The following is a 112,475-nucleotide window of genomic DNA, read 5'->3' on the forward strand; positions in this document are numbered from 1 at the left end:
CAGGCGCTCTTGCCGGCCTCGTCCATCGCCGCCGTAGTGATCACCGCTTCGAGTCGAGCGCGCGCAGTCCAGGCCCGCCCTCGGGCGGGCCTGGACTGCGCATCCTCACGCCATCGTTCCAATGTCTGCACCGAAACCCCAATCTCTTGTGATACCACGCCCACTTGGGCGCTCTCCGGCGGCAACAACCGCGCCACCGCTCTGTTCCTGAATGCTTCTCCGTACCGAGCCATCTCTCATCCTTGTCGCCCCCAGGTTCAACATCATAGAGAGGCGACAACTATTCTGACGCGGGGGGCGTGCAACACCAGCAAATCGCCCACCTGCGCCTGCGGCAAGGACCGGTGCAACACCACGCCACCGTCTCCCTGCGTAAACACATCTCCCGACTCGCACAGAGGTCCGGCAACCACCGTGTCAAACTGCAGGCCATTAACCGCTGTGCCATCAGAGTGGATCAACTCCATGCCGTGGTAGGCGCCGTATAGGGCCGGGCGAACCAGATCACTGAAGCCGGCGTCCACCATCATAAAATGGTTGGCGCCCTGTTGCTTCGTGGCGCGTACCTCGGTGACCAGCACGCCGGACTCGGCCATTAAATAGCGGCCCGGTTCTATTTCCAGTTTCACTGGGTGCTCCAGCAGTTGTTCCACGGCAAGGCGCGCTGCATCCCATAACGAAAAGTAGTGCGCCGTATCCGTCGTGGGTTCCCCGGCCTGGTAGGGAACGGACAGACCGCCGCCCGCGGAGATGGCGTGCAGGTCCAAACCCTGCGCATTTACTACCTCTACCAGCTTCAGCATGGCACCGCACACTTTCTGCAAGTGCGCGTAGTCCACGCCTGAGCCGATGTGCATGTGCAGGCCCTGCAAGGCCAGGCCGTTGGACTTGATCTTTTCGCAGGCGCGTACCAGGTCGCCATGCCAGATGCCATGCTTGCTATGCTCGCCACCGGTATTTGTTTTTTTGGAATGGCCATGCCCGAAACCTGGGTTGATGCGTAGCCACACCGGGTGCCCCGGGTTGACCGCACCCAATTGGTCCAGCATGTCCATGGAGCCGCAATTCACGGGAATATTGAGTTCCACCACGCGCGCAAGCGTAGCGCGGTCCAGAAGGTCGGCCGTGAACACGATGTCTGCGTGCCCGTTGTGCAAGCCCGGCGTAAAACCACTAGCCAACGCGCGTTCGATTTCGCCCAAAGACACCGAGTCCACCACTGCGCCCTGTCGCTTCATGAGGCGAAGGATGTGTGTATTGGAGTTGGCTTTCTGAGCGAAACGCACTACGTCAAACAAGCGCAGCGCGGCAATCTGGCGCGTAATGGTGTCGGCATCATAGATCCACAGCGGGGTACCGAACTGCTGGGCCAAAGGAGCAATGGTAGCGGGAGTAAAAGGGTTCATGGGCGGATGTTCCCCTCCATAGTCAATTCAATCAATGCTATTCTTTTTGTCTAGCCATTCAATATTGATATGAATTTAACTCATCGCCAGCTGACGATGTTTCGCGCCATCATGCTGCACGGCAGCCTGGGGCGTGCAGCTGACGCGTGCGCGTCAAGCCAGCCCACTTTGAGTCGCGAGCTGGGTCGCCTGGAGCAGTTGCTGGGGTTTAAGCTTTTTGACCGGGTGCGGGGCCGATTACGACCTACCGTGCGGGCACTTGCGCTGATGCAGGAGGTAGAACGCTCGTTTATAGGCTTGGAACAGATCGCAGCGCGCGCCAGCGAATTGCGCACGCAAGCGACAGGTCGCTTGCGCATTGCGTGTTTGCCGGCATTGGCCCATGCCTTGGTACCCCGCGCACTGGTATATCTCTCACATGCACATCCTGAACTAGGCGTCAGCGTGCATCCCTTAGAGTCACCCTGGCTGGAACAAGCCATGAGTGAACAGCGTTTTGACCTGGGGCTGAGTGAAACCCAAGAGGCACCTGCTGGAGTTGCCTTGCAGCCCTTACTGAAAGTCAATGAAGTGGCTGTTTTGCCACGTGATCACAACCTGTGCCGCAAGGCGCGACTGCAACCACGCGACTTTACAGGCGAGCGCTTTATCAGTCTCGCGGTTGGCGACCCGTATCGAACCGCCATTGATGCGATGTTCGAGGACGCTAAAGTACATCGCGCAACCCTGTTTGAAACCACGAGCGCGGTGGCCGTCTGCGCCATGGTGCGTCAGGGCCTGGGCGTTGCCATCGTAAACCCGTTCACTGCACTGGAACTCAGCGGACCGGACCTAGTCGTGCGGCCGCTTACCGTTGCCATCGCTTACCAGGTGAATATCCTTCTTCCGGAAATCGCAGCTCCGCACCCCCTGCAGGGCGTTCTCGCAGACACCGTCCGCAAAGCCTGTGCCGCCTTGAACCACCATCACACGCTATGAGTTCCATAGGCATGTCCGGGATTTTGTGTAAAGCTGCCATCGGCGGCTCTTCCACCAGATGGCCGCTTTGGCTGAGGAGCCGCCACTGAGCTGAAGGGCTCGTCTTCGGCCTGAGCGGACCTTGAGCCCACAACCTTGGACAGTCGGCAGTGTGTCGCTTACCTGCCGTTGTTACCACGCCGTTTGGTCTCAAAAACCACTCCCATCACATTTTCCGCTTTCGTATAAAATCTCAAGGACTTCCAAAAAGCATTTTTTTTGCCATTTTCATGTTCTGCCCAGCAGCAGGCCACTTCCGGACGATGCGCCATGACCACTGAAAACAGCAATATCTTCATCCCGCTGGATCAGGATGAAAGTGCCAAGCACTTCAATATCGATACGCTGCTCCCTCAGAGAATTTATAAAGAACTTGGGAAATTCGTCAGCAATGCTCTGACTACAGCAAGTCAGGTTCATCAGTCGACAAATCCTTATGACCCGGACGATCATCGCTCGCACAACGCCATTCTAGTTGCCGGCTCACGCGGCACTGGCAAAAGTTCAGTCCTAGTAAATCTAGCAGCCTATCTAAGCAATAAAGACAAAGCGGGGACAAGTGAACATGACTTCAAGGACGTACATATCCTGAAGCCGGTCGATCCGACCCTTCTGGATGATCATGATAGTCTTTTCCTCAATGTCATCGTTGCAGCGGTACTTTCTGATCCCTGTGTGATTGAGAGACAGGAACGCCATCCGGAGAAATGCCGAGAACTGCACCAGGCCCTTTACGAACTTGGCGCCGCACTGGACAACTCCGAGTCGTACAAGATGAACAAGGGCATCGACAAGCTGCGCAATTTTGTCGGCAAAGCGCAAGTGCTGCATAAGGTACATCAATTTTTTGCAGCGGTACTGAAAGTTCTCGGTAAAAAACTCCTGGTCATAACCATTGACGACGTCGACACCTCGTTGAACCAGGCTTTCGAAAACCTTGAAGTCGTGCGGCGCTATCTGATGACGCCTTACGTGTTGCCGATCATCAGCGGCGATCTCGATCTCTATCACGATATCACCTGTCGCGACTTCCATGGCCGCCTGGTCGCTGATTCAAGCTACCAGCGAAACGCTGCCTGGGAGCGTGCCGACGATCTGGCCCGAGAATACCTTCGTAAGTTGCTCCCTTTTCCTCGTCGGTTGGACATGCCAGAAGTCAGCGAGTATTTGGAAGACAAGGACATCAAGCTTCATGAAAGTGAAGGCAATAATGGCTCACAATGGTGGTCGTTGGCATGCTTCCATGCTTGGCTCACGGCACTGCACTCTGGCCCGGTTAATGGCTTGGAAAACAGTCGCCTGACCTTGCCGATACCCAGCGTGCGCGCACTGGCCCAAATCATCGGGCGGTTTGCCAATCTGGACCAACATCTCTGGTTTCGTGCGCAAGCAGCGGACACAATGAACGAGATCAGGAAGCTTAATCGGCCAATCGATGCAGCCCGCAGCTGGCAAATGCGTGGCCTTGACTCAGCCATCGAACATTTTAGCCAGGAGTATGAACAGGAAAGTCATCGGAACAAGCGCGGCTACGGGAGTGCCTACCGTACTTTTGTCAAAGCGCTTGACGAAACACCTTCTTCCCGTCCTTTGCCTTGGCTCAACCCGGCACTGTTTTCTCTTAGAATAGGCCTGAAGGAACACTGGAAAAGTGAACCGAAAGGAGGTGCCTGCTACCTGATTCTGCAAGCGCAGGAGCATTGGAAGGGCAGTAGCTTTAATCCTGTCTTAAAAACTCCCTTGTTCGATCCCCTTAGCCAACAAGGTCCAGAGTTTGGTGCTTTCGTTGGCCATAGAGTTTTTCTCGATTGGCCGAAAAAGCTAGCCCTGTACATGCCGGAGGAGTGGTTGGAGCGGCTGCCAAGCAAAGCCATCCTGCCTTACCCCGTTCCGGAAGTAGGCAGCAAGGTAGCGTTGTCATGGAAATTCTGGTCTGCCGATGAAGGAAAGCAAGAGAGGAGACGGAGCCTGTTGCTGGCCTTGTTGCATCATCGCAATTTCTACGACAACGCTAAACGTTCTGGTCTCATTTGTATCGGGCGCATTGTCGAGCTGACGATTACCAGTCTGATCCGGGATGTCTTGTCGTCGGATATTAAAGAGCTCCTGCTACGCCCGCCGTACTACTCAACTGCAGACCTCGCTCCGACCAAAACACAAAAGGATGACGCCAAAGACGAGAGTAAAGACGCTTCCAGCGAGAATGCACAGGAGGAGTCAGGCATTGCCGAACTGCTTGAGCATCTCAGCGAAGAGATTGAGGAGTTAGCCATTGCAATCGGCGCTTGGCGCCAAGGCAACCGCATTCCATGTCTGTCGCCCTGGCTGGTCTATAACGTGCTGAACAAAACCTTTAATCAAGCATGGATATTTAATCCACGGACGCCGAATAGTCATCCTAAAGAACCCGATGCAGTGGCCTGGATCGCAAGGCAAGCCTATTACAGCTTGTGGGCAGCCTTTGGCAGCTTTGAAAAGGGAGCGCTGTTTGGTCTGCCATCTATCGTGGCAACGACGAATATCGGTGACGGAAAAGTTTTTGAAAAAAGCGATTTGTTCAAATTAAACATTGCCCCATTTTGGAGGGGGGCGATAACAATGACCACGTCAGAAGATTCGGTAGAGAAACTCGCTCCATCACTTATTTACTTGGCGAACACCCTTTACGTGAGTGGGTCGAGTCACTGACCTTTTCTTCCGAGAAACCAGAGATTTCACCACCAGCAGACAATAACATTGAGTTTAGCTCTCCGAAAGAACGTGCGGCAATGCAGCAGCTTTATAAAAAGATGGGAGGCAAAGGGCTGCTTCTGCTGGGCAAAGGTATGGTCTATCCCACAGAGCGTCGAGCAAGTCTTTATTTCAAAAGATCAGGCGAGGATCATGCGCGCGCTGTTGTCGATGAATTTAACGAACTTTTCCCGGGAACGGAAACAGCTGCGCGCTTCGCAAGGCTATTTTCGGAGTATTTTAATAATCTGCCAAAAATAGACGCTCCGTCGAAACCAGCATGATCCGCCGCTCTCTCTACGAAACCACGATCGGTGCTCTCCTTTCCGGGCAGGGGATTGCCAGCGTTTTTCGGGAATTTTTGCAGCAGCGGTACGGAGAGAGTTTCGCTATTTTCTGTGATGGAAAACAGCTGCTATCCCGTTGCCGTGAACAACTGGAGGAAGAGGTCGACCGCAGAGCCGGTCGTCAGTTTCGGTTAGGCGACATTGAGCGCCTTGTCGCTCTACTCTGGAATGACGACCTTCTCGGGCGAGGTCGCATGCCCGTTTTGGATCAACTTTTCCAGCAACTCATGCTGCGCAACGGTGATTTCATTCACTATCGTGACACCCAGGTTGATGCCTATGCCCGGCTCGCTACCGAGATTGACCCTGCCTTGGTGGTTGGCTGGCATCTGGCTGGCTGGCTGGATGAAATGCCTTCGCCCCGACAGCATGATATTCAACGCATCATCGGCCAGCAGACAGCGTTTTTTGCTCCGCCACCGGGTGGGCAGAAGTCTTATGCGGAAGGCCATGTCCACCTCGGTGGCATCGCTTACGACGGTCTGATTCTTGCCCATTTTCTGCTGGCTTCTGACGTTCAGGACGATGCCACCACGCGCTCTTTTCGTCACATGCGCGGCGTACTGCTCGCTTTGCTGCAGCGGGAACTATGGACGCCTCAAGAAGGTTGCGGAGAAATAGAACCTTGGCAGTCTGCCCTGAGTAAGGCGCTGACTGAGGAGCCAGAAAAAACGCGTTTCGACTGGGAAACCCTGTTTAAGCTCAGTTGCTATAGTAACCTTGCGATTCGCGATGTGCCTTTGCATGAACTGCTGCGCGAAATGAAATCTGCTTCGCCTAAACTGAGCCAAGCTTGGTTATGGCTACAAGTCTGGTTGTGGCAGCGCTTCCGGCAGAGCGATACCGTGCTAGAAGTTCGCGTCGCGATACTCTGGCTGCAAATCGAACTAATGAGCCTGCGTCACCGACTGGTGATGGATGGACAAGGGCTAACGCGCTTTGCCCGTACGTACTTTCGCGAGAGTTTACGGCAAAAAGCGAAGAAAAATAGCAATAGCGAACTGTTGGATAGCATCACCCGAATTATGGCCGGCCAAAACGACCTAGCAGAAATAAAGCTGGGAACGGGTGGTTTCTTGCCGTCAAAAATTGCATCACTTGCACGCGCAGCCATCACCGTGCAAAGACTGCCGCTCCCCAAATCAGGCGGCGCGTTTGGCATCATCAGTGCCCTGCCAGAAAGCCCGCAGCAGCAAGCACAACTCGACGCATTGGAACGTTGGCATCTCTGTGCGCACTTTAGTCGTGCTGGTACCCCGCGTGGTAGCTCTGGCAAACTCACCACATTACCCCAGCATGATGCGGAAAAATGCTGGAAGGAAGCGCGCCAACTGTGTAGCGACCTGATGACAGAAAGCGGCTGGAGCGATCCGGTCTTTCTCGGCGGGATGCTGAATCAGGATCATTGTTTTCAGCCCGCCCGCTGGCTACGGGGCCTAGATGTTGCCGGCGACGAAAACCGCCTAGGCATCGAGTGGTTTGCGCCGGTGCTGCGCTGGTTGCGTCGGGGTTTGGTCGGGCGGCCCTTGAGCGACAGCGCCGCTTCAACAAGCTTTCACTTGAGCATTCACGCTGGCGAAGACTATGCTCACCCGCTTTCCGGTCTGCGGCATGTTGATGAAACCGTGCGCTTTTGCGAGATGCGCGAAGGTGACCGTCTTGGACACGCGCTGGCGCTGGGGATTTCTCCTGCGTACTGGGCTGAGCGACATGGCGACATGCTGGTGCCGGTTGATGAGCATTTTGACAATCTAGTCTGGGTCTGGCATTACGCAACCGAGCTCAGCCCGTGCTTGCCGCTGGCCGCACGAATTTTGCCGCGACTAGAGCGGCGCATAGCCCATTTTGCGCGCAGGGTGGAATGGCTGGATGCCGACACCGTCCCTGATCTTTTGCTCCCGATCGGCAGCAAAAGAAAGAGGAAGGCCCACACTCAGGCCGAGATCAACTCACCGGAGAGATTGTTTCAGGCTTGGCTGCTACGTCGAAATTGTCATTTCCAGTTTCAGAAAAATGCGGACACGCCTATTTATGACGATATCTTTATGGCGGCCGTCCCGGATTTTGCACAGCTGCAGCAAGCACAAAAACTAGTTCTCAACGGTGAAATAGATACGGGCGATGCCGCTGGCCTGTACCTGCAGCGCCAACGCTGGCAAAGGCTGAACAAGTTCGATCGGCGGATTAAGGTCTTGATCCGTTATGGCGAAGAAGCGTATGAGCGTGATAACAGGGCATTTGTCGACGAGCAGCAGATGCAGCTTGAACGCGACTGGGAAACAGCAGAAGAGCATGAATTCATGCACGCGCTGCAGGATTACCTGCTCGACCGCTACGACCGCCTGGGGCTCATTATCGAGACCAATCCGACGTCAAACGTGTATATCGCACGTTTGGAACAACATCGAGAGCACCCGATTTTCCGCTGGAATCCGCCCGATGCCGAAACGCTGTTGCCCGGCAATGAGCACAACCGCCACAGCCTACGCCGTGGCCCGAACCGCGTGCTAGTCAATACCGACGATCCAGGAATCATGCCAACGAGTTTACGTACCGAGTATGCGCTGCTGCGTGAAGCAGCGATCAAGCGCGGCGTCTCGCGAACCATAGCCGAAGACTGGTTGGAGCGACTTCGGGTGTATGGCATCGAGCAATTTCACCGCAATCATTTGCCGGTATTCTCTCGCCGCCACTACTGAGATCAAAGCGCGCACCATTCTTGCCTAAATTTTCAGTCGACCGAAGAATCCGTGCAAAACTATTCATGCAGATTTCTGCACCAGATCGATGCATTAGTTTGGACGCGCCAAGAACGGCAGGTAATCGACGCGTTGCCGCCCGATTTTGGCCAGAAGCCCAAGGCCTACTTAGGCCGACACCCTGTCAGACGTAACAGACCTCCGCTCAGTCAAAGCAAACAATGACCCGCATTGCGCGCACGACAGCTGCGCAGCGGTGGTCGCCGATGGCGCGACCCATCCTCATTCCGCGCTCCATTCACACACCTTCATGCCGGCCACCATCGCCACGGTGAAGACGACGCCCGGCAGATAGCCCGCCCCCAGGCTCACGATGCCCGGCCCGGGGCAGAATCCGGAGAGTCCCCAGCCCACGCCAAATACGGCGCTGCCGGCGATGAGGCTGCGATCGATCGTCTGGAGCGGCGTTGGGGGCATGGGGTGGCCGAGCCATGAGCGGGGCTGTTTGAGGGCCCAGGCGAAGGGCAGGCGTGCCACGCCGATGGCGCCCGCCATCACGAGGGCGAGGGATGGATCCCAGCTTCCGGCCAGATCGAGGAAGCCCAGCACCTTGGCCGGATCGCTCATTCCGGAGGCGATCAGGCCGACTCCAAAGATCAGGCCGCTGAGCAGTGCGAGTAGGGGTGTCATGTGCGTAAGCGCCGAGCGTGTTTCGGTTAGTTGCCAAGCGCATGTCTGGCAAGAAAGACGGTGGCAAAGCCGGACGCCATGAATACGAGCACTGCTGCCAGTGAGCGGCGGGACAGGCGTGCCAGCCCGCACACGCCGTGGCCGCTGGTACAGCCGTTGGCCAGGCGGGTGCCGAAGCCGACGAGCAGGCCTCCGACGCACAGCACGGCCCAGTCTGCCGGCCTGCTCACGGCCAGGCGCGAAACCGGCAGACCACCCGGCGCCGCGAGTGCCCAGAGGGTGGGGGCGGCGAGGAGGCCCAGGACGAAGCTGGTCTGCCAGCGCCGGTTACTGTCCGCCGGCCCCAGTAGCCCGCTGAGGATGCCGCTGATTCCGGCTATCCGTCCGTTTGCCAGCAGCAGTAATGAGGCGGCCAGCCCGATCAGGGCTCCGCCGATGAGGGCGCTCCAGGGCGAAAAATGTGTCCAGTCGATGCTCACCCGATCTCTCCTGCCGGTGTGTTCCGGGTGTCAGTACTTCCAGCCGTAGGCAATGGCGAAGATGTCTTCAAACATGTGCAGGTTGGCTTCGCCACCCCCAAAGCCGCCGGCAAGCGGTGAGCCCGGCGGAATCGAGCCGCTGCCGTTAACCGTCGTCTTGAAGGCATGGGTGTAGGCAATGCTCAGTTCGCCGTCCTTGCCCTGTTTCAAGCTGGCGCCCAGGCTCAGGTGGTCCTGCACGATGCCGGGGGCCAGGATATTGAAGAAGGTCTGGCTGGACGGCACCGGCTGGGTTGCATGGCTGTAGCCGCCGCGGATTGTCCAGTCGTCGGTCAGGTCATAGGCGGCGCCGATCTTGACGACCGTTACGTCGCGCCAGCCGAAGCCGCCGCCGTTCGAGCTGCCGAGCGGGTTGCCTGCCAGCAGGTTGGCGATGGGGTTGCCAACGGATTTGATGTCGCTCAGCTCAATGCGCTGGACATCGGCGGCCAGGGTCAGGGCCTTGCTCGCCTGCCAGGCGAGACCGATACCGAAATTGGCGGGAACATCAAAGCCGCCGTCCTCGGCAAACAGGCCCTTGTACTTGTCCAAGTTGCCCATCCGGGTCTTGGTGGCGTAGGTTGCGCCGACGGTGAGTGCAGGGGTCAGCTTGCCGGTGTAGCCAATGCGCGCACCCCAGCCGGTGGAGGAGTCGGTGCCGCGATTCGTGACATTGCCTGGTGACGCCGAGGCCTGCGTGAAGGGCTGTATGCCCTTGGCCTCAAAGCGCTGGTAGGCAAGATTCAAGGCCAGGCCGATGGCATGGCTGTCGTTCAGTTTGTAGGCCAGCGACGGTGACACGAAGAGTTGTTCGAGGTTGATGCCTGCGGGGCCTGTTCCACCGAGTCTGGCAAAAGGGTTGTTGCCGTAGTCGGTATTCATGCCGCCGTTGCCGTATACCGCGACGCCGGCCGCCCATTGCGGACCCAACTGTTTGACGTAGCCGAGTTCGGGGATGATGAAGTTCCGGGTGCCATTGCCGTCGTAATGCCCGTCGAGGCTGCCGTAGGGCCCCAGGTCGTTGCCCTTGATCTCGGCACCGCGGTTGGGCCGGAACCAGGTCACGCCAACGTCGGCGCGGTCGCCGATCCAGGCGGTTCCGGCTGGATTGGTCGCTGCGGCCAGGCCGTCCTGGGGCAGGGCGATGCCGATTCCGGCGATTCCCTGTGATTTGACCCCGTAGCCGTGGCTGAAGTAGCCATTCGTGGCAAGCGCCAGGCCGGGCGAGCAAAGACCGAGGAGCAGCATGGCAGGGGCGAGGTTTCGGCGCTTCATCTTGAGGATTGCCTCTCTTGGCGGATATGGGGGCTGGAGCAAAGAGGCTAACCGTCAGCAAAACCGAAACGAACCAACATATTTGACTTTGCTTATGAGTCGCTGGCCAAGGCGTGCTGCCGGAGGGGGCCAGGCTTGCGAGGCAGGCAGCCCGACCATCATCCGGATCGGCAGATGCGGGCGGGTTGATTCAGAGGCTGGGTTAAGAAAGCCTTAAGCCGGAGTCGAGAGAATAAGAAAATTCTTCTCGATCATGGGAGCCTGGGCATGAAGCGCACGTCATTGTTTTTATTGCTGTTGAACGGCTTTGCAGTGCCGGCTGCAATGGCCTCTCCCAACCTGATTTCCAATGGCGATTTCTCGTCCTATTACTCCGCCTCGCAGGGGGGATGGACCAATTACGGGATTCCCACCGGATGGTCGGGTATCACGGGGCAGATCGATAACGCCACCGTGTACCAGGGGGCCATGCTGTTTGCGACGAGTGGCCCGCGAAATCCGACGCGGGACAAGTTCTACATCTTCCAGAGCTTCACGGTTGCCGATGCAGGCAGCTACCAGCTGACGTTTGATTTTCGGCTGAACAATGTCTCCACCGGGACGAGCTTCAACGGGGCGAAGATCTACCTGGACAACATGTATGGTTCCGCGCCGGGTGTAACGCCCGTTGTGGTGCCGAACACGGTGTTCTCACGAACCTATGCTGACGAGTACCAGGCCATCCTGCGCAACGGCCTGGCGCCCAATGTGTGGCACCTCGCCCAGTCCGTGATGCTGGACCTCACCGCGGGTCAGCACGTGCTCTATCTCTCCTCGGGAGGGATGGACATGGCTGCGAGCAGCGCGACGGTGTCTTTCGACAATGTCGTGCTGGCGCAGGCCGGCGGTACGGTGCCCGAGCCGGACTCCACCGTCCTGCTGGCGTCGGGGCTGGTTCTTGCAGTGGTGATGCGCGGGCGCTTTCCGGGGCGCTAGGGTGATCTGAACGGCACGCCGCCCGCCGTGCATTGAGGCGTTGGCTCGTCCGGGGCACTGAGCCGGGGCACCAAGGCCCCGGAGCCCCCGGGCCAGGCGCTCAGGCCGTCAGTTCCAGCAGCTTGCCGAAGGCGGTGGCGAACTGGGCCAGGCCGTCCTGCTGCAGGCGTTCGCCGAGGGTGTCGAGATCGATGCCGAGGCTGGCCAGGGCGGCGAGCTGGGCGGTGGTGGCTTCCGGATCGGCGCCGATGCTGCCGGGCCGGACCTGGCCGTGGTCGAGGAAGGCGGCGAGGGTGGCGTCGGGCAGGGTGTTGACGGTTTCCTGGCCGATCAGCGGCTCCACGTACATGAGGTCGGGGTAGGCGGGGTTCTTGGTGCCGGTGCTGGCCCACAGCATGCTCTGCGGGCGGGCGCCGTGGGCTGCCAGGGCGGCGAAGCCTTCGCCGTGGAAGCGCGCCAGGTAGCGCTGGTAGGCCTGGCGGGCGAGGGCCACGCCGGTCTTGCCGCGCAGGGCCAGGGCGGCTTCGCTGCCGTTCTCTTCGAGGAGCTTGTCCACCAGGGCGTCCCAGCGCGACAGGAAGACGCTGGCCACCGAGCGCACCTTGCCCAGGTTGCCACCGGCGGCGGCGAGCTTCTCGAGGCCGCGCTGGTAGGCGCCGGCCACGGCGTCCACGTGCTTGAGGGAGAACATCAGGGTGACGTTGAGGCTGAGGCCTTCGCCGATGAGGGTCTCGATGGCGCGCACGCCGGCCGCGGTGGCGGGGATCTTGACCAGCAGGTTGTCGCGGGCCACGGCGGCGCGCAGGCGGCGGGCGGCGGCCACGGTGCCGGCCTCGTCGTCGGCGAGGGCGGGGGAGACTTCCAGGCTCACGTAGCCGGCGTCGCCCTGGCTGGCCTCGAAGACCGGGCGGATCACATCGCAGGCGCGCTGCACGTCCTCGATCACCAGGCGCTCGTAGCGGCCTTCCGCGCTCAGGTTCTCGCTGCGCAGGGCGTCGAGGGCGGGGCGGTAGTCCTGGCCTTCGGCGATGGCCTTGTGGAAGATCGCCGGGTTGGTGGTGACGCCGGCCACGCCCTTGTCGATGTGGCGGGCCAGGTGGCCTTCGTTGATCAGGGCGCGGGACAGGTTGTCGAGCCAGACTTGCTGGCCGGCGGCGCGGGCGGCTTGGATCGGATTCATGGACGAGACCTTGCTGCGAGGTGGGTTGTCGGAAGTGCTGTCTGATGGTGGCCTGCCATTCTGGACGAATCGGCAGGTGGATGAAAGGCGCGCGGCATCAGCGGGGCGGCCAGTGGATCTCGAAGTGGCCGGGCTGGCCGGTGGGGCGGGCGGCGCCGGCGGCGATGGAGGGCAGGCGCTTGAGGAATTCCGGGTCGCCCGACAGTTGGCCGTCGAAGCTGGGCATGCCGCCGGGGGCCAGCTCGCCGCTGCCCTGGGCGCGGACTTCGCCGGCCAGGGTCTGCAGGCTGTAGTGGAGGTGGCCGTCCTTGGCCTGCAGGTGGATCTCGTAATCGCCGAAGTTGCGGCCGGGGAACAGGGCGGCGCGGGCCCCACGCCACAGCAGGCGGGCCTCGCCGCTGCAGCGGCCGTCCGGCGGGCAGTGCCAGGCGGGCGCGTCGATGCTCAGGTCGCCCTGCCAGCCGGCCCGCGCGGCGGGGTGGGGCAGCGGCGATACGGCGGCATCCACCGGGGCGTGGAGGGCCAGGTGTTTGACGCTCAGGCCTTGCGGGCCGGCTTCCACCTGGCCCAGCGGAGTGCCGGCGCTGTCGAGGCTCCAGCCCAGGGACAGGCGGGCCAGGGCGGTGTTGTCGAAGTGCCAGCCGAGGGGCAGCCAGGGCGTCAGGCTGCGCCCGTCGGCGGCCCGGCTGGCGAGCACGCCGCGGCCGTGCCACAGGCTGCCTTCGGCCTGCTGCAGGCGCAGGCCGCCCTCGGTGAAATGGGCGAGCAGGCTGTCGAGCAGGCTGGCGGGGGCCTTGGCGACGATGAAGGCGAGGCTGAGGGCAAGCAGCAGCAGGAGTTTCTTGAACATTCGGCCTCAGGCGCCGTCGGGGCCGACGAGCAGCGCGTCGATGCCGGCCTGCTCGCCCTGCGGCTGGATCTCCATGCGCCGCACGCGCAGGCCCTGGTCTTTCTGCAGAGTGGCGAGCCAGCCCATCAGGGCGTCGAAATCGGCCTGGCCCTTGATCTGGATGCCTTCGCCGCCGGCCTGGGCCACCAGCGCCAGGCCACGCGCCTTGGCGCTGGCCTGCACGGCTTCGAGCAGGGCCGGGCCGGTGGGGCGGGCCGGTGGGGTGACGGTGCGCAGGCGGGCGATCTCGGTGGCGGCTTCCTGGACCTGTTCGAGTTGGGCCTCGGCGCGGGGCAGGCTGCGCTCCAGGCGGGCGTGCTCGGCCTGGCTCCAGTCGAACAGGCCGACCACCGCGGCAATGCCCAGCACGCCGCCGGCCAGGCTCACCAGGCGCTGCTCGCGCGGGCTGATGGCGTGCCAGGCGCTGCGCAGGCGGGCGCTTGCTTGCGCGATGGGGCTGGCGGTGGAGGTTGGGGCGGAAATCGGGGCAGAAGTGGGGGCGCTCATTGCAGGGTCTCCGGGCGCAGCAGCAGGTGCAGGGTGGCGCCGTCGCGGCGCAGGTCGGCCAGCACGCCACGGCTGGCCAGCAGGCCGACCACGGCTTCGGCGCGGGCGGCGCCCTGGCCGCTGAGGGTCAGGTCGAGGCGGCCTTCCTCGTAGCGCAGCGCGGCCACGCTGCCGGCGGCGTCGTTGCCCAGGGCCTCGGTGGCACGGGCCAGCAGGGCCAATGCGTCGTCGTCACGCAGCAGGCCGTGGCGGGCCCGCTCCAGGTTGAGCTGCTGGCGCATCTGGGCCGCCGGGGCGACGGCGGGGGCGTTGGGGAAGCTGCTGCGGTAGACCCGCTCGATGCGCTCTCCGATGCCCGACAGGCTGTGCTTGAGCCACAACACCTCGCCCACCGTGGCGGCCAGCCAGATGCCGAGGGCGGCGCCGGCCAGGGCCAGCGGCTTGCCGATGGCGGCCAGCCGGCTGGTGCTGCTGCGCGGTGCGAAGTCACCATTGAGGAGGTTGGCGGCCTTGCCGCTGGCGCCCTGCCACCATTGGTAGGGTGCGCCGGAGCGGGTGGGCAGGCCGCTGTCGGCTTCGAGGGCCGGCAGGTCGGGCAGGGGCAGGCCGGGGGCGGCGTGCAGCTCCAGGCCGGCCGGGGCCCGGTTGGCGGCCCGCGCGGCGGCGGCCTGGCCGGCCACCAGGGGCGACAGGATGTCGGTGTCGAGGGCCAGGCCGCCATGGGCATCACAGCGCAGGATGGCGCCGGCCGGGCCCAGGCTGAGCTGCCAGCTGTCGCCGCCGGCCGGCGCGGTCTGCACTTCGGCCATCACGCGGCGCGGGCTGCGGCCGATGGCGGTGAGCTGGGCCACCAGGTTGCGCAGGCGCTCGCGGGCGATCACCAGCACGCCGGCCAGGTCCTTGTCGGCCTCGTCGGCCGGGCGCCGGTGGGTGAGGGTGAGGTGCTGGGTGTCCGGGTCCTTGAGCAGCCGGTCCTCGAGGGCGTAGGCCAGCAGGCGCGGCAGGTCGCGGCGGGCGGCGCGGGGCAGCAGCACTTCCAGCCACAGGCACTGGGCGCCGGTGAGGACGACTTCGCATTCGGCGGCAGCCGGCCAGTGGCGGGGTTCGGAATGGCCTTCGGAGACAGGCTGGCCGTCCGGCCCGAGGAGCACCCAGGGGCAGTCCGGCCGGGTGGGCCATTGCTCGTCGAGGGCGAGGAGGAGACGGGTCATAGGAGTTTCTGCCAGACAATGACGGGCCAGGCGCTGCCCTGGCCGGTGGGTCGATCGAGGAGGACTTCCATGCGGACCATGGAGACGCCGTACTGGGCACGCCCGGTGGCGAGGAAATAGCGGCTGCGCACGTCGAAGCGTTCGGCCGTGCTTTCAATCTGCCGGTCGCGCAGGCGGGCCTTGAAGTCGGCGATGTCCTTGTACCAGGCGCGGCCGCGCTCGGCCACCAGCACCCGGGCGGTGTCCAGGCTGAGGCCTTCGACGGCGGCGGCGAGCACTTCCGGCGGGGCGGTGTTGGCGTTGATGGCGCTGTCGGCGTCGGGCAGCGCCGCCACGAAGGGGCTCAGGCGCGCCACCAGGGTGGGGGTGAAGCCGCGGATCTGCAGCAGTTCGCTGACCGCCACCAGGGGGCCGTTGGCGGGGCGCCGGGGGGGCTGCTGGGCGGCGTACCAGTCGATCTCGGCGCCGCCGGGCAGGCTGGGGGTGCTGTCGGCGTCGAGCCAGTCGGTGAGGGCATTGCGCAGGGCCAGGGCCTCCTGCTGGCTGACGCCGGCCTGCTCGAGCAGGCGCAGGAAGGTGTCGCCGGCCAAGGGGTTGCTGCCGCTCACACCGTTGGCCAGGCTGTTGAGGTTGAAGCGCCCGGACATGTCCTGCAGTTCGCCGCTGACCTCGCCCTCCTCGACCGGGGTGGGCGGGATGCGGGTGGCCCAGGCTTCGCCCAGGTGGTCCACCTCGGCGTTGTTGCGGCGGTCGTCGGCCAGCACGTTGCGCGCCCAGTCCACCGCACCGCGGGCCAGCTGGCGGGCCTGGGCCTGGTCGTGGCGGCCCTGCACCTGGTCCATGGCGACGCCCAGGTCGCCCACCGTGGCAGCGGCAATGCCGGCCACCAGGGCCACCGTGAGCAGGGCCAGGATGACGGCGGCGCCGCGCTGGCGGGGGCGGGGGCTGGTGTGGCGTGGCTTCATCGCAGCGAGATGACCCGGGTGATGACGCCCTGGTCGGGCAGCTCGAGCTCCAGCACCAGGCCGTCGGGCAGGGCCACGCGGCCATCGGCCGGCGGCCAGGCGGCGAGCCGTCCGTTGTTGTACAGGAAGCTCCAGGTGACGTTGCGGACCTTGTCGAGCAGGGGCTCGACGATCGGCTCGCCGATGGCGTCGCGGCCGTTCCAGCGCAGCCATTCGAGGCGCCCGTCGCGCAGGCGGTAGGCGACCCGGCGCAGGCCGCGGGTTTCGTCGAGACGCAGGAACTGCAGCTCCGGCCCGCCCCCGTCGGCACTGCGGCCGAGGACCAGGGCGGCGCTGCGCACCACGCTGCCGGGCACCTGGCCGGCACCGGGGGCCACCGCTTGCAGCAGGTCGGTGTCGATGCGCTGTACGCAGCGGCCGATGGCGCGCCAGCGCTCGAAGCCTTCCTCGAGGCGGGCCTGGCTGTGGCTGACCTCGGCCAGGCCGCGGTAGGAGAGCACGCCGAGCACGGCGAAGATGGCCAGGGCCACCATCAGCTCGATGAGGGTCAGGCCGCCCTGCCGGATGTGCTGCCGCGTCATTGCAGGGCCTTGGCCACGTAGCCGCTGAGCCGGGCGATGGTGTGGCTGTCGGATTCCGGCGCGTAGACGCTCACGTCCACCCGGCGGAACAGGGGGTTGGCGGTGTTCTTGACCTCTTCGCGCCAGCGGTAGCTGCGGCCGGCCTGATCCACCGTGCCTTCGCTGCTGCCGGGGGCCGGCCAGGCCTGGGTGGCGCGCAGCTCGGCCAGGCGGTTCTCGGCGATCCAGTCGCCCACCAGGCGTTCGCGCAGCTCGCCGGACGATTGGGCCGCCACGCCCATGGCGCGGAAGGCGGCGCTCAGGGCGATGGCCAGGATGGCCAGGGCCACCAGGGTTTCGAGCAGGGTGAAGCCGGCGTTGCCGCCGCGGACCCGGCTCATGAGCTGCGGCCCGGCAGCTGCAGCACCACCTCCCCGTTGGCCTTGCCGGTGAGGAGGGCTTCGCCGGAGGGGGTGGCGAGGCGCAGTTCGTATTCGGGCGGCTGGGTGCCGAACTGCAGGCGGGTGCTGTCGGCCTGGCCCTGGCCGTCGAGGCGCAGGCCGCGCCAGGCCAGGCCGGTGGGCAGGGTCTTCTCGGTGAAGACGGGTGGGTCGTTGAGGGGGCGCCAGTTGTCGTCTGCGTCGAGGGCCGAGAAGCGGTAGCCGTCGGGCAGCAGCTCAAGGGCGATCGGGCGGCCGCGCACCGAGGCCCGGTCGGCGGTGGCCTCCATCACCAGGCGCAGGCGGCGCAGGGCCTGGTCCACATCGCGCCCGCGCAGGCTGTCGAGGCCGAGGGTCAGGCTGGTGGCGACCAGGCCCATGATGACCAGCACCACCATGACCTCGATCAGGGTGAAGCCCCGGCTCGGATGGGCCGCCCGCAGGGGCATCAGAGGTTCCAGGAGCCGATGTCGGCGTCGAAGCCTTCGCCGCCGGACAGGCCGTCGGCGCCGAAGCTCATCACGTCCACCTCGCCCTTGAGGCCGGGCAGCACGTACTGGTAGGGCTTGCCCCACGGGTCCATGGGCAGCTTGTCGAGGTAGGACTTCCAGTTGTCGGGCACCGGCGCGGTGGTGGGCTTGGCGACCAGCGCGGCGAGGCCCTGGTCGGCGCTGGGGTAGCGGCGGTTGTCGAGCTTGTAGAGCTTGAGGGCCTGCATGATGGCGGAGATGTCCTGGCGGGCGGCGACCACGCGGGCCTCGTCGGGGCGGCTCATCACCTTGGGCACCACCAGGGCGGCGAGCACACCGAGGATGACGATGACGACCATCACTTCGATCAGGGTGAAGCCGCGGCTGCGGCGCAGGGTCTTGAGCATGGTGGGGTCCTTACTTCATCAGGGTGTTGATTTCGATGATGGGTTGCATCACGGCCATCACGATGAGCAGCACGAAGCCGCCCATGGCCAGCAGCAGCACCGGCTCGAGCAGGGCGGTGAGGGTGGCGGTGCGGTTCTCGAGTTCGGCCTGCTGCAGGCGGGCGGCCCGGTCGAGGAGTTCGTCGATGCGGCCGGTGGCCTCGCCGTTGGCCAGCATGTGGATGAGCAGCGGCGGAAACTGGCGGCTGGCGCCCAGCGCGCGGGACAGGGGCTGGCCTTCGCGGACCCGCTCGGCGGCGAGCCCGACGGCGTCGGCCAGGGGCAGCCGCGTGATCACCTGGCGGCCGGCCTCGAGGGCGGCCAGCAGGGGCACGCCGCTGCCGGCGAGGATGGACAGGGTGCTGGCGAAGCGGGTGGCGTCGAGGGTGCGCAGGTGCCGGCCGAGCATCGGCAGGCGCAGCAGCCAGGCGTCCCAGCGGCGCTTGACGGTGGTGTCGCGCAGGGCGGTGCGGGCGGCCAGCACGGCGCCGATGATGGCCAGCACGAGCAGCCAGCCCCATTCGCGCAGCAGGGCGCTGGCCACGATCAGGCTGCGGGTGAGGAGGGGCAGGGCCTGCTTGCTCTGCTGGAAGACGGACACCACCTGGGGCACCACGTAGGTCATCAGGCCGACGATGACGAGCAGGGCCACGCTGGCCACGATGGCCGGGTAGAGCAGGGCCTGCAGGGTCTTGGTGCGCAGGGCGTGGCTGCGGTCGAGGTAGTCGGCCAGCTGGTTCATGACCCGCGCCAGCTCGCCGGATTTCTCGCCGGCCGCCACCGAGGCCCGGTAGAGGGTCGAGAAGGCCTGGGGATAGCGGTCGAGGGCGGCGCGCAGGCTGTAGCCGCCGAGGATCTCGGAGCGCACGCCGGCCAGCAGCTGGCGGGTGGCTTCGGTCTCGGCCTGTTCGATGAGGGCGGCGAGGGCCTGCTCGACGGTCAGGCCGGAGGCCAGCAGGGTGGCCCACTGGCGGGTCAGCAGGGTCAGGTCGGCGTCGCGCAGCTTGCGCCGCACCGACTTGCTGCCGGCGCCGCCCTGGCTGACCGAGGCCACCTCGAGGGGAAACAGGCCGCGCTCGCGCAGCAGCCCGCGGGCAGCCTTGCCGGTGTCGGCTTCGATGACGCCGGCGGCTTCGTGGCCGGCGGTGTCGAGGGCGCGGTAGCGGAAGGCGGTCATTCGCGGGTCACGCGGAGCAGCTCCTCCGCGGAGGTGAGGCCGTCGGCGAGCAGGCGCAGGCCGTCGTCACGCAGGCTGCGGCAGCCATGGGCGAGGGCGTGGGCGCGCAGGGCGGCCTCTTCGGCGCCGGTGTGGATGAGGCGCTGGAAGGCTTCATCGGCGACGATCAGTTCGTAGATGCCGGTGCGGCCGGCGTAGCCGCTGCGGGTGCATTCGGGGCAGCCGGGGGCATGCCAGAGCTGGGCCGGGGTGTCGGGGCCGAGCAGTTCCCGGTCGGCCGGGCTGGCCGGCTGGGGGCTGCGGCACACCGGGCAGAGCTTGCGCACCAGGCGCTGGGCCAGCACGCCGCGCAGGGTGGAGGCGAGCAGGAAGGGCTCGACGCCCATGTCCACCAGGCGGGTGACCGCCGAGGCGGCGTCGTTGGTGTGCAGGGTGGCCAGCACGAGGTGGCCGGTGAGGCTGGCCTGCACGGCGATCTGGGCGGTCTCCAGGTCGCGGATCTCGCCGATCATGATGACGTCCGGGTCCTGGCGCAGGATGGCGCGCAGGGCGCGGGCGAAGGACAGCTCGATCTTGCTGTTGACCTGGATCTGGCCGACGCCGGGGAGGTCGTATTCGACCGGGTCTTCCACGGTGACGATGTTGCGGCTGCGGGCGTCCATGCCCTGCAGCGCGGCGTACAGGGTGGTGCTCTTGCCGGAGCCGGTGGGGCCGGTGACGAGCAGGATGCCGTGGGGTTCGCCGAGCAGGCGCGAGAAGGGGGCCACGGTGTCGGCGGCCATGCCCAGGCTGTCGAGGCCGCGCTGGCCGCTGCCCTTGTCGAGCAGGCGCAGCACGATGCGCTCGCCGTGGGTGGTGGGCAGGGTGGATACCCGCACGTCCACCTGGCGGCCGGCCAGGCGCAGGGCGATGCGGCCGTCCTGGGGCAGGCGCTTTTCGGCGATGTCCAGGCTGGCCATGATCTTGATCCGCGAGGCCATTGCAGCGTGCAGGGCGCGGTGGGGCTGGGCCACGTCCACCAATACGCCGTCGCGGCGGAAGCGCACCACTGAATGGCGCTCGTAGGGCTCGATGTGGATGTCGCTGGCGGCCTGGCGCACGGCCTGGGTGAGCAGCGCATTGATCATGCGGATGATGGGCGCGTCGTCCTGGCTCTCGAGCAGGTCTTCGACCGTCGGCAGCTCGGTCATCAGCTGGGTGAGGTCCACCTCCTGGCCCACGTCGGCGACCACTTCGGCGGCGTTGCCGTCGGCGCCGGAATAGGCTTCGGACAGGCGCGCCTCGAAAGCGGCGCGGGAGATGCTCTCGATCTGCAGGGGCAGGCCCAGGCTGCGCCGGACTTCGGCGAGGGCGGCCAGGTCGGCGCCCTCGCGCAGGATCAGCTGGGCGTGCTCGGGCCCCTGGTTGGCGACCAGGATGCCGTGGGCCTTGGCGAAGGCATAGGGCAGGGCCGGGGCGCTCATTGGGCTTGGGCAGGGCGGGCGTCGGCGCTGGGGGCCACGGCAGGCGGCGTTTGCGGACGGTTGTAGGGCACGGCCGGCGGCGGGCTGCCCGGCGGCGGCAGCTGGGGCGGGTTGGGCTCGCCGCGCATAAGCGCCTCGGCCCGGTCGTTGGCCAGCTGCTGGTCGATCACGTAGCTGTAGCGGTCGGCCGAGATGTCCTTGAGGCTGGCGGCGTCACGCAGGATCACCGGGCGCAGGAAGACGATCAGGTTGGTCTTGGCACGCTTGCGGCTGTCGTAGCGGAAGAACTGGCCCAGGTAGGGAATGTCGCCGAGCACCGGCACCTTTTCGACGCCGCCGCTGTAGGTGTCCTCCACCAGGCCGCCGAGGGCGATCATGGAGCCGTCGTCCACCAGCACGGTGGATTCGATGGAGCGCTTGGTGGTGGTGGGGCCGGTCACGCTGGTGGCGGTGGATTCGATCACCGAGGAGGCTTCCTGGTAGATCTGCAGGCGCACGGTGCCGCCTTCGGAGATCTGCGGCTTGACCTTGAGGGTCAGGCCCACGTCACGCCGCTCGACGGTGGTGAAGGGGTTGGCGGTGGCGGTGGTGCCGGTGGTGGCATAGGTGCCGGTGACGAAGGGCACGTTGCGGCCGACCACGATCTTGGCTTCCTCGTTGTCGAGGGTGATCAGGTTTGGCGTGGACAGGATGTTGGCCCGGGTGTCCGACTCCAGGAAGCGCGCCAGCATGTTGAGGTTGGCGATCTCGCGGCCCCCCACGGTGATGGTGCCGCCGCCCAGCAGCAGGTTGAGGCCGTTGCCGGGCAGGGTGGTGGAGCTGGCGCTGGCCAGGCTGCCCGCCAGGTTGAGGATGTTGTTGCCGCTGCTGTTGAAGCTGGTGCCGCCGAACACCGAGGTGGAGCCGAGCTTGCCGGCCTGCCACTGGATGCCGATCTCGGCGGCCTTCTCGGTGCTGACCTCGGTGATCAGGGCCTCGACGTAGACCTGGGCACGGCGCCGGTCGAGCTGGTCGATGACCTTGCGCACGTTGTTGTAGATGGCCTCGGGCGCGGTGATGATCAGCGCATTGCTCATCGGGTCGGCCTGCACCATGCCGCCACCGGTACCGCTGCCGCTGCTGGAGGTTCCGCTCTGGTTGTTGCTGAAGGAGGGCGTGCTGCCCAGGCCGCTGCCGGTGTTGCTGCTGCTGGTGCTGGACATGGCCGTGCTCGTCGGGGCGAAGCTGCTGCCGGACGAGGAGGTGCTGGTGCTGGAGGTCTGGCTGGTGGTGCCGGATTCGCCGGACAGCACCGCGCGGAGGGTCTGGGCGACCTTGGCCGCCTCGGCGTTCTTCAGGTACACCACGTGGATGTTGCCGGCCGCGCCGGGCTGGTCCAGGTTGGCCACCAGCTGGCGCACGGCGTTGAGCTTGGAGGGGTTCTCGGAGCGTACCAGCAGGCTGTTGGTACGCGGGTCGCCGATCACCGAGACGCGCTGGCTGGGGTCGCCGGAGGCCACCCCGCCGGCCATGGCCGTGCCGGCGCCGCTGTCGGAGAGCAGGCGATTGACGGTCTGGGCCAGGTCGAGGGCCGAGGCGTGCTTGAGCGGCATGACCCGCATGTCGCCCTGGGGCACGTCGATGGATTCGACGATCTGGGCGATGCGGCCGATGTTCTCGGCGTAGTCGGTGACGATCAGGGTGTTGTTGCCCGGGTAGGCGGTGACGGTGTTGTTGGGCGACACCAGCGGGCGGATCACCGGCACCAGCTGGGTGGCGGATTCATGCTTGAGGGTGAACACCTGGGTGGTCAGGCGGTCGCCGCCGCCAGCGCCCTGGCCCTTGCCGACGGGCACCGCGTGCAGCTTGGCGTCTGCCTCCGGGACGATCTTGGTGACACCCTGGCCCTCGATGGCCGCGTAGCCCTGCAGGCGCAGGGCCGACAGCAGGATCGAGTAGCTCAGGTGGCGGGGAACCGGCTTGGCGGTGACGATGTTGAGGGTGCCCTTGACCCGCGGGTCCACCACGAAGTTGCGTCCGGAGATCTTGGAGATCGCCTGGATCACCGCGCCGATGTCGGCGTTGACGAAGTTCAGGGAGACCGGGTCGCCCGTGCTGTCCGGTGCGCCGGCGTTCCTGTGGGTGTCCCGGACGGCGCCCTTGCCCGCAGCCGTGGCCGGCAGGGGGGCCAGCAGGGCAGGGGTGGCGAAGGCGATGGCGAGGCAGGCGGCAAGATGCCGGCGGGCGGACCCGGGGCTGCGGCGGGCTGATTTCATTGGTTGGGCGCGGTCTGGGTCGGAAAGCCGGGCGGCAGGGCACGCGGGCCGGAATCCGGGATCTCGGTGGGGGTGTCGGAACTGCCGGCGGCCTGGAGCGTGGGCAGGGTGTTGATGACATTGACGGCGGGCGGCTGGCCGGCTGGCAGCGGGACAGCCCCCGGGCCGGCGTTGCCGCGGGAGCTCAGCGGCACACTCTGGCTGGTACCGCCGACGGACAGTTCGACCCGGTCTGCGAAGACGCGGGCGAGGGTGATGCCGGGCTGGAATTCCTGCCCCTCGACAACCCCGGCCTGGGGCCCGCCGTCGGCGGACAGAACGGCCCAGCCGGGACGGCCGTCGCCGCCCGTGACCACGGCCTGGAGGGTGTAGCGGGCGGCGACCGGCGCGGCCGTCGGCGCGCCGCTGCGGCCCAGCCCCATGGGGTGGCGGCTGGCGATGGCATCGGCGGCTGCCTGGGGCTCGGCGAGGCCACCCGGGGGCAGGGCCGGGCGGGCGGGCGCGCTGAAGCGCCAGAACAGGTCGGCAGCCACCCAGGCGGTGACGGACAGGGCGAGCGCCCAGGCCAGCACCGGGCCGATGCGGGCGGCGCGCTGCCAGGCGGGGCGGGAAAGGTCGAAGCGGTCGGAAAAATTCATGGGGACTGAACGCAAGTAACCGCGAATCTTAGCCGGCCTGTGTTACGGGTGAAAGCGCTTCGATGCCGCAGCCCGTTTTTTTTCCGATCGCCCCGCCGGATCGGGGGAATCGTCAGGCGCTTATGCCGACGACAAGCGAGGCGCTGTAGCCCGTGGTGGTGTTGCCGCTGAGGGTGGCCATCTGCAGGTTGGTGCCGTCGCTGAAGACGTTGTCGCTGGCAAAACTGATGCCCGCCAGGTTGGCGGCGCTGTTGCCGTAGCCGCTGGTGGCATACACCTCCTGGCAGGCGGCGCTGGGCAGGGCGATCTGCGAGGTCTTCACCTTGTTGCCGGCGCCGGTGGCCGCGGCCAGCGTGGGGTAGATCTCGAAATGGATGTGCGGCATGCGCCCGGCGTAGCAGCCCGGGAAAATGGTCAGGAAGCTGAGCTTGCCGCCGCTGTCGCTGACCTGCACGCCACGCAGGAAGTTCTCGCCGGTGACGCCGCTGCTGTACAGCGAGTACAGCCCGTCGCGGGTGCAGTGCCACAGGTAGACGGCATAGCCGGCCAGGTTGGCGCAGCTGCTGGCGGTGTTGACCAGCTGCAGGGTGAAGGTCAGCGGAATGCCGGCCGCCACGCCGCTGGCGCCGGCGATGCTGCTGCGGATGTCGCTGCGCACGATACCGCTCAGGCTGAGGGCATTGGCGATGCCGTTGCTGTTGGAGTTGGAGCCATCGGCGGGATAGGGGCCGGCGGTTTCCTCGGGGATGAGCGAACAGCTGCTCACCGTGGTGGTGTCCGTGGAGGATGAGCTGCCGGTGGACGTGCCGATGCCGCCGACGCTGATCTCCGCACCGCCGCCGCAGCCGGCCAGGGGCGCCGCGGCGCCGGCGAGCAGCCAGCGCAGGGCCTGGCGGCGATCGGGGGCGGTGCGCAGCAGCGTGGCGAGGTCGTGGGCGAGGCCCTGGGGATGGTCGTGCATGGGGGGGCTCCGGGTTGTGGTTTGCTCCGGAGTCTAGGGATGGATGGTGTTAAGGCGGGTTATCGCCGGGTAAAGAGAAGTTAAGGGCGGGGACCTCAAGGGCGCGTGTCGGGGCCGGGCGCCGCGTCCTGCCAGCCGAGGGCGGCCAGCACCCTCGCGAAGTCGTCGTCGGGCGGCGCCTGGATGTCCAGGGGGGTGCCGTCGGGGTGCTGCAGTTGCAGGCGGGTGCACGCCAGTAGCATGCGGGCACTGCCGAACAGGTCCTGGAACAGGCGGTTGTGGCGCCCCTTGCCGAAGGTGGCGTCACCGATGATGGGGTGGGAGATGTGCTTGAGATGACGCCGTAGCTGGTGGCGCCGTCCGGTCTGCGGGTAGAGCTCGACCAGGGCGTAGCGGCTGGTGGGGTAGCGGTCCACCGCGTGGGGTAGCTCGCAGGTGGCGAGGCGGCGGAAGTCGGTGACGGCGGGCCGGGCCTCGTCAGAGGCGTCCTTGCCGACCCACTCGGCGTCGTCCCGGCGGCGGCTCAGGGCGTGGTCGATGTGGCCGCTTTCCGCCGGGTGGCCGCGCACCACGGCGAGGTAGGTCTTGGCCACCTCCTGCCGCTCGAACTGGCCGCCGACCATGCGGGCGGTGTCCCGATCGAGGGCGAAGAGCAGCACCCCAGAGGTGCCCCGGTCGAGGCGGTGGGCTGGATAGACGTGGCGACCGAGCTGGTCGCGCAGCAGTTGCACGGCGAAGCGGGTCTCGTGGCGGTCGAGCTCGCTGCGATGGACGAGCAGGCCCGAGGGCTTGTGGATGGCGACCAGGCGGTCGTCCTGGAAGAGGATGGGCAGCATGGGGAGGATGGTACCCGCCCGGCGCCGGATCCGGGATCGGCAGCCTTGCGCTCCACGAACCAAATATCGACGTGCTTGGTCATACTTCGCCTATGCAAAAAGAACCCATTTTTCTCCCCGAAGCGCTGCTCGACTGCATCCGCGCGGTGCTGCCGGCCCAGCGGCAGGGTCAGCGCGATCTGCCGCGGTTGGCCCGGCGCCTGCATGACCTGATCGCGGCCGACCAGCTGCCTGACCGGCTGGATGCCTGGCGGGCGCTCAATACATGGCTGGCCGGCGGCGCGCTGTGGAACGATGTCTATATTGATTCCGCTGATGTACATGGCTCTGCCACCCAGCGCTTTGCGGTGCTGATGGATGTGCTGGCGGCCCATCCCGATCTGGCGGCGGCCGTGCGTGCGGCCTTGCGCCGGATGCTCGATGAGACCGAAGGGGGCAATCTCTTCGGTGAGGTAGGCATCCCCAGTGACCGGGGCTTTCTTTCCGAGTTCGGGGACAGGTTCACCGCGAAGCTGATTCCCTCGCCCCGCGATGACCACGATCTGGGCCGGCTGATGGGCCGCAGCTACGAGCGCCGGCGTGACCTGACCCTGATCCGCGGGCTGCAGCCTTCCACCCTGCAGCGGGCGGTGGACCTGCTGTTCCCGGCGGACGAGCCGGAGATGACGGCGGCGCTCGGGCGCGCCATGGCCGACGGTTTCCGGCTGCTGCTGGCGCGCCTGCAGGGGCAGGGGCTGTCGCTCAAGCTGAGGGCACGCAGCCAGTCCGGTCCGGTGGCCCGCTCGCCTTTCCGACGGCTTGCTGCCAGCGGCGAGAACCTGTTGTGCGCCTGGGAGCAGGGCCGCCTGTCCGGACCGCTGCTGGACACCTGGAAAACCGATGTGGAGTCGTGCCGCGAGGAGATGCACCTGATCTCGACCCGCCTGGAGTCCGAGGGCATCAGTGTGGATATCGTCTATGGGCTGGATGTGCTCGATCGCTGCCTGGGTCGCATGGAGGCCATCGTCGCCGTGATGGCGGCCGGGCGCGAGTCGCCGGGGCCGGTGCTGGCTCTGCTGCAGCAACTGGCTTATGCAGCCCACGATAGCACCAGCCTGCGCCACCTGGTGCGCAGCAACCTGCAGCGCCTGCAGCGGCGCATCGTCGACCGGGCCGGCAAGACGGGTGAGCACTACATCGCGGAGACGCCGGCCGACTATCGCCACATCTGGGTGGCTGCGGCTGGCGGTGGCCTGCTCACGGTGGGTACGGCGGCCATGAAGATGGCGATTGCCGGGGCCGGGCTGGCGCTGTTCCTCGAAGGCCTGGGCTCGGGCCTCAACTACGCGGTGAGCTTCCTGATCCTGCAGGCCCTCGGGCTGATCCTCGCCACCAAGCAGCCGGCCATGACGGCGGCGGCCTTCGCGGCGATCATCCGTGACCGCAAGGGGAACGAGCGCCTCGACGTGATCGTCGATTCGGCCGCGGCGATCTGCCACTCGCAACTGGCGGCGACCATCGCCAACGTGGTGGTGGTGGCCACCGGTGCCTACGCCTTCGATGCGGTGTGGCAGTGGATCACCGGCCATTCCTATCTCAGCACGGCGGAGGCGACCTATGTCTTCCATGCCCTCAGCCCGGTGGACAGCGGCACCGTCTTCTATGCGGCGCTGACCGGCTGCATCCTGTACCTGGCGGCTCTGGTCGGCGGCTGGGTCGATAACTGGGCGGTCTATCACCGCCTGCCCCAGGCCATCGCCGAGCATCGCCTCGGCCTGCGTTTCGGGCAGCTGCGCATGATCCGGCTGGCCGGCATCGTGTCCCGCAACATGTCGGGCTGGGCCACCAACATCTCGCTGGGCCTGATGCTCGGCATGACGCCGGTGCTGGGCAAGTTCTTTGGCCTGCCCCTGGACGTGCGCCATGTGACCCTCAATTCGGGGATCCTCAGCCTCGCCACCTCGTCCCTCGAGGTGGAGTGGATCGGCACCGGCCTGCTGACCCTGGCGGTGCTTGGCGTGGCGGTGATGTTCGTGCTCAACCTGGGGGTCAGCTTCGTTCTGTCGCTGCTCACTGCGGTGCGTGCCTATGATCTGTCGGGCGACGACCTGAAGGAGCTGCGCCGGCGCCTGTGGCAGCGTCTGCGCACGCGCCCGCGGGATTTCCTGATGCCGCCGCGCCGCCTGGCGCCGGCACCCGGGGCCCGCTGAGCGCCCTGCCTTGCAGGGCTGAATAGGGCTTGAGGGGGGCTTGAAGGGGCCTCAAGCTTGGCGGCGCTTCGCCGTTAAGCCTCGCAGCCATCAAGGCCTGCGCCGCTTCGCGGGGTGGGCCCATGATGCCTGCAAACGCCAGCCGTCAATGCTTGCCGTCAATGATTCCCACTGCGGCCCATGCCGCCCGAGAGTCCCCATGAACGCGCCTCAACCCAATCTGCACGTCAAGGCCCGCGGTTCCAGCGAACTGGCCCGCATCGTTCGCGTGAACGAGGAGATCAAGGCCATCGTGGCCACGGCCTTCCGCATCAACCTGATGGCCCTCAACGCCATCTTCCTGGCCAAGCGGGCAGGCAATGCGGCCCTCGGCTTCGGTGTACTGTCCAATGAGCTGCGCCGTTTTGCCCAGGATCTGACCCGCAACATGTCATCCCTGCGGGACATGACCTCCGGCTCCGTGGGCAGCGTCACCGGCGTGGTCCAGTACCAGCGCAATTCATCGATCCTGGCCGAGGCCATCCGGCTCAGCGGCGATGGGGTGCCCGGTGCACGGGAGGCCCGCCGCCGTGGCGCGGCGCGCCTGGCGGCCCAGCAGGCCAAGTTGCGCGCGCTCGACATCCGCCTGCGCTCCGCCGTGGAGGAGACCCAGCAGCTCGTCGAGCTGGGCGGGGTGCTGGCGCGGTCGGCCAAGATCGAGGCGGCCTACGGCGGTACGTTCAGCCCGGCGCTGATGCAGGTATCGACCGATTTTGCGGAAGTGATCGCCCAGATCAAGCGTTCACTGGAAATTCTCGGCAAGGAACGCCTCGTTAAGGACTAGGACAGACCATGAAGCAGGCCCACTGCATTTTTGAAGAAGACGATCACCGCTGGCTGGCGATTGCCCGCGACCCGAGCAAGCCCGGCCACATCATCGACACCAATGAGTACGTTGTGGTCAAGGGCAAGGAGGCGCTGCTCTGCGACCCGGGCGGCATCGAGATCTTCCCGTCGGTGTTCTCAGCCCTCTCGGCGGAGTGTGATCCGACCCGCCTGGCGGGGATCTTCTCGTCTCACCAGGATCCGGACATCATCTCCTCGCTGGCCCTGTGGCTGGAGTTCAAGCCGGAGTTGAAGTGCTACATCAGCTGGTTGTGGCAGTCCTTCCTGCCCCACTTCGGTGGCGAGGAAAGCACCTTCGTGCCCATCCCCGATCCCGGCATGACGATCCTTCTGGGCGGCATCGAGTTGCAGGCCATTCCGGCCCATTACCTGCATTCATCGGGCAATTTCCACCTTTATGACCCGAAGGCGAAGATCCTCTTTTCGGGCGACGTGGGCGCGGCCCTGCTGCCGGCAGACCACAACGGGCTCTACGTGGAGGATTTCGGCCGCCACATCCGCCATGCCGAGGCTTTCCACAAGCGCTGGATGGGCTCGGACAAGGCCAAGCGCGACTGGTGCGAGCGGGTCTCCCGCCTGGAGATCGACATGATGGTGCCGCAGCACGGGGCGATCTACCGCGGCGCCGACGTGCAGCGTTTCATCAACTGGTTCTCGGCACTGGAAGTCGGCGTCCTGCGCAGCTAAAGTCTCGGGTCCCGCCCTGGCGGGGCCCGGTGCCGCATCCTGCTGTCGCCGGGTTTGGCTGACTCGAGGCGACATGTACCTGGTTCTCAAGCATTTTCACGTCACCTGCGTCGCGCTCAGCGGTGCGGGTTTTCTTTTGCGCGGGATCTGGTCGCTCAGTGGTTCGCCGCTGCTGCGGGCCCGGTTGACCCGCGTGCTGCCCCATATCGTCGATTCATGCCTGCTGGCCAGCGCCATCGGCCTGGCCTGGATGGCCGGGCAGGCGCCCTTCGTGCACGGCTGGCTCACCGCCAAGGTGCTGGGCCTGCTGGCCTATATCGGGCTGGGCATGGTGGCGCTCAAGCCGACCCGCCCGCGGGGCGTGCGGATGCTGGCATTTGCCGCGGCGCTGGCGGCCTTTGCCTACATCGTGTCGGTGGCACTGACCAAGAACCCGCTGGGCTGGCTGGCAGCCCTGGGCGTGGCGGGCTGAGTGTTCAGCTGCTGGCGTGGTGGTTGAGGATGCGCTTGAGGCCCGGCGTGTCGAGGATGCGGATGTGCTTCTGCTGCACCGCCACCAGGCCTTCGTCCTGGAAGCGAGAGAAGGCCCGGGACACGGTCTCGAGCTTGAGCCCCAGGTAGGAGCCGATCTCGTCGCGGGTCATGCGCAGGTGGAACTCGGACGGGGAGAAGCCCCGTGCCGTGAAGCGCTGCGACAGGTTGAGCAGGAAGGCTGCCAGGCGTTCCTCGGCGCGCATGGAGCCGAGCAGCATCATCACGCCGTGGTCGCGCACGATCTCGCGGCTCATGATCTTGTGGAACTGGTGCTGCAGGCTCTCGACCTGGCGGGACAGCTCCTCCAGGCGAACGAAGGGGATGACGCAGACTTCGCTGTCTTCGAGGGCGATGGCATTGCACGAGTGGTGCTCGCTGCTGATGCCGTCCAGGCCCAGCACTTCGCCGGTCATCTGGAAGCCGGTCACCTGGTCGCGGCCGTCCTCGAGGATCACGTCGGTCTTGAAGGAGCCGGCGCGGATCGCGTAGATCGCCTCGAAAGGGTCGCCTGAACGATAGAGATGCTGCTGGCGCTTGATCTTGCGGCGGCTGCCGACCAGTTCGTCGAGCTGGTCCACCTCACGCGGATCGAGGCCGAAAGGAAGGCACAGTTCCCGCAGGTTGCACTGGGAACAGGCCGTCTTGATCTCCATCACCGTTGCCGGAACTGCCGATTTCATCTGCACGCGCAATCACCTGAACAGGGGCTGTGGATCAACGTTTGGACGCCTTTGATCCACGTCAATACGATTTTTGGACGATTCTGCGATTGTTCGACGCAACCCACAGAAGCGCACCCATGAACACAATTCAAAAAGACCTGATTTTCGATCCGGAACTCATTCGCAAGTTCGATGTGAATGGACCCCGGTATACGTCCTATCCGACTGCGGACCGCTTCGTCGAGGCCTTCAACTCCGAAGCGTTGAGGGACTGGCTCGGCAAGAGGACCATTGGCGGAATCGGCAAACCGCTCTCATTATACTTCCACATCCCCTTCTGCAATACGATCTGCTACTACTGCGCCTGCAACAAGATCATCACCAAGGATCACGGGCGCTCGGCCAAGTACCTGAATTACCTTGAGAAGGAAGTGGATCTGCAGGTGGCCAGCCTGGAAGGTCCGCGGGAAGTGCTGCAGCTTCACCTGGGCGGTGGGACACCCACCTTCCTGTCCCACGATGAGCTGCGCCAGCTCATGGCGATCGTGCGCAAGCACTTCACCCTGGTGCCGGACGGCGAGTACTCGATCGAGGTGGACCCCCGCAAGGTGGATGAGCCCACCGTGGCGCTGCTCGCCGAGCTCGGTTTCAACCGCATGAGCGTGGGCATCCAGGACTTCAACCCGGATGTGCAGAAGGCAGTGAACCGGGTTCAGAGTGAGGAAGAGACCCGCCTGGTGATCGATGCCGCACGGGCGCATGGTTTCAAGTCGATCAGTGTGGACCTGATCTATGGTTTGCCCAAGCAGAATGTGATCAGCTTCAACCGTACCCTCGAGCAGATCCTGAGCCTGTCACCGGACCGCCTGTCGATCTACAACTATGCGCACCTGCCGAGCCTGTTCAAGCCGCAGCGGCGCATCATGGATGCCCAACTGCCCTCCGGAGAGACCAAGCTGCAGATCCTGCAGCTGGCGATCCGCCGCCTGACCGAGGCAGGGTATGTGTATATCGGCATGGACCACTTCGCCAAGCCGACCGACGAGCTCACCACGGCCCAGCGCCAGGGGCGGCTGCATCGCAACTTCCAGGGTTATTCCACCTACGCGGAATGCGACCTGATGGCTTTCGGCGTGTCGGCCATCGGCAAGGTCGGCCCCACCTACGCCCAGAACGTCAAGACCCTGGACGAGTACTACGACATCCTCGACACCGGCCGCCTGCCGGTGCTGCGGGGCATCGAGCTGACCCCCGACGACCTGCTGCGGCGGGCCATCATCCAGGCCCTGATGTGCCATTTCGAGCTGTCCATCGAGTCCATCGAGATCGCCCACCTGATCGACTTCAAGAAGTACTTCGCGGCCGAGCTTGGCGATCTGCGCGAGATGGAGAAGGGCGGCCTGCTGCGCATCGACGACCAGTGGATCTCCGTGCTGCCCGCCGGGCGCATGCTGGTACGGGCGATCGCCATGGTGTTCGACCGCTATCTGCGCTCCGACCGGGAACGCACCCGCTACTCCAAGGTCATCTGAAGGTGCGCCGCCGGCCGGTCAGCCTCGCACCGGGCTAGAATGGCGGCCGAAACGGTATTGTCCGCGCCCCGCGATTCCGTGGGGCGCTTTGCTTTTTGCAGGTCCTGACTCCATGCCCGAAACCGGCTACCTCGCAGTCTTCCTCATCGGCCTCCTTGGCGGCACCCACTGCGTGGGCATGTGCGGGGGCATCGTCAGTGCCCTCACCGTGCAGATGCCCGGACAGAAGCGCCGCGAGTGGCCGCTGCACCTGGCCTACAACATCGGCCGCATCACCAGCTACACGGCGGCCGGGGCGGCAATGGGGGCGATCGGCACGGTGGGCATGCTGTTCAACGATCTCTTGCCGATCCAGATGGGGCTTTACGTGGCCGCCAACCTCATGCTGGTGGCCCTGGGCCTGTACCTCACCGGGTTCACCCGCGCCCTGGCGCCGGTGGAGCGCATGGGGCAGCACTTGTGGTCGCGAATCCAGCCCCTGACCCGGCGCTTCCTGCCCGCCCGCACGGTGGCGCAGGCCTTGCCTCTCGGCATGCTGTGGGGCTTCCTGCCCTGTGGCCTGGTGTACAGCGTGCTGGCCACCGCCCTGGTCACCGGTGCGGCCGAGCGGGGCGCCGGCCTGATGCTGGCCTTCGGCCTGGGCACCCTGCCCAACCTGATGCTGGCCGGCCTGCTCCTCAAGCGCCTGCGCGACGTGGTGCGGAACCAAGCGGTGCGCACCGGGTCTGGTCTGGTGGTGCTGGGTTTCGGTGTTTATGGCCTGGTCACCACGCCGACCCTGGGCAGCAATCTCTGGAATGGCGTGGTGTGCCATTTCTGAGGGTGATACGAGGATGGGCGCAGTGGCAGGGCCAGAAGGGGCGAGACGCTACGACCTGCCGGTGACGGGGATGAGCTGTGCCGCCTGTGCGGTGCGCCTCGAAAAAGTGCTCAATCGCCTGCCCGGCGTGCAGGCCGAAGTCAATTTCGCCACCGCCAAGGCGCGGCTGGGTACAGGCCCCGAGGCGGCCCCGGCGGCCGACATCCTGGCGGCGATCCGCAAGGCCGGATTTGATGTGGCCCCCGACACCCTGGCGCTGAGCCTGGGTGGAATGAGCTGCGCAGCCTGCGCGGCGCGCATCGAGAAGGTCCTGAACCGCCTGCCGGGAGTCGAAGCGAGCGTCAATTTTGCGGCCGAGACGGCCCGGGTGAGCTACACCCCGGGGCTGGCCGATCCGGCCGCCATCGTGGCGGCGGTGGTCCGCGCCGGTTTCAGCGCCACGCCCATCGCCGGACGCGACCGGGAGGCCGACAAGGCCCGCAAGGCTGCGGCACTCAAGGCGGAAGCCCGCTGGTTCCTGATCTCTGCGCTGCTCACGCTGCCCTTCCTGGCCCAGATGGTCTGGATGTTCGCCGGCGACGCGGGGGCTCATCACGACGAGCTGCTGCCACGCTGGCTGCAGTGCCTGCTGGCCACCCCGGTGCAGTTCTGGATCGGTCGCCGCTTCTACACGGGGGCCTGGTCGTCCCTGCGCGGTGGCGGCGCCAACATGGACGTGCTGGTGGCCCTGGGCACCAGCGTGGCCTATTTCTTCAGCCTGGCGGTGGTGGTGCTGGGCCGCCATGATCTGCATGTGTATTTCGAGGCGTCGGCCAGCATCATCACATTGGTGCTGCTCGGCAAGCTCCTCGAGGCCCGCGCCAAGGCCGGCACCTCGGCGGCCATCGAGGCCTTGCTGCGCCTGCAGCCTGCCACCGCCCGCATCGAGCGGGACGGCCAGTGGCTTGAGGTGCCGGTGGAGCAGGTGGTGGCCGGCATGGTCTTCATGCTGCGCCCCGGCGATGCGGTGCCGGTGGATGGCGAGGTCCTGGAGGGCGAGTCCTCCGCCGACGAGGCCATGCTGACCGGCGAGAGCGTGCCGGTCGCCAAGCATCCCGGTGAAAAGGTCTTTGCGGCAACCGTGAATGGCGACGGGGTGCTGCGCTGCCGGGCCACCGGGGTGGGCGCGGAGACCCTGCTGGCCGGTATCGTGCGCCTGGTCGAGCAGGCCCAGGGCGGCAAGCCGGCGGTGCAGCGGCTGGCCGACCGGATCGCCGCGGTGTTCGTGCCGGTGGTGGTGGGGATCGCCGTGCTGACGTTTGGTGCCTGGTGGTGGTTGGGGGGCGAGCTGGCGCCTGCGCTGGTCAATGGCGTGGCGGTGCTGGTCATCGCCTGCCCCTGTGCCCTCGGCCTGGCTACGCCCACGGCGGTGATGGTCGGCACCGGGCAGGGCGCGCGGGCCGGCATCCTGGTGCGCAATGCGGAGGCGCTGGAGCTGGCCGAGAAGATTGCGGTGTTGGTGGTGGACAAGACCGGCACCCTGACCGAGGGCCACCCGGCGGTGCTGGAAGTGCGCACGGCCGCCGGTGTCGAGCGCGACACCCTGCTGCGCCTGGCCGCCAGCCTGGAGCAGACCAGTCATCACCCCCTGGCCCGGGCGGTGGTGGATATCGCCAGTGCTGGCGGGCAGGCTCTGCCGGCCGCCGCAGCCGTACGTGCGGTGGCCGGGCGTGGGGTGAGCGGCAGCGTGGAAGGGCGTGCGGTGCTGGTCGGCTCGCCGGAGTTCCTGGTGGAAGAGGGTGTGGCGGTGCCGCCCGAGCTGCTGGAGCCCCTGCTGGCCAGCGGGCTGACGCCGGTGGCGGTGGCGGCCGATGGCGCGGTGCTGGGCGTCCTCGGCATCGCCGACCCCTTGCGTCCGACCTCGAAGGCGGCGGTGGCGCGCCTGAAGGCCCTCGGCGTGCGGGTGGTGATGCTGACGGGCGATCACCCGGCAGCGGCGGCGCGCATTGCCGCGGAGGCCGGCATCGACGAATTCCGCGCCCGTGTGATGCCCGAGGGCAAGGCCGCGGCGGTGGAGGCGCTGCGCCGCGAAGGCCGGGTGGCGATGGTGGGGGACGGCATCAACGACGCGCCGGCCTTGGCCGCGGCGGACGTGTCCTTTGCCATCGGCGCGGGTTCCGACGTGGCCATCGAGGCGGCCGACCTGACCCTGGTGCGCAACGACCTGGCCAGCGTGGCGGATGCCATCTCCCTGTCCCGGGCGACCCTCGGCAAGATCCGCCAGAACCTGTTCTTTGCCTTCATCTACAACATCCTCGGCATTCCGGCGGCGGCCCTCGGCCTGCTCAACCCGGTGATCGCCGGGGCGGCGATGGCCATGAGCTCGGTATCGGTGGTCAGCAATTCCCTGCTGCTCAGGCGCTGGCGCGCCGGCAGAGATTGAGTTTTTCAGACGAAAGGACGAATGATGGACGAGGTGGTGATCAAGGTCGGCGGCATGAGCTGCCAGGGCTGCGTGAAGAACGTCACCGGAGCCCTGTCGGGCACGCCGGGCGTGGGGACGGTCCAGGTGTCCCTCGAGCAGGGTGAGGCGCGAGTCAGCTACGATCCAGCCAGGGTGTCGGCCAACGCTCTGCGTGCGGTGATCGAGGAGGCCGGTTTCGACGCGGAATGAGCACATGCGGGCTGCGGGTTTTATCCGGGAGTCACGCAGCTCCACTATAATGGCGCGCTGTCTTATATCTAATAACGGGAGGTAGTGATATGGGTTTCGATCAGGTCAAGGCCGGCAAGGACGTTCCGAACGACATCAACGTGATCATCGAGATCTCCGCTCAGGGCGATCCGATCAAGTTTGAAGTGGACAAGGACAGCGGCGCAGTCTTCGTTGACCGCTTCATGGGCACCTCCATGCGCTACCCGCTGAACTACGGCTACGTGCCCCACACCATCGCTGGTGACGGCGACCCGGTGGACGTGCTGGTCGTGACCCCCTTCCCGCTGCAGCCGGGCGTGGTGATCCGCTGCCGCCCCGTGGGCGTCCTGAAGATGGAAGACGACGGCGGTGTGGATGCCAAGGTCGTGGCCGTGCCGGTGTCCAAGCTGACCCCGCTGTACGACAAGGTGCAGACCACCGAAGACCTGCCCGAGCTGCTGATGAAGCAGACCGTGCACTTCTTCGAGCACTACAAGGATCTGGAACCCGGCAAGTGGGTCAAGATCCTGGGCTGGGGCACCGTCGAAGATGCCAAGCAGGAAATCCTGAATGGCCTGGCCGCTGCCGCCGGCAAGTAAGCCGCTGCACCGCAGGACATCAAAGGCCCGCCTCGTGCGGGCCTTTGTCTTGGTGGCGTCCGGCAGGGCGCGTCAGGCCGCCTGGCCGGCAGCGTGCCCGGAAGCCCAGGCCCACTGAAAGTTGAAGCCGCCCAGGTGGCCGGTCACGTCCATCACCTCGCCGACAAAGAACAGCCCGGGTTGCTTGCGTGCCTCCATGGTCTTGGAGGACAGCTCGCGGGTGTCGACGCCGCCCAGGGTGACCTCGGCCTTGGCGTAGCCCAGGGTGCCGTTGGGCGTGATGGCCCAGCCCGACAGGGCCTCGGCGATGGCGTCCAGCTCCTTGCCGTTGAACTGGTGGGTGGGCTTGTTCCAGCCCCGCTGGTCGCAGAAGGCCTGGGCGAAGCGCTTGGGCAGGCGCTCGGTGAGCAGGTTGGCGAGGAGGCTCTTGCTGCGCGCACGCTCTTCCAGCCAGGCGCGCACATCTTCGGCCGGGAAGAGGTTCACGGTGACCTGGTTGCCGCCGTCAGCGCCACCATAGTCACGGGCCTGCCAGTAGGACGAGACCTGCAGGATCACCGGGCCGGACAGGCCCCGATGGGTGAACAGCAGGTTCTCGCGGAAGCGCCCGCTGCCGCATTCGGCCACCGCATCGAAGGCCATGCCGGCGAGCTCCTTGTAGATCGCCAGCTCTTCCGGTGGCAGGGTCAGCGGCACGAGGGCCGGCTTGGGCGCCACCATGGCCAGGCCGAACTGCTCGGCGATCTTGTAGCCCAGCGGCGAGGCGCCGATCTTGGGGATCGACAGGCCGCCGGTGGCCACCACCAGGCTGGCGCATTCGAAGCGGCCATGGCTGGTGTCGAGCACGAAGCGGGCCTCTGGATCATCGCCGGCCGTCACGGCCTGGAGGGCGCAGGGCATGGCCCAGGCCACCCGGCCGTCCTCACATTCGGCGCGCAGCATGTCGATGATGTCCTGGGCCGAGTCGTCGCAGAACAGCTGGCCGTGCTCCCTTTCGTGCCAGGCAATGCCGTGGCGGCCGATCAGTTCCAGGAAGTGGCCGGGGGTATAGCGCGCGAGGGCCGAGCGGCAGAACTGGGGGTTGCGGGACAGGTAATTGCCCATGCCCACATCCAGGTTGGTGAAGTTGCAGCGCCCGCCGCCGGAGATGCGGATCTTCTCGGCCAGCTTGTCGGCGTGGTCGAGGATCAGCACGCTGCGGCCCCGCTGGCCGGCCTGGGCGGCGCACATCATGCCGGCGGCGCCGGCGCCGATCACGATGACGTCGTAGCGGGAGGGGCGGGGGAGGTGAGTCATGGGGCGCGGGGAAGGGCAGAACAAGGGGCCGGAGGATAGACCGATGCGCCCGCGACGGCAAACCTGGCACATCCTGTTGCAACCCGTCATTTCCAGGTCACGTCTCCCCTGCTAGGCTTCCGGGATATAAGGAATGCTCGCCCGCGCAGCCGGCGCGGAGAAAAAGGGACACGAACAAAATGGGTCAGAAAACGCGCGTCACCGGTCGTGCCGCCAAGTGGGCCATCGGAGGCGCGCTGGCCTTCGGGCTGGTCGGCGTGGCGGGCTTCCTGGTGGCGCCTCCCCTCGCCAAGTCGCTGGCGGAGCGCCAGCTCGGCGAGATGTTTCACCGCCCCGTCAGCATCGACGGAATCTCCATCAACCCCTATGCCCTGTCTGCCGAGGTGCGCGGTTTCCGCATGCAGGAAAGGGAGGGGGGGCAGACCGCACTCGGCTTCGCGTCGCTGTACGCCAACGTGCAGCTGGAGTCCCTCTTCCGTGGCGGCGCGGTGGTGTCGGAAGTGCGCCTGGTTGAGCCGGTGGTCCGGGTGGTGCGCGAGGATGGGCTGCGCTTCAACTGGTCCGACGTGATCGACGAGATGCTGGCCAAGCCGGATGACGGCAGCCAGAGCTACTTCGCGGTGCATAACATCCGCATCGAGAAGGGCCGGATCGACTTCGACGACAAGCCTGCCGGCAAGCAGCACGTCATCGCCGACCTGGAACTGGGCGTTCCCTTCGTGTCCAACCTGCCGACCCAGGTCGAGACCTTCGTCGAGCCACTGCTGTCCATGAAGGTGAATGACGCGCCCTTCGAGATCCGCGGCAAGGCCAGGCCTTTTGCGCCGGACCGGGAGTCGGTGGTCGACCTCAAGTTTGCCGCCTTCGACCTGGGTCGCTACGTGGACTACCTGCCGGTGGCCAAGACCTTCCGGCTGGCCTCTGCCCGCCTGTCCTCCGATCTGCAACTGTCCTTCGCCCAGCCACCGGGTGGTACGCCTGACGTGGTGGTGAAGGGGGATCTCGGCCTTGAGGACGTGGATCTGCGCCATGCCGACGATCGCCCGGCCCTGCGCCTGGCCAGCCTCAAGCTGGGGGTGGAGCGTCTCGCGCCCCTGGCCCGGGAGATCGCCATCGGCACCCTGGTCATCGACAAGCCCGAGGCCGTCGTCGCGCGTGACGGCGCAGGCCGCTTGAGCCTGCTCGACCTCCTGCCTGCCCGCCAGGTCGCTCCCGAAGCGGCGGAGAAGCCTGCCGCTACCACGTCGGCCAAGCCCCTGGTCCTGACCTTCGGTGAAGTGCGCCTGAGCGGAGGCCAGGTGGATTTTACCGATGCACTGGCCGGCGGCCCTTTCCGCCGCCGCCTGCAGGACATCCATGTGACCCTGCGCAAGTTCAGCCTCACCGGAAGCGGATCGGCCGAACTGGAAGCCGGGCTGGTCACCGATGCGGGGGAAAAGCTGGCCCACAAGGGCACGCTGACCCTGGCACCGCTCAAGCTGGCCGGCACGGTGCGCCTGGAAGGGCTTGACCTGGTCACTCCCAGGCCTTATTACGCCCCTTTCCTGCCCCAGGGCGAGATCCAGTCGGGGCGGGCCGATGCGGGCTTTGGCTATGTCTTCGAGCAGGGGGCGGCCGGGGAACCCTTGCTGCGTGTCGAGGGGGCATCCCTGACCCTGCGCGATCTAGGGCTGCAACTCAAGGGTGACAAGGCCCCGCTGGCGCGTATTGGCCTGCTCGAAGTCAAGGATGCTGGGCTCGACCTGGCTACCCGCCGGGTGGTGGTCGGCAGTGTCGCCGGCAAGGCGACCCGTTTTGCGCTGGTGCGTGACAAGGATGGGGCTTTCAACGTCGGGAAGCTCGCCGGCGGGCCGGAGCAGGCTCCTGCGCCCGCAGCCAAAGCCGCCCCGCGGCCTGCGGCCATGGCCAGGCCGGCAGCTGCGCCCGGCCCGGACTGGCAGGTGGACGTGAAGCACCTGGCCCTGGATGACTGGGGCTTGCGGCTGGAGGATCGGACGCTGGCGCCCGCCGTGGTGCTCAATGTGGAGCCCCTCGGCCTGAGCGCTGACGGCCTGTCCACGGCCCGCGGCAGCAAGGCCACGCTCAAGCTGCAGGCTGCCGTCAACAAGCGCGGCCGTATCGGAGTGGCGGGCACTGTAGGGCTGGCGCCCCTCGCTGCGACCCTAGACGTGGATCTGAAGGCGGTCGACCTGGCCATGCTGCAGCCCTATGTCACCGAACAGGTGAACATCGCCATCACCCGCGGCAATACGAGTGCCCGTGGCCGGCTGGTATTTGAACTGCCACCGGCAGGTGGGCCGAAGGCCAGTTACAAGGGGAGCTTCACGATCGCCGACTTCGCTTCGGTGGATAAGCTCAATGCGGCCGACTTCCTGAAATGGAAGTCCCTCAACTTCGCCGGAATGGATGTGCGCCTGTCGCCGCTGTCCGTGAGCATCGACGAGATCGCCCTGGCCGATTTCTACACCCGTCTCATCCTCAATGCCCAGGGGGGCCTGAACCTCCGGGAAATCACCGCCCAGCAGGCGAAGGAAGCCAAGGACAGGCAGCTTGCAGAGGCGCGCAGCAACGGCGGCAAGGCGCCGCCCGAAGAGGGGGCGACGGCACAGATCCCCGCCACCGAGCCGGCTGTGCCCCTCCCGCCCATCCTGGTCAAGCGGGTCACCGTGCAGGGCGGCAACATCGCCTACAGTGACCGCTTCGTGCGGCCCAACTACGATGTCAATCTGACCGGTATGGGTGGCAGCCTGACCGGCCTGTCCTCCGACCCATCGACCATTGCCAGCCTCGACCTGCGGGGCAGGGTGGACGATTCGGCCCCGGTGACGGTGGCCGGCAGCTTCAATCCCTTCCGTCAGGACAAGGCCCTCGACATCCGTGCCGCAATCAAGGATTTCGAGCTCTCCGGTGTGTCCACCTACTCGGCCAAGTATGTGGGCTACAGCATCGAGAAGGGCAAGCTGTCGGCCGAGCTGAACTACAAGGTGGTCGACCGGCGGCTCACTGCGACCAACCAGGTCTTCCTTGATCAACTGACCTTCGGGGAAGCCGTCGAAAGCCCCGATGCTCTCAAGCTGCCGGTGACGCTGGCGGTCTCCCTGCTGAAGAACAGCCGTGGCGAAATCGACCTGAACCTGCCCATCGGCGGTTCCCTGGATGATCCGGAGTTCAGCGTGGGCGGGCTGGTCTTCAAGGTCATCGTCAATCTGCTGACCAAGGCCATCACCTCGCCATTTGCTCTGATGGGCTCGCTCTTTGGCGGCAATGCCGAGGAGTTGTCCTGGCTGGACTTCGAGCCGGGCTTTGCCCGCCTGCCCGACGGTGCCGAGACCAAGCTGGCGGCCATTGCCAAGGCCCTCAAGGACAGGCCCGCCCTCAAGCTGGAGATTGCCGGCCGGATGGATCCCGCCCACGACCCCGAAGGGCTCAAGCGGGCCGTGCTGGAGGGCAAGGTCGAGGCGCTCAAGGTCAAGGACATGGCCCGCAAGGGCGAGTCCGTTGAAGAAGGGGGCGAAGTCCGCGTCACTTCGGCTGAATACCCGGCGCTGTTGACCCGGGTTTACAAGAGCGAGGACTTCCCCAAGCCGCGCAACCTGATAGGCCTGGTCAAGGACCTGCCCGTGGCCGAGATGGAAAAGCTGATCCTCGCCAACACCAGCGTGGATGCCGACGATGTACGCCTGCTGGCCCAGCAGCGCGCCCAGGCGGTCAGGACTTGGCTACGGGACAAGGGGCAGGTGCCTGCCGAGCGTATCTTCATCCTCGTGCCCAGGGAGGCGGATGGCAGCGCACATGCCAAGGCCAAGCCCAGCCGGGTGGATTTCTCCCTCCGCTGATTCGAAAGGAGCCCCGTCATGCGTCCTGAAAAACTCGATGAAGCCGGCCGTCGCGCCGGACTGGCCGGCCTCGACGGCTGGCAGGAGACACCCGGCCGTGAGGCCATCGCCAAGACATTCCGCTTCAAGGACTTCAATGCCGCCTTCGCCTGGATGACGCGGGTCGCCCTGATGGCCGAGAAGCTTGATCACCACCCGGAATGGTTCAACGTGTACAACCGCGTCGAGGTAACCCTGAGCACCCATGACGCGGGTGGCTTGACCGAGCTCGACCTGAGCCTGGCCCGTTTCATGGATCTGGCGGCAGGCGCTTAGTCCGGTCTTTGCGGCGTTGCGGAATGCTTGTCCGCAACGACGGTGCTAATCTTCTCCGGCCGGGAGCCCTGTATCTCCCGGCTCCGCCGTGCGGAGACAAGACAAGGGGCGGACGGTTTGCCCACTGGAGAACACAGCCTATGCATCTGACGTTTGACTGGGGAGGCGCCTTCCGTCGCTCACGCCAGTCCGGAGGGCCCGCAGGGAGCGACCAGGCCAGCCGGAGGCGTAGCTGGAAGCGTTTTCCGTACGGCGACCGGATCTACCGCTATGGTGGCACGGCGCTCAAGAGCAACTGGGCGCGCCTGCATCGGGGTGACCGGGAGGCCTATCCCAGCGCCGAAAGCCTGGATGCCCTGCTCGCGGCCAATCCGGCCTTGCTCCCCAGTCTTCCACCGGTGGCCGTCGTTGTGCCACTTCTCGAGGACGCCTGGCGGGCCTATCACGCCGGCGATTTCGCCGATGCCGTTGATCGCGGGTTGGCGGCAGGGCCGGTGGGCCTGGTGGTGTCGGCCCGCGCGGCGGCGGTGTATGCGGCCCATCTGGAGGAGGACGAATCCCGGCGCCTGGAGATCCTCCGGGATGTGGTGGAGTCCTGCTCTTCCCTGGTTCAGCTGGCCCCCAACTGGGCCAATGCCTGGTACGTATATGGGCTGGCGCTGGGCCGCTTCAGCCAGAACATCTCGGTGGTTCATGCGCTGGCACGGGGCTTCGGCGGACGGGTGCGGGAAGTCCTGCAGCGGGCCATCGACCTTGAGCCCGCCCATGCCGATGCCCATGTCGGTCTCGGCGTCTATCACGCCGAGGTCATCGACAAGGTGGGGGTGATGATGGCGGCCCTGACCTATGGCGCGCGCCGGGATGCCGTGGCGGAACATTTCGAAGCGGCCCGGGCGCTGCATCCCCAGTCGCCGGTGGTGCTGGCCGAATACGCCCGGTCCACCCTGCTGGCCTTCGGGCTGGCCGAACTGGGCAAGGCCCATCGCATCTTCGACGAGGCCGCGGCCTGCCAGCCGGCCGATGCGCTGGAGCGCCTCGACGTGGAGTGGGCGCTAGGCGAGACCGAGTAGCTCCGGGGCAGGGCCCCGGCGGTCTTCAGTTCTTGACGCGGACCAAGCGTGCCTTCTCGCGCTCCCAGTCCCTTTCCTTCTCGGTTTCCCGCTTGTCGTACTGCTTCTTGCCCTTGGCTAGGCCGATGGTGGCCTTCACCCGACCCTTGGTGTAGTGCAGGTCGAGCGTGATCAGGGCGTAGCCCGCCCGCTCCACCTTGCCGATCAGCTTGTCGATTTGCTCCGCGTGCAGCAGCAGCTTGCGCGTGCGGGTCGGATCGGGGTTGATGTGGGTGGAGGCGGACTCCAGCGGGGTGATGTGCATGCCGACGATGAAGATCTCGGCGCCGCGGATCACCACGTAGCTTTCCTTGATGTTGGCGCGCCCTTCGCGGATGGCCTTGACCTCCCATCCTTGCAGCACCAGGCCGGCTTCGTACTTGTCCTCGATGAAGTAATCGTGGAAGGCCTTGCGGTTGTCGATGATGCTCATTGGCGTAGGTTTGATACGGCGCGTAAAATCGTTCATTTTAACAGCTCGGTAGTCTGCCCGCGCCCCGATGGCAACCGTCAAGAAAATTGTCCTGATCGAGTTCACGCCGGCCCAGATGTTCGATCTGGTGGACCGCTGCGAGGATTACCCCAAGTTCCTGCCCTGGTGTGGTGGCAGCGAAGTGCACGGCCGTGACGAGAAGGTCACCCAGGCCACGCTGCACATCAACTACCACGGCATCAAGTCGCACTTCAGCACCGAAAACGACAAGGACTACCCGCGTCGCATGCACATCCGCCTCACCGACGGGCCCTTCACCCACCTGGATGGCAGCTGGGATTTCATTCCCCTCGGCGATGCCGCCTGCAAGGTGGAGTTCAACCTGCACTACGAGTTCTCCAGCCGCCTCATCGAGAAGGCGGTTGGGCCGGTGTTCAGCCATATCGCCAACACCTTCGTGGACTCGTTTGTGAAGCGCGCCGGCCAGGTCTATGGGAAGGCCTGAGATGTCCGACTCCATCCATGTCGAGGTCTGCTACGCCTTGCGTGATAGGCAGGAAATCGTGCAATTGCGCCTGCCGGCGGGCAGCACCGTGCAGCGCGCGGTTGAGGCCTCCGGCCTGCTCCAGAAGCACCCGGAGATCGATCTGGCCAAGGCCAACAAGCTGGGCGTCTTCGCCAAGCTGGTGAAGGCCGATGCCGTGCTGCGCGACAAGGACCGGGTGGAGATCTACCGGCCGCTGATCGCCGACCCCAAGGAGGTCCGCCGCAAGCGGGCCGAGGAGGGCAAGGTCATGAAGAAGGGCGGCGGCCCGGCGGAGGATGCCGCCGGCTGAGTCCGCTGTGCCTTACTTGCAGTTCTTGTCGATGGATGCGCGGGTCTTTTCCACCTCCGCCGCACGCTCGTTGTCTTCCATGAAGACCGGCTCACCATTGTCGGCGAAACGGGCAATGCGCTGGCCGCTTTCGAGCCCGGCCAGCTGCTGGCGCAGGTTGGTGCACATCTGCTGGCGGTTCTGCTCCTGGACTTCGTCGCGGCGGGCCTTTTCTTCAGCCTCGGCGGCTTCGGCCCGGCGCTTGCGGAAAGCCTGCTCCTTCTCCACGTAGGTCTCCTGGGGCGCCGCCTGGCCCTGGACGGCGGGTCGGGCCGGCGCGATGGGCGCCTCGCGCAGCTTGCGGGTCTGGGCGTCGGGGGGGGGATTATCCGAGTAATGAACCCGGCCGCTGGCGTCCTTCCAGCTATAGATACTCTGGGCCGAAGCCATCGGTACGGCGCAGATCAGGAGCAGGGCAAGCAGTTTGGGTGGCATCGGGGACTCCGCTGGGACAAAGCTTTTGCCGGGAGGCGGCAAGCTGCGTATAATACGGATTTGGTTCTAGGGATTAAAGCCATGCGAGTGATCCAGAAGGCGCTGACGTTTGATGACGTCCTTCTCATCCCCGCCCATTCGAGCGTTCTCCCGCGCGACGTCAGCCTCCAGACGAAACTCACGCGCAACATTACCCTGAATATTCCGCTGGTGTCCGCTGCAATGGATACCGTCACCGAAGCACGCCTCGCCATTGCGCTTGCGCAGGAAGGCGGGATCGGGATCGTTCATAAGAACCTGACCCCCAAGCAGCAGGCGGCTGAAGTAGCCAAGGTAAAGCGTTTCGAATCGGGCATCCTCAAGGATCCCATCATCATCCCGCCGACCATGACGGTCCGCGAGGTGCTCACCCTCACCCGTACCCACAAGTTCTCCGGCCTGCCGGTGGTGGATGGCGGCAAGGTGATCGGTATCGTCACCAACCGCGATACCCGTTTCGAGACCAATCTCGACCAGCCCGTCTCCGCCATCATGACGCCCCAGGCCCGCCTGGTGACGGTTCGTGAAGGAGCCAGCCTCGATGAGGCGCGCACCCTGATGCACAAGCACCGCCTTGAGCGCGTGCTGGTCCTCAACGATGCGGGCGGCCTGGCCGGTCTGATCACCGTCAAGGACATGATGAAGTCCACCGAGCACCCGCTTGCTGCCAAGGATGGCCTCGGCCGCCTGCGCGTCGGGGCCGCCATCGGTGTGGGCGCCGGCACCGAAGAGCGTGCCGAGCTGCTGGCCGAGGCCGGTGTGGACGTGATCGTGGTCGACACCGCCCACGGGCATTCCCAGGGTGTGCTGGACCGGGTCAACTGGGTCAAGAAGAACTTCCCGCAGGTCGAAGTCATCGGCGGCAACATCGCCACGGCCTCGGCCGCGAAGGCCCTGGTCGAATCCGGTGCCGACGGTGTCAAGGTCGGTATCGGCCCCGGCTCGATCTGCACCACCCGGATCGTCGCCGGTGTGGGTGTTCCCCAGATCACTGCGGTCGATAACGTCGCCACCGCGCTGGCCGGTTCCGGCGTGCCGCTGATCGCCGACGGTGGCATCCGCTACTCCGGTGACATCTCCAAGGCCATCGCGGCCGGCGCCAACGTCGTGATGCTGGGCGGCCTGTTCGCCGGTACCGAAGAAGCGCCGGGCGAGACCGTGCTGTTCCAGGGGCGTTCCTACAAGTCCTACCGGGGCATGGGTTCCCTGGGCGCCATGCAGCAGGGCGCCGCGGACCGCTACTTCCAGGAGAATGACGGCAACGTGGACAAGCTGGTGCCGGAAGGTATCGAAGGTCGGGTGCCCTACAAGGGCGCGGTGACCGCAGTCATCCACCAGCTGATGGGCGGCCTGCGTGCCTCCATGGGTTACGTGGGCTGCGCCACCATCGACGAGATGCGCTCCCGCGCCGAGTTCGTCGAGATCACCTCCGCCGGTATCCGCGAATCCCACGTCCATGACGTGCAGATCACCAAGGAAGCGCCGAACTACCACGTGGATTGATCCACCGTCCCCGCGGTGTGCAAGGGCAGCCCGAAAGGCTGCCCTTGTCCGTTTACGGTCCCGGTTCGCTCCCGGCCTCATCGAGCAGGCTTCATCTTCGGCGACGAAAATCGGACATGGAACGGCGGCTCGCTGAACCTATCCCGGTAAATCGACTCCACTCTCCCATGCTGACCCGAACCCATACCGATTCCAGCTCCGCCGCCGCCGCTCTCGATCCGGTGGTGGAGGTGCATGCCTTGTCCCGTGCCGTGTCCGTCGATGGCGGCAACGAACTGCGCATCCTCGACGACGTCTCCTTCCGCATCCTGGCTGGTGAGGCGGTGGCCATCGTCGGTGCCTCCGGCTCTGGCAAGTCCACCCTCCTCGGCCTGCTGGCCGGGCTGGATGCGCCCAGCAGTGGTACGGTGCGCATCCGCGGGCAGGATCTGTTTGCGCTTGACGAGGATGGCCGGGCGGCCCTGCGCGGGGCCTGCGTCGGTTTCGTGTTCCAGTCCTTCCAGCTGCTGCCGGCACTGACCGCACTCGAGAATGTGATGCTGCCCCTCGAGCTGGCCGGCCGGGCCGATGCCCGCAAGGAGGCCGAGACCTGGCTCGGTCGTGTGGGGCTGGGGGGCCGGCTCGGGCATTACCCGCGCCAGTTGTCGGGTGGCGAGCAGCAACGGGTGGCCGTGGCCCGGGCTTTTGCCCCGCGTCCGGCCCTGGTGCTGGCCGACGAGCCCACGGGCAACCTGGATGTGGCCACCGGCGAGGCAGTCATCGAGCTGATGTTCTCCCTGAATGCCGAGTCGGGGACCACCCTGGTGCTGGTGACCCACGACAACGCCCTGGCGGCCCGTTGCGGGCGAAGCCTGCGGCTTGCCTCAGGGCGCCTGGTCTAGCTGGGCATGGCTGTCACAAGTCCAGGAAGCCGGCTTCCTTCAGGCCGCAGCGTTTGAGGATGCTGCGGGCCGCGACGATGCCGCTGCGTACGGCGGATTCCAGGGTGGCGGGGTAGTCCGAGGCGACATAGTCACCGGCGAGCCACACCCTTGGTTCGGCCGTGTTGGTGGTCGGGCGGACCAGCCCCGGGGTGCACGCAAAGGTGGCCCGCTTCTCGGTGATGATCTGTGACCACTTGAGGGCCGGCAGGCGCCCGAGGGCGCCCTGCAGTTCCTCCAGCAGGGCGATCTCCAGGGCCTCGCGGCTGATCTCCTGGTGGGCGCCGCGGGCGCTGATGACCACGCTGACCAGGCCTTCCGGTCCGCCCAGGGCGGCACGGTCGAAGGCCCACTGGCCGTAGCCGCCGGCCAGGCCGATCATCGGTTCGGGGAAATGCACCGGGCCATCGAAGGCCAACCAGGCGGTGACGATGGGCTCGTGCTTCAGCGCGGCGACCTGTGCGGCCAGCGGCGCCAGGGCCGGCACGGACTGCAGCAGCGGAACGGCGTGATAGGGCGCGGTGGCGATCACGACGTGGTCGTGCAGGTTCTGCCAGGGGTCGCCGTCCAGGCGGTAGCCCTTGCCGTCCTCGTCCCACTGGATCGATGCGATGGCCTCGGTGGTGCGCACCTGGTGGCCGCGCATGGCCAGCCAGCGGGAAGCCGGCACCGGGAACAGCTCGGACAGGTCCACCTTCGGGATCAGCAGGTCGGACGCCGAGGCGGAGGCCGCCAGGCTGTCGCGCAGCACGTTGGCAAAGACCTGGGCTGAGGCGCTGGCCACGGGGGTGTTGAGGGCGGCGACGCAGAGGGGCTCCCAGATCAGCCGGGACAGCCTTTCGGTCTGGCCGGTCTCTGCCAGCAGCTCTGCCACGCTGCGGTCGGGCTCGACCCGGAAACGCAGCTTCTTGAGATGGCTCATCAGCCGCGCCATGGCCCGCTTGTCTGACCAATCCAGACCCTTGGCGGTGAGCAGCCCGACCGCCAGATGCAAGGGGGCGGGCAGGGCGGCGGCCTTGAGGCTGCACAGGCCGGGGTAGACCAGGGCCAGCCTGCGGGTTTCGAGGACGCCGGGCTTCACGCCCACCAGGCGCAGCATGCGCAGTGTCTCCTCGTAGGCGCCGAGAAGGATGTGCTGGCCGTTGTCGAGACGATGCTCGTCCTTCTCGACGACCCGGGCGCGACCGCCCAGGGTGCGCGAGGATTCGTACAGAAAGACCCGGGCGCCACCGCGGGCGAGGGTCACGGCGGCGGCAAAGCCGGCATAGCCGCCGCCGATGATGCCGACCTGGACAGGCAGGCTCATCGGGCTGCCTCTCGCGCCTTGCCGTGAGCGTGGGTCAGCGGCACGGTACTCATCCCAGGAACCAGGTACGACCGGCGATCCAGATCTTGCGCAGGGGCGTCAGCGAGGTGCGGCGGTCGAGCACCTGGAAGCCGTCTGCCTCGATCTCGTCGAGCAGGGTGCGGTAGATGGCGGCCATGATCAGGCCCGGGCGCTGGGCCTTGCGGTCTTCGGCCGGCAGCTGGGCGAAGGCCTGGTCGTAGAGCTGGCGCGCCCGCGAGGCCTGGAAGGCCATCAGCTGGCGGAAGTTGTCGTCGTACTTGCCGTCGAGGATCTGGCGCGCCGGAACGTTGAACTTCTGCAACTCGTCGATGGGCAGGTAGATACGGCCGCGGCGGGCGTCCTCCCCCACATCGCGGATGATGTTGGTGAGCTGGAAGGCCAGCCCCAGATCGTGGGCGTACTTGAGGGTCTGGCGGTTGGTGTAGCCGAAGATCTCGGCCGACAGCAGGCCGACCACGCTGGCCACCCGGTAGCAGTAGAGATGCAGGGCCTTCCAGTCCAGGTAGCGGGTCTGCTGGAGGTCCATCTGCATGCCGTCGATGATCTCCAGCAGCTGCTCGCGGGGCAGGCTGAAGCGCGTGGACACGTCCTTCAGGGCCAGGCCCACCGGGTGGCTGGGGTTGCCATCGACGATCTGCCGGACTTCATTGCGCCACCAGTCCAGCTTGGTCTGGGCGATCTGCATGTCGTGGCATTCGTCCACCACGTCGTCCACCTCGCGGCAGAAGGCGTACAGCGCTGTGATGGCCTGGCGCCGTTCGGGGGGCAGGAACATGAAGCTGTAGTAGAAGCTGGAGCCGCTGCTGGCGGCTTTTTCCTGGCAGTAGGCGTGGGGATCGGTCATGGGGGCTACCGGGTCGCGGCGCGCCAGGCGAGGCGCAGCCAGTCTGTCTTGCCGAGGGCCGGACGGCGGCGGAACACGTCGTAACCGTTGGCCTCGATCTTGTCGAGCACGGCCAGCCCGCCCTGCACCACCAGGCGCAGTTCCCAGCCCAGGCGGCCGGGCAGGCGGCGGGTCAGGGGGGCGCCGTTCAGCATCATGCAGCGGGCCCGCTGGATCTGGAAGTCCATCAGGGCCGTGAATTCGTGGGTGACCTGGCCCCGGGCAATGCAGTCCTCGCTGACCCCGAAGCGGGTCATGTCGGCCAGGGGCAGGTAGATGCGCTGCTTCTGCCAGTCCACCGCCACGTCCTGCCAGAAGTTGATCAGCTGCAGGCTGGTGCAGATCTGGTCGGACATGACGAGATTGTCCGGCGTGTCGGCCTTGTAGAGGTGCAGCAGCAGACGGCCCACCGGATTGGCGGAGCGCCGGCAGTAGTCGAGCAGCTCGTCGAAATCCGCGTAGCGGGTCTTGCCCACGTCCTGGCTGAAGGCGTCGAGCAGGTCGCGGAACAGCCCCAGCGGCAACTTGTGGGTGCGGATGTTGCGGCCCAGGCGCTCGAAGATGGGTACCAGGCTCGGGTCGTCGAAGGAGCGGCCCTGCTCGATGGCGATCAGGGCGCGCCGGTAGTCGTTGAGGCGGGCCAGGCGAATGATCGGCTCGGCATCGCCTTCGTCGGCAATGTCGTCGGCGCTGCGCGCAAAGGCATAGATGGCCTCCACCGGCTCGCGCAGGTGCGCGGGCAGCAGGAAGGACGCTACCGGGAAGTTCTCGTAATGGTCGACGGGCATGGGCGCGCGGAGTATACCCTGCGCACGCTACGGAACCGACGCTGTAAAGCCTGCTCTGACTGCCCATGCTCGAAATAGAAAACCTGTCCCGCCATTTCAACGGCCGTCCGGTGCTGGATGGCCTGTCCCTGCACCTTTCGCCCGGTGAGTATGTGGCCATCGTCGGGGAGTCGGGCGTCGGCAAGTCCACCCTGCTCAACCTGATCGCCGGCCTCGACCGGCCCGATGGCGGTCGCCTGTGCCTGGAGGGCACCGACTACTCCACCCTCGACGAGGATGCCCTGACCGTGCTGCGCCGCGACCGCCTGGGCTTCGTGTTCCAGGCCTTTCATGTGCTGCCCCACCTGACGGTCGCCCAGAACGTGGCACTGCCCTTGTGGCTGCAGGGCCAGGATGCGCGTGCCGCGGAGGCGCCGGCGCTGCGCCTGCTCGAGGCGGTGGGGCTGGGCGGGCGGGCGGCGAGCTGGCCGCGGGAGCTGTCCGGCGGCGAGATGCAGCGGGTGGCCATTGCCCGGGCCCTGGTGCACCGGCCGCGCCTGGTACTGGCCGATGAGCCCACCGGCAACCTCGACCCCGCCAATGCCCGGCGGGTGCTCGAGTTACTGGCCGGGCGCATCCGTGAGGCCGGCGCCATCGGCATCCTGGTGACCCACTCGCTGGAGGCCGCCGCCACTGCCGACCGGGTGCTGCGCCTGACTTCGCAAGGCCTGCAGGCATGAGCGGAGGCCGTCCGTCCGCAGGGCGCGCAGCCTCCCGTCGGGAGGGGCCTGTTCTGGCTCCGGTCTTCCTGGGTTCGCTGGCCCGTCGGCGCATGGCGACCTTGTTCTCGCTGGCCGCCATCGTGCTCGGCGTGGCCCTGGGCATGGCCGTGCAGGTGGTGCATGAATCGGCCCTGGGCGAGTTCGGCCGTGGCCTGCGCACCTTGTCGGGCCAGGCCGACCTGCAGGTGGTCGGGCCGCGCGGGGGCTTCGACGAGGCCTTGTACGCCCGCCTGGCCACGCGTCCGGAGATCGCCGCGGCCAGCCCGGTGCTGGAGATCGAGGCGCGCCTGACGGGGCGGGACGACAGCCTGACCTTGCTGGGTGTGGATATCTTTACCCTCGCGCAGGTCAGCCCGCGCCTGCTGCCCCGCGCAGCCGATGGGGGGGATCGCTTTGCCGCGCTGGCCGACGACGCGGTGTTCCTTGGAGAGGGGGCCAGCCAGGCCCTGGGCCTGCGTGCGGGCGATCGGCTGCGCGTGCAGGCCGGCAGTGAGCCGCTGGCCTTGCGGGTGGCCGGCGACCTGCCTGGGCTGGAGGCCGGACGGCGGCTGGCGGTGATGGATATTGCCGGCGCCCAGTGGCATTTTGGCTGGCTGGGGCGCCTGACCCGCATCGACCTGCGCCTGCGCGAGGGTGTGCCTGCCGACGCGGTGAGGGCGGCGCTGCAGGCCGACCTGCCGGCCGGCGTGCTGGTCCAGGTGCCGGCGGCGGCCGAGGACGAGGCGGCCAACCTGTCCCGTGCCTACCGGGTCAACCTGACCCTGCTGGCGGCCATCGCCCTGCTCACCGGCGGCTTCCTGGTGTTTTCGGCCCAGGCCTTGTCGGTGGTGCGGCGGCGTACCGAGTTTGCCTTCCTGCGTGCCTTGGGGCTGGCCCGGGCCACCTTGTTCCGCTGGTTGCTGGCCGAGGGCGTGGTGGTGGGGCTGGTCGGTGGTGTGCTGGGCGTCGGCCTCGGCCACGCCCTGGCCTGGGGGGCGTTGAGCCTGCTCGGCGGTGATCTGGGGGCGGGGTATTTCTCTGGTCTGAGCCCCCGGCTGCAGTTCGAGGCGGGCACCAGCGCGATCTACGTGCTGCTCGGCGGTCTGGCCGGCCTGGCTGGTGCCTGGCTGCCGGCCAGAGAGGCGGCCACGGTCTCTCCGGCGCGGGCCCTAAAGGCCGGCGATGAGGCGGCCCTCGGCGACGGACGAGGCCATCCGCGCCTGGGTGTGGCGGTGCTGCTGGCCAGCCTGCCGGCCTGCCTGATCCCGCCGCTGGCCGGGCTGCCCCTGGGGGGCTACCTGGCGGTGGCCTGCATCCTGGCCGGTGCGGTGCTGTTGTTGCCGGCGCTGGCCGCGGGGCTGGTGCGCCTGCTGCCGCTGGACGGACCTGTGTCGGCGCGTCTGGCCGTGGCCCGCCTTGCCGCGGCGCCCGGGCATGCGGTGACGGCGGCGGCCGGGGTGTTGACCAGTGTGGCCCTGGCGGCGGCGATGGCCATCATGGTGGCGTCCTTCCGCGACTCGGTGGATCAGTGGCTTGCCCAGATCCTGCCCGCCGATCTGTATGTGCGCGGTGGCAAGGCCAGCGGCAGCGCCTACCTGGACGAGGCCTTGCAGGCCCGCCTGGCCGGTGTCCCCGGTGTCGCCAGGGTGGATTTCATCCGCCATGACAGCCTGCGCCTGGCCGAGGGGCGGCCGCCGGTGGCGCTGATTGCCCGGCCCCTGGCGGCGGACGGCAGCGACCTGCCCCTGGTGGGGCGCAGCGTGGCCGGCGAGGGGGCATCGCAGGTATGGATCTCGGAGGCCATGCAGGATCTGTATGGCGGGTCGCCCGGGCAGAGCATCGAGCTGCCCCTGGCCGGGCGCCCGGTGGCGCTGCGGGTGGCCGGCGTGTGGCGCGATTACGCCCGCCAGACCGGTGCGGTGATGCTGGATCTGGCGGCCTACCGGCACCTCACCGGGGACCGCCTGGCCAATGATGCGGCGATCCACCTGGCGCCCGGGGCGTCCGCCGATGCAGTCGCCGAAGCGCTGACCGGGCTCGTCGCGCCCGGGGTGCTGGAGATCGCCCGGCCCGGCGAGATCCGCGCGCTCAGCCTGCGTATCTTCGATCGCACCTTTGCGGTGACCTACCTGCTCGAGGCGGTGGCCGTGGCGATCGGTCTGGCCGGCGTGGCGGCCAGCTTTGCGGCGCTGGCGGCGGCCCGCCGGCGGGAGTTCGGCATGCTCCGCCACCTGGGGCTGACCCGCCGCCAGATCGGCGCGATGCTGGCCCGGGAGGGCGCCCTGACCGCCGGGGTCGGGGTTGTCGGCGGCCTGCTTGCCGGCGGGGCGATCGGCCTGGTGCTGATCGAGGTGGTGAATCGCCAGAGCTTCCACTGGAGCATGGACCTGCATGTGCCCTGGCTGTCCCTGCTGCTCTTCGGTGGCGGCCTGGTGGCGCTGGCGGCCCTGGCTGCCGTGGTGGCGGGCCGCCAGGCCATGGCCCGGAGCGCGGTGCTGGCCGTGCGGGAGGACTGGTGATGCAGCGGCGCCGTTTTCTCCTGACGCTGCCGGTGCTGGCCGCAGGCCCGGCCGTGGCCGTGGATTTCGCGCCCGTGCTGCCGGGCCGGGCCCTGGTCTTTCCTGCAGATCATGGTGCTCATCCGGCGTTCCGGACCGAGTGGTGGTATGCGACGGGCTGGCTGGCGCTGCCGGACGGGCAGCCGCTGGGTTTCCAGGTCACCTTCTTTCGGGTGCGTACCGGGATCGGTGAAGGGAATCCCAGCGCCTTCGCACCGCGTCAGCTGATCCTGGCCCATGCGGCCATCGCCGATCCGCGTCTCGGCCGCCTGCGCCCCGACGAGCGCTCGGCCCGCGTCGGGGTGGGGCCGGCCGGCTTCGACACCGCCACCACCCGGGTCTGGGTGGGGGATTGGCGTTTCGAGCTGCGGGGTGACCGCTACCAGGCGGAGGTGACTGCCGCTGATTTTGCCTACCGGCTCGAGATGGTGCCCGATGCTCCGCCCCTGCTGCAGGGGCAGGGGGGATTCAGCCGCAAGGCGGCCGACCCGCGCCACGCCAGTTATTACTACAGCCGCCCCCAGTTGCGGGTGAGCGGTGAGCTGAGCCTGGATGGCCGGCGCCAGCCCGTCTCCGGGCAGGCCTGGCTGGATCACGAGTGGTCCAGCGAGTTGTTGCCGGAAGGGGCCCAGGGCTGGGACTGGGTGGGGCTGAACCTGGACGATGGTAGCGGGCTGATGGCCTTCCGCCTGCGCGATGCAGCGGGCAAGGCCTTGTGGTCGGCGGGGACCCTGCGCCCGGCGGGCCCCTCTGGAAAGGCGCAGCCGATGGCGCCGGAGGACATCGTTTTCACGCCGCTACGGGTGTGGCAGTCTCCCCGTTCCGGCATCGGCTGGCCGGTGGAATGGCAGTTGCAGCTTGGGAGCCGCACCTTGCTGCTCCGGCCTCTTATGGACGATCAGGAACTGGATAGCCGGCGTTCCACCGGGGCCATCTACTGGGAAGGGGCCGTGCGGGTCTTCGAGGGCGCGCGCGAGGTCGGACGCGGTTACCTGGAGCTGACCGGCTACGGCAAGCGGATCCGGGTGGGTTGAAGCACCTCAGAACATCAGCCTGCAGCCCCGCCCTACGATGCTGATGTCCACATAGTGGGAGCCGGCATGACGGGCCGCCGAGTACTCCACCGGAAAGCCGCCCAGGTCGAACTTCTTCATGCCTTCCAGGGCCTGGGCCAGCTTGGCCCGGGTAGGCGCCGGGCCGGCGAGGCGCAGGCCCTCCAGCACCACCCGGGTGGTGGCATAGGCCTCCAGGTGGAAGACGGTCGGCTGCACGCCGGCGTCGGCGTACTTGCGGAAGTCGTCCTGGAAGCGCCTGACCAGCGGGATGGCCGCGTTGTTCAGGTTCGGCATCACCTGCGCGATCACGATGCCGCGAGTGGCATCCTCCCCGGCGATCTGGCACAGGCTCTCCGCATTGCCGTAGGACGGCGTGGCCAGTTGGGCGGTGATGCCCTTGCTGCGGTAGGCCTTCACGAACTCACCCGCAAGCTGGGACGGGCTGACCAGGTAGACGATGTCGGGCTGTGCCGCGCCCAGGGCCTGCACTGCGCCGACCAGCTGCTCGGCCTTGCTGCCCACCGGCAGGGCCGCCTTGGCTACGAGCTGCTCGGTCTTGCCTTTGAAGAGGGCTTCCAGGGTTGCCAGTCCGGCATGCCCGAAGGGCACGTCGGCATAGGCCACGGCGATGCGCTTGAGGCCGGTGCTGGTGGCGTGCTCGGCCAGCTTGCGGTATTGCTCCTGATCACTGGCGCGGACATGGAACACATAGGGGTTGAGCGGCTCGCGCAGGGGTTGGGCACCCGGGACGACGCCGATCACGGGAAACGCCCGGGTTTCCGGCAGTCGCTCCTTGAGGATCCGGCTGAAGGTCAGGGAACCTACCGGCATCAGCGCGGCGAGGGCCTCGGAACTGGCGGCCTCGTTGAAGCGGGCGAGGGCTTTCTCCGGCTTATATTCGTCGTCCAGATCCTGGAGGACCAACTGCCGGCCATGGATGCCGCCGGCGGCGTTGGCGGCCTTCAGGGCCACACGGATGCCGAGGTTGTACTCCACTGCCTCCTTGGAGACGGGGCCGGTCAGCGGAGCCACATGGGCGAGAGTAAGTTCTCCGGCGGCCATGAGGGCGCCGGGCAGCAAGGTCGCGACCAAGGCGGCGAGGCCCAGGCCGTGCAGGCGGAAAAAGGGCATGGACTGTTGTCTCCCGGGGATGCCGCCGCCATCAGGGGCGCGCGGAGAGGTCCATGCCTGGCGGACCTCCGTCAAATCCCGCTATTGTTGTAAGAGGCCTGAATCATACTTGCGACAGTCCCATTTGCGTATGCAGCACATCCCGGTTAACAACGCCTCGTCGGCAAGGATCGGTCTCACGCCCGGCCCGCTTGCCTGAAAACGGTGAGGCATAGCCTGTGTCTAGAACATCAGCCGGCAGCCGCGCCCGACGATGCTGATGTCCACGAAGTCGGAGCCTGTGTGCCTGGCGGGCGAGAAGTCTGCGCTGAAGCCGCCCAGGTCGAACTTCTTGAGACCGTCGAGGGCCTGGGCCAGCTTGATCCGGGTCGGGGCCGGGCCGGCGCGGCGCAGGCCTTCCAGCACGATGCGGGTGGTCGCATAGGCTTCCAGGTGGAAGATGCTGGGCTGCACGCCGGCTTCGCCGAACTTGCGGAAATCTTCCTGGAACTTGCGGACCAGGGGGATCGAGGTGTTACCGGGGTTGGGCATCACCTGGGCGATGATGACGCCCCGCGCCGCGTCCTCGCCGGCCACCTGGCACAGGGTTTCGGCGCTGCCATAGGACACGGTTGCGAGCTGGGCGGGCAGGTTCCTGCCCCGGTAGACCTTGACGAACTCGCCGGCCAGCTGGGCCGGAATCACCATGAAGACGATGTCTGGCCGGGCCGTGGCGAGGGTATTCACCGCCGTCGGCAGGTCTGCCTTGCCACCCATCGGCAGGGCGACCCTGGCGACGATCTCCTGCGACTTGCCGCGGAACAGGGCCTCCAGGGCAGCCAGACCGGCGTTGCCGAAGGGGATGTCGGCATAGACCACCGCAATGCGCTGCTGGCCGGTGGTGCTGGCGTGCTCGGCGAGCTTGCGGTACTGATCCAGGTCGCCGGCCCGCACGTGGAATACATAGGGGTTGAGCGAGGCGCGCAGGGGCTGGGCGCCGGGGATCACGCCGACGATGGGGAGTTTCTGGGTTTCCGGCAGGCGCTCCTTCAGCACCCGCGTCATGGCCTGCGAGCCGACCGGCATCAGCGCTGCCAGGGCGTCGGAGGCGGCCGCCTCGTTGAAGCGGGCAAGGGATTTGTCGGCGTTGTACTCGTCGTCGAGGTTGCGCAGCACGACCTGCTTGCCGTTGATGCCGCCGGCCGCGTTGGCGGCGGCGAGCGCAACCCGGATGCCGGCGTTGTATTCGTTGGCTTCGCGGGCGACCGGCCCGCTGAGGGGCGCCACGTGGGCCAGCGCGATTTCGCCTGCCGCCCGGGCCTCAAGAGGAAAACCGATGGGAAAAACAAGGGCGGCAGCCAGACTGGCGGCCGACAGCCGGGCATGCTGCCGGGCCTTGGATTTTATTGTCATTTTTTGTCTCCTGGAGAGGACGCTCGCGCCTGCCGTCCAATTTGGCCGCCAGATTCCCGTCGGAGCTTCGCGAGCGGCCTGGGGCGGGCGCCTTGGGGTGGTCCCGGCTCTCGTTCTGAAAGTTCTTCATCATACTTTGCAGAAAGACATTTGCGTATTCCAGCGGCGTGCCCGGATCCGGGCTGGCGGATCGGATGGGGCTCCGACTTGAAGTCGCCGTTTCGCCCCCCATCTAGGCCCCAGACCAGAATCCGGAGGCCCCATGCGCTACGACAAATTCACCACCAAGTTCCAGCAAGCCCTCGCCGAGGCCCAGAGCCTTGCCGTTGGCAACGACCAGCAATTCATCGAGCCCCAGCACCTGCTGCTGGCCCTGCTCAGCCAGGACGACGGCAGCACCGCGTCCCTGCTGCAGCGGGCCGGCGCCAACGTGGGTGGTCTCAAGGCAGCACTGCTCAAGGCCCTCGAGCGCCTGCCCAGGGTGCAGGGCCATGGCGGCGACGTGTCCGTCGGACGCGACCTGGGCAACCTGCTCAACCTCACCGACAAGGCCGCCCAGCAGCGCGGCGACGAGTTCATCGCCAGCGAGATGTTCCTGCTCGCCCTGGCCGACGACAAGGGCGAGACCGGCCGCCTGCTCAAGGACAACGGCCTCACCAAGAAGGCGCTGGAGCAGGCCATCGACGCCGTGCGTGGCGGCCAGAACGTGGGCAGCGCCGACGCCGAGAGCCAGCGTGAGGCGCTCAAGAAGTTCTGCGTGGATCTGACCGAGCGGGCCCGCCAGGGCAAGCTCGACCCGGTGATCGGCCGCGATGACGAGATCCGCCGGGCCATCCAGATCCTGCAGCGCCGCACCAAGAACAACCCGGTGCTGATCGGCGAGCCCGGCGTGGGCAAGACCGCCATCGTCGAAGGCCTGGCCCAGCGCATCATCAATGAGGAAGTGCCCGAGACCCTCAAAGGCAAGCGCGTGCTGGTGCTCGACATGGCGGGCCTGCTGGCCGGCGCCAAGTACCGGGGCGAGTTCGAGGAGCGCCTGAAGGCGGTGCTCAACGACATCGCCAAGGACGAGGGCCGCATCATCCTGTTCATCGACGAGATCCACACCATGGTCGGCGCCGGCAAGGCCGAGGGCGCTATCGACGCCGGCAACATGCTCAAGCCGGCCCTGGCCCGCGGCGAGCTGCACTGCATCGGCGCCACCACCCTGGACGAGTACCGCAAGTACATCGAGAAGGACGCCGCCCTGGAGCGCCGCTTCCAGAAGGTGCTGGTGGACGAGCCGACCGTCGAGTCGACCATCGCCATCCTGCGTGGCTTGAAGGAGAAGTACGAGCTGCACCACGGCGTGGAGATCACCGACCCGGCCATCGTTGCCGCGGCCGAACTGTCGCACCGTTACATCACCGACCGCTTCCTGCCGGACAAGGCCATCGACCTGATCGACGAGGCCGCGGCCCGTATCAAGATGGAGATCGACTCCAAGCCGGAGGTCATGGACAAGCTCGAGCGGCGCAAGATCCAGCTGGAGATCGAGCAGCTGGCGGTCAAGAAGGAAAAGGACGAGGCCTCGCAGAAGCGCCTCGGCCTGATCGAGGAAGAGATCGCCCGGATCAAGAAGGAATACTCCGACCTGGAAGAGATCTGGAAGTCCGAGAAGGCCGCGGTGCAGGGCTCGGCCCACATCAAGGAAGAGATCGACCGGATCCGCGCCGACATCGCCAGGCTCCAGCGCGAAGGCAAGCTCGAGAAGGTGGCCGAGCTGCAGTATGGCCAGCTGCCCCAGCTCGAGGCCCAGCTGAAGAAGGCCGAGGCCAGTGGCGACGTCAAGCCGGCCAACAAGCTGCTGCGCACCGAGGTGGGCGCCGAGGAGATCGCCGAGGTGGTGTCCCGCGCCACCGGCATTCCCGTGTCCAAGATGATGCAGGGCGAGCGCGAGAAGCTGCTCAGGATGGAAGAGCGCATGCACAAGCGGGTGGTCGGGCAGGACGAGGCGGTGCGCTTGGTCTCCGACGCGATCCGCCGGTCCCGCGCCGGTCTGTCGGACGAGAACAAGCCCTATGGCTCCTTCCTCTTCCTGGGCCCCACGGGGGTGGGCAAGACCGAGCTGTGCAAGACCCTGGCCGAGTTCCTGTTCGACTCCGAGGAGCACATGATCCGCATCGACATGAGCGAGTTCATGGAGAAGCACTCGGTGGCCCGCCTGATCGGTGCGCCGCCGGGCTACGTGGGCTACGAGGAGGGCGGCTACCTGACCGAGCAGGTGCGGCGCAAGCCGTATTCGGTGATCCTCTTCGACGAGGTGGAGAAGGCTCACCCGGACGTCTTCAACGTGCTCCTGCAGGTGCTCGACGACGGCCGCATGACCGACGGCCAGGGCCGCACGGTGGACTTCAAGAACACCGTGATCGTGATGACCAGCAACCTGGGCAGCCAGATGATCCAGCAGATGTCCGGCGATGATTACCAGATCATCAAGCTGGCGGTGATGGGCGAGGTGAAGACCTACTTCCGGCCGGAGTTCATCAACCGGATCGACGAGGTGGTGGTCTTCCATGCCCTGGACGAGAAGAACATCGCGTCCATCGCCCGCATCCAGCTGGGTTACCTGGAAAAGCGCCTGGGGCGCCTGGAGATGCAGCTGGAGGTCACCGACGCCGCGCTGGCGGATCTGGCCAAGGCCGGCTTCGACCCGGTGTTCGGCGCCCGGCCCCTCAAGCGGGCGATCCAGGAGCACCTGGAGAATCCGCTGGCCAAGCGCATCCTGGAAGGCCAGTTCGGCGCCAAGGACACGATCCGTGTCGATTGCGACAACGGCCGGATCAGCTTCGCCAAGGTCTGAGCATCGCCTGACCGTTGCCCCTTCACCGGGCCCGCCGCGAGGTGGGCCCGTGTCTTTCTGGGCGGCCTGGAATGCCGACGGTCAGGCCAGCGCGACGCGATGCCCGGGCCGGAAGCCATGCGCCCTGGCCGACCACACGATGATCCACCCCAGGAGGGCCAAGGCCATCAACGCCCAAGGCAGCGACAAGGGCCCTGACCGCTCCAGCAGTACGCCACCCACGATGCCCCCACCTGCGACGGCCAGGTTGAAGATCGTCACCAACATGGATTGCGCCACATCGGCCCCATCCCCTGCGGTATCGGCCAAGGCGGTCTGCAACAGGGTCGGCGCTCCGCCAAAGGTCAGCCCCCAAGCCGCAATGCCGGCGAGCATCAGCATCGGTGATGTCGTGGACAGCCCCAGCAGCAGGGCCGCAACGGCGAACAGGGCGAGGCTCGACAGCGTCAGCGCGCGCAGCCAGCGATCCACCCACAGACCGGTCATCCAGATCCCGACGATGGAAGCCAGGCCGAACAACAGCAAGACCGCATCAATCCGGTGCCCCACTCCAATGGAGGTCAGAAACGGGGCAATGTAGGTGTAAAGGATGTTGTGCGCCAAGATCCACGCGAACAGTGCGAGCAGCACGGGACGGACGCCCGGCATCGTGGCGATGCGGTGGATGGACATGCGCCGCTGCGCCGGCTGTCCCGCAAAATCCGGCACGGCCAGCCGTGTCCAGACACACAGCAGCAGTGACAAGAGCGAGATGATCCAGAACACGCCACGCCAATCGACCAGCGTGCCCAACCAGGTCCCCAAGGGCACGCCGATGCAGAGCGCGACGGGCTGACCCACGCCGGCCAGTGCCAGAGCCCTGCCTTGCAGGTGGGATGGCACCATGCGCCGTGCGTATCCGGCCAGCAGTCCCCACACTACGCCCGCTCCCATGCCGGCGAAAAAGCGTGCTGCCAGCGTCAGCCCGTAATGGGAGGACATGGCCGTGACCGTGTTGAACACCAGCAGGCAGCCAATGGCAAGCAAGAAGAGGGGGCGTCGGTTCCAGCTGCGGGTGGCGGTGATGACCGGGATGGCTGCAAGTACCGATCCGAGGGCGTACGACGTAACAAGTTGGCCGGCCAGCGCCTCCGAAATACCCAGCCCTTGCCCAATCTGCGGCAGCAGGCCGGCAGGCATGGTTTCGGTCATGATGGCGAGAAAGCCCGCCATGGTGAATGCCAGGAGTTTCCAGACTGGCAGATTCGAATGTTCCGCCGGTCCGGCCGGCGTGTTTTCATGAGTGCTCATGGGTGATCGCTCCTGGTGTATTCAGGCAAGGTAGGACGCGGCCATGTCTTTGTCGCCGTGCCCGGCAGCCAAGGCGCGTTCGAAGCGAGACAGGCCCGCTTGCGCCAGATCCAGCCTCACGCCGGCTTGACTGGCGGCTGCGACTACCAGCCGCGCATCCTTGGTCGCATTGGTAATGGAGAAGCTGGTGGCATAGCTGTCGGCCAGGATGGCTGCGGCCTTGGTCTGAAAGTAGCCGTTGTCCATCGGCCCGCCGGTGACCACATCCACCACAAGTGCCGGATCAATGCCCAGCCCCTTGGCGAGTGCCAGGCTTTCCGCCAGCCCGTGGTTCAGCGCAAACGCCCAGTTGTTGAGTGCAAGCTTCAGACGGCTGCTGGCGCCCGGCCGCTCCGACACCCAAACGGTGCGCTTGCCGATCGCATCGAAAACAGGCTGCACGCTCTCCCGCCGCGCCAACGGGCCGGATGCCAGAACGATCAGTTGTGCCGACTCCGCCGGCTGGCGGGTGCCCTGCACCGGCGCATCGTAGAACGCGAGCCCCCACTGTTCTGCCAGGGCAGCCAGCGTCGCGATGGCTTCGATCCCGACCGTGCTCAATTGCAGCCAGATGGCGCCCTGACGCAAGGCGGGTGCAGCGGCCTGCATGGTCTCCTGGACGCTGGTGCCATCCTTGAGCACCGTCATGATGATGTCCGCATCCTGCACGGCATCCGCCGGGCTGCTGCATGCATGGACACGCCCTGCCGCCGGCGTTTGGGCCTTGGCGGCCGTGCGATTCCAGGTGCGCACCATAAACCCGCGCTCATGGAGATTGCGTGCAATGGGGGCTCCGATCAATCCGGTGCCAAGAACGGCCACGGTGGCCCCTTTTTCTATGCTCATGGGAATTCCTTTCTGAGTTTTTTGGAACGATCGTTCCAAAATTGGGCAAATAAAAACCCGACACCTGCGCATAGGCGCAATGGCTTCGGGCAAGAATCACAAAGTGCCGAGTGCCACCTCGATCACGTCCATCAGGCACTGGCGGCGCTGCGCTACAGGACTGCCTTTGCCCAGCACCCGCATGCCCTGGATCGAGTTTACAAAGAAGCTCGCCAGGGCACGCGGGCTATGGTGCGTGGTGATTTCCCCAGCTTGCAGCCCGCGCTGGATCAGCTTTTCCAGTGCATCCTGCAATCGCTGGAAGTTGTGAGCAACCAGTTCGGCCACGGCTTTGTCGTGTGCTGCGAGTTCCAGCGAGGCATTCGCCACCAGACAGCCGCGTTGCTGCGGATCGCCCAGTTCGCTCTCCGCCACGCGCATCAGCAGTTGGCGGATCAGTTCCTGCGGCAGACCCGGGCCGGACAGCAACTCCACATTGGCAGTCGTTATCGCCGAATAGCGCCGCAGTGCCTGCTCATACAGTCCCTGCTTGCTCTCGAAAGTGCTGTAAAGGCTGCTGCGCGACAGACCTGTTCCTTTCACCAGATCCTGCACCGAGGTCGCCGCATAGCCGCGTTGCCAGAACACCTGCATGGCGGCATCAGCAATCTCGTCTGGCTCGAATTCCTTGGTACGCATGGCGGATTACGAATTGGAATGATCGTTCCGTTAATGTACGCCCGGTATCTTCAAGCCGTCAAGTCAGTGAGAGCGCCATCCAAAGGGCTTGCTGGATGGCGGAGACGACCGCCTTGCGCCGGGGCCTCTTTCAGCCGGTCCTACCCGAGCGCTTGTCGCTGCGGTACTGGAACTGCCCCCGACGCAGCTTGAGCAGTCGCGCTGCGGCGGACAGGTTGCCGCCGCTGCGTTCCAGGGCGGCGTCGATGAGCAGGGATTCGACTTCGTCCAGGGACAGCCCGGCATCCAGGATGCCGTCGATGAGGCGTGACGGCGGTGCCGCCGGAGAGGCCGCGGCGGCTGGCGCCGAACCGTGCGCGGCGGCCGGTGGGTCTGCCGGGGCGAAGGTGTTGGGCACCTGTTCCCCGCCCGAGAACAGGTGCTCGACATCAATGCTGCCGTGGTCTTCGGCGAGGATGACGGCACGTTCGATGATGTTCTCGAGCTCCCGGATGTTGCCCGGCCAGTCGTAGGCCCGCAGCTTCTCGCTGGCGTTCTGGGTGAGGCCGGCAATGTGCTTGGCGAAGCGGCCGGCGTAGCGCTTGACGAAGGCGTCCACCAGTAGCGGGATGTCCTCCAGGCGCTCCCGCAGGGGCGGGATCTTGACCGGGAAGACGTTAAGGCGGAAGAACAGATCCTCGCGGAAGCGCCCGGCCTCGACCTCGCTGCGCAGATCCCGGTTGGTGGCGGCGATGATGCGAACATCCACCTGGCGCAGCTGGGTGTCGCCGACCCGCTCCAGTTCGCCTTCCTGCAGGACCCGCAGCAGCTTGCCCTGGGCGTGCAGGGGCAGGCTGCTGATCTCGTCCAGGAACAGGGTGCCGCCGCTGGCCCGCTCGAAGCGCCCCGGCCGTGACACAGTGGCGCCGGTGAAGGCACCTTTCTCCACCCCGAACAGCTCCGCCTCGACCAGCTCGTGGGGGATGGCCGCGCAGTTGATCGACACAAAGGGCTTGCCGGTGCGCGGGCCGATGGCGTGCAGGGCCTTGGAGAAGCGCTCCTTGCCGACGCCGCTCTCCCCGGTGAGCAGCACCGTGGCGTCGGTGGGGGCGACCCGCTTGATCAGGTAGGCCACCGTGTTGAAGCTGCTGGAGGCGCCGATCAGGTCGGGCAGGCTGCGGTTGACCTCCGTGTCGCCGGCCGCGGGGGCGCTGCGCGTCCCGCGCCGCTTGGGGACGGTGACGAAGTCCTCCACCTGCAGGAAGCGCAGATGGGCCTCCGCGTCATCGCATTCCTCCAGGGGCTGGCCGATGACCCGGCAGCGGGCATGGCCCATGGCCACGCATTCGATCTCCCGCCACAGGATGGGCCGCCCCATCAGGGCCGTGGTGAAGCCGGTGGCGTAGCCGGTCATCATCCAGCAGGCGGGCGAGCCGCTGATGCCCGCCTGCTTGAGATGCACCTCCGCCTCCCAGGACGACTCCCAGTAGTAGTCGCTCCAGAAGTCCCCGGTCTCCAGGTTGAACTGGACGTGATCGACCGCTTGGTTGCGCACGAAGCCTTCCATTTCGCGCAGACGCGGGCCGTAGGCCAGGATGCGTTCGAGTTCGCCTTTCTCCGAGGCGTGCAGGTGGCGAGCGTCCTCCATGCCCTGCTGGTAGCCCAGGCGGGTGAACAACTCGCGGGTCCGCTCTAGGCCGAGGCGCTCGATCAGCTCCTGGCGCAGCGCCGCCAGCGTGAAGCCGTGCATCAGCAGCATGCGCTGGTCGAACAGCAGGATCTGGCCGCTGTCCGGCGCAAAGCGCACGTACTTGGAGATCGCGTTGTCATCGACTTCCCGGGGGATGGAGGTCAGGCGCCGGGGGCGGGGTTCGCTCATGCCGTCTCGATGTGTCTGCTGTTATTGAAAAGAAGAAAATTGCTGTTTTCAGAAAATATTAATTTTTGAAAAGAATAACGCGTTGGCGTTCAAATTACGCGTGAAAAACAGTTTTATTTATAAATCAATAGATTGCAGTTATCGATCGAGCTGGCACAGCTGTTGCGATATGGGGAACAGGAGAGCCCGAAGCGGCCCGTCGCTGAAACCACCCCAAGGAGACACCCTGTGCAGTCCAGCCCCTCGTCCATGTTTGCCGTTCGCGTCCACCAGAAGATCGAGCTGGCCGTGGATATCGTCAGCCTGATCCTGGTTCCGGAAGACGGCCGGATCCTGCCGCCCCATGCGGCGGGCGCCCATATCGACCTTCAACTGCCCAACTGCATGCTGCGGCAATACTCCCTGTGCCGCGCCTATACCGGCGGGCAGGACCTCGAGATCGCCATCCTGCGTGATCCGGCCGGGCGGGGCGGCTCGGCCTGTGCCCACAGGGATGTCGAAGTGGGCAGCCGCCTGCTGGTCGGGGCACCGCGCAACCTGTTCCCACTGGTGCCGGCGGCCCGTTCCGTGCTGCTGGCGGGGGGCATCGGCATCACCCCTATCCTGGCGATGGCCGAGGAGCTCCACGGGCAGGGGCGGGAGTTCGAACTGCATTACTGCGCCCGTTCTGCCGACAGGGCGGCGTATCGGGATGAGCTGGGCCGGGCCGCCTTTGCCGAACGGGTCCGCCTGCACTTTGACGACGCGCCGGCCTCACCGCGTTTCGATGCTGCCCGGGCCTTGGGCGCGCCGGCCGCCGATCGGCATCTCTACGTGTGCGGTCCGGAAGGCTTCATCCGCCATGTGCTCCAGGTGGCGGCCGACCTGGGCTGGGACCCGGCCTGCATCCACTTCGAACACTTTTCCGGCGCTGCCGCCCCGGCACCGGACGACGGTGCCTTCGAGCTCCGCCTGGCCCGGCGCGGCATCCGCGTGCCTGTCCCGGTCGGCGTGTCGGCGGCCCAGGCCCTGCTCGACCACGGCATCGAGATTGCCCTGTCCTGCGAGCAGGGCGTCTGCGGTGCCTGTGTCCTGCCGGTGCTGGAGGGCATCCCCGAGCATCGCGACGTCTTTCTCAGCAGCGCCGAGAAGGCCGCCAACCGCTGCTTCACGCCCTGCTGCTCGCGGGCCGCCACGCCCCACCTGCTCATCGACTTGTAATTGCGACGGCCCGCGCCGCCGCATTTCCCCGCCAGGCATCCCGCCTGGCAACCACCCCCAGGAGAAAAACAATGGAGACATCCAGGAGCGTCAGCTTTCTGAAAAACGCCTGGTACGTAGCAGCCCTGTCCACCGAGGTCGGGCCCGACGGCGTGTTTGCGCGCAAGCTGCTCAATACGCCGGTACTCATCTACCGCAAGCAGGACGGCACGCCGGTGGCGATGCTCGACCGCTGCCCCCACCGCTTCGTGCCCCTCAGCATGGGCTTGCGCCAGGGTGACGACATCGTCTGCAAATACCACGGGCTCAAGTTCGACTGCAGCGGGGCCTGCAACCGCAACCCCCACGGCAACGGTCACATCCCCCGCGCCGCGCGGGTGCGCACCTACCCGCTGCTGGAGCGCTTCGGCTTCCTGTGGATCTGGATGGGGGATGGGGCTGCCGACGAATCCCGGCTGCCCGACGTGAGTCCGCTGACCGACGGTCATCCCCACAGCGTCGGCTTCACCTACATGCACCGCAAGACCTACTACGAACTGATCACCGACAACGTGATGGACCTCAGCCACGTCGATCACCTGCATGGCGAGATCATCTCCACCCGCGGCCAGCTCACACCCCAGGTGCCCCAGGTGAAGGAGACCGACAACACCGTGGCGACGCGCTGGGAGTGGAAGCAGACCCCGCCGATCTTCATCCTCAATCAGTTCCTGCCCGAACCCCAGGCGGAAGCCCGGCACTTCGTCGAGGTGAAGTTCATGGCCCCGACCACGGTCCAGCTGCAGATCGGCGCGACCCAGGAGGACGTCCCGCTCGACCTGGAGAACTGTGTCGGCCAGTACGACCTGCACACCACCACGCCGGAGAGCGATGGCACCACCCACTACTTCTTTGCCACCCGGCGCAATCACATCGAGGACGACGCCGACTACAACGCGGCCAAGATCAAGGGCATGCACGACGCCTTCGTCGATGAGGACGGCCCCTTCGTGGACGCCCAGTACGTGGCGATCGGCAACACCGACCTGCTGAGCCTCAACCCCGTCCTGCTGAGCAGCGATGTGGGAGCGGTGCGGGCCCGGAGGCTCCTGCGCAGCGTGATCGCCGACGAGGGCAGGGGCGCGCAGCCCGAAGCCGCTGGCACGCAGGCCCACGCGGCCATCCACGCCTGAGCCGGGGGATGCCGATCATGCACAAGCACGCTCTCAAACATGCCGCCGTGCGGGCCTGCGCCGGGATGGCCTTGGCGGCCCCGGCCTTTGCCTTCAATGTCGATACCGGCTCGTCCGACCTCTCCGTGTCCTGGGACAACACCTTCAAGTACAGCGCCGGCTGGCGCGTGCGCGGAGTGAATCCGGATGTGGCGCCGGCTGGCACCGCCGGCTTCACGCCGCAGATCAACACCAATGACGGTGACCGCAACTTCAGCCGTGGCCTCATCTCGAACCGGCTCGACATCCTGTCCGAGCTGGGCGTCCGCTACAAGCGTGACAGCGGCTTCCGGCTCAGCGCGGCGGCCTGGTATGACGACGTGTACCAGCACGACAACGAGCGCAGCGCTGCGGACGCGCCAGGCCTCAACCAGAGCGGTGCCTACGACCGCTTCAACCGCCACACCCGCATCGCCCACGGCCGCAACGCCGAGCTGCTGGATGCCTTTGCCTACACCCGGCAATCGCTGGGCGACATGAACCTCAACCTGAAGGCGGGGCGCTTCACCCAGCTCTACGGCGAGAGCCTGTTCTTCGGCAACAACGGCATCGCCGGCGCCCAGACCCCGCTGGACCTGGCCCGGGCCCTGTCGGTGCCCAACTCGCAGTTCAAGGAGGTGGCGCGGCCGGTCGGCCAGGTGTCGGCCCAGCTCCAGCTCACACCCGACGTGATCGTCGGGGCCTACTACCAGGGCGAGTGGCGCAAGTCCCGCCTGCCGGCGGCCGGCAGCTATTTCAGCTTTGCCGACTTTGTCGATGACGGCGGCGAAATCCTGTACACCCCCTATGGGCCGGCCTTGCGCGGGCGGGACATCGAGCCCGGCAATGCAGGGCAGGGCGGGGCGCAGGTCCGCTTCCGCAGCGGCGACACCGAGTACGGCCTGTATGCCGCCACCTTCCACGAGAAGCTGCCCCAGTTCTATGCCCGCCTCAATGCCGGCCCGGCCGGGGTGGTGCCGGTGGATTACGTGATGGTCTACGGCCGCAACATCCGTACCGTGGGCGGCAGCTTCAGCACCCTGGTGGGCGACGCCAACGTGGCCGGCGAGATTTCCTACCGGACCAACATGCCGCTGGTGGCGGCGGGCAGCTTCGTCTTCCCGATCAACGACCCGGCGGCGGACGGGGGCAGCAACGCCCGCTTCCCGAAGGGCGACACCTTGCACATGAACCTGTCGACAATCAGCGTGCTGGGGGCCAACGCCCTGTGGGACGGCGCGTCCTTCGTGGGCGAGTTCGCCTTCAACCGCCGCCTGCGGGTCACCGACAACCCGGCGGCGCTGGACCCTAACGCCACCCGGGACGCCGGGGCGATCCAGTTCGTGTTCACCCCGGAGTACTTCCAGGTGCTGCCGGAAACCGATCTGCAGATCCCGATCGGTGTGAGCTACGGCCTGTTTGGCCGCTCGTCGGTGAATGGCGTGCTGTTCCCCGCGGAGAACGGCGGCAGCCTGAGCGTCGGGGCCAAGGCGGTGTACCAGAAGGCCTGGCATGTCAGCCTCAACTACACCCACTACGTCGGCACGGCCGGATCGGTCGCCACACCGGCCGGCCTCAACTCCTACCAGAACTTCCACGGTGACCGCGACTTCGTGTCGCTGTCGGTGCAGCGCGCCTTCTGATCGCCCATCAGCCCCCAAAGAGGAATCCCAACATGAAGAGCACAACAATAGCCTGCATGGCCCTGGCCAGCCTGATCGCGCACGTGCAGCCGGTGTCCGCCGCGGTGTCGGCGGAAGAGGCGGCCCGTCTGAAGACCACCCTGACCCCCCTCGGCGGCGACAAGGCCGGCAACAAGGACGGCAGCATCCCGGCGTGGACCGGTGGCCACACCGCCAAGCCGGGCGGCCCGCGCGTCGGCGACATCCCGGTGAGCCTGTTCCCGGGCGAGAAGCCGCTGCTGCAGATTTCATCCGCGAACATCGCCCAGCATGCCGACAAGCTGTCCGAGGGCACGGTGGCCTTGCTGAAGAAGTATCCCGACAGCTTCCGGGTCAATGTCTTCCCTACCCATCGCAGCGCGGTGGCGCCCCAGTATGTGTATGACAACACCTTCCGGAACGCCACCAGCTGCAGGACGGAGGAGGGCGGCCTGTCGGTGGACGGCTGCTTCGGCGGGATCCCGTTCCCGATCCCGAAGAGCGGCATCGAGGTGATCTGGAACTACATCCTGCGCATCGAACCGGAATCGGTGGAGTTCGGCTCGAAGAACATCGTCGGCACCTCCAACGGGGCGCACACGGTGGCCACCCGGACCGACAGCTTCTTCCAGCACCCCTACTACTACAAGGAGGGGAGCGCCAAGGGCTGGTCCGGCGAGTACTTCATCCAGCGCTTCAACACCACCGCGCCGCCGTTCAAGGCCGGGGAGTCGCTGGTCCTGCGCGACAGCATCAACGCCAAGGCGCCGCGCCAGGCCTGGCAGTACCTGCTGGGGCAGCGGCGGGTCCGGCGGGCGCCGACGGTGGCCTACGACACGCCCGACTTCGTGTCGTCGGGGGCCAACTACTTCGACGAGGTGATGGGCTACATGGGCCACCCCGACCGCTTCGACTGGAAGCTGGTGGGCAAGCGCGAGATGTATATCCCCTACAACAACAACGAGCTGGTCACCGCCAAGGAATCCGAGGCCTTCGACAAGTTCCACCTCAATTCCTCCCGGCTGCGCTGGGAGCTGCACCGGGTGTGGGAGGTGGAGGCGACGGTGGTGTCCGGCAAGCGGCATGCGGTGCCCAAGCGCAAGTACTACTTCGACGAGGACACCTGGCTGCTGGTGCTGGTGGATGGCTATGACGCCGAGGGCAAGCTGTGGCGCACGTCCGTCGTGCCGACCTTCTTCGTGCCGGCGGTACCGGCGGTGCTGGCCAAGCCGGTGACCATCCACAACCTGCAGGCCGGCACCATGAGCACCGTCCAGGGCCTGTTCCAGGACGAGCTGTACCGGGTGGTGCCGCGCAAGAACGAGTCCTTCTTCACCGGCGACGCCGCCGCGGCCGACGCCGACCGCTGATCCGTCCCCGAAGGCCGGTGCCCCGCGTCGCCGGCCTTCTCCAACCGCCCGGCGAACGCAACTTCCTCCCCGCCGGTCGGTGTTTGTCCCCATCGCATGTTCCCGTGCGATGGGGTTTTTTCATGGGGGCCGGGCTGCGCCGGAGGGCCCTGCGATCAGTTCCTGAGCGCCCTGGCGAGCGCGAGGGCTGCCGTCTCGATCTCCTGTCCCGTCAGGCAGGCGTAGCCCAGCAACCAGCCGGGCTGCTTGTCTTCCCCCAGGTACAGCCGGCTCAAGCCGGGCAGATGCACGCCGACGCCCGCCGCCTGCCGGATGGTCTTCGCTTCGGACCAGCCCGGCTTCAGGAAGCACGGGATCTGCATTCCACCCGGCGGCCGCAGGGGGGTGACGATCCCGCCGAGGCAGGTGTCGAGGGCGTCGAGCATGAGGGCCTGGCGCGCCGCGTAGAGCTTGCGCATGGCGCGGACATGGGCGTTGTAATGGCCGTCACCCATGAAGCGCGCCAGGGTGAGCTGGAGCGTTTGCGGGGTATGCCCGTCGAGGATGCTTCTGGCGCGGGTGAAGGCGTCGACGAGTTGCGGCGGGAGCGCCATGTATCCCAGGCGCAGGCCAGGGTAGAGGGTCTTGCCGAAGGTGCCGACGTAGAGTGTTCTTTGATGCCTGTCCAGGCCCTGGACGCAGGCGGTGGGCAGGCCGTCGTAGTGAAACTCGCTGTCGTAGTCGTCCTCGATGATCCAGCTGCCGGTCCGGGCTGCCCAGTTGATCAGGTCGAGCCTGCGCTCCAGTGACAGGGTGACCCCGGTGGGGTACTGGTGGGACGGCGTCACATAGACGCAGCTGGCACCGCTGCGATCCGCCCACAGCTGGTCCGTCAGGATGCCCTTCGTATCCACCCCGATGGGGACGACCCTGGCCTCGGCGGATTCGAATGCCTTCTTCGCTCCGAAGTAGCCCGGGTTCTCCATCAGGATCGGCTTGCCGGCATCCACCAGCAGCTGGGCGCACAGGAACAAGGCCTGCCGGGTGCTGCTGAGCACCAGGATCTGCCCGGGCGAGACCTTGGCCCCCCGCTCGAGATTCAGGTAGGTGGCGATTTCCTGGCGCAGCGGTTCGGCGCCTTGCGGATCACCGTGCAGGAGCACCTGGCCGCGGTGGTCCTTGAGCACCTGACGCTGCAGGCGCTCCCACACATCGGTGGGAAATGTGCGGGTCTCGGGCAGGCCCGTGGCGAAGGCCTTGATGACCGTCTGGTCGGACACCCCGCCACTGTCGAGAATGGCCCGGCCGCGCCGGCTCAGGCCGCTGGCGGGCCCGCCAGCCTCGCGCTTCGGGAGCCGGGCCCTGGGGCGTCGCAGCCCGGCTCCGCGCAGCTCGGCGCCCATCGTCTCCGGTACGTAGCTGCCGGAGCCTTTGCGCCGGATCAGGAAGCCATCGCGCTGCAGTTGCACGTAGGCGTTCTCGACGGTGTCGCGGGCCACGCCCAGCGATGTGGCCAGGCTGCGGGTGGCGGGGAGCCTCACGCCAGGCGGCAGGGCGCCGTCGAGGATCAGGGCGCGCAGGGCGCGCTGGATGCGCTGGTGCAGGTCCAGGCGCTGGAGGTCGGCGTCGTTCAGGCGCATCTTCAGCGTGTCGAGTTCAAGCGCGGTCTTCATGGGGTCTGCTCATCCCTGGTCATGGCGGGGATGATAAGTGGTCTGCTTGGTGTTCGTGAAGTGCCATATCGTGACAGTCCAGTCCGGCGGTATAAAAGTGCCTTCGACATCCGTGCATCGCACTTCACAGGGAAGCCTCAAGCCATGTCCTCTTCAAGCGCTCCGCCAGCCATCCGGTTTCGCGACCTGGTCCACCCGGTTGTGGCCGGCCTCATCTCGGTGATCGTCAACTACGGCGGCACCTTCATCCTGGTCTTCCAGGCCGCGAGGGTGGCGGGCCTCGATCCGGCGCTGACGGCCTCATGGGTGTGGTCGATCTCGATCGGGGTGGGGGTGACGGGGCTGATGCTCAGCTGGATGGCGCGTGAGCCGATCATCACGGCGTGGTCCACGCCGGCGGCGGCCTTCCTGGTCACGGCGCTGGCCACCACGTCCTACGCCGAGGCGGTGGGGGCATACATGATCTCGGCGGCCGCCTTTGTGGTGCTGGGCCTGTCGGGCTGCTTCGAGCGGCTCATCCGCCTGATTCCCCCGGGCGTGGCCGCCGGGCTGCTGGCCGGCATCCTGTTGCAGTTCGGCATCGGCGCCTTCGGCGGGGTGAGCATCGACCCCTTGCTGGCGGGGCTGCTGGTCGTCGCCTACGCTGTGCTCAAGCGCTTCAGCGCACGCTATGCGGTGGTGGGTATCCTGGTGCTGGGGCTGGCCTTCCTGCTTGTGCAGGGGCGCGTGGACCTGTCGGGACTGCAACTGCAGCTTGCCGCGCCGGTGCTCACCGTGCCGGTGTTCTCGCTGAACGCCCTGCTCAGCGTGGCCTTGCCGCTGTTCCTGATCACCCTGACCGGCCAATACATGCCCGGCATGCTGGTGCTGCGCAATGACGGCTTCAGGACCAGCGCCAACCCGATCCTGACCATCACCGGGCTGGGCTCCCTGCTGATGGCGCCCTTCGGCTCCCACGCGTTCAACATCGCCGCGATCACGGCGGCCATCTGTACCGGCAGAGAGGCCCACGAGGATGCCTCCAAGCGCTGGGTGGCGGGTATCGCTGCCGGCCTCTCCTACATCCTCGTCGGCGTTTTCGGCGTGACGCTCGCCGCGGTCTTCATGGCCTTCCCGGCGACCTTCATCACCACGCTGGCCGGGCTGGCTCTGCTGGGCACGATAGGCGGCAGCCTTGCCAATGCCATGGCGGATCCGAAATCCCGGGAAGCTGCGCTGATCACTTTCCTGGCCGCTGCTGCCAATATCAAGTTGCTGGGTATCGGTGGAGCCTTCTGGGGGCTCTTGATCGGCCTCGCCGCCTATGCCGTGCTGAATGGCCGTCTGCCGGAGCGCCGGCCGGCTCACCCGGGACGTGGGGAGACCGTGTCCGGATCTCCTCCCGTAGAGGCGGTCGGGGCGACGCCGGGCCCATGAAAAATACCCCCACGCTCCCCGCTGCGCGGCTCGCTGCCCCCCGCGGGGGCGTTTTTCATCTTGGGACGGCCCAGCGATGAAAAAACATCGAGGGGTGGCCCAAGATCTGCCCACCGGGGTCGTTACAAGGGACTGGAGCGATGTCGGCGGCCCTCGCCGAGCATCTCCCTGCAAGTTCGAGGCCCCGGGATGGATGTCACCGCAACGTCGAAGCCTGCAAGAGCGTCCAGCCTCGTTCTGGCCGTTGTGTTCTTCAACGCGCTGGTCTTCCTGCTGGCCGGGGAGGCTCTGTATTACAGCCAGCGCCAGTACGAACAGCAGGCCACCCAGGCGGTCCAGAATCTGGCGCAGTCCCTCGAGGCCAGCGTCAGCGGGATCTTCGACAAGGTGGACCTGGCCGTCCATGCGGTGGCCCGGGAGGCCGAGCGGCAGCGCGCGGCCGGGCCCGTCCGCAAGGAGGCTGTCGACGCCTACATCGAGGGAGTGCACCGCCTGGTGCCCGAGGTCACCGCCTTGCGCGTCTCGGATGCGGAAGGCCGGGTGCTGTACGGAACGGACACCGCAGGAAACGAGGTGATCCAGATCGCCGATCGGGATTATTTCCGGGACCTGGTGGGTGCGCCGGCAGACGCGGCGGTGCTGTCCAGGCCGCTGCTGGGGCGCATCAGCGGCAAGTGGGTGATCGTCCTGGCCCGGCGCGTCAATGGGCCGGATGGCCGCTTTGCCGGGGTGGCGCTGGGCATCCTGTCCCTCGAATACTTCTCGCGCCTGTTCGCCGCCCTGGATGTGGGTGAGCGCGGCGTGATCTCCATGCGCGATGCGGATATGGCGCTGATCGTGCGCATCCCCGAGCACGAGGGGATAGGCCGCTCGGTGGGCAACCGGGTGGTCTCGAAGCAGACCCGCGACAATATCCAGGCGAACCCGCGGGCCGGCACCTACGAGACCGTGGTGACCCTGGACAGCATTCGCCGCCGCATGGCGTACCGCAAGGTATCCGGGCATGCCCTCTACCTCTTCGTCGGGCAGGCCGCCTCCGATTACCTGGAGCCGTGGCGCAAGGAGGCCGTGGTGATCGTCTCGCTGGCCCTGATGTTCACCCTGCTGACCTTCTTTTCGGCGGTGATGGTGTGGCGTCGCCGCCAGGCCGAGTCTGCCGTCCGCGAGGCCCTGCTGCGGCGCCAGGACCGGCTGGAGTCGCTGGTCGAGGAGCGCACCCGCGACCTGACCGCCGCCAAGGAGGTGGCCGAGGCCGCCAGCCGGGCCAAGAGCAGCTTCCTGGCCAACATGAGTCACGAGCTGCGGACGCCGATCAGCGCCATCATCGGGATGAGCAACCTGGCCCTGCGGGAGGCCGGCGGGAGTCGCTTCAGTACGCAGCTGCTGCGGATCAGCCAGACCTCGCGACATCTCCTCGGCGTGATCAACGACATCCTCGACCTGTCCAAGATCGAGGCGGAGCGGCTGGTCCTGGAGCACGCGGACTTCCGCCTCGGTGGCGTGCTGGACAGCGTCTTCGGCCTGCTCGGGCACAAGGCCGAGGAGAAGGGCCTGCAGCTCCTGCGGGAGGTGCCCGAGGTGCTGGCGACGCGCAGCTTCAGGGGCGACGCCATGCGCCTCGAGCAGGTCCTGCTCAATCTGGTCGGCAACGGGATCAAGTTCACCGATACGGGCCGGGTGGTGGTCCGCATGCGGCTGGAGACGGACTCCGCGGAATCGAGCGTGCTGCACTGCGAGGTGGAGGACACCGGCATCGGCATCCACGAGGCGGACCAGGCGCGGTTGTTCAGGCCCTTCGAGCAGGCTGACAGTTCGATGACGCGGAAGTACGGCGGAACCGGCCTGGGCCTCGCCATCACCCAGCGGCTGATCGCCCTGATGGGCGGCGCGATCAGCCTGCGCAGCGAGCCGGGCGTGGGGACGCGTTTTGCGTTCACGGTGGTGCTGCAGCCGGTGGCCGCCCCCGAGGGGCCGGAGGCGGAGCGCCCGCCGCCGAATGCAGGGGCCGAGGACATGCTGCGGCTGCGCTTCGGCGGCCGGCGCGTGCTGGTGGTGGAGGACGAGCCGGTGAACCGGGAGGTCTCCCGCGACCTGCTGACCCAGGCCGGGCTGCGCGTCGACGTGGCCGAGGACGGCATGTGTGCCGTCGACAGGGCCCGCGCCGCGCCATACGACCTGATCCTGATGGACATGCAGATGCCCCGCCTCAACGGTATCGACGCCACCATCGCCATCCGCGGCCTCGAAGGCTATGCCCGGGTGCCCATCCTGGCGATGACCGCCAACGCCTTTGAGGAGGATCGCCAGGCCTGCCTGGCGGCCGGCATGAACGACCATATTGCCAAGCCGGTGGAGCCGCCGGTCCTGTTCGACCGGCTCCTGAAATGGCTCACTGAGGCGGGCGCCAGCCCGGGGCTGCCCTCAGAGCCGCCGGAAGCGGGTTTCGAGGGGCCTGGCTGAGTCGCCACGGGCCTGCCAGATCACCGTGGTGCTGACGCTGCGCTGATCGTAAGCCCGCGACACCCAGCCCGCAAAGGGGGCTTCCAAGCCCCGCAGGATGCGGATGTCGCCGTCCGGCGGCAGCGTCATGAGGAGGCGCACCCCATCGTTGCTGATCTCCAGTCCACCCTCCACCTGGCGCACCGCGCAGGCTTCGGCAAAGTGCCAGTGCAGGGCGGGGGCCTGCCCGCTGTCGGCCAGCACTTCGTCGCGCACCTGGAGCAGGCCACCGGCCTTGTCCAGGTGCCAGCCGCGGCGGTGCACCGGCCGGCCGGGCAGGCGGCGATAGCCGTCGTGCTCCGCCACCAGGGTGTCGGCCTCCGCCGAGGATGAGGACTCGAGCAGCGTGGTCCGGTACTTGCGCACCCACATGAATTTGCCGCCGCTGATGGCCTGATCCTCGCCGGCGAGGCTCAGTGTGTTGTGCATCGCCGTGCCGCGGAAGCCGTCGCGCCAGCTGCGCGGGCCGTGGTAGGTGCCGGTGCCCGGGTCCACCAGGAATTCCCGGCCGGCCAGCGAGAGGGTGAAGGACAGGGCGTCGGCATGGCCGTGGGCGGCGATGCCGCCGAGGCCGAGGGGCGCCGCATCGACCACCACGCGGATCTCGTCCGGGGTGTCGAGGGCTGCGCCGAGCACGTGGATGCCGCCGCCGGGAAAGGCCGTCCGCCGGGTGGCCGGGGCGGCTTCCTGCAGCAAGGTGTCGAAGGCGCCTTGGGCGGAGGCACCCAGCAGCCAGTGGCTGCGCAGGTCCAGCTGCCCGGCCTTGCGGGCCAGGTCGGCCCGCCGGAACAGCACCGCGCCGGTTGCGAGCTGGCTGCGGAAAGGGCAGCCCGCGGCGCCCAGCGACAGCCCGGAGGCGAGCCCGTCGTCGGCGTCGCCGAACATCGGCACATGGCCGCCCACATCCATGATGCCGGCCACGTACTCGAGCATGGCTTCCATGCGCTGATCGAAGGCGGGCGTGAAGTCCCGCCCGGCGGCCCGCGCGGCCAGGCGGGCGAAGAGCAGGAAGTCCCAGACGAATTGCTGGTAGGAGGTGGCCTGTTCCAGGTTGACGCCGTCAACGGAGTTCTGGCGCAGGATCTCCCGCTCCAGGCCGCGCCGCGCTGCGGCTTCCCAGGCGGCGGCCTCGGGCCAGCACGGCCAGGTGATGCTGGCCACGAACAGGCCGGCCAGCTCGCCGATCAGGTGATTGTTGGCCGACGAATGCAGGGACCGATGGCTGCGGATGAAGCCGGCGTGGCGCCAGACGCTGTCGAGCCAGCGGCGGCGCAGCATGTCGCCGGCCGGGCCGGCGAACAGCGGGGAGTCCGCGCCGCCGATGATCTGCCACACGGTGGCCCAGTTGATCAGGCGGATGCCGGCCTCGAGGGCGCTGGCCCAGTTGGGGCCCAGCGGATAGGGGCATTGGGCGAACCAGCTGTCCAGCAGGGCGCCGATGGCGTCCAGGTAGGCACGCTCTCCGGTGGCCCGCCAGGCCTGGGCCAGGAGCACCAGCTCCAGGTGGCGGTTGGGTTCCCACAGGTACTTGATGTCGCCGCTGGCCGAGGTGTCGCGGAAGGCCATGGTCTTGCCGAAGACCATCGGCAGCAGGGCGCCGTTGTCCGGGTTGCGGTTCCATTCCGGCGGGAAGCCCAGTTCCAGCGGGCCGCGGGCGAAGATCCGCCAGACCCCGCTAAGGACTTCGTCGGCCCGTGCCACCACGGCGGCCGGGTAGTCGACGGAGGCCTCCGGCAGCCAGGCAGGGCCGCGCGCGGCGGCATCGGCGGGGGGCACCGGCGACGGCTCGCGGCGGCGCTCCAGGGCGTGGCTGGCGGTATTGGCGGTGCGCCCGACAATCTCGGCGAGGCTCATGCAGCGCAGGCGGTTCCAGTACCAGCCGACCCGGGTCAGACCTGCCATGGTGACTCCCGGCGTTGTGCTTCCATCTTCAGGTGACTCACGATCTGGCGGAATTTGCCGTTGCGGGTGCGCTCGATACCGGGCACCCGTTCGAGTTCGATGCGGACCTCGCGGCCCAGGCGCTCCTGCGCCCGGGTGAGCAGCAGTTGCCCGGTGCGCGCGGTGAAGTCGGGGCCGGCGACGATGCGGATGCGCACGTAGTCCAGGCGTTCCTGGACGACCTGGGCCTCGATCAGCCCGGGCAGCCCGGAGAAAATCCAGTCGAGCATCACCACGTGGGTCCCGTCCGGCGTGCGGATCGCGTCGTCGACGCGCCCCAGCACCCGCTCGACGACCCGGAAGCTGCGGCCGCAGGGGCATTGGTAATCGGGGTCGGCCGGCACCACCATGTCGTCCGCGCGGTAGCGCAGCAGCGGCATGCACTGGTTGCCGAAGCCGGTGCCGATGAGATTGGCGGTGCCGTCGCCGTTGTCCTCGAACTCGACCAGGCCGTAGTCCTCCATCACGTGGTAATTGCCATGCTCGCAGGTGCCGATGGCGGCGACCCGCTCGAAGGCGCCATACCAGTCGAAGACCGGGCAGCCGAAGCGTTCCGAGATGATCCGCCGGTCTTCCGGGGAGAGCGTCTCGGACGAGGTCACGATGCCCTTCAGCGCGCGGCCGCGGTAGCGCTCGTCCAGGTCCTCGAGCAGGCGCGCCAGGAAGCTCACCGAGGAGGGGTAGGCCTGCAGCATCACCGGATCGAACTCGGCCAGCGCATCCAGGTAGGCCATGCCGTTGTCGCGGTTGAGGTGGTAGGACGACAGCATCAGCATGTTGTCGTGGCGGTTGATCCGCCACAGGGGCCCGCCCGTCTGACGGCGCGGAATGATCGGGTCGCCGCGCAGCCAGGCGCGGCGGTCGCCGGGGCGGTAGCCGGCCCAGGTGGCCTGGCGGTCCACGAAGGCCTGCTCGAAAGCGATCGACGTGCGGTCGCGCCAGCCGGGCATGGCCCGCCCGGTGGTGCCGCTGGTGGAGCCCTTGAAGCGCGGCCACGGGGCATTCCCGGCGAGCATCGCCGTGCCGGCTTCGATCACCTCCGGCTTGGTCAGGACGGGCAGCTGGCGCAAGTCTTCGAGGCTGCGCCAGCCTGACGGGTCGATGTTCAGGCGGCCGAACAGTGCCCGGTAGTACGGGACGTGGCGGGCCGCGTGGCTGGCAAGCTGGCGCATCTGCTCGAGCTGCCAGGTTTCCCAGGTGCTGCGCGGCAGCCACTGGCTGACCGAGATCTCGCCAGCGACCCGGTGCAGGGCCCGGCGCCCGGTGACCAGCCGGCGCAGTCCGGCCTGCAGGCTCAGGAGCTGCTCCTGCAGGCCTACCGGCGCATTCTGGTAGAGGGCGGAACGACAGGACAGGATCATGCGCGCCGTTCTCCGCGGCCGCCGGCGTGTGCCTCGAGGCATTGCCAGGCTTCCTCCAGGAGGCCGCGGACCCGCTCGACACCGAAGCCGGCCAGCACCCGCGCCTGGCCGGTGGCGCCCATGCGCCGGGCGCCTGCCGGGTCGTCGAGCAGCACGGCCAGGGCGCGGGCCAGGTCGGCCTCGTCGTCGGGGGCGTGGAGGATGCCGTTGTCGCCCTCGCTCACCACCTGGGGAATGCCGCCGACACGGCTGGCCACTACCGGCAGCCCGGCGGCCTGGGCCTCGAGCAGGGCCATTGGCAGGCCCTCGAAGCGGGACGGCAGCACGAAGACCCCGGCGCGGGCCAGGCAGCCCGCCTTGGCGTCGCCGGCAACCCAGCCGGGGAGCTCGATCAGGTCGGCCACGCCGGCCGCTGCGGCGGCCTGGCGGACAGCGCCTTGGTCGCCTTCGCCGGCAAGCACGGCGCGCAGGCCGGGGTGGCTTGCGCGCAGGCGGGCGAGGGCCTTGAGCAGCACGAAGACGCCCTTGTCCGCCTCGAGGCGGCCCAGGAACAGCAGGGTCTGCGGCTCGCGCACGATGCCGGCGGGCAGGCGGGCCGGCAGCACCGGGTTGGGCAGCACGCGGATGTCGGGGTGGCCGACCTCGCGGCGCAGCCACTCCGCCCAGCTGTCGGAGAGCACGAAGACGATCCGGGCGCCGCGCAGGGTGCGGCGCAGCCAGGCTTTCTCGAGGGGTGAGCAGCCTGCGTGGTAGCGGTCGAAGGCGCCGCCGTGGAGGTGGAACACATAGGGCTTGCCGGCCAGCCGGGCGAGGGCCAGGAACAGGCTCTTGCGGCGGAAGCTGGCATTCGAGGCGGAGTGAGCGTGCACCGCGCCGACCTGCCCGCCGAGGAGCAGGCCGATGAAGCGCAGCAGGGCCAGGCCCAGGGCACCCAGCTTGTGCAGGGTGCTGCCATCCACGTAGGTGGCCAGCAGCCTGACCGGCCGTCCGCCGAACAGCCCGGCGTCCTGCCACACCCGCAGCACCGAGGCAATGCCGCCGCGGGCGCCGCTGTCGGGGCCGAGCATGACCAGGGCAGCGTGTTGATCAGACGGCACGCGGAGCCTCCCCGGCGGTGGTGACGGGCTGCGCATCGGCCCCGATGTGCTGGATCATCAGGCGGCGCTTGCCGCGCGCCGTGCGGGGAATGTGGCTGACCACCTCGAGGGTCGGCTCGACGCAGCCCAGCAGCTTGACCCGGAAGTAGTTGTCGAGCACGGCCAGCACGTGGTCGGGCAGCGGGGTGGCGGATTGCAGGCGCACCACCAGCTGGCCCGGGGTGAATTGTTCGTACTGGCTGGCCTCCACGTGCAGGAACTCGGGCGGGCGCAGGCCACCCAGGGACGCCACGGGAATGCGGCGGCCGTCGGCCCCCACGAAGAAGTCATTGTTGCGGCCGTCGATCCGTTCCAGGACCCGGTAGCCGGGCAGCTGGGGATGTTCCGGGCCGTCCGACCAGGCGGCCAGGTCGCCGGTGCGATAGCGGATGAAGGGCATCACCCGGTTGTCGAAGCCGGTGGCCACCACCTCGCCCTGGATGCCGGCCTCGGTGATGGGCTGGCCGTTCTCGTCGATCAGTTCGACGTGGCCATACAGCGGCCACACGAAGTAGCGGTGGTCGTCGGGCATCGAGCCGGCCATCACGGCACGCTCGGAGTGGCCGTAGTGCACCAGCACCGGGCAGTCGAAGACCTTCTCGATCAGCGCGATCATGTCCGGCTCGGCGCTCTCGGAGAACAGCTGCACGCCGCGGATGGCGTCGGAGAAGCGCGCATCCGGGTTGAAGTCCAGCCAGCGGGCGAGTTCATAGACCGCCGAGGAGTAGCCCTGGATGAAGCTCACCTTGTGCGCGATGGCCGCCTCCACATGGCGCGCCATATAGGTGTCGCCGAGGTGGTTGGGGCTGATCCACAGCATCCGCTTGATCGGCTCGTAGCTCCACAGGGGGCCGCTGTCGGCGGCCGAGCCGCGCACGTTGCGGCCGCGCAGCGACAGCACCACGTCCTTGCGGGTCAGGCCGATGCGCTGGCTGTAGGCTTCGATGTAGGCGTTCTCCTTGGCGCGGGAGACCCCCTTGTGCAGGAAGAAGCGGAAGGGCTCGGCCACCGAGCCGCTGGTCTGCATCGGCAGCCGTTCAGCCGGCGTGCAGCCGCTGGACAGGTAGTCCTGGGGGGCCCGTTTGTAGTCCAGCTTGGTCATCAGCGGAAACAGGGCGAGCCATTCCTCGGCCGGCATGTCGGTCAGCAGCTGGGCGGCGATGGCGGCATAGGCCGGCACCGTCTGTGCCGCCCACTGCAGGGTTTCGCGCAGGCGCGCCTCGCCGAGGCTGCGTAGCTCCTCCGGGCGATCCAGGCCGGCCTCCTGCCGGTAGCGGGGGTAGTCCCGGCCATGGCGGAGGGTGTCCGGCAGGAGTCCATACACCCGGCCCAGCGGTTCCTTGATCCATTGCGGCGCGTCCATGTAGCGCTTGAGCCAGCGGTAGCCCCAGTCTTCCAGTCCCATATGTGATCCCGTTGTGCTCAGCGTTTGATCCATTCGCGGGCGAACAGCGCCACGAAAGCCATGTCGTCGATGAAGTAGCGGCGGAACATCCGGCGCGGTTCCTGCAGGAAGCGGTAGAACCACTCCAGGCCGGCTTTCTGCATCCATAGCGGGGCGCGCCTGACACGGCCGGTGGCCACATCGAAGGTGCCGCCCACGCCCATTGCAAAGGGTACCTTCATGGCGTCCTGGTGGCGGGCCAGGAAGGCTTCCTTCTTGGGCGAGCTGATGGCCACAAAGAGGATGTCCGGGCGGGTCTCGCCGATGGCGGCGGCAACCTCGGCCTCCTCCTCGGGGCGCCAGTAGCCGTTGCGGTAGCCGGCCACCACCAGGCCCGGGTAGCGCGCCGGGTAGATCTGGGCGACCCGGCTGACCACTTCCTCCCGGGCGCCGAGCAGGAAGACCCGCCAGCCCTTGTCGGCCGAGCGCTTCATCAGGGACTCGAACAGGTCGACCCCGGTGACCCGTTCCTTGAGCGGCTTGCCCAGCAGGCGCGAGGCCCACACCACGGGCATCCCGTCAGCGTTGATCAGGTCGCAGCCGTTGATGATCTGGCGCAGCTCGCCGTCCCGGTTGGCCTTGACGATCTTGTCCACATTCACGACCACGTGCTGGTGAGGCTTGCCGGAATGGATGAAGCCCTCGATCACGCCCAGGGTTTCTTCCATGTCCAGGTTGTCCACTTCACAACCCATCATCTGAATTCTCATCGTGAGGTCTCTTGTTGTCATTTGTCTTGGCGCCGGTGGCTGGCTTCGTGCAAGGTCGCACGACGCAACGCGGCAGCGGGTTGAGACAGGCGGGAACGCCGGATCAGGAAGTCGAAGGCGGTCAGGCCTGCTTCATGGCTCAGGGTGTGAATGCAGGCGATGCCGGGGAGCCAGCCCGGGTCGATGCGTCTTTCGGTGCTTTCCACGTATTCCGTCGGGGTCAGCCGCTCGATGCGGCGGAGCACCAGGGCATGGCCGTATTCCGGCACGCAGACCTGGGCCGGCCGCAGCAGCCGGCCGCCGTGGCGGAACAGCGGGCCGGCCGGGCGCGCCACGCGGGCGTCGGACACCACCGGGTTGGCGGCGTGGGGCTCCCACGGGCCCAGCGGGGAAGGCGCGTGGAAGGCATGCAGTTCGTCGTGCTTGTCGGCGCCGGGCTCGCTGACGTTGCCCAGCAGCCACCAGCGGCCGCCATGGGCGAACACGGTTGCGTCCACCAGGTCGATGCCGGTGAGCAGGTCCACCGCCTTCTCCCAGCGGTCCGGCATGCCGGTGCAGCGATACAGTTCGACGGTCCGGTTGGAGCCGCTTTCCGGGACCATCCAGAGCGCGCCTTCCCACCAGAACAGGAAGGGGTAGGACAGGTGCCAAGGACGGGCCATCACCGGCACCGGCTGTTCCCAGCTGCCGTCCGGATACACCCGGATGGCCTTGAGGGTGCCCCGCCCTTCGGCGTAGATCACTTCTTCGATGAACACCCACCAGCCCCGGTCGGCCGCCGGCCAGACCATCGGGTCGGCCCAGAAGCGGTCGGACGGCGGCAGGATCAGGCGGGCCTGGGCCGGGTCGAGGCAGACCTCGTTGCCGAAGGCCAGGGCGATGCCCCACTGGTCGCGCGACACGGCCTTGCGGAGGGCTCGCCGGGCGGTGTGGCGGAGCATCGCGCCGAGGCGGCTGGAGGCGCCGGTCGAGGCCGTCGGGGCGGTGCAGGGAAGGGGGGCGCGCGCCGTCGCCGGATTGCCGCCGCGGGCCAGGCGCAGCAGGGCGCGGCGCAGCATGCCCATGCCTTTGGCGATGGCGCGGTGGCGGTTGCGGCGGATCGAGAAGTTGCAGGCGGCGCCCAAGGAGGCGTCGAGGGTCTCGCCGCTGCGCAGCGCGCGCAGCCGGATGGTGGTGGTGTCCGAGCCCTGGACCACCGGCCGGGCGCCGGCCAGCGGGTGGATGGCCGGTAGGCCGTCCAGCTCCAGGGACCATTGGTGGGACGGGCCGCCGCACAGGCCATCGGCGCCCTGCCGGAGATCCAGCAGCACGTCGCAGTGCAGGTCGGCCAGCCAGGTCTGGGCCTGGGCGGCGCTGGGGTCGGCCTGGCGCCAGACCGGCAGCCCCTCGGCGCCCTGCAGCGGGCCATGGCGGAACAGGGAGGCGCCGCGGTCGAACAGCAGGCCGTCGATGCGTTCGGCGAGGTCGGGGCCGGGCAGGGCCTGCTGGCTGCGCAGCACCCCCACCAGGCGCAGTTCGTCGGCCGCCGCGCAGAGCTTCAGCAGGCGGCCGATCCAGGCTGGCAGGGGGCCGTCGGGCAGGTAGATGGCGAACCGCAGGGGCGTCATGCGAATACCTCAGGAGCCCGGCGCAGCACGGCCCGGCGCAGCAGCAGGTTGCGGAACAGGGTGGCGCCCAGCAGCACGCCGAACAGGCCCTGGACGGCCACGGCGCCGCGCGGCAGCAGCACCATCACGCCGGTGCAGGCCGCTGCGAAGAGGGCTAGGGAGGCCAGGTTCACCTGCAGCGGCAGGCGTGTCTCCTCGATGGTCTGCAGGTAGTTGGCTTCGGGCAGGACCAGCTGGCCGACGTAGAAGCTGGCCAGCTGCAGCATGAAGATCAGGCTGGCTCCGGCCAGGCTGAGGTCGGGCCGTTCGCCCCAGCTGGCCATTCCGGTCCAGGCAAGCGCAGCCACCACGGTGAGGCCGCTGTTCACCCGGAAGAGGCTGCGCCGCAGCGCCTCCAGCAAGGCCCTGGCTTCCGCCGCGCCCTGCTGCCGCAGTGCCCGCGCCAGGGCTGGCAGGGCGTTGAAGCTGAGGGCGCGCGGGAACAGCAGGAGCACGCTGGTCAGGCTGCCGATGAGGGCCACCAGGCCGCCGTAGCGTTCGCCGGCGAGCTGTACCGTGAGCGGCACCAGGATCATCGACATGCCGCCGCTGACCAGGTTGAGCGTGGCCTGCTCGGCGGCGGTGCGGGCACTGCCGCGGGGCAGGGCCGCAGGGTTGCCCGCGGCGTTGCCCGCGGCGCGGCTGCGCAGGGCCAGCAGCACCAGGCCGGCCAGCCCGAGCAGGGCGGTGGGCAGGGCGAAGGCGGCGTAGGCCATCACCGGCTGCCGTGCGCCCAGGCCCAGCAGCCCGGCGCCGAGCGCGGCGACAAGCAGCGTTTCCAGCACCAGCAGGATGCGGTAGTGGCCGAGGGCCAGGCCGAAATGGCGGATCAGGGTGTAGGCCGTCCAGCCGGCCAGCAGCAGGGCCGTCCAGCCGGGCTCGAAGACCCAGCCGAGGCTGGCCAGCAGAGGCAGGGGCAGGCAGGCCAGCAGGGTGAACAGCAGGGCGCCGCGGGCCAGGCCGAACATCACCGGGGCGACCTGGCCCGGCGCGGCCACCGGTACCCGGGCCAGCACCAGGGCCGACCAGCCGACCGCCGAGAAGAGGCCCAGCATCATGGCGATGGACAGATCATTGGCGAAGCGCCCCAAGGCTTCGGTGCCGCAGGCCAGCTGCACCAGGGCCAGGTGCACCAGGCGCTGGCCACCGGGGGCGGCGGTGACGGCGAGCACCTCGAAGCGGCGCAGCAGCTGTGTCATGCGCGGGCTCATCGTGCTGCCTCCGCGGCGGCGCGGCTGCGCATCCAGGCATCGGCGGCGGCGAGCAGGGCGAGGGGCATCAGCAGGCTGGCCTGGGGGCGGAACATGATGCCGTTGCTGAAGGCGGTGGAGGCTACCAGGGCTGCCAGCAGCGGCGCCGCCACGCCGGGCGGGAAGAGGCGCGCCCACAGGGCGAGCAGGCCGAGCACGCAGCCCAGGCCGATCACGCCCTGCTGGTTGAGCAGGCGGATGAAGTCGTTGTGGGAGTCCTTGGCGCTCCACCACCACACTTCCGAGACGATCCAGTCGGAGCCCTCGCCGTGGCCGAAGAGCCATTCGAGCAGGTTGCTGCCGGCCAGGATGTCCCACTTTTCGGCCCACATCGAGACCCGCCCGGAGGACAGCTCCACCATCTCGTCCCAGGTGGGGATGTGCACCAGGCCTAACAGCAGCGGCACGAAGGCGATGGCGAGTCCCAGCGCCAGTGCCACGAACAGCACGATGGGCAGCAGGCGCCAGCGCTGCAGCCCGTACACCAGTCCGAAGGCGGCGGCGGCCACCATGGAGGTGCGGACCCCCCAGCCGATGAAGACCAGCACGAAGGAGCAGACCATCAGCGCCAGCAGCAGGCGCCGGCCCATGTGGCCCGCCTCGAACATGTAGAGCGACAGGCCGGCGCACACCACCATCAGGTAGGAGCTGGTGTGCAGCGAGGCAAAATAGACCGGCCAATACACCTCGCCACCCCGGTTCAGGGCGGGTGGGAAGAAGACCAGCCCGAACACCACGCCCAGCCACACCAGGCCCAGGGTGCTGCGCATGAGCTGGATCACCAGTGCCGCTTGCCGCTCGAAGATCCGCAGCAGGACCACCGACATGAGCAGGGGGGTGACGATCTTCAGGTACTCGAAGACCGCGGTGCCGAGGTTCATCCCGGTCAGCACCTCGGTGAGGATGAAGCTCACCAGCCCGAGGGGCACGCCCACCAGCACCAGCGGGCTGCGGCGCAGGATCTCGTCGGCGTAGGTGATGAGGCCGATCAGGATGGTGCCGAGCATGGAGGCATCGGCGAGCCGGTTGTAGATCGATTCGCTGTGCGGGTCCACCACCGGCTGGACCAGCATGAAGGCCACCGCCAGCTTGAGCCACAGGCTGCCGAACAGGGCGATCGCCAGCCCGCGGGCGACCCGGAGATCCGGGGCCTGGGGCGTGCAGGCTGCAGGAGGGGCGCAGAGGGCGGCGTTCATCAGAAGTCCAGCAGCACCCCGCCGGCCACCGTCACCCCGGCTTCGCGCAGGCTGTTGGCGAAGAGGCCGAGTGCCTTGCTGGCCGTGTGATGACGCCGTGCGACGATGACGGCGCTGCCGCAGGCGGCGGCCACCAGCCTGGCGTCGGCGCCGATCTGGTCGGCCGGTGTATCGACGATGACCATCTCGAAATGCTCCCGGGCCAGCGCCAGTTCGGTGGCGAAGGCGGGGCGCGCCAGTAGCTCCTGGGGGTTGGGCGGCAGGTTGCCGGCCGGCAGCACGGCGAGGCGGGCCAGCCGCGGATGGGCGGCTATGCCGGGGCCCGCGCTGCGCTCGGCCAGGCGGGCGGCCAGGCCGTTGCCGGTGCCGATCCGGAAGAGTTCATGCTGGCGGGGATTGCGCAGGTCGGCGTCCACCAGCAGGGTCTGTTCGCCGAGCTGGGAGAAGGCCACCGCGAGGTTGGCGGCCAGCCAGCTGCGGCCTTCGCCCCGTTCGAGCCCGACGATCGCCACGGTGCGTCGGGCCGGGCTGGCCAGGCGCTGCAGCACGAGCTGGCTGCGCAGCTGGCGCAGGGCTTCGACCCGCGGCGACTGCGGCGCGAAGGCGGCCACCAGCTCGGGGGCCACGCCGGCGTCGCCAGGCGACAGCACCGGGTAGTCGAACTGGCGGGCGAGGGCGGCGCGGACGTCGTCCTGACTGACCAGGCCGAGGGCCACGGCCGTCTCGCCGAAGGGCAGGCCGCTCTGCTTCTGGTGTTCGGCCACCCGGCCGGCGGCATCGGGAGACAGGCGTCCGGCGGCGATCAGCAGCTGGCCGATGACCGGCAGCGGGGCGTGGGGTGGAACGTGGGGCGGGAGGTGGGCAGAAGGGCCCGCGAAGTTGAGTTTGTCCATGGTCCTTGCTCAGGCGCGTCGCAGGAAGGAGAGGCGGCCAGGCGCGGTGGCCGGCTGGGCGGGCGGGGCGCTGATCTCGACCACCCAGGCCACGCCGAGGGTGTCGGCCAGGTCGGCGCCGGCCCGCACGCGGCGGTCGAGCAGCTCGCACACGATGGTGATGGCCATGCCGAGCAGGCCGCCGATGGCGATGGCCAGGCCGAGGTTGAGCATCAGCTTGGGGCTGGAGGCCTCGGTGGGGGCCACGGCGGTGGACAGCAGGGCCACGTTGCCCTGGCGCGACTTGCTTTCCAGGCTGGTCTGGGTGAGGCGGGCCATGACCAGGTCGTAGGCCTTCTGGGCGCTGTCCACCTCGCGCTGCAGCAGGAGCATTTCGTCGCGTTGTTGCTTCAGCTCCAGGACCCGCTGCTTCTGGCTGTCCAGGCGTTGCCGCAGGTCGCCTTCGCGGGCCTGGTTGATGCGGTTGTTGGTGCCGACAACGGCCGCCACCTGGCCGCTCTCCTGGCGCAGGCGGGCCCGCAGGGACTCCACCTCGCCCTGCACGCGCTGGTACTGCGGGTGGTTCTCGCCCAGGTAGCCGGACAGCTCGTTGAGCTTGGCCTCCTGGCGGGCCAGGTCCACCTTGAGGGCCTGGATCAGGGGATTGCTGGCGATCTCGTTCATGCCGCCGCCCTGGCGCTGGCGGGAGCTGGTGTCGGAGCTCTGGGCCTGGGCGGCGGTGAACTGGGTGGACAGCTCAGTGAGGCGGGCGCTCTCCAGGTCGACCTTTTCGTCGCCGACCAGGCCGTGTTCGCGCTGGAAGTCGGACAGGCGGGCCTGGGCCTGTTCCAGATTGTTGCGTAGCACCTTGGTGTGCTCGTCGAACCAGGCGGCGTACTCGCGGGCCGGTTCGACCTTGAGCTGCAGGTCGGTCTCCAGGTAGGCGCGGGCCAGCGCGTTGGCGTACTCGGCGGCGAAGGCCGGGTTGTCGCTGGTGACGGTGAGGGTGAGGACGTTGCTTTCGTGGGACGGGCTGACCTTGACCGACTTCTTGAGGCGGCCGGCGATCCAGCGCGCGGCATCGCCCTGGCCACCGGCGGCCTTCTGCCATTTCTCGGCCCACGGCGCCTTGCCGGCCAGGCCGAGCAGGGTCACGGCGCGGGCACCGACCCGCTCGCTGTCGATGATGTCGGCCTGGGTGGCGAGGAAACCGGGGGTGGTGAAGCCGCTGCCGTGCTGGGCCGACAGGGGGTCGCTGCCACGCGGTTCGACGACGACTTCGGCCTGCGCAGAATACTGCTTGGGCAGGAGCAGGCTGACCGCCAGGGCGAGCAGTACGACCGCCGCCCAGACCCCGCCGAGCAGCACGCGGCGGGCCTTGAGCACCGCCAGGAGTTGATTGAATCCCATATGTACCCCCGGCCTCAGAACAGGGCTTCACGGACGACGATCACGTCGTCCGCCTGCACCAGGTCGCCCAGCTGCGGGTTGAGGATGCGCACGCTGCCGTCGTCACCGCGACGGTGGATGCGGATGCCCCTCTCGGTGCCGCGTGGGCTCAGGCCGCCACCGACGGAGAGGGCCTGCAGCACGCTCATCTGCCGTTCGAGGCGGTAGGCGCCGGCCTTCTGGACCTCGCCATACACATAGATCTGGGCGGCGCGCTGCACGTAGAGGGTGTCGCCGGCCATCACGGCCACGTCCTTCTCGGGTGTCCAGGTGACGAACAGTTCGGCCACGTCGATCTCGGCGCGGACCCGGCGGCCGTTGCGCATGCCGGTGAGGATCACCCTCTCGGCCCCTTGCGGGGTGGTGCCGCCGGCCAGGGCCAGGGCGTCGGTGACCTTGGTGGCGGTGCTCTCCAGCGGGTAGCGGCCCGGGCGGGCCACCTGGCCGAGGACGGCCACCTGGGCGCCACGCACCTGCTGCAGGAGCAGGGTGACCTGGGGCTGCAGCACGAAGCCGCCGCTGCGCAGGCCGGTGGCGATGGCCTTCTCCGCTTCCTGCAGGGTCAGGCCGCCGAGCTGGACGCTGCCGACCAGCGGGTAGCTGATCGCGCCCGTGTCGGAGACCCGCGTTTCCAGGCTGAGGTCCGGGTTCTGGAAGACCGAGACCTTCACGCTGTCACCCGGGCCGAGCCGGTATTCCTGCGGTGCCGGGTCGGCCTGGGCCGGTACGCCGGCCAGCACCAGCCACAGGCTGGCCAGCAAGCCGGCCCACCAGGTGCCCCGGCGCTTGTCGATGTTCTTCAAAATGCCCACTGCACGCTCCCTGCCATAGTCCAATCCGTGTAACTCCATTCCGCCTGGTTCGACTCCCGCTGTTCACGCAGCAGGCTGAGGATCCAGCGCAGGCGGGGCGACATCTGGTGGGTGGCGGTCAACTGCGCCTGCCCCACCTTGTCTTCCCGGCGACTCGTCACTGCGACGCCGAAGCCCGGGTCGCCCCGGTACTGGGCATCGCGCCATTCGTAGCGGCCTTCCAGCCGCGTGCGCGGCGAATAGGCCCAGATCCATCCCAGCCGCGCGCCGCGGGTGGCCACATAGCTGGACACGAAGTCCTGGGCCGGCTCCACGTCGTAGCGCAGCACCCCGCTGAGCTGGCTGCGTGGCGTCACCTGCCATTCCGCACCGACGAGGGCGGAGTGCCCCGAGTAATTGCTCTGGGGGTAACGCCCGTATTCGCGGCTGACGCTGGCCACCCGCATCAGGTAGCGCGAGCCGGTGCCCGTAGGCAGCGACAGCTCGAGGCTTGTCTCTTCCTGCTGGAAGCGCTTCTCGGCCAGGGTCCCGGCGTCGTCGGCCGGCGCGTTGGGGTACTGGCCGCGGGCCCGGCGGCGGGTCAGGGTGGCTGTTCCGCGGCCCTCGGGGGCATAGCGCAGGATCAGGTCCACCGTGCCGAAGTCGAGTTCGTTGGTGGGACGGGTTCCGTCCTTGTAGCGTCGGCTGCCTTCCGCGACCTGGGTGCCGACCTGCCAGCCGTTCGTCAGGCGGTAGAAGGCGCTGCCCGACAACACCCGGGTGGTGGCAATGCTGCGCACCGGGTTGCGGAAGTAGGCGTAGTCGTCCAGGGCTTCCCGGTGCTCGGCGCCCACCTCGCCCTGCCAGTCCGGGCCGGCGCTCCAGCGCCAGCGCCCGACCGCCGTGCGGGTGGTGTGGTTGAGGAAGTCGAAGCTGCCATAGCGGTTTGCGTTCGCTTCCAGGTCGAGCAGCCACTGCTGCCCGGCATGTCGTTTGTCCAGCCCCAGCTCCAGGCGGGTCAGGCTGTGCCACGACCCCCGCCCGGACAGCCCGGCGGCGGAGGCGGCGGCCGCATCCCGCAGGCGGAAGACGTTGCTGTCGTAGCTCAACACTTCACTCATGGCGATCCGGCTGCCGGCGCCCTTGCCCAGCGGCAGGTCGCCCGGCGTCTCGCCACGCTCCGGCAGGTCTGCGGCGGCCAGGCTCTGGCTGAGGTTCAACTGCGGGGGTGAGGGCTCATCGCTCTCGAACACCAACAGGTTCGGCCCGCTCGCGCCGGAAAGCACGGTGCTCAGGCGCAGGGGCGGCAGTTCGCCGGCCATGACCGGTCCGTTCACGCCCAGTGCCAGCAGCACGCCCCCCAGTGATCCTCCCAAACACCTCAGCACCCGTCACTCCAAGCTCAAAAGTCGGCGAATCTTGATTCAGCCTTGCGAGTGCTAAAGCCAACTATTCCGCGGGTTTCAGGATATTCGTGAATATTCAGTAATCTTTAGTGACAAAATCACACAAATCTTGAATTTGACAAATTTTCATTGAATTAGGATTCTGGAATACATCCAGGCCGGAGACGCACCGTGCGTGGCCGCTGCGGCGGATCAGGAGCTTGCAGGGCCGCCGATCAAGGAGCACGTTTCCCTGTCGCCGGCAGGGCTTTTGGATAGGCCTGGTGAATAAGCCGCTATACTTGCGGGCTGAATATTTCACTCTTTTCCAGAAAGGACTTTCCGATGCAGCAAGACGACGACAACCAGAACCTGGTACTGGGCATCCTGTTCGGCATCATTGCCCTGGTGATTGGTCTGGTGATCGGCCTCACCGTCTATGTGACCGGCCAGACTGCCCAGGCCAAGCCGGCCGCCGCGGCCACCGCCGAAGCGCCGGAGATCGCCGAGATCGGCGAAGCCCTGGTCAAGCTCTACTTCGACTCCGGCAAGTCCGAACTGCCGGCAGGCGCTGCCGACGAGGTGGCCAAGGTGGTCGCCAAGCTGCAGGAAGACAGCACCCGGATCGTCCTGATCTCCGGTTACCACGACGAAACCGGTGGCGCGGCGGTGAATGCCGAAGTCGCCAAGGCCCGTGCCCTGGCTCTCAAGGATGCGCTGGTGGCTGCCGGCATCCCGGCTGACAAGATCGCCCTGCGCAAGCCGGCCGTGACCCTGGGTGGCACCGAAGGCGCCGAAGCCCGCCGAGTGGAAGTGCGCGTGCAGTAAGCGCAGACCTTTTTGCGGGGCACAAGAAGGCCGGGCTTGCCCGGCCTTTGTCTTTGGGGCGGGCTGCTAACATTCCGGCCATGAGCCTCTACCAGACCCTCGCCGACGAGACCGCCCGCCTGATCCTCGAGGGCGTGCTGCGCCCCGGAGACCGCCTGCCCTCGGTGCGGCAGACCTGCCGCCGGCACGGCATCGCGCCGGTCACCGTGACCCAGGCCTATCACCTGCTCGAGAGCCGCGGGCTGATCGAGGCCCGCCCCAAGTCCGGCTATTTCGTGCGGGCGCGCCTCGGCCAGCGCTGGCCCGAGCCGGAGATGACCCGGCCGGTGGGGCATTCCACCGAACTGGTGGTGAGCGACTTCATCTTCCAGATCCTCGACAGCGTCAAGGATCCCGCCGTGGTGCCGCTGGGGTCGAGCTTTCCCAGCCCCTACCTGTTTCCCCTCGACAAGCTGGGGCGCCACTTGGCGGCGGCCGCCCGTCACCTGGACCCGCTCGCCACCGTCACCGACCTGCCGCCGGGCAACGACGAGCTGCGCCGCCAGTTGTCCTTGCGTTACCTGGCCAACGGCGCCAGCGTCTCACCCGCCGAGATCGTGATCACCTCGGGGGCGATGGAGGGGCTCAACCTGTGCCTGCAGGCGGTGACCCGCCCGGGCGACCTGATCGCCATCGAGTCGCCGACCTTCTATGCCGGCCTGCAGGCCGCCGAGCGCCTGGGCCTGAAGGTCATCGAGATTCCCAGCCACCCCCGCGAAGGGGTCAGCCTGGCTGCGCTGGAGGACGCGCTGCGCCACCACCCGGTGAAGGCCTGCCTGCTGATGTTGAACTTTGCCAACCCGACCGGCGCACGGGTGCCGGATGCGCGGCGGAAGGAGCTGGTGGCGCTCCTCGATCGTCACGATGTGCCCCTGATCGAAGACGATGTGTATGCCGAACTACATTTTGCCGCCGATCCGCCGCTGGGCAGCAAGGCCGTGGATCCGACCGGGCGGGTGATGCATGTGTCGTCCTTCTCCAAGTGCCTGGCGCCGGGCTACCGGATCGGCTGGGTGGCGGCGGGCCGCTACGCGGCGGCGATCCAGCGCCAGAAGCTGTCCCTCAGCCTGGCCACCACCGTGCCGGTGCAGATCGCCCTGGCCGACTACCTGAAGCAGGGCGGCTACGACAACCACCTGCGGCACCTGCGGCGCACCCTGGCCAGCCAGGAGGCCGCCGTGGTGGCGGCCGTGGAGGCGCATTTTCCCGAAGGGACCCGTCTGGCCCGGCCGGATGGTGGCTACTTCCTGTGGTTGGAGCTGCCCCGTCAGGTGGATGCCCTGGCCCTGCACAGCGCGGCCCTGGCGCAGGGGATCAGCGTGGCGCCGGGCCCGATCTTCTCGGCCAAGCGGGAGTTCGGCCATTGCATCCGCCTGAATTTCGGTCATCCGGCGGATGCGCGCCTGCTGGATGCCGTTGCCACCGTTGGGCGCCTGGCCGCCGCCAGGGGCCGGTAAACGGACCGCCCCCCGGCGGCGGGCAAGCCATCCGGGGCGCGGGGTGCTGCAGGGGGCGCTGCCTCAGCGGGGCTGCTGCGCTCCGCCGGCCAGTTGCGCAGACGCCTGCCAGCCGCCGCCGAGGGCCTTGAACAGGTCCACCGAGGAGGATAGCCGGGCCTGGCGGTTCTGCACCCAGGCGACGGTGGCATCGTTGGCCGTGCGCTGAGCGCTCAGTACCTCGAGGAAGGGCGAGTAGCCCGAGTCGTAGCGGGCCTGGGCCAGTTTCAGGGCGCTCTGTGCCGCCTTGAGGGCGGTGCTGTAGGCATCCTCCGCCTCGCCGTTGAAACGCACGGCGACCAGGGCGTCGTTGACCTCCCGGAAGGCGGTCTGGACCGTCTTGCGATAGCTTTCCAGGCTCTGCTTCTGCTGGGCGCTGATCTGATCCACCTGGGCGCGCAGCCGGCCGCCCTCGAAGATCGGCTGGGTCAGGCCTGCACCCACCGACCAGACCATGGCGGCGGGGCTGAAGAGATCCGAGAGCTCACGACTTTCGCGGCCATAGCTGCCGGTCAGGGTGATGCTCGGGAACAGCGCGGCCTTGGCGACACCGATCTTCGCGTTGGCGGCGATCAGGTCGGTTTCGGCCTTGCGCACGTCGGGCCGGCCTTCCAGCAGGGCCGAGGGCAGGCCGGTCGGCGGCACCGGCGGAACCGGAAGGCGCGCCAGGTCGCCGGCGGCAATCCGCAGGCCGGGCTGGCCGACCAGTAGACCAATGAGGTTCTCCGCCAGGGCACGGCTCTTCTCCAGCTGCAGCTGCGCCGCGGTGTAGGTGGCCAGCGCGCCCTCAGCCTGCTGCACATCCAGCTGGGACACGTAGCCACTGTCGAAGCGGATGCGGGCCAGCTGGGTGCTGCGCGCCTGGCTGCTCACCGAGTCACGCACGGCCAGCAACTGGGCATCGATGGCACGCAGGTTGAGGTAGGCCTGGGTGACCGATGCGGCGAGGCTCAGGGACACCGTCTCGCTGGCATAGCGGGTGCCCAGGGCCTGCGCCCGGGCCGCCTCGGAGGCACGCCGCAGCTTGCCCCAGATGTCCAGCTCGAAGGACGTGGACAGGCCGAGCTTGTCGGTGGTGCGCACCAGCCCGCTGGGCGGGTTGGCGTTGGGCAGGATGGTCCGGCTGCGGGACACGCCGGCATTGGCGTCGACCTGGGGCAGCAGGGCGGCGTTGACCTGGCGCAGCAGGGCATCGCCCTCCTCGATGCGGGCTGCGGCGCTGCGGGCATCCGGGCTGGAGACCAGGGCCTGGTCCACCAGGGTGTCGAGCTGCGGGTCGCCGAACAGGGACCACCAGCGCCCGGCCAGCGCCGGGGTGTCGGCGGTGGGCAGGGCGGCCTGTTCGGTATAGGCCGCCGGCAGGCCGACCTGCTCGGCCGGACGGACGTAGTCGGGGCCGAGGGCACAGCCGCTCAGCGCGGCGGCGGTGAGTGCGGCCGCCAGCAGGGTGGGACGGGGGCGGATCATTGCTTCACCTCCGGATGGGCGTGGCTGCTATCACCGACAGACGGCGCCTTGCTGGCGCGGCCGCTCAGCCACTTGAAGAACAGGGGAATGAAGATGGTGGCGATGAAGGTGGCGGCGATCATGCCCCCCACGACACCGGTCCCCATCGAACGGCGGGCGGCAGCGCCCGCGCCGGACGAGATGGCCAGCGGCAGCACACCCAGGATGAAGGCCAGGGAGGTCATCACGATGGGGCGGAAGCGCAGGCGGGCCGCTTCGATGGCCGCATCGACGATGGGCATGCCCTCGGCCTGCTTCTGGGCTGCGAACTCGACGATCAGGATCGCGTTCTTCGCCGCCAGGCCGACCAGCACCACCAGGCCGATCTGGAAGTAGATGTCGTTGGGCATGCCGCGGAAGAGCACGGCCAGCAGGGCGCCGAGCATGGCGAAGGGCACGGCCATGATCACCGCCAGGGGCAGTGACCACTTTTCGTACTGGGCTGCCAGGATCAGGAAGACCATGATGATGCCGAAGACGAAGGCGATCACCGAGGCGCTGCCGGTACGCTTTTCCTGGAAGGCCTGGCCGACCCACTCGGTTCGGTAGCCCTCGGGCAACATCTCCTTGGAGACTTCCTCTACCGCCTTGATGGCGTCGCCGGAGCTGAAGCCAGGTGCAGCGCTGCCAAGGACCTTGGCCGAGACGAAGCCGTTGAAACGCTCCACCAGTTCGGCGCCGGTGATGGTCTTGACGGTGGCGATCGCCGACAGGGGCACCATGGCACCGCTGTTCGAGCGCACGAAGGGCTTGAGCAGGTCTTCCGGCTTCATCCGGTAGGCGGCGTCGGCCGACACCTGGACCTTGTAGGTCTTGCCGCTGCGGTTGAAGTCGTTGACGTACAGGGTGCCGGTGCTGGCCTGCAGGGTGGCGTAGATCGAGTCGAGGGGAACGCCCATCGACAAGGCCTTGGGTTCATCCACCTCCACGTAAAGCTGCGGTGCGGTGACCCGGAAGAAGGTGTTGATGCCGGTGAGCTCGGGACGCTTCTTGAGGGCTTCGACGAACTGCCCCGTCACCGCCGCCAGGTTGCGTGCATCGCCGTCCGCGCGGTTCTGCACATAGACCTCGAAGCCGCCGGCCGTGCCCAGACCCTGGATGGGGGGTGGATTGAAGACCAGGCCCATACCGTCGGACAGGCTCATCCCGATGCCCATGAACTTGCCGGCCATCTCGCCGGTGGTGACCGTACGCTGCTCCCAGGGCTTGAAGATGATGAAGGTCGTGGCGACGCTGGGCCGGTTGTTGCCGGTGATGAAGTCAGTGCCGTTGATGAAGAAGATATTCTCGACATCATCGGACATGATGCGTTGACGCATCTGTTCTGCCGCAGCGCCGGTGCGTTGTGCAGAGGCGCCATCGGTGAGCGTGACGAAGCCGAACAGGTAACCCTGATCCTCTGCCGGCACGAAGCTGCCCGGTACCAGGCGCAGCAGGCCGCCCGCGCCGGCGATGGCGAGGATGAAGAACAGACCGCCAATGATGCCGTGGCGCAGGGTCAGGCCGACGATGCCGGTGTAGCTGCGGGTGAAGCGGTCGAACAGCCGGTTGAAGGGCCGGAAGAGCGGCTTCTCCTCGTGGGTCGGCTTGAGCAGCAGGGCGCACAGGGCAGGCGTCAGGGTCAGTGCGACGATGCCAGAGATCACCACCGCCACCGCCACGGTGACGGCGAACTGCTGGTACAGCTTGCCGGCGATGCCGCCGAGGAAGGCTACCGGCACGAATACTGCGCACAACACCAGGACGATTGCGATGACCGCGCCGGATACTTCGCGCATGGCCTCGATGGCCGCATCGCGGGGCGACAGCTTCTGCTCGCTCATCAGGCGCTCGACGTTCTCCAGCACCACGATGGCGTCATCCACCACGATGCCGATGGCCAGCACCATGGCGAACAGGGTCAGGGTATTGATCGAGAAGCCGAACAGCCACATGCCGGCAAAGGTGCCGATCAGGGACACCGGCACCGCCACGATGGGGATCAGGGTGGCGCGCCAGTTCTGCAGGAACAGGTAGACGACCGCGATCACCAGGATGGCGGCTTCGATCAGCGTATGCACCACCTCCTTGGCGGATTCCTGGATGAAGCGGGTGGTGTCGTAAGGTACGAAATACTCGATGCCCTTGGGGAACTGCTTGGACATTTCGTCCAGGCGTGCGCGCACCTTCTGGGCGGTGTCGAGGGCGTTGGCGCCGGACTGCAGGTAGATGCCCATGCCAGACACGGGGGCGCCGTTCACCCGGGCGCTGCGGTCATAGCCATCGGCTCCCAGTTCGAGACGAGCGACGTCCTTCAGGCGAACCAGGCCGCCAGGCCCCTCGGCCCGCAGCACGATGTTGCCGAAGTCCTCGGGGGTAAGCAACCGCCCTTTGGCCGTCACCGTATAGGTCAGTTGCTGACCATTCACCACCGGTTCGGCGCCGATCTTGCCTGCTGCGTTCTGGGTGTTCTGCACCTTGATCGCGTTGGCTACGTCGGATGTGGTGATGCTTAGCTTCGCCATCACGTCCGGCTTCAGCCATACCCGCATCGCGTACACCGGGTCGAACTGCTGGGCGTCACCCACACCGGGGATCCGGCGGATCTCCTCGACGATGTTGAGGGCGACGTAGTTCGACAAGTAGAGCGCATCGTAGGATTGATCAGGGGAGCGCAGGGCCGCAAACATGAGGATGTTGTTGGAGCGCTTCTGGACCAGCACGCCGGTCCGCCGCACATCGTCGGGCAGGCGCGGCTCGGCGACCTTGACCCGGTTGTTGACCGCGATGAGCGCGGTGTCCGGGTTGGTGCCCACTTCAAACGTGGCGGTGATGCTGACCGTACCGTTGGAGGTGCTCTGGGAGTTGTAATAGAGCAGGCCCTCCACGCCCGACAGCTGCTCCTCGATGGGAGCGGCCACGGTCTTGGACAGGGTTTCGGCGTTGGCGCCGGGGAAAGTGGCGGAAATGATCACCGTGGGCGGCGTGATCTCCGGGTATTGGGCCACCGGCAGCGTCAGCGAGGCCATCAGGCCGGCGATGACGATGATGATGGAGATGACCGATGCGAAGATCGGTCGGCTGATGAAGAAGCGTGACATGGATGCTTACTCCCTCAACCCTTGGCCGGGGCGGCAGGGGCAGCTCCAGGCTTGTTGCCGGGCGCGCCGGGGCCTTCGCCGGGGCCATGAGGGGCCACCGGGGCGCCGGGGCGGACCTTGATCAGGTTGTCCACGATGACCTTGTCGCCGGCCTTCAGGCCACCGAGGATGACCCAGTCGGTGCCGACCCACTGGCCGGTCTTGACCGGCCGCGGCTCGACCTTGTTGTCGGCGTTGGCGAGCATCACCACGGCGCCCTTGTCGGTCTGCATCACCGCGTTCTGGGGCACCTTGAAGACGCCTTCGCGCTCACCGGTGAGGAGGCGGGCGCGCACGAACTGGCCGGGCAGCAGGGCGCCGTCGGCATTGGGGAACTCGCCCCGCAGCTGGAGAGTGCCGAGGGCCGGATTGACCTGGCTGGCCGCGAAGTTGAGCTTGCCGCGTACCGGGTAGATGCTGCCGTCCGGCAGGATCAGTTCGACCCCGCGCACGCCCTGGGGCTTGAAGCGCCCGCTGGGTGTCGCGGCGTTGAGTTCGGCTTCGGACAGGGAGAAGCGCACCCACATGGGGTTGAGCTGGGTCACGGTGGTGACCAGGCCGTTGGTGCTCACCAGGTTGCCCTCGGAGACTGCGGCACGGCCGCTGACACCCGAGACCGGCGCGGTCACGGTGGACCAGGTCAGGTTGAGCTCGGCCTGGCGCAGGGCGGCCTCGGCGGACTGCACGGCGGCCAGGGCGGCGGAGTTGTCGGAGGTGGCGGTGTCGTATTCACGCTGGCTGATGGCCTGCTGGGCCAGCAGGCCCTTCAGGCGGGCAGCCTCGCGCACGGTCTGCTCGGCGCGGGCCTTGTTCTGGGCCACCTGGGCCCTGGCCTGGGCCACGGCCACATCGAAGGGTTCCCGATCGAGCTGGAAGAGGGGCTGGCCGGCCTTGATCGCGGTACCTTCCTCGTACAGCCGTTTGGTCAGGATGCCGCCCACGCGGGCCCGGATTTCCACCTCGCGTGCGCCTTCGGTCTGGGCGACGGCCTCCACGCTGGTCTCCACCTTGGTCGGCTGCACCTCGAGGATGGTCACCGGCAGCGCCTGAGGGGCGCCTCCCGGCGGGCCGGCGGGTTGGTCCTTGCCCGTACAGGCGGCGAGGATACAGAGGCCGAGCAGCAGCGGCGGCGTTGCGAAACGGCGGACGGCGGCGGATGGAGATGGCTTGCGGGAGAGCGGTCTTGTGGTCACGTTGACCTCCGGGGGTGGATTTTTGGATGTTGTTAGGGCATAGTTTATACATTCAAGAATGTATGTAAAGTATTCCCAGAAGCTTTTTTGGATATCTGAAATTCCATATGGTTCGCAAGACGAAGGAAGAAGCCGAGGTTACCCGCCGCCACATCATTGATGCGGCCCGGCAGGTCTTTCGGGATTGCGGCGTCCGCAGTTCAACCCTGGAAAAAGTGGCCGCGGCAGCAGGGGTTACCCGGGGCGCGGTTTACTGGCATTTCCGCAACAAGACCGAGCTTTTCTTTGCCATGCGGGAGGAGGCCACGCTGCCTTTTGTCGATCGCGTCGTGTTCGATCTCAACGCTGCCGACCCCCTGGCCGGGATCGAGGTGGCGCTCCGGGAGATCTTCGTGATCCTCGAGGATCATGCCGACGTCCGCGAGATATTCGAGATCCTCAGCTTCAAGTGCGAATATGTGGACGAGTTCAAGCCCATGATGGGCTGCAGCGACGGCCAGATGGAGTTCCTGCAAAAGCTCACCGAGGCCTACCGGCAGGCCGGTGAACTGGGTGCCCTGAGGCCGGGCTTGAGCGCCAGCGATCTGGCCCACGACACCTTCCTGTTCATTGGCGGCCTCATCAAGCACTGGTTGGCAGCTTCGCCGAACCAGCGCTTTCGCAGCGACGCGCTGAGCCTGATCCACAACCACATCATGCTGCGCCGGATCTGAGCGCCAGGCAGTCCCCACGGGGGCTCGCCTGCCGGCCTTGATGTGGTGGATACTATGACCCGACGACGGAGTGTGCCGGGCCCGGGCCGAAGACTGACAAGGGCCTGCTTGGCCAACGAGCTCGCAGCCCTTCCCAGCCGCGCGTCTATAAGGACAACAGATCAAGGAGACTGACCATGAGTGAACCTACAGGCATGCCCTGGACCGACAACTACCTGCTGGGTTACACCCCGATGGACGATACCCACCGGGAGTTCGTCGAAGTGGTGGATGCCATGCTGAGCTGCGACGATGCCGATTTTCCGGCGCGTCTGAGGGCATTCATCGAACACGCCGAAAAGCACTTCGCCGACGAGAAGGCCTGGATGCAGGCCAGCGATTTTCCCGCCACGGACTGCCATGTGGATGACCACGAGGCAGTGCTCGGTTCGGCCCACGAGGTGGAGCCCCTGGTGCTGGAGGGCAATCTGGAGATAGGCCGCAGCTTTGCTGCCGAGCTGGTCAAGTGGTTTCCCGGCCATGCCGACTATCTCGATTCGGCCCTGGCGCACTGGCTCGTGAAAAAGAAGGCCGGTGGCAAGCCCGTGGTGCTGCGCAGGAATGTGACGCTCGCCGAGTAGATTCCCGTTGCATCCAGCCCCGGGCTGGATGCGCAACCATCACCTTCCATAAACTCCGGTTCCGCATCCAATGAGCGGCGCACGTACCAGCCATTCCCACCCGCTGCAGATCGCCGAGGTGCGTGCCAGCCTGGACCACGGCCGTATCGGCATCACCTTTTGCCCCGGCAAGCACGACCAATGGGCAGCCACCGGCGCCTGGGCGCGCGACCTGGGTGTGGACCTGGATGCCATCGCCACCTGGGGCGCGCGCTTGGTGCTGACTTTGGTGGAGCCGGTGGAGCTCACCGCCCTGCGGGTTCCGCAACTGGGGCACGAGGTGCATCGGAGGGGGATGCAATGGATGCATCTGCCGATCGCCGATTTCAGCACTCCCTGCCAGGACTTCGAGCGCAAGTGGGAGGGCCAGGGGCCGCAGATCCGCGCGCTGCTCCGTGCTGGCGAGGACGTGGTGGTCCATTGCAAGGGCGGCCTGGGCCGGGCTGGCATGATCGCCGCCCGGCTGCTAGTTGAGCTGGGCATGGACCCGGAGCAGGCGATCAAGGATGTGCGCCGGGCCCGCAAGGGAGCCATCGAAACCACGTCCCAGCTGGCACTGGTGCGACGAACCCGGCCGATTCCCTGATTTGGAGCCGGACGCCGCATGATTACCGGGATGTCCGTGATCGACACCACCCTGATGCGGCGCATCGGCGGGCAACTGGGCAGCAATCCGGGCGGAATCTACCAGGACGAAAGCGGCCAGCGCTATTACGTCAAGACCCTGGAGTCGCCCGCCCATGCCTGCAACGAATGGCTGGCCGCCCAGCTCTACCTCCTGGCTGGCGCCCCCACCCTCAACTACGTGCGCACCCGCGCGCCCGATCAGATCGCGACCGAGCTGGTGAGCCTGGATAAAAGACAGGTCGCCCACCTGAGCGACATCGAGCGCCGGCAGGCCCGGCACTGGCTGGGAGTCCACGCCTGGACCGCCAACTGGGATGCGGCCGGCTTCCACGGCGACAACCAGGGCGTGGCGCAGGGACGGGTGTTAACCCTGGACGTGGGCGGAGCCCTGGACTTCCGCGCCCGGGGCGACCCCAAAGGCAGGGCTTTCGGCTGCCAGGTGGGCGAGCTCGACAGCCTGCGTGCCAATCCTGACAATCCTCACGCCTGCAGTCTGTTCGGTGGCATGGATCAGGACGAGCTGGCTGCTGCCATCTGCGTCGTGACCCGCCTTCCCGACGACCGGATCCGCGCCCTCATTCTCGCAGCGGGTGGCCGGACGGCGCTCGCGGACAAGATGATCGCGCGGAAGGGCGATATGGCGCGAAGGCTGGCAGGGCTGGTGGCGGCCTGACGCGCGACTCCCTCCCCGGGGCCACCCGGCAGTCCGGTGGCCCCGACCGAGGCAGGCTCAGCTATAGCTGTAGAAGCCCTGGCCGCTCTTGCGGCCCAGGTAGCCGGCATCCACCATTTCCTTAAGCAGGGGGGCGGGGCGGTACTTGGGATCATTGAAGCCGGCGTAGAACACTTCCATCACCGACAGCATGGTGTCCAGGCCGATCAGGTCGGCCAGGGCCAGGGGGCCGATCGGGTGGTTGCAGCCGAGCTTCATGCCTTCGTCGATGTCGGCGGCGGTGGCCAGGCCCTCCTGCAGCGCGAAGACCGCTTCGTTGATCATCGGGCAGAGGATGCGGTTCACCGCGAAGCCCGGGCTGTTGCGGGCCACGATCGGGGTCTTGCCGATGGCGGTGGTGAAGGCCTGCACGGCGGCGAGGGTCTCGTCGGAGGTTTGCAGGCCGCGGATCAGCTCGACCAGGGCCATCAGCGGCACCGGGTTGAAGAAGTGCATGCCGATGAAGCGCGACGGGGAGGACACCGAGGCCGCCAGCTTGGTGATGGAGATCGATGAGGTGTTGGTGGCGATGAGGGTGCCGGCCGGCACGATGCCGTCGATTTCCTTGAGGATGCGCAGCTTGAGGGCCTCGTTCTCGGTGGCCGCCTCGATCACCAGGTCGGCGCCGGCCAGGTCGGCGTAGGCGGTGGTGCCGCGGATCAGGGCGAGGGCCGCGTCCTTGTCGGCGGCGCTCAGCTTTTCCTTCTTGACCAGGCGGTCGAGGCTGCCGGAGACGGTCTTGATGCCACGCTCGACGGCTTCGGTGGACACATCCACCATCACCACCCTGATGCCTGCCACTGCACAGACCTGGGCAATGCCGTTGCCCATGGTCCCGGCGCCGATCACGCCGACGGTTTGAATTGCCATGCTGTTGCTCCTTGTTGCGTTGGTTTTTCCATAGCTTTTATAGGCAGGAAACCTGGCGCGCTGCGTCAGCAGCGATGTTGCGAACGGGCGGCCAGCCATCCTGCGCTGCGCAGCATACCTTACCGTATGGAGGCCGCAACCATCGAATGTGAGCGCTGCCCGGTTTTCACCCAAGTACGTGGCGATACCTGCAACCCGGCCTGCTTTCTTGTCGCACCGCAAAATAAAATTTGACTCGATCAGGCCGATCGTCTAATATCTTGTTTCTCCAGACGCGGGGTGGAGCAGTCTGGCAGCTCGTCGGGCTCATAACCCGAAGGTCGCAGGTTCAAATCCTGCCCCCGCAACCAAACAAAAGCGTTAAGGCTCAAGCATTTAGGTGCTTGGGCCTTAACGCTTTTCGGGCTCGGATCTCAGCTTGTGCCCACTCAGTGCCCAAACCGTGCCCGTTCTGTGCCCGTTCTGTGCCCGGACAAAATTCCGCTTTTTCCGAACCGTGAATGGTTTGACCTTCGGTCACCGTGCCAGTTAGGCGCGGTGACCGGGCTTGCGTGATTCCCTCTTGCCGTCTAGCCGTTGCTGTCAGCGAGCGGAGCTGGAGAGGCCTGCTCACTCTTTTGGTACTCCAGCAAGTCAGGCAGCCCACAGTTCAGGTAGACGCATAGAGCGTCCAGGACATCGAGCTCTACGCGCTCGGCGGTCTCGTGATACAGGCGGGTCAGCGTTCCCCGGTTGATGCCCGTGTCCCGTGTGACGTCGCTGATCTTCAGCTTCCGCTCGCCAAGGAGGCGGGATAGGTGGCACTTGATCACGTTGCGCTCCGAATACAAAAAATGATCTTTAGAAGGTCAAAAAGGTCTTTGGTAGGTCTTCTTTTTGTGTAGAATGGTCTCCAGTAGATCGTTTTGAAGCTATCGAGCAACAAAACGCCCTGCTGAAAGATCAATTCTACGGAGAAGTCCTCATGTCCGCTAACACCTACCTAACTACAGACGAGCTTGCCGCTCGGATCAAGTACGACGTTCGAACCATCCGCGAACGTCTGAAGGACTCGGTTCTGCTCGAGGGTGTGCATTACATCCGTCCATTCGGGGGTCGAAAGATCCTTTACGTATGGGAGCAGATCGAGAAAGACATGGCTCTCGAGTCCCTGGATGCGGGGCTTGTCCAGGCCGCAACGCCGACTCGTGGTCAGTCCGAGCACGCCCGTTCAGTCACGATTCCCATGGCCAGCGGGGTGGCGTGCCGGGTTGCTGCGATTCCCGGGACGCCTCGGAAGACTGGACAACACCTTCGGGCCCAGACGGCACAGAAGGAGGCTCGCCATGGCTAGTATCAGAGCTCGGGCCGACTCCGGGAAACTGTTCTTCGACTTCCGCTTTCAAGGCGTGCGTTGCAGAGAACAGACTCTCTTGGATGACTCGCCCGCGAACCGGCGCCGGCTGGAAAAGGTGTTGCAGCGTATCGAGCTGGAGATTCACCAAGGGGTTTTTGACTACTCGGCTTTCTTCCCCGGCAGCAAGCTCGCCGCAACATTCGCGGTAGCGGGAAGCGAGGCACCGCGGGAGACAGGCCTTGGTCAGCCTACGCCTCAGGTAGACGGCCCTGCGGTAATCTCTGCGCCCCCACCGTCTGCTCCTGTCCCGGCCTCCACCACTCGCCCGACCATCGGCGCTTTCACCGAGACCTGGCAGCTGGAAAACCAAGTGACTTGGCGCCGCTCGTACCAGCGTACCGTCAGCGACATCGTCACCAAGCATCTGCTGCCCCGTTTTGGGGCGCGGGATGTCGGAAGCCTCCTGCGGGAAGAACTCCTTCAACTCCGGTCCGAACTCGCCAAAGTCAAAGGCCGGAAGAAGGAAACGCTGTCGCCCCGCCGGATCAACGCCATCATGAATGTGATGAGCCTGATCCTTGCAGAAGCCTCCGACCGGTACAAATTTACCAGTCCTTACTACAACATCAAACCGCTGCGTATCCCAAAGAGCGACGTCGAACCCTTCACGCTCGCCGAGGTGCAACGCATTCTCGACACCGTAAGAGAGGACTTCCGCGATTACTACACGGTGCGCTTCTTTACCGGGATGCGCACCGGCGAGGTGGATGGACTCAAGTGGAAGTATGTGGATTTCGAGCGCCAACTGATCCTCGTGCGGGAAACGATTGTCCTCGGCGTGGTGGAAGAAGACGCCAAGACCATCGAGTCCGTGCGTGATATCCATATGTCCCAAGTGGTGTACGACGCGCTCAAGCGCCAGCTGGCTCGCTCCGGGCGCTTGAAGGGCTTCGTCTTCTGCAGCAGCACGGGGCACGCCTTGGACCACAACAACATCACCAAGCGTATCTGGTACCCCTTGCTGCGGCACCTCGGGCTCAAGAAGCGACGGCCATATCAGACCCGCCATACCGCCGCGACTTTGTGGCTCGCCGCCGGGGAAAACCCCGAGTGGATCGCCCGACAGATGGGGCACACGAGCACCGAGATGCTGTTCAAGGTGTATTCCCGTTACGTGCCTAACCTGACCCGCAAAGATGGATCCGCTTTCGAGCGCTTGCTGAGTGAGCGCTTTGCGTCCTCCGCACAAAACGTTGTCGTTGAAGGAGCTCATCACCATGTCTGATGCCCGCAAAACTGTGTTTTCGGTGGGCCAGCTGCCCCAGCCGGATCATGTCATCGACCGCCTCCCGTTGGTCTTCCGGGTCCAGTCGATTGAGCGCCTGCCCTTCAATGAGCGCAACCTGCTCAACGTGGCGGTCGTCTTCCATGAGAGGGCCGTGCTGCGCGTGGAGTGGCTGTGCCGCCATCCGGATAGCAGGCTGACGGCTGGCAGCCTCGTGTCGATCCGTTGGCTCGGCCGGCCGACCAGTACTTTGGGGGCGATCCGGATCGCTCGGCTGGTGAAACTCGAACGGCCTGAGGCGAGCCTAAATCCCTTTGACACGGTGCCCCACGCCTGGGTCCGGGATCGGGAGCTCGTCGCGCGGGCAGGGCGCTTCTGGGAAAGCCTGAGCCGGCCGCTGCAGCACCTTTTCAACGCGGTGTTCTGGGACCCCCGCCGTTTCCAGCGCTATCTCGAGGGGCCGAGTTCGCTCCAGGGGCATCACAACGGCCGCAACGGCAACTTTCGCCATTCGCTGGAAGTTGCCGAGCGGGCCCGTACCCTTGGCAGCCATCACGCGGAGGTGCATCTGCCTGTGCTGATCGCGGCGAGCCTGCTCCACGACGCGGGTAAGGCCGAGGAGTACAAGTTCAATACGGTGCGGTGCCGCTACGAGATGACGGAGCGCGGGGCGCTGCTGGGCCACAAGCATACGATTCTCGAGTGGATCGCCGGCGCCAGGGCCCAGCACCGGGTGATCGTGCCCGAGGCCCATTACCTCGCACTTCTTCATGCCATTACCGCCGCCAAGGGGGCGCCCGACTGGCTGGGGCTGCGGGAGCCCCTGAGCCTGGATGCCCACATCCTGTCGACGGTGGACCGCCTCTCGGGCCAGGCCGACCTCGTCAGTCGCCATGCGGCGAGGGACGGGGGCTTTGGTGTCTATCACCGGCACCTGGGCGGACGGCCTTACGTCGTGCGGGAGTGAGGTCGGCAGGGCCGCCGCGATCCCTCGCGGCGGCGCCGGTCGCTCGCTTTGAAAGTCGAGACGTTTCGGTATGCTGTTCCTGGCAGCGGACGTCCTGTCATTCCCATCCCCAAAAATGCTTGGAGATTCTCATGAATCAACATGATGGCTTCGCTCGTCCGCAAACTCGGATTTTGCGTGGCACCTGCATCACCCGAACCGTCAATTCGGCCAATCCGCGCTTGATCGGCGTCTGGAGGTGGAATTTTGAAGAGGCCAGTTGCCGTCTCTACGCCGTGTGCGTCTTTGCGCCGAACGTCCTGCGGGATACCTACCCTCTGAAGGAACTGCGGTGCTTGAAGGACTCCGTCGCGCAGCAGGTGCACAAGGTCGAGAGGATGATCGACTGGACGCGGGGTCAGCTCGACGCCGCAGGCCTGCAGGCCGGCGAACAGGGCCGGGTCGAGCCCTTGATTGCGGACATCCGCAAGCCGCTGACGAGCGCGTACGTGGTCCTCTTCCTCCGCGCCGATCTCGCCATCCAGTTGCTGGACGCCCTGTGGTTGCAGGGGGCGCTGACCGACGCCGGTCACGCGGAGCAGACAAGGGCGATGCGCCGCGCGCCGCTCAGTGTCCTGGGTGAGATCCAGCGGGTGCATGCGCGTTTCCGGCGGCGCATCGAGGTGCTGTATCGAAAACGTGATGCTGGGCCGCAATAGGTGGGGTGTAGTCAGGCTCAGGCGGTCTCGAGTTGGATGATTAACTGATGGAGCTGGTCCCGGGAACATCCTCCCAGGAGTCGGATCAGCTCCGCCAGGTCGTCATCGGGCTCATACAGGTAGGAGACTGGAACGTTCAGTTCCGCGGCAAGGCGCTGTGCCGTCTGCAAGTCCGGTACGTGCTTACCCCGTTCGTATTGGTTGATACGAGCACTGGCAACGAACTGGTCGATGCCGGCAAGGATTCCGAGCTGCTTTTGCGATACGCCTCTCGCCTCCCGGGCCACCTGTAGCCGTCTGGCAAACACCGACCTTTCTTCCATCCCAGTCCTCCATGCATGAGGACTAAGAGATTCTTAGGAACAACACCTATGGCATACTAAGGAATCCTTAGTGGCTGGCCTCTAATTTAGCGCCATCCAAGCCACTGCAGTTTTTCAGCCGCAGTGACGAGGTTAGAAAAATTCAACATCAATATGGACAAAGCTATGTACAGAATGACTCCTGCACTGGCGCTCGGCCTTGTGCTGACCGGCTGTGCCTCAATGAAGCCCACGTATCACGCTGAATCGACCTTTGTGATCTATGACGTCAAACCCGCTGCGCTTGATCGGAATCAGCTCCTCAAGGCTGTGCTTGACGCTGTGCAGACGAGTGCCAGCAAACTGCGAGTGAATCGGGAGATACCCCCGGCGGAGTTGCCGACCACGCCAGGGCGTTTTGAGCTTCAGGATCCATTTGCCAACTCGCGGATGGGGGCGCTGCTGGCTTCACAGGCTCAGAATATCCGCGTCCCGGTTTGCAAGAACGCGCTGATGACGGTCTCCACTGACAACACCAGCATGGCTCAATATGGTGAGCAGACAAGCTTCTTCTTGTGTGTCTTGCCCTACAAGGATGGCTACCACATCGATATCCACGCGACCTTCGTGCGGGCGAGCAGCGGCTTTACCCCGCAGGGAATCAGTTCGGCGGTCGGCCGCTCGCTTATCGGTGACTCGAGTCAGTTCATCCCGCGGACGATGAGCAACGTACGCGCTGCGGCCGAGTCGATTGGCGGGAAGGTGACGGTGGTCGACAGCTACATCCCTGAGGATTTCAGAGGGGCGTTTGTGAATCAGACGGAGAGCGCAGGGAAGTAATGTGGTATCCGTGCGTTGGGAGGGGTGATTAAAACTTCCCTCTGTAGGTGCTGTAACTTGGCAAAAGACTTGTAGTAGGTCTAAAAAGGTGACCAGAGTTGCCGTAGCCACCTGAATGATTTCACATTCCTGCTCAGTAAGTCGTCGGCCCTGAGCGATCAGCCCATGCCGGGAAGGTACGGGCTAATCGCTCAGGGCCGACTCTTAAGCGTGAGCGGATTTTCTCCGTCATGAGTTGCTGTTTGAGTATGCGGATGTGGAAATGAAAAATCAGTGTGTCAGCCGTGCTTTCGATGCCAACGGGAACGGACGGTGGTTACGAGCCAGCAAGAAAGCGGTTGACTCGTCCAGCTGCGATGCGGCCAGGAAGACCATTGATGCCACCTCCCGGGTGGATCCCCGCTCCCCCTAAAAAAAGGCCGGCAATTGGTAGGGTGTCGCCGCCAAGACCTGGAGCGGGGCGCATCAGTGACGAACGGGTGGTGCTGGTGTCGATGTGGACCACGCAACCGCGGTGGACATTGAGGCGTGCAGCAAGATCGGGGGCTGCTTCGACTCGGCGGCCGATCTCGAACTCCTTCAGGCCATCCATGTATCCGCTAGCTTGGTCGATGACCTGCTGCCCCACTTGGGCACGGATAGCGTCCCAGCCTTCACGGGGCTCAACCGGCATCGCAACCGGGTATAGGTAGGCGACGTCCTGCCCTTCAGGTGCTTGGCTCGGGTCGACGGCACTAGGGGCGGTGATCCACATGTAGGGCAGTTTTGGCACTTCGCCACGGGCTGAACTGCGGAAATTCTCCAGTACGGCCTCTACAGTACCAATGAGAAGCACGCATTTGCGCAGGCTGAGGCCATCGGGGCGCATCGCCTCGTGCCGACGGTACTGCACTTGGCTTCGCAGGGCCACGTCTACCTTGAGTGGTGAGGCGCCATGCCCGTTGGCGGGTGCCAGCGCAATGCGGGTGAGAAGCCGCCGGTCGAGGGCGCCGGGCGTGACCATCTCCAGGGCCATTTTCGGGTGGATCGATGCGACTACCGCTTTCGCCCTGATCAGGCTGCCGTCCGGTAGCCGGACGCCGGTGGCACGGCCTCCTTCGGCCACGATTTCCTTGATCTGGGTGGATAGCAGGATCTCACCGCCCAGCTCCGTCAGCCGCGCAGCCAGTGCGTTGGACAATGTCTGCATGCCGCCGACCGCGCGACCGAGGCCGAAGCGATGAATGAAACCCAGCAGGGCGAAGTAGATTCCCGTGGCCTCGTTGGTGATTGGTCCGGCGGCGCCGAGCAAGGCGCACATCGCTGACTGGGTGACTGGGTGTTCAAAGCGCTCCATGATCGACACGTAGGCCGGGCTGCCGATCAGGGCCATGATCTCCGGCTTCAGATGACGGTTGCGCAGCACCGCCTTGAGGGCTTCCCACTTGGCGCCCAGATTTCGCTGGGATGGGTCCACCCGCATCATTGGAATCGCCATGTCCATGAACGCGTCGATGAGTCTCATCAAGGCCAGGAACTCGGTTGCGTCGTGCTCGGAGAAGCGTCGCATTTCGGCGGCTGTCTTTGCCGGATCGCGCCAGAAAACCAGCGAATGGCCGTCCGGATGCAGATAGACGTAACCCGGCGCCATCTCCACCTGCCGAAAACCGTGGCGTTCCAGCTGCAGTTCTTGCGGCATCATCGGATGCACACGCAGGGACATCAGATCGAGCGCGCAGGGGTGAATCAGGTGCTGGGGGGCCTCTGGGATCAGGTAGCCCGAGGATGCCATTCCGCCAATTTTCTCCCGTCCCTCGATGACCACGACCTTCTTGCCAGCCTCGGCCAGATAACAGGCTGCAGACAACCCGTTATGGCCGCCGCCGACGATTACGACATCGTAGTTCTGGTTTTTTTTCATTGCGTTTCCTCTTGGGTCTCTCTCTTTTGTTTGCTGCAAGCAGGCATCCGGGGTCACAAATTTGAGCACATTTCAAGAGGAGGCTTTCTTCAACGGTTTGACCTCGAGTTAAAGCGTGAGAGATGGGGTTTTCGGCGCAACGGTTTATTTTTATAAACGGATATGTTATTTGTGTCTAATAAAAACCACTGAGGAGACGACCCTATGCTGACCCATATCACCCTTGGCACGAACGACCTGGAGCGTGCTCGCGCTTTCTACGACCAAGTGCTGGAACCCCTCGCACTGAAGCGTTTGTTCAGCGTGGAGCAAGCGTCAGGCTGGGGGGCCGAGGCGCCGCAGTTCATCGTTCTGCATCCGCGCAACGGCGAAGCGGCTGCGGCAGGTAACGGTCTCACAGTAGGTTTTGCCGCACCGAGTCGGGGTGCGGTGAACGCATTTCATCGGATCGCCCTGTCACTTGGCGCGGTGGACGAGGGGGCGCCAGGGCCACGCCCGTTTGCGCCGAATGCCTACGCTGCCTACGTGAGAGATCTGGACGGCCACAAGATTGTTGCCTCCTGCCGCCAACCCGAGTGAGTCCGGCGCTGCAGCCCATCGCCGAGGGTGAAGAGGAAGGCAGCAGGGAACGCACCTGTCGGGGCCGGGTGATCGAGGCTGCCCGGCGGGTGTTGTACAAGGTGGGTGCGGCGGCAACCACCCTGGAGGGAGTGGCCCGTGAGGCGGGCATCACGCGGGGCGGAATCTACTGCCACTTTTCGAGCAAGGAAGAGTTGATCCTCGCTGTCGTGGCGCGTTGGCCCTTGCCGTCCTTGGATGGCGAAGACGACGTTGCCGATCCTCTCGCCGGGCTGGATCGCGCCTTGTGTCGGCTGGGCGGACAGCTTCGCGACGACAGAACGCTCCACGAGATGTTCTGTTTTCTGATGCTGAAGTGCGACGATACGGTTTGTGGTGGTTTGAGGGGGCGGGTGCTGGACCCGTTCTGGCGAGCACTCGCCGGCCAGATAGAGGATGCCTACCGTAGCGCCCGGGTAAGGGAGCTGCTCCATCCCTGCCTCGAACCATCCGAGGCTGCCGAAGAGACCCTTATCTTTCTGGAAGGCCTGCTGGATATCGGCATGCTTCGGGTGGGGGCGCGCGATACGGCCACACTGGAGGCTGCCATCGGCATGCATATCCGCCTGCGCCGCATTCTCTGAGGCGGCCGGCGCAGGCCTTCAGCGGCGAGCGGTCTTGCCGGTAACGAGTGCGCTGACCAGACGCTCGATACGCCGGGGCATGTTGCGCCGCTGCTCGGGGCTGGCCGGAACCAGCTGCTCGCTGAGCACATAGCGAATGATCAGTTCACACACCAATTCCCGGTCGAGTTTTACCCCCAGGCGTTCATCCCAGGAGTCGAAAACGATCCCCAGCACGTCCTGGAAGCGCAAGACGGCGTCCTGGAAAATGCGCTGAAACCAGTTCATCGCATATTCCGGGGCGACGATCAGCAGGCGTCGGGCGCGGGTGTGACCAATGTAGTCGCTGATGAACTGGATCATCGCCTCGAGGCGCGCGTCCGGGTCGGTATGCGGTGCCGTTGTCTCGATCAGCGAGGCATAGAAGCGTTCGCGCTTGTGCCGGGAGAAGGCGTCCAGCAATTCCTCCTGGGAGGCAAAGTAGCGGTAGAAAGTACCCCGCGAGATCTCCGCGGCCTTGCACACATCAAGGATCGAGATTCGCTCGGCACCCGACTCGAGGATGATTTCCTCGGTCACCTCCAGGATGCCCTGGATGGTGCCTTCCGAACGCCGGTTGCGACGTGTCTTGCGGACCACCGGTGCGGCTTCGTCAGTTTGACTCTCTTCCTTTACCGCGACTTCGCCATCATTTTCCAGCTTGTTCATCAGGTCCTCCCTGGCATTTTTCGGCCGTGGTGTGGCCTGAGACGGGGTGAGTGGTGTAGAAACATCTTCTCTAAACTTTGACACTATTTTGTTTTGTGTTTATATTTTGTTCGGAAAAGGGCACTCATAAACCGATGTTGCGTCGATTCAGGCGCTTCACACAACAAGGAGACACGGGCATGACGGGTACGGGAAATCCGGAAACTTGGGCCGTTGGCGAGCGGGATACGGTGATTGCCGCACTCGATCGGGCTGTTGCTGCACATCCAGACAGAATTTTGCTTGATTTTGCGGGTGACCTCTACACGTATTCGGACGTTGATCGTTTGTCGACACGTCTTGCCCATTCCTTCGAGGCGCTGGGTGTGCGTGCGGGGCAAACGGTGGTCACCATGCTCGGCAACAACATCGACGCCGTTGTGTGCTGGCTGGCCATCAACAAACTGAGGGCAGTCAGTGTGCCCGTCAATACGGCGCTGAGGGGCGAATTCCTGCGCCACCAGATCGCCGACGCGGGTGCATCGCTGGTAATTTGCGAAGCGGACTTTCTGCCGCGCATTGCGGCGGTATCCGCCGAGCTGCCGGAAATGAAGCAGGTGCTGTACCGGAACACGCTGGCTGAGCAGGTGGAATGCGCCGCTCTGCTTGCGCCACTGGATGCATACCGAGGCGACGACGACACTCCCATCCTGATCAAGCCCGACCCCGCCGACCTGGCCTGCCTGGTGTACACCTCCGGCACCACCGGCCCGTCGAAGGGCTGCATGCTGAGTTACAACTTCATGTGCAATCTGGCTCGCCTGCAACTGCGTGCAGGGCCGGCAACGGCGGATGACGTGACCATCACGCCGCTGCCCCTGTTCCACATGAACGCCCTGTGT

98 protein-coding genes and 1 tRNA gene (1 of these 99 running past the window's edge) are annotated in these 112,475 nt (G+C 66.6%); 45 read left to right on the plus strand and 54 right to left on the minus strand.

What is annotated here, in order from left to right; translation table 11 throughout:
- Together HHL15_RS17345 and lysA are read right to left on the minus strand one after the other, a co-directional pair.
- Positions 1-233: transposase (locus HHL15_RS17345; RefSeq protein WP_169147065.1), on the minus strand; the 233-nt coding region annotated here is incomplete at its 3' end.
- A gap of 30 nt (positions 234-263) precedes the next feature.
- On the minus strand, positions 264-1,406 hold the full coding sequence (gene lysA / locus HHL15_RS17350) for a diaminopimelate decarboxylase (RefSeq protein WP_235943464.1): 1,143 nt from the start codon (positions 1,404-1,406) through the stop codon (positions 264-266).
- A gap of 69 nt (positions 1,407-1,475) precedes the next feature.
- Between lysA and HHL15_RS17355 the strand changes: the two genes are divergently transcribed.
- The 4 genes from HHL15_RS17355 to rdrB all read left to right on the plus strand — a co-directional run bounded on the left by HHL15_RS17355 (position 1,476) and on the right by rdrB (position 8,199).
- A complete protein-coding gene (locus HHL15_RS17355) occupies positions 1,476-2,384 on the plus strand; it encodes a LysR family transcriptional regulator (protein WP_169147066.1) in 909 nt (302 codons plus the stop codon).
- A 309-nt stretch (positions 2,385-2,693) separates the two neighbouring features.
- Entirely contained in the window at positions 2,694-5,111 is a 2,418-nt protein-coding gene (gene rdrA / locus HHL15_RS17360) for an antiviral RADAR system adenosine triphosphatase RdrA (RefSeq protein WP_169147067.1), read from the plus strand.
- Positions 5,112-5,191: 80 nt separating this feature from the next.
- The gene (locus tag HHL15_RS17365) at positions 5,192-5,437 is read left to right on the plus strand and encodes a hypothetical protein (protein WP_169147068.1); all 246 of its coding nucleotides are present in this window, start codon (positions 5,192-5,194) and stop codon (positions 5,435-5,437) included.
- A complete protein-coding gene (gene rdrB, locus HHL15_RS17370; RefSeq protein WP_206198838.1) occupies positions 5,434-8,199 on the plus strand; it encodes an antiviral RADAR system adenosine deaminase RdrB in 2,766 nt (921 codons plus the stop codon). Before HHL15_RS17365 ends, rdrB begins: the two co-directional genes overlap by 4 nt.
- Before the next feature lie 282 nt (positions 8,200-8,481).
- On the opposite strand, the gene HHL15_RS17375 is transcribed toward rdrB, so the two are convergent.
- From HHL15_RS17375 to HHL15_RS17385, 3 genes are read right to left on the minus strand one after another with little or no spacing between them, the layout of a single operon-like run.
- Positions 8,482-8,889, minus strand: a complete 408-nt coding sequence (locus HHL15_RS17375) for a DUF6691 family protein (RefSeq protein WP_169147069.1) — start codon at positions 8,887-8,889, stop codon at positions 8,482-8,484.
- A gap of 26 nt (positions 8,890-8,915) precedes the next feature.
- A complete protein-coding gene (locus tag HHL15_RS17380) occupies positions 8,916-9,368 on the minus strand; it encodes a YeeE/YedE family protein (protein ID WP_169147070.1) in 453 nt (150 codons plus the stop codon).
- Positions 9,369-9,398: 30 nt separating this feature from the next.
- On the minus strand, positions 9,399-10,682 hold the full coding sequence (locus tag HHL15_RS17385) for an OmpP1/FadL family transporter (RefSeq protein ID WP_169147071.1): 1,284 nt from the start codon (positions 10,680-10,682) through the stop codon (positions 9,399-9,401).
- A gap of 267 nt (positions 10,683-10,949) precedes the next feature.
- On the opposite strand from HHL15_RS17385, the gene HHL15_RS17390 reads away from it, so the two are divergent.
- Positions 10,950-11,657 (plus strand): hypothetical protein, encoded by a 708-nt coding sequence (locus HHL15_RS17390; RefSeq protein ID WP_169147072.1) that lies wholly within the window; start codon positions 10,950-10,952, stop codon positions 11,655-11,657.
- Between the two features lie 100 nt (positions 11,658-11,757).
- On the opposite strand, the gene tal is transcribed toward HHL15_RS17390, so the two are convergent.
- The 15 genes from tal to HHL15_RS17465 all read right to left on the minus strand — a co-directional run bounded on the left by tal (position 11,758) and on the right by HHL15_RS17465 (position 25,655).
- Positions 11,758-12,837: a transaldolase gene (gene tal, locus HHL15_RS17395; RefSeq protein ID WP_169147073.1), complete on the minus strand. Its 1,080-nt coding sequence runs from the start codon at positions 12,835-12,837 to the stop codon at positions 11,758-11,760.
- A 97-nt stretch (positions 12,838-12,934) separates the two neighbouring features.
- Positions 12,935-13,687 (minus strand): type II secretion system protein N, encoded by a 753-nt coding sequence (gene gspN / locus HHL15_RS17400; RefSeq protein ID WP_169147074.1) that lies wholly within the window; start codon positions 13,685-13,687, stop codon positions 12,935-12,937.
- Between the two features lie 6 nt (positions 13,688-13,693).
- A complete protein-coding gene (gspM, locus tag HHL15_RS17405; protein WP_169147075.1) occupies positions 13,694-14,233 on the minus strand; it encodes a type II secretion system protein GspM in 540 nt (179 codons plus the stop codon).
- The gene (gene gspL, locus HHL15_RS17410) at positions 14,230-15,444 is read right to left on the minus strand and encodes a type II secretion system protein GspL (protein WP_169147076.1); all 1,215 of its coding nucleotides are present in this window, start codon (positions 15,442-15,444) and stop codon (positions 14,230-14,232) included. The genes gspM and gspL overlap by 4 nt, the downstream gene beginning before the upstream one ends.
- Entirely contained in the window at positions 15,441-16,409 is a 969-nt protein-coding gene (gspK, locus tag HHL15_RS17415) for a type II secretion system minor pseudopilin GspK (RefSeq protein ID WP_169147077.1), read from the minus strand. The genes gspL and gspK overlap by 4 nt, the downstream gene beginning before the upstream one ends.
- Positions 16,406-16,990, minus strand: a complete 585-nt coding sequence (gspJ, locus tag HHL15_RS17420) for a type II secretion system minor pseudopilin GspJ (RefSeq protein ID WP_169147078.1) — start codon at positions 16,988-16,990, stop codon at positions 16,406-16,408. Before gspJ ends, gspK begins: the two co-directional genes overlap by 4 nt.
- The gene (gspI, locus tag HHL15_RS17425) at positions 16,987-17,370 is read right to left on the minus strand and encodes a type II secretion system minor pseudopilin GspI (protein ID WP_169147079.1); all 384 of its coding nucleotides are present in this window, start codon (positions 17,368-17,370) and stop codon (positions 16,987-16,989) included. Before gspI ends, gspJ begins: the two co-directional genes overlap by 4 nt.
- Positions 17,367-17,858: a prepilin-type N-terminal cleavage/methylation domain-containing protein gene (locus tag HHL15_RS17430; RefSeq protein ID WP_169147080.1), complete on the minus strand. Its 492-nt coding sequence runs from the start codon at positions 17,856-17,858 to the stop codon at positions 17,367-17,369. Before HHL15_RS17430 ends, gspI begins: the two co-directional genes overlap by 4 nt.
- Complete coding sequence (gene gspG / locus HHL15_RS17435; protein ID WP_169147081.1) at positions 17,858-18,286, minus strand: type II secretion system major pseudopilin GspG; 429 nt, start codon at positions 18,284-18,286, stop codon at positions 17,858-17,860. The genes HHL15_RS17430 and gspG overlap by 1 nt, the downstream gene beginning before the upstream one ends.
- A gap of 10 nt (positions 18,287-18,296) precedes the next feature.
- Positions 18,297-19,502 carry a type II secretion system inner membrane protein GspF gene (gene gspF / locus HHL15_RS17440; protein WP_169147082.1) on the minus strand — a complete coding sequence of 402 codons (1,206 nt, stop codon included), beginning with the start codon at positions 19,500-19,502 and terminating at the stop codon, positions 18,297-18,299.
- The gene (gene gspE, locus HHL15_RS17445; RefSeq protein WP_169147083.1) at positions 19,499-20,965 is read right to left on the minus strand and encodes a type II secretion system ATPase GspE; all 1,467 of its coding nucleotides are present in this window, start codon (positions 20,963-20,965) and stop codon (positions 19,499-19,501) included. The genes gspF and gspE overlap by 4 nt, the downstream gene beginning before the upstream one ends.
- Positions 20,962-23,220: a type II secretion system secretin GspD gene (gspD, locus tag HHL15_RS17450; RefSeq protein ID WP_169147084.1), complete on the minus strand. Its 2,259-nt coding sequence runs from the start codon at positions 23,218-23,220 to the stop codon at positions 20,962-20,964. Before gspD ends, gspE begins: the two co-directional genes overlap by 4 nt.
- Positions 23,217-23,858, minus strand: a complete 642-nt coding sequence (locus HHL15_RS17455; RefSeq protein ID WP_169147085.1) for a type II secretion system protein N — start codon at positions 23,856-23,858, stop codon at positions 23,217-23,219. Before HHL15_RS17455 ends, gspD begins: the two co-directional genes overlap by 4 nt.
- Before the next feature lie 112 nt (positions 23,859-23,970).
- Entirely contained in the window at positions 23,971-24,819 is an 849-nt protein-coding gene (locus tag HHL15_RS17460) for a peptidase associated/transthyretin-like domain-containing protein (protein ID WP_169147086.1), read from the minus strand.
- A gap of 95 nt (positions 24,820-24,914) precedes the next feature.
- On the minus strand, positions 24,915-25,655 hold the full coding sequence (locus HHL15_RS17465; RefSeq protein ID WP_169147087.1) for a pseudouridine synthase: 741 nt from the start codon (positions 25,653-25,655) through the stop codon (positions 24,915-24,917).
- A gap of 92 nt (positions 25,656-25,747) precedes the next feature.
- Between HHL15_RS17465 and HHL15_RS17470 the strand changes: the two genes are divergently transcribed.
- The 4 genes from HHL15_RS17470 (at position 25,748) to HHL15_RS17485 (ending at position 29,888) form a co-directional block, all read left to right on the plus strand.
- Positions 25,748-27,844 (plus strand): hypothetical protein, encoded by a 2,097-nt coding sequence (locus HHL15_RS17470; RefSeq protein WP_169147088.1) that lies wholly within the window; start codon positions 25,748-25,750, stop codon positions 27,842-27,844.
- A gap of 199 nt (positions 27,845-28,043) precedes the next feature.
- Complete coding sequence (locus tag HHL15_RS17475; protein WP_169147089.1) at positions 28,044-28,667, plus strand: methyl-accepting chemotaxis domain-containing protein; 624 nt, start codon at positions 28,044-28,046, stop codon at positions 28,665-28,667.
- Between the two features lie 8 nt (positions 28,668-28,675).
- Positions 28,676-29,416, plus strand: coding sequence for an oxygen-binding di-iron domain-containing protein (locus HHL15_RS17480; protein WP_169147090.1), 741 nt, complete (start codon positions 28,676-28,678; stop codon positions 29,414-29,416).
- 73 nt (positions 29,417-29,489) lie between these two features.
- Positions 29,490-29,888, plus strand: a complete 399-nt coding sequence (locus tag HHL15_RS17485) for a SirB2 family protein (RefSeq protein ID WP_169147091.1) — start codon at positions 29,490-29,492, stop codon at positions 29,886-29,888.
- Between the two features lie 4 nt (positions 29,889-29,892).
- Here HHL15_RS17485 and fnr read toward each other — a convergent pair whose 3' ends face one another.
- Positions 29,893-30,630, minus strand: coding sequence for a fumarate/nitrate reduction transcriptional regulator Fnr (gene fnr / locus HHL15_RS17490; protein WP_169147092.1), 738 nt, complete (start codon positions 30,628-30,630; stop codon positions 29,893-29,895).
- 119 nt (positions 30,631-30,749) lie between these two features.
- Between fnr and hemN the strand changes: the two genes are divergently transcribed.
- The 5 genes from hemN (at position 30,750) to ppa (ending at position 36,237) form a co-directional block, all read left to right on the plus strand.
- Positions 30,750-32,144: an oxygen-independent coproporphyrinogen III oxidase gene (hemN, locus tag HHL15_RS17495; protein WP_169147093.1), complete on the plus strand. Its 1,395-nt coding sequence runs from the start codon at positions 30,750-30,752 to the stop codon at positions 32,142-32,144.
- Positions 32,145-32,256: 112 nt separating this feature from the next.
- Positions 32,257-32,964, plus strand: coding sequence for a sulfite exporter TauE/SafE family protein (locus HHL15_RS17500; protein WP_169147094.1), 708 nt, complete (start codon positions 32,257-32,259; stop codon positions 32,962-32,964).
- A 70-nt stretch (positions 32,965-33,034) separates the two neighbouring features.
- A complete protein-coding gene (locus HHL15_RS17505) occupies positions 33,035-35,386 on the plus strand; it encodes a heavy metal translocating P-type ATPase (RefSeq protein WP_169147164.1) in 2,352 nt (783 codons plus the stop codon).
- 24 nt (positions 35,387-35,410) lie between these two features.
- A complete protein-coding gene (locus HHL15_RS17510; RefSeq protein ID WP_169147165.1) occupies positions 35,411-35,617 on the plus strand; it encodes a heavy-metal-associated domain-containing protein in 207 nt (68 codons plus the stop codon).
- Positions 35,618-35,706: 89 nt separating this feature from the next.
- A complete protein-coding gene (ppa, locus tag HHL15_RS17515; protein ID WP_169147095.1) occupies positions 35,707-36,237 on the plus strand; it encodes an inorganic diphosphatase in 531 nt (176 codons plus the stop codon).
- A 72-nt stretch (positions 36,238-36,309) separates the two neighbouring features.
- Here the strand turns inward: ppa and HHL15_RS17520 are convergent, their stop codons facing one another.
- Positions 36,310-37,533 carry a BaiN/RdsA family NAD(P)/FAD-dependent oxidoreductase gene (locus HHL15_RS17520; protein WP_169147096.1) on the minus strand — a complete coding sequence of 408 codons (1,224 nt, stop codon included), beginning with the start codon at positions 37,531-37,533 and terminating at the stop codon, positions 36,310-36,312.
- A 179-nt stretch (positions 37,534-37,712) separates the two neighbouring features.
- On the opposite strand from HHL15_RS17520, the gene HHL15_RS17525 reads away from it, so the two are divergent.
- From HHL15_RS17525 to HHL15_RS17535, 3 genes are all read left to right on the plus strand, one after another.
- Positions 37,713-41,369, plus strand: a complete 3,657-nt coding sequence (locus HHL15_RS17525; protein WP_169147097.1) for a DUF748 domain-containing protein — start codon at positions 37,713-37,715, stop codon at positions 41,367-41,369.
- A gap of 18 nt (positions 41,370-41,387) precedes the next feature.
- The gene (locus HHL15_RS17530; protein ID WP_169147098.1) at positions 41,388-41,684 is read left to right on the plus strand and encodes a 4a-hydroxytetrahydrobiopterin dehydratase; all 297 of its coding nucleotides are present in this window, start codon (positions 41,388-41,390) and stop codon (positions 41,682-41,684) included.
- Positions 41,685-41,824: 140 nt separating this feature from the next.
- Positions 41,825-42,754 (plus strand): tetratricopeptide repeat protein, encoded by a 930-nt coding sequence (locus tag HHL15_RS17535; RefSeq protein WP_169147099.1) that lies wholly within the window; start codon positions 41,825-41,827, stop codon positions 42,752-42,754.
- Between the two features lie 25 nt (positions 42,755-42,779).
- On the opposite strand, the gene smpB is transcribed toward HHL15_RS17535, so the two are convergent.
- Positions 42,780-43,226 (minus strand): SsrA-binding protein SmpB, encoded by a 447-nt coding sequence (smpB, locus tag HHL15_RS17540; protein ID WP_169147166.1) that lies wholly within the window; start codon positions 43,224-43,226, stop codon positions 42,780-42,782.
- Positions 43,227-43,293: 67 nt separating this feature from the next.
- Between smpB and HHL15_RS17545 the strand changes: the two genes are divergently transcribed.
- Together HHL15_RS17545 and HHL15_RS17550 are read left to right on the plus strand one after the other, a co-directional pair.
- Positions 43,294-43,731, plus strand: coding sequence for a type II toxin-antitoxin system RatA family toxin (locus tag HHL15_RS17545; RefSeq protein ID WP_169147100.1), 438 nt, complete (start codon positions 43,294-43,296; stop codon positions 43,729-43,731).
- A 1-nt stretch (position 43,732) separates the two neighbouring features.
- Positions 43,733-44,062: an RnfH family protein gene (locus tag HHL15_RS17550; RefSeq protein WP_169147101.1), complete on the plus strand. Its 330-nt coding sequence runs from the start codon at positions 43,733-43,735 to the stop codon at positions 44,060-44,062.
- 12 nt (positions 44,063-44,074) lie between these two features.
- On the opposite strand, the gene HHL15_RS17555 is transcribed toward HHL15_RS17550, so the two are convergent.
- Positions 44,075-44,536 carry a DUF4124 domain-containing protein gene (locus HHL15_RS17555; RefSeq protein ID WP_169147102.1) on the minus strand — a complete coding sequence of 154 codons (462 nt, stop codon included), beginning with the start codon at positions 44,534-44,536 and terminating at the stop codon, positions 44,075-44,077.
- An 81-nt stretch (positions 44,537-44,617) separates the two neighbouring features.
- Here HHL15_RS17555 and guaB point away from each other — a divergent pair, with 81 nt between their 5' ends.
- Positions 44,618-46,078 carry an IMP dehydrogenase gene (guaB, locus tag HHL15_RS17560; protein WP_169147103.1) on the plus strand — a complete coding sequence of 487 codons (1,461 nt, stop codon included), beginning with the start codon at positions 44,618-44,620 and terminating at the stop codon, positions 46,076-46,078.
- Positions 46,079-46,245: 167 nt separating this feature from the next.
- Positions 46,246-46,959, plus strand: a complete 714-nt coding sequence (locus HHL15_RS17565) for an ABC transporter ATP-binding protein (RefSeq protein WP_169147104.1) — start codon at positions 46,246-46,248, stop codon at positions 46,957-46,959.
- A 13-nt stretch (positions 46,960-46,972) separates the two neighbouring features.
- On the opposite strand, the gene hpnE is transcribed toward HHL15_RS17565, so the two are convergent.
- From hpnE to hpnC, 3 genes are read right to left on the minus strand one after another with little or no spacing between them, the layout of a single operon-like run.
- On the minus strand, positions 46,973-48,304 hold the full coding sequence (hpnE, locus tag HHL15_RS17570; RefSeq protein WP_169147105.1) for a hydroxysqualene dehydroxylase HpnE: 1,332 nt from the start codon (positions 48,302-48,304) through the stop codon (positions 46,973-46,975).
- 49 nt (positions 48,305-48,353) lie between these two features.
- Positions 48,354-49,190 (minus strand): presqualene diphosphate synthase HpnD, encoded by an 837-nt coding sequence (gene hpnD / locus HHL15_RS17575; RefSeq protein ID WP_169147106.1) that lies wholly within the window; start codon positions 49,188-49,190, stop codon positions 48,354-48,356.
- Between the two features lie 5 nt (positions 49,191-49,195).
- The gene (hpnC, locus tag HHL15_RS17580) at positions 49,196-50,017 is read right to left on the minus strand and encodes a squalene synthase HpnC (protein ID WP_169147107.1); all 822 of its coding nucleotides are present in this window, start codon (positions 50,015-50,017) and stop codon (positions 49,196-49,198) included.
- A 65-nt stretch (positions 50,018-50,082) separates the two neighbouring features.
- Between hpnC and HHL15_RS17585 the strand changes: the two genes are divergently transcribed.
- From HHL15_RS17585 to HHL15_RS17595, 3 genes are read left to right on the plus strand one after another with little or no spacing between them, the layout of a single operon-like run.
- Positions 50,083-50,736, plus strand: coding sequence for an ABC transporter ATP-binding protein (locus tag HHL15_RS17585; protein ID WP_169147108.1), 654 nt, complete (start codon positions 50,083-50,085; stop codon positions 50,734-50,736).
- On the plus strand, positions 50,733-53,276 hold the full coding sequence (locus HHL15_RS17590; protein WP_169147109.1) for an ABC transporter permease: 2,544 nt from the start codon (positions 50,733-50,735) through the stop codon (positions 53,274-53,276). The genes HHL15_RS17585 and HHL15_RS17590 overlap by 4 nt, the downstream gene beginning before the upstream one ends.
- Entirely contained in the window at positions 53,276-54,349 is a 1,074-nt protein-coding gene (locus tag HHL15_RS17595; protein WP_169147110.1) for a lipocalin-like domain-containing protein, read from the plus strand. Before HHL15_RS17590 ends, HHL15_RS17595 begins: the two co-directional genes overlap by 1 nt.
- Positions 54,350-54,355: 6 nt before the next feature.
- Here the strand turns inward: HHL15_RS17595 and HHL15_RS17600 are convergent, their stop codons facing one another.
- Positions 54,356-55,501 (minus strand): ABC transporter substrate-binding protein, encoded by a 1,146-nt coding sequence (locus tag HHL15_RS17600; RefSeq protein ID WP_169147111.1) that lies wholly within the window; start codon positions 55,499-55,501, stop codon positions 54,356-54,358.
- Positions 55,502-55,723: 222 nt separating this feature from the next.
- A complete protein-coding gene (locus HHL15_RS17605) occupies positions 55,724-56,893 on the minus strand; it encodes an ABC transporter substrate-binding protein (RefSeq protein WP_169147112.1) in 1,170 nt (389 codons plus the stop codon).
- 262 nt (positions 56,894-57,155) lie between these two features.
- Between HHL15_RS17605 and clpB the strand changes: the two genes are divergently transcribed.
- The gene (clpB, locus tag HHL15_RS17610) at positions 57,156-59,735 is read left to right on the plus strand and encodes an ATP-dependent chaperone ClpB (protein WP_169147113.1); all 2,580 of its coding nucleotides are present in this window, start codon (positions 57,156-57,158) and stop codon (positions 59,733-59,735) included.
- 81 nt (positions 59,736-59,816) lie between these two features.
- Here the strand turns inward: clpB and HHL15_RS17615 are convergent, their stop codons facing one another.
- The 4 genes from HHL15_RS17615 to HHL15_RS17630 form a co-directional block, all read right to left on the minus strand.
- A complete protein-coding gene (locus HHL15_RS17615) occupies positions 59,817-61,025 on the minus strand; it encodes an MFS transporter (protein ID WP_169147114.1) in 1,209 nt (402 codons plus the stop codon).
- 21 nt (positions 61,026-61,046) lie between these two features.
- Entirely contained in the window at positions 61,047-61,910 is an 864-nt protein-coding gene (locus HHL15_RS17620) for an NAD(P)-dependent oxidoreductase (protein WP_169147115.1), read from the minus strand.
- Between the two features lie 96 nt (positions 61,911-62,006).
- The gene (locus HHL15_RS17625) at positions 62,007-62,588 is read right to left on the minus strand and encodes a TetR/AcrR family transcriptional regulator (protein ID WP_169147116.1); all 582 of its coding nucleotides are present in this window, start codon (positions 62,586-62,588) and stop codon (positions 62,007-62,009) included.
- 130 nt (positions 62,589-62,718) lie between these two features.
- Positions 62,719-64,446 (minus strand): sigma-54-dependent Fis family transcriptional regulator, encoded by a 1,728-nt coding sequence (locus tag HHL15_RS17630; RefSeq protein WP_169147117.1) that lies wholly within the window; start codon positions 64,444-64,446, stop codon positions 62,719-62,721.
- A 228-nt stretch (positions 64,447-64,674) separates the two neighbouring features.
- On the opposite strand from HHL15_RS17630, the gene HHL15_RS17635 reads away from it, so the two are divergent.
- The 4 genes from HHL15_RS17635 to HHL15_RS17650 all read left to right on the plus strand — a co-directional run bounded on the left by HHL15_RS17635 (position 64,675) and on the right by HHL15_RS17650 (position 69,867).
- Entirely contained in the window at positions 64,675-65,646 is a 972-nt protein-coding gene (locus tag HHL15_RS17635) for a PDR/VanB family oxidoreductase (RefSeq protein ID WP_328825061.1), read from the plus strand.
- 71 nt (positions 65,647-65,717) lie between these two features.
- Positions 65,718-66,818 carry an aromatic ring-hydroxylating dioxygenase subunit alpha gene (locus HHL15_RS17640; RefSeq protein ID WP_169147118.1) on the plus strand — a complete coding sequence of 367 codons (1,101 nt, stop codon included), beginning with the start codon at positions 65,718-65,720 and terminating at the stop codon, positions 66,816-66,818.
- A gap of 17 nt (positions 66,819-66,835) precedes the next feature.
- Entirely contained in the window at positions 66,836-68,479 is a 1,644-nt protein-coding gene (locus tag HHL15_RS17645) for a DUF1302 domain-containing protein (RefSeq protein WP_235943467.1), read from the plus strand.
- 32 nt (positions 68,480-68,511) lie between these two features.
- Positions 68,512-69,867 (plus strand): DUF1329 domain-containing protein, encoded by a 1,356-nt coding sequence (locus HHL15_RS17650; RefSeq protein ID WP_169147120.1) that lies wholly within the window; start codon positions 68,512-68,514, stop codon positions 69,865-69,867.
- Positions 69,868-70,022: 155 nt separating this feature from the next.
- On the opposite strand, the gene pdxR is transcribed toward HHL15_RS17650, so the two are convergent.
- The gene (gene pdxR / locus HHL15_RS17655) at positions 70,023-71,519 is read right to left on the minus strand and encodes a MocR-like pyridoxine biosynthesis transcription factor PdxR (protein WP_169147121.1); all 1,497 of its coding nucleotides are present in this window, start codon (positions 71,517-71,519) and stop codon (positions 70,023-70,025) included.
- A gap of 144 nt (positions 71,520-71,663) precedes the next feature.
- Between pdxR and HHL15_RS17660 the strand changes: the two genes are divergently transcribed.
- Together HHL15_RS17660 and HHL15_RS17665 are read left to right on the plus strand one after the other, a co-directional pair.
- Complete coding sequence (locus tag HHL15_RS17660) at positions 71,664-72,935, plus strand: benzoate/H(+) symporter BenE family transporter (protein WP_169147122.1); 1,272 nt, start codon at positions 71,664-71,666, stop codon at positions 72,933-72,935.
- Between the two features lie 189 nt (positions 72,936-73,124).
- Complete coding sequence (locus HHL15_RS17665) at positions 73,125-75,395, plus strand: hybrid sensor histidine kinase/response regulator (protein ID WP_169147123.1); 2,271 nt, start codon at positions 73,125-73,127, stop codon at positions 75,393-75,395.
- On the opposite strand, the gene HHL15_RS17670 is transcribed toward HHL15_RS17665, so the two are convergent.
- The 12 genes from HHL15_RS17670 to HHL15_RS17725 are packed head-to-tail and all read right to left on the minus strand — an operon-like array spanning position 75,357 to position 90,585.
- Positions 75,357-77,336, minus strand: a complete 1,980-nt coding sequence (locus tag HHL15_RS17670) for an alginate lyase family protein (protein ID WP_169147124.1) — start codon at positions 77,334-77,336, stop codon at positions 75,357-75,359. The two genes, HHL15_RS17665 and HHL15_RS17670, sit on opposite strands and share 39 nt — an antisense overlap.
- A complete protein-coding gene (locus tag HHL15_RS17675) occupies positions 77,324-78,736 on the minus strand; it encodes a phenylacetate--CoA ligase family protein (protein ID WP_169147125.1) in 1,413 nt (470 codons plus the stop codon). Before HHL15_RS17675 ends, HHL15_RS17670 begins: the two co-directional genes overlap by 13 nt.
- Positions 78,733-79,833 carry a glycosyltransferase family 4 protein gene (locus tag HHL15_RS17680; RefSeq protein ID WP_169147126.1) on the minus strand — a complete coding sequence of 367 codons (1,101 nt, stop codon included), beginning with the start codon at positions 79,831-79,833 and terminating at the stop codon, positions 78,733-78,735. The genes HHL15_RS17675 and HHL15_RS17680 overlap by 4 nt, the downstream gene beginning before the upstream one ends.
- Positions 79,823-81,277 carry a phenylacetate--CoA ligase family protein gene (locus tag HHL15_RS17685; protein ID WP_169147127.1) on the minus strand — a complete coding sequence of 485 codons (1,455 nt, stop codon included), beginning with the start codon at positions 81,275-81,277 and terminating at the stop codon, positions 79,823-79,825. Before HHL15_RS17685 ends, HHL15_RS17680 begins: the two co-directional genes overlap by 11 nt.
- Before the next feature lie 17 nt (positions 81,278-81,294).
- Positions 81,295-82,026, minus strand: coding sequence for a WecB/TagA/CpsF family glycosyltransferase (locus tag HHL15_RS17690; protein WP_206198839.1), 732 nt, complete (start codon positions 82,024-82,026; stop codon positions 81,295-81,297).
- A 17-nt stretch (positions 82,027-82,043) separates the two neighbouring features.
- Positions 82,044-83,633 carry a glucosamine inositolphosphorylceramide transferase family protein gene (locus HHL15_RS17695; RefSeq protein ID WP_169147128.1) on the minus strand — a complete coding sequence of 530 codons (1,590 nt, stop codon included), beginning with the start codon at positions 83,631-83,633 and terminating at the stop codon, positions 82,044-82,046.
- Entirely contained in the window at positions 83,630-84,871 is a 1,242-nt protein-coding gene (locus HHL15_RS17700) for a hypothetical protein (protein WP_169147129.1), read from the minus strand. The genes HHL15_RS17695 and HHL15_RS17700 overlap by 4 nt, the downstream gene beginning before the upstream one ends.
- 8 nt (positions 84,872-84,879) lie before the next feature.
- A complete protein-coding gene (locus HHL15_RS17705; RefSeq protein WP_169147130.1) occupies positions 84,880-86,118 on the minus strand; it encodes an O-antigen ligase family protein in 1,239 nt (412 codons plus the stop codon).
- Positions 86,118-87,011, minus strand: a complete 894-nt coding sequence (locus HHL15_RS17710) for a cellulose synthase operon protein YhjQ/BcsQ (protein WP_169147131.1) — start codon at positions 87,009-87,011, stop codon at positions 86,118-86,120. The genes HHL15_RS17705 and HHL15_RS17710 overlap by 1 nt, the downstream gene beginning before the upstream one ends.
- A 9-nt stretch (positions 87,012-87,020) precedes the next feature.
- On the minus strand, positions 87,021-88,400 hold the full coding sequence (gene epsF / locus HHL15_RS17715; protein ID WP_169147132.1) for a chain length determinant protein EpsF: 1,380 nt from the start codon (positions 88,398-88,400) through the stop codon (positions 87,021-87,023).
- A 14-nt stretch (positions 88,401-88,414) separates the two neighbouring features.
- Positions 88,415-89,251: a polysaccharide export protein EpsE gene (gene epsE, locus HHL15_RS17720; protein ID WP_206198840.1), complete on the minus strand. Its 837-nt coding sequence runs from the start codon at positions 89,249-89,251 to the stop codon at positions 88,415-88,417.
- Positions 89,239-90,585 carry a porin family protein gene (locus HHL15_RS17725; RefSeq protein WP_169147134.1) on the minus strand — a complete coding sequence of 449 codons (1,347 nt, stop codon included), beginning with the start codon at positions 90,583-90,585 and terminating at the stop codon, positions 89,239-89,241. Before HHL15_RS17725 ends, epsE begins: the two co-directional genes overlap by 13 nt.
- 375 nt (positions 90,586-90,960) lie before the next feature.
- Between HHL15_RS17725 and HHL15_RS17730 the strand changes: the two genes are divergently transcribed.
- Both HHL15_RS17730 and HHL15_RS17735 read left to right on the plus strand, forming a co-directional pair.
- Positions 90,961-91,443 carry an OmpA family protein gene (locus HHL15_RS17730; protein ID WP_169147135.1) on the plus strand — a complete coding sequence of 161 codons (483 nt, stop codon included), beginning with the start codon at positions 90,961-90,963 and terminating at the stop codon, positions 91,441-91,443.
- Between the two features lie 80 nt (positions 91,444-91,523).
- Positions 91,524-92,939 carry an aminotransferase-like domain-containing protein gene (locus HHL15_RS17735; protein WP_169147136.1) on the plus strand — a complete coding sequence of 472 codons (1,416 nt, stop codon included), beginning with the start codon at positions 91,524-91,526 and terminating at the stop codon, positions 92,937-92,939.
- A 63-nt stretch (positions 92,940-93,002) separates the two neighbouring features.
- Here HHL15_RS17735 and HHL15_RS17740 read toward each other — a convergent pair whose 3' ends face one another.
- The 3 genes from HHL15_RS17740 to HHL15_RS17750 are packed head-to-tail and all read right to left on the minus strand — an operon-like array spanning position 93,003 to position 98,796.
- Positions 93,003-94,445 carry an efflux transporter outer membrane subunit gene (locus HHL15_RS17740; protein WP_169147137.1) on the minus strand — a complete coding sequence of 481 codons (1,443 nt, stop codon included), beginning with the start codon at positions 94,443-94,445 and terminating at the stop codon, positions 93,003-93,005.
- Entirely contained in the window at positions 94,442-97,564 is a 3,123-nt protein-coding gene (locus tag HHL15_RS17745; protein WP_169147138.1) for an efflux RND transporter permease subunit, read from the minus strand. The genes HHL15_RS17740 and HHL15_RS17745 overlap by 4 nt, the downstream gene beginning before the upstream one ends.
- A gap of 14 nt (positions 97,565-97,578) precedes the next feature.
- A complete protein-coding gene (locus HHL15_RS17750; RefSeq protein WP_169147139.1) occupies positions 97,579-98,796 on the minus strand; it encodes an efflux RND transporter periplasmic adaptor subunit in 1,218 nt (405 codons plus the stop codon).
- A gap of 107 nt (positions 98,797-98,903) precedes the next feature.
- Here HHL15_RS17750 and HHL15_RS17755 point away from each other — a divergent pair, with 107 nt between their 5' ends.
- The 4 genes from HHL15_RS17755 (at position 98,904) to HHL15_RS17770 (ending at position 101,468) form a co-directional block, all read left to right on the plus strand.
- Entirely contained in the window at positions 98,904-99,509 is a 606-nt protein-coding gene (locus tag HHL15_RS17755; RefSeq protein ID WP_169147140.1) for a TetR family transcriptional regulator, read from the plus strand.
- Between the two features lie 176 nt (positions 99,510-99,685).
- Entirely contained in the window at positions 99,686-100,129 is a 444-nt protein-coding gene (locus tag HHL15_RS17760; protein WP_169147141.1) for a hemerythrin domain-containing protein, read from the plus strand.
- A gap of 70 nt (positions 100,130-100,199) precedes the next feature.
- On the plus strand, positions 100,200-100,754 hold the full coding sequence (locus HHL15_RS17765) for a cyclin-dependent kinase inhibitor 3 family protein (RefSeq protein ID WP_169147142.1): 555 nt from the start codon (positions 100,200-100,202) through the stop codon (positions 100,752-100,754).
- Positions 100,755-100,772: 18 nt separating this feature from the next.
- The gene (locus HHL15_RS17770) at positions 100,773-101,468 is read left to right on the plus strand and encodes a hypothetical protein (RefSeq protein ID WP_169147143.1); all 696 of its coding nucleotides are present in this window, start codon (positions 100,773-100,775) and stop codon (positions 101,466-101,468) included.
- Between the two features lie 57 nt (positions 101,469-101,525).
- Here HHL15_RS17770 and HHL15_RS17775 read toward each other — a convergent pair whose 3' ends face one another.
- On the minus strand, positions 101,526-102,476 hold the full coding sequence (locus HHL15_RS17775) for a 3-hydroxybutyryl-CoA dehydrogenase (protein WP_169147144.1): 951 nt from the start codon (positions 102,474-102,476) through the stop codon (positions 101,526-101,528).
- A gap of 174 nt (positions 102,477-102,650) precedes the next feature.
- On the opposite strand from HHL15_RS17775, the gene HHL15_RS17780 reads away from it, so the two are divergent.
- Positions 102,651-102,727, plus strand: a tRNA-Met gene (locus tag HHL15_RS17780).
- A 219-nt stretch (positions 102,728-102,946) separates the two neighbouring features.
- Here HHL15_RS17780 and HHL15_RS17785 read toward each other — a convergent pair.
- Entirely contained in the window at positions 102,947-103,189 is a 243-nt protein-coding gene (locus HHL15_RS17785; RefSeq protein WP_169147145.1) for a helix-turn-helix domain-containing protein, read from the minus strand.
- Between the two features lie 513 nt (positions 103,190-103,702).
- Between HHL15_RS17785 and HHL15_RS17790 the strand changes: the two genes are divergently transcribed.
- The 3 genes from HHL15_RS17790 (at position 103,703) to HHL15_RS17800 (ending at position 106,663) form a co-directional block, all read left to right on the plus strand.
- Positions 103,703-104,998, plus strand: coding sequence for a site-specific integrase (locus HHL15_RS17790; protein ID WP_169147146.1), 1,296 nt, complete (start codon positions 103,703-103,705; stop codon positions 104,996-104,998).
- On the plus strand, positions 104,991-105,965 hold the full coding sequence (locus tag HHL15_RS17795) for an HD domain-containing protein (protein WP_169147147.1): 975 nt from the start codon (positions 104,991-104,993) through the stop codon (positions 105,963-105,965). The genes HHL15_RS17790 and HHL15_RS17795 overlap by 8 nt, the downstream gene beginning before the upstream one ends.
- A 131-nt stretch (positions 105,966-106,096) precedes the next feature.
- Positions 106,097-106,663 carry a hypothetical protein gene (locus HHL15_RS17800; RefSeq protein ID WP_169147148.1) on the plus strand — a complete coding sequence of 189 codons (567 nt, stop codon included), beginning with the start codon at positions 106,097-106,099 and terminating at the stop codon, positions 106,661-106,663.
- A gap of 17 nt (positions 106,664-106,680) precedes the next feature.
- Here HHL15_RS17800 and HHL15_RS17805 read toward each other — a convergent pair whose 3' ends face one another.
- A complete protein-coding gene (locus tag HHL15_RS17805) occupies positions 106,681-106,986 on the minus strand; it encodes a helix-turn-helix domain-containing protein (protein ID WP_169147149.1) in 306 nt (101 codons plus the stop codon).
- A 174-nt stretch (positions 106,987-107,160) separates the two neighbouring features.
- On the opposite strand from HHL15_RS17805, the gene HHL15_RS17810 reads away from it, so the two are divergent.
- Positions 107,161-107,805 (plus strand): hypothetical protein, encoded by a 645-nt coding sequence (locus HHL15_RS17810; RefSeq protein ID WP_169147150.1) that lies wholly within the window; start codon positions 107,161-107,163, stop codon positions 107,803-107,805.
- A gap of 316 nt (positions 107,806-108,121) precedes the next feature.
- Here the strand turns inward: HHL15_RS17810 and HHL15_RS17815 are convergent, their stop codons facing one another.
- Positions 108,122-109,705, minus strand: coding sequence for a phytoene desaturase family protein (locus HHL15_RS17815; RefSeq protein ID WP_169147151.1), 1,584 nt, complete (start codon positions 109,703-109,705; stop codon positions 108,122-108,124).
- Between the two features lie 204 nt (positions 109,706-109,909).
- Between HHL15_RS17815 and HHL15_RS17820 the strand changes: the two genes are divergently transcribed.
- Together HHL15_RS17820 and HHL15_RS17825 are read left to right on the plus strand one after the other, a co-directional pair.
- Complete coding sequence (locus HHL15_RS17820) at positions 109,910-110,284, plus strand: VOC family protein (RefSeq protein ID WP_169147152.1); 375 nt, start codon at positions 109,910-109,912, stop codon at positions 110,282-110,284.
- Complete coding sequence (locus HHL15_RS17825; RefSeq protein ID WP_169147153.1) at positions 110,281-110,907, plus strand: TetR family transcriptional regulator; 627 nt, start codon at positions 110,281-110,283, stop codon at positions 110,905-110,907. Before HHL15_RS17820 ends, HHL15_RS17825 begins: the two co-directional genes overlap by 4 nt.
- An 18-nt stretch (positions 110,908-110,925) precedes the next feature.
- On the opposite strand, the gene HHL15_RS17830 is transcribed toward HHL15_RS17825, so the two are convergent.
- Positions 110,926-111,594 (minus strand): TetR/AcrR family transcriptional regulator, encoded by a 669-nt coding sequence (locus HHL15_RS17830; protein WP_169147154.1) that lies wholly within the window; start codon positions 111,592-111,594, stop codon positions 110,926-110,928.
- Between the two features lie 179 nt (positions 111,595-111,773).
- Here HHL15_RS17830 and HHL15_RS17835 point away from each other — a divergent pair, with 179 nt between their 5' ends.
- A protein-coding gene (locus HHL15_RS17835; protein ID WP_169147155.1) for an ATP-dependent acyl-CoA ligase crosses the window boundary here: on the plus strand, positions 111,774-112,475 show its beginning. Its footprint extends 930 nt past the window's final position; only the first 702 of its 1,632 coding nucleotides appear in the window; the start codon lies at positions 111,774-111,776; its stop codon lies beyond the right edge, outside the window.

Origin of the sequence: Zoogloea dura (assembly GCF_012927165.1) — a bacterium.
In the GTDB taxonomy this organism is placed as follows: Bacteria; Pseudomonadota; Gammaproteobacteria; order Burkholderiales; family Rhodocyclaceae; genus Zoogloea; species Zoogloea dura.

What these genes read in the sequence shown, in the direction of transcription:
- HHL15_RS17430 (WP_169147080.1), bottom strand. Translation starts at nt 17,858, where the DNA reads ATGCCCCTGCGGGCGGCCCATCCGAGCCGGGGCTTCACCCTGATCGAG.
- pdxR (WP_169147121.1), bottom strand. Translation starts at nt 71,519, where the DNA reads ATGAAGACCGCGCTTGAACTCGACACGCTGAAGATGCGCCTGAACGAC.
- hpnC (WP_169147107.1), bottom strand. Translation starts at nt 50,017, where the DNA reads ATGCCCGTCGACCATTACGAGAACTTCCCGGTAGCGTCCTTCCTGCTG.
- gspE (WP_169147083.1), bottom strand. Translation starts at nt 20,965, where the DNA reads ATGAGCGCCCCGGCCCTGCCCTATGCCTTCGCCAAGGCCCACGGCATC.
- hpnE (WP_169147105.1), bottom strand. Translation starts at nt 48,304, where the DNA reads ATGAGCCTGCCTGTCCAGGTCGGCATCATCGGCGGCGGCTATGCCGGC.
- HHL15_RS17455 (WP_169147085.1), bottom strand. Translation starts at nt 23,858, where the DNA reads ATGAATTTTTCCGACCGCTTCGACCTTTCCCGCCCCGCCTGGCAGCGC.
- HHL15_RS17620 (WP_169147115.1), bottom strand. Translation starts at nt 61,910, where the DNA reads ATGAGCATAGAAAAAGGGGCCACCGTGGCCGTTCTTGGCACCGGATTG.
- lysA (WP_235943464.1), bottom strand. Translation starts at nt 1,406, where the DNA reads ATGAACCCTTTTACTCCCGCTACCATTGCTCCTTTGGCCCAGCAGTTC.
- HHL15_RS17485 (WP_169147091.1), top strand. Translation starts at nt 29,490, where the DNA reads ATGTACCTGGTTCTCAAGCATTTTCACGTCACCTGCGTCGCGCTCAGC.
- HHL15_RS17355 (WP_169147066.1), top strand. Translation starts at nt 1,476, where the DNA reads ATGAATTTAACTCATCGCCAGCTGACGATGTTTCGCGCCATCATGCTG.
- HHL15_RS17375 (WP_169147069.1), bottom strand. Translation starts at nt 8,889, where the DNA reads ATGACACCCCTACTCGCACTGCTCAGCGGCCTGATCTTTGGAGTCGGC.
- HHL15_RS17530 (WP_169147098.1), top strand. Translation starts at nt 41,388, where the DNA reads ATGCGTCCTGAAAAACTCGATGAAGCCGGCCGTCGCGCCGGACTGGCC.
- HHL15_RS17760 (WP_169147141.1), top strand. Translation starts at nt 99,686, where the DNA reads ATGAGTGAACCTACAGGCATGCCCTGGACCGACAACTACCTGCTGGGT.
- HHL15_RS17470 (WP_169147088.1), top strand. Translation starts at nt 25,748, where the DNA reads ATGCAAAAAGAACCCATTTTTCTCCCCGAAGCGCTGCTCGACTGCATC.
- HHL15_RS17595 (WP_169147110.1), top strand. Translation starts at nt 53,276, where the DNA reads ATGCAGCGGCGCCGTTTTCTCCTGACGCTGCCGGTGCTGGCCGCAGGC.
- HHL15_RS17500 (WP_169147094.1), top strand. Translation starts at nt 32,257, where the DNA reads ATGCCCGAAACCGGCTACCTCGCAGTCTTCCTCATCGGCCTCCTTGGC.
- HHL15_RS17645 (WP_235943467.1), top strand. Translation starts at nt 66,836, where the DNA reads ATGCACAAGCACGCTCTCAAACATGCCGCCGTGCGGGCCTGCGCCGGG.
- HHL15_RS17755 (WP_169147140.1), top strand. Translation starts at nt 98,904, where the DNA reads ATGGTTCGCAAGACGAAGGAAGAAGCCGAGGTTACCCGCCGCCACATC.
- HHL15_RS17705 (WP_169147130.1), bottom strand. Translation starts at nt 86,118, where the DNA reads ATGAACGCCGCCCTCTGCGCCCCTCCTGCAGCCTGCACGCCCCAGGCC.
- HHL15_RS17390 (WP_169147072.1), top strand. Translation starts at nt 10,950, where the DNA reads ATGAAGCGCACGTCATTGTTTTTATTGCTGTTGAACGGCTTTGCAGTG.
- HHL15_RS17805 (WP_169147149.1), bottom strand. Translation starts at nt 106,986, where the DNA reads ATGGAAGAAAGGTCGGTGTTTGCCAGACGGCTACAGGTGGCCCGGGAG.
- HHL15_RS17820 (WP_169147152.1), top strand. Translation starts at nt 109,910, where the DNA reads ATGCTGACCCATATCACCCTTGGCACGAACGACCTGGAGCGTGCTCGC.
- HHL15_RS17700 (WP_169147129.1), bottom strand. Translation starts at nt 84,871, where the DNA reads ATGACACAGCTGCTGCGCCGCTTCGAGGTGCTCGCCGTCACCGCCGCC.
- HHL15_RS17830 (WP_169147154.1), bottom strand. Translation starts at nt 111,594, where the DNA reads ATGAACAAGCTGGAAAATGATGGCGAAGTCGCGGTAAAGGAAGAGAGT.
- HHL15_RS17665 (WP_169147123.1), top strand. Translation starts at nt 73,125, where the DNA reads ATGGATGTCACCGCAACGTCGAAGCCTGCAAGAGCGTCCAGCCTCGTT.
- HHL15_RS17740 (WP_169147137.1), bottom strand. Translation starts at nt 94,445, where the DNA reads ATGATCCGCCCCCGTCCCACCCTGCTGGCGGCCGCACTCACCGCCGCC.
- gspN (WP_169147074.1), bottom strand. Translation starts at nt 13,687, where the DNA reads ATGTTCAAGAAACTCCTGCTGCTGCTTGCCCTCAGCCTCGCCTTCATC.
- HHL15_RS17670 (WP_169147124.1), bottom strand. Translation starts at nt 77,336, where the DNA reads ATGGCAGGTCTGACCCGGGTCGGCTGGTACTGGAACCGCCTGCGCTGC.
- HHL15_RS17765 (WP_169147142.1), top strand. Translation starts at nt 100,200, where the DNA reads ATGAGCGGCGCACGTACCAGCCATTCCCACCCGCTGCAGATCGCCGAG.
- HHL15_RS17685 (WP_169147127.1), bottom strand. Translation starts at nt 81,277, where the DNA reads ATGGGACTGGAAGACTGGGGCTACCGCTGGCTCAAGCGCTACATGGAC.
- HHL15_RS17630 (WP_169147117.1), bottom strand. Translation starts at nt 64,446, where the DNA reads ATGAGCGAACCCCGCCCCCGGCGCCTGACCTCCATCCCCCGGGAAGTC.
- rdrA (WP_169147067.1), top strand. Translation starts at nt 2,694, where the DNA reads ATGACCACTGAAAACAGCAATATCTTCATCCCGCTGGATCAGGATGAA.
- HHL15_RS17535 (WP_169147099.1), top strand. Translation starts at nt 41,825, where the DNA reads ATGCATCTGACGTTTGACTGGGGAGGCGCCTTCCGTCGCTCACGCCAG.
- HHL15_RS17815 (WP_169147151.1), bottom strand. Translation starts at nt 109,705, where the DNA reads ATGAAAAAAAACCAGAACTACGATGTCGTAATCGTCGGCGGCGGCCAT.
- gspM (WP_169147075.1), bottom strand. Translation starts at nt 14,233, where the DNA reads ATGAGCGCCCCCACTTCTGCCCCGATTTCCGCCCCAACCTCCACCGCC.
- gspJ (WP_169147078.1), bottom strand. Translation starts at nt 16,990, where the DNA reads ATGACGCGGCAGCACATCCGGCAGGGCGGCCTGACCCTCATCGAGCTG.
- HHL15_RS17745 (WP_169147138.1), bottom strand. Translation starts at nt 97,564, where the DNA reads ATGTCACGCTTCTTCATCAGCCGACCGATCTTCGCATCGGTCATCTCC.
- HHL15_RS17675 (WP_169147125.1), bottom strand. Translation starts at nt 78,736, where the DNA reads ATGATCCTGTCCTGTCGTTCCGCCCTCTACCAGAATGCGCCGGTAGGC.
- HHL15_RS17605 (WP_169147112.1), bottom strand. Translation starts at nt 56,893, where the DNA reads ATGACAATAAAATCCAAGGCCCGGCAGCATGCCCGGCTGTCGGCCGCC.
- gspD (WP_169147084.1), bottom strand. Translation starts at nt 23,220, where the DNA reads ATGAAATCAGCCCGCCGCAGCCCCGGGTCCGCCCGCCGGCATCTTGCC.
- HHL15_RS17650 (WP_169147120.1), top strand. Translation starts at nt 68,512, where the DNA reads ATGAAGAGCACAACAATAGCCTGCATGGCCCTGGCCAGCCTGATCGCG.
- hemN (WP_169147093.1), top strand. Translation starts at nt 30,750, where the DNA reads ATGAACACAATTCAAAAAGACCTGATTTTCGATCCGGAACTCATTCGC.
- HHL15_RS17565 (WP_169147104.1), top strand. Translation starts at nt 46,246, where the DNA reads ATGCTGACCCGAACCCATACCGATTCCAGCTCCGCCGCCGCCGCTCTC.
- HHL15_RS17590 (WP_169147109.1), top strand. Translation starts at nt 50,733, where the DNA reads ATGAGCGGAGGCCGTCCGTCCGCAGGGCGCGCAGCCTCCCGTCGGGAG.
- gspI (WP_169147079.1), bottom strand. Translation starts at nt 17,370, where the DNA reads ATGAGCCGGGTCCGCGGCGGCAACGCCGGCTTCACCCTGCTCGAAACC.
- HHL15_RS17795 (WP_169147147.1), top strand. Translation starts at nt 104,991, where the DNA reads ATGTCTGATGCCCGCAAAACTGTGTTTTCGGTGGGCCAGCTGCCCCAG.
- HHL15_RS17735 (WP_169147136.1), top strand. Translation starts at nt 91,524, where the DNA reads ATGAGCCTCTACCAGACCCTCGCCGACGAGACCGCCCGCCTGATCCTC.
- HHL15_RS17600 (WP_169147111.1), bottom strand. Translation starts at nt 55,501, where the DNA reads ATGCCCTTTTTCCGCCTGCACGGCCTGGGCCTCGCCGCCTTGGTCGCG.
- HHL15_RS17555 (WP_169147102.1), bottom strand. Translation starts at nt 44,536, where the DNA reads ATGCCACCCAAACTGCTTGCCCTGCTCCTGATCTGCGCCGTACCGATG.
- hpnD (WP_169147106.1), bottom strand. Translation starts at nt 49,190, where the DNA reads ATGACCGATCCCCACGCCTACTGCCAGGAAAAAGCCGCCAGCAGCGGC.
- HHL15_RS17660 (WP_169147122.1), top strand. Translation starts at nt 71,664, where the DNA reads ATGTCCTCTTCAAGCGCTCCGCCAGCCATCCGGTTTCGCGACCTGGTC.
- fnr (WP_169147092.1), bottom strand. Translation starts at nt 30,630, where the DNA reads ATGAAATCGGCAGTTCCGGCAACGGTGATGGAGATCAAGACGGCCTGT.
- HHL15_RS17545 (WP_169147100.1), top strand. Translation starts at nt 43,294, where the DNA reads ATGGCAACCGTCAAGAAAATTGTCCTGATCGAGTTCACGCCGGCCCAG.
- gspG (WP_169147081.1), bottom strand. Translation starts at nt 18,286, where the DNA reads ATGCTCAAGACCCTGCGCCGCAGCCGCGGCTTCACCCTGATCGAAGTG.
- HHL15_RS17585 (WP_169147108.1), top strand. Translation starts at nt 50,083, where the DNA reads ATGCTCGAAATAGAAAACCTGTCCCGCCATTTCAACGGCCGTCCGGTG.
- HHL15_RS17460 (WP_169147086.1), bottom strand. Translation starts at nt 24,819, where the DNA reads ATGCACGACCATCCCCAGGGCCTCGCCCACGACCTCGCCACGCTGCTG.
- HHL15_RS17480 (WP_169147090.1), top strand. Translation starts at nt 28,676, where the DNA reads ATGAAGCAGGCCCACTGCATTTTTGAAGAAGACGATCACCGCTGGCTG.
- HHL15_RS17505 (WP_169147164.1), top strand. Translation starts at nt 33,035, where the DNA reads ATGAGCTGTGCCGCCTGTGCGGTGCGCCTCGAAAAAGTGCTCAATCGC.
- HHL15_RS17810 (WP_169147150.1), top strand. Translation starts at nt 107,161, where the DNA reads ATGACTCCTGCACTGGCGCTCGGCCTTGTGCTGACCGGCTGTGCCTCA.
- HHL15_RS17385 (WP_169147071.1), bottom strand. Translation starts at nt 10,682, where the DNA reads ATGAAGCGCCGAAACCTCGCCCCTGCCATGCTGCTCCTCGGTCTTTGC.
- HHL15_RS17690 (WP_206198839.1), bottom strand. Translation starts at nt 82,026, where the DNA reads ATGAGAATTCAGATGATGGGTTGTGAAGTGGACAACCTGGACATGGAA.
- rdrB (WP_206198838.1), top strand. Translation starts at nt 5,434, where the DNA reads ATGATCCGCCGCTCTCTCTACGAAACCACGATCGGTGCTCTCCTTTCC.
- HHL15_RS17625 (WP_169147116.1), bottom strand. Translation starts at nt 62,588, where the DNA reads ATGCGTACCAAGGAATTCGAGCCAGACGAGATTGCTGATGCCGCCATG.
- HHL15_RS17525 (WP_169147097.1), top strand. Translation starts at nt 37,713, where the DNA reads ATGGGTCAGAAAACGCGCGTCACCGGTCGTGCCGCCAAGTGGGCCATC.
- tal (WP_169147073.1), bottom strand. Translation starts at nt 12,837, where the DNA reads ATGAATCCGATCCAAGCCGCCCGCGCCGCCGGCCAGCAAGTCTGGCTC.
- HHL15_RS17695 (WP_169147128.1), bottom strand. Translation starts at nt 83,633, where the DNA reads ATGACGCCCCTGCGGTTCGCCATCTACCTGCCCGACGGCCCCCTGCCA.
- HHL15_RS17640 (WP_169147118.1), top strand. Translation starts at nt 65,718, where the DNA reads ATGGAGACATCCAGGAGCGTCAGCTTTCTGAAAAACGCCTGGTACGTA.
- HHL15_RS17790 (WP_169147146.1), top strand. Translation starts at nt 103,703, where the DNA reads ATGGCTAGTATCAGAGCTCGGGCCGACTCCGGGAAACTGTTCTTCGAC.
- HHL15_RS17550 (WP_169147101.1), top strand. Translation starts at nt 43,733, where the DNA reads ATGTCCGACTCCATCCATGTCGAGGTCTGCTACGCCTTGCGTGATAGG.
- gspK (WP_169147077.1), bottom strand. Translation starts at nt 16,409, where the DNA reads ATGAAGCCACGCCACACCAGCCCCCGCCCCCGCCAGCGCGGCGCCGCC.
- gspL (WP_169147076.1), bottom strand. Translation starts at nt 15,444, where the DNA reads ATGACCCGTCTCCTCCTCGCCCTCGACGAGCAATGGCCCACCCGGCCG.
- ppa (WP_169147095.1), top strand. Translation starts at nt 35,707, where the DNA reads ATGGGTTTCGATCAGGTCAAGGCCGGCAAGGACGTTCCGAACGACATC.
- HHL15_RS17800 (WP_169147148.1), top strand. Translation starts at nt 106,097, where the DNA reads ATGAATCAACATGATGGCTTCGCTCGTCCGCAAACTCGGATTTTGCGT.
- HHL15_RS17465 (WP_169147087.1), bottom strand. Translation starts at nt 25,655, where the DNA reads ATGCTGCCCATCCTCTTCCAGGACGACCGCCTGGTCGCCATCCACAAG.
- gspF (WP_169147082.1), bottom strand. Translation starts at nt 19,502, where the DNA reads ATGACCGCCTTCCGCTACCGCGCCCTCGACACCGCCGGCCACGAAGCC.
- HHL15_RS17615 (WP_169147114.1), bottom strand. Translation starts at nt 61,025, where the DNA reads ATGAGCACTCATGAAAACACGCCGGCCGGACCGGCGGAACATTCGAAT.
- epsF (WP_169147132.1), bottom strand. Translation starts at nt 88,400, where the DNA reads ATGGGATTCAATCAACTCCTGGCGGTGCTCAAGGCCCGCCGCGTGCTG.
- HHL15_RS17365 (WP_169147068.1), top strand. Translation starts at nt 5,192, where the DNA reads ATGCAGCAGCTTTATAAAAAGATGGGAGGCAAAGGGCTGCTTCTGCTG.
- HHL15_RS17770 (WP_169147143.1), top strand. Translation starts at nt 100,773, where the DNA reads ATGATTACCGGGATGTCCGTGATCGACACCACCCTGATGCGGCGCATC.
- guaB (WP_169147103.1), top strand. Translation starts at nt 44,618, where the DNA reads ATGCGAGTGATCCAGAAGGCGCTGACGTTTGATGACGTCCTTCTCATC.
- HHL15_RS17730 (WP_169147135.1), top strand. Translation starts at nt 90,961, where the DNA reads ATGCAGCAAGACGACGACAACCAGAACCTGGTACTGGGCATCCTGTTC.
- HHL15_RS17775 (WP_169147144.1), bottom strand. Translation starts at nt 102,476, where the DNA reads ATGGCTGGCCGCCCGTTCGCAACATCGCTGCTGACGCAGCGCGCCAGG.
- HHL15_RS17520 (WP_169147096.1), bottom strand. Translation starts at nt 37,533, where the DNA reads ATGACTCACCTCCCCCGCCCCTCCCGCTACGACGTCATCGTGATCGGC.
- HHL15_RS17710 (WP_169147131.1), bottom strand. Translation starts at nt 87,011, where the DNA reads ATGGACAAACTCAACTTCGCGGGCCCTTCTGCCCACCTCCCGCCCCAC.
- HHL15_RS17510 (WP_169147165.1), top strand. Translation starts at nt 35,411, where the DNA reads ATGGACGAGGTGGTGATCAAGGTCGGCGGCATGAGCTGCCAGGGCTGC.
- smpB (WP_169147166.1), bottom strand. Translation starts at nt 43,226, where the DNA reads ATGAGCATCATCGACAACCGCAAGGCCTTCCACGATTACTTCATCGAG.
- HHL15_RS17475 (WP_169147089.1), top strand. Translation starts at nt 28,044, where the DNA reads ATGAACGCGCCTCAACCCAATCTGCACGTCAAGGCCCGCGGTTCCAGC.
- clpB (WP_169147113.1), top strand. Translation starts at nt 57,156, where the DNA reads ATGCGCTACGACAAATTCACCACCAAGTTCCAGCAAGCCCTCGCCGAG.